The following is an 82743-nucleotide window of genomic DNA, read 5'->3' on the forward strand; positions in this document are numbered from 1 at the left end:
CCGATTACGCGACAGTGGTGCTGTTCATCCTGGCGGCAGGGCTGATCGGTATGTATGTGGGCTCGCTGAGCGCTCTGCCCCTTGCGCTACGAATCGCCGTGCTCATGTATTTCTGGCTGGCGTCGTTCTGCCTGATCGGCGGCATTCTGCGCGAGCGGGCCGACGACATTGGCCTCGGGGATGCCTGGACTCCGCAGCCGGTCGAGGATCCCGGCAATGACGAGCGGGACCGACAGCGGACCCGTCTGGTGGATCGGATCTATGCCGAATGGCGCGGCGGCGCGCACGCAAACGCCTGGCAAAGCGTCATGGGACACGTCGGGCAGGGGCCCGATGCGCTGGTCGAACTCGAATGGCTGTACGAGCGCGTCGCGCTGGCCCGATCCGCGACTGGCGAACCGGTTGGCGCACGAAATCCTGCCGCGGTGGCTCGCCGCCCGGCGCAATGGCCAGGCCGTCGACATGGTGCGGGCGCGGTTGCGCTGCGATCCGGAATTCCGCTTGCTATCGAGCAGCGATCTGCTGCAGATCGCCAGGCTGGCGCGCGATGCGGGCGATCGCCCCACGGCGCGGGCTCTGCTGCATGACCTCGACCGGTTCTATCCCGGCGATGCAGCACGAACGGCCGCCGCGTCGTTGATTCGGCAACTGGAGAGATGAGTTTTCGCAACTGATGCTCCGTGCGGTCGCGCAAGCCGGCGCGCGAATCATCGGCGTGTGCCACACTCTCACCGCGCAGATCGACGGGAGGAAGGTATCGGCTGCGCAGGAGTTTATGAATCGAGCCAGGCGCCTGATCCTGAGCCATGCCGCGGCCTTGCTGGCTGCGCTGCTGATTCCTTGTATCGATGTCCAGGCATCCGCGAGCGCCGGTCGCAGCCCGCCTCCGACCGACCCCATCAGCATTCCGTTTCCTTCACTCGAGCCCGATCACCTTTACGCAGCGCCGACTCGCCCGGATCGCATCGGCAGGGTACTGGCGCCGGTCATGATCAACGGCAGGGGACCCTTCCGGATGATGGTGGATACCGGCGCCAATCAGTCCGTGCTGACGCAACGGCTCGCCGATGCCGCCGGCCTCACGGTCGACGCGCTGAACACTATCAAGCTGAACGGCGTCACGGGCGCGTTCCAGGTCCCGACCGCGAACGTGGAGAGCTTCGAAACGGGTGACCTGCGCCAGCAAGGACTGCAACTGCCGGTCATGAATGCGGTCATGGGGGGTGCGGACGGCATTCTGGGCATGCAGGGATTCGATGGCCTGCGCCTGAGCGTGGACTTCCTGAATGATCAGATCAGTATCGACCGCTCGCGCGCGCAACGACCACCGCCGGGATTCGCACGCCTGCCGGTCAAGATCCACTTCAATCGCCTGCTGCTGGCCTCCGGGCGGGTCGGTGGCGTGCGGGTGCATGCGGTCATCGACACGGGGGCGGAACGCACGCTGGGCAACATGGCGCTGCGTCGTGCGCTGCAGGCCCGCAAGAGCATCGATAAACCGCCCAAGTCCACCGGTGTGATCGGCCTGTCCGAGGTGATGCAGCGCGGCGAGATGATTTACACGCGCAAGCTGCGCCTGGGCGATATCGCGGTCACCGACGTCGATGTGATCTACGGCGACATCGACGTCTTCCGTCTCTGGGATCTGGAAGATGAACCGGCGATGCTCATCGGTATGGACGTGCTGGGCACGGTGCATACCCTGGTCGTCGACTACCGGCTCAAGGAGGTGCACATCCGGCCGCGCAGTTGAGAGCGCGATTCGCATCGATGGCACGGCGGCTCGCTACAATCCGGTCATGCAAACACCCGCCGCTGCCTTCTACAACAGCCCTGCCCGCCTGCAGCACGAGTACGACGAGGTCTTCGCCCGCTCCTGGCAGGTCGTCGGCCATGTCGGCCAGCTGCAGCAGTCCGGCGACTACTTCACGACGCAGATCGGCAGCGAGCCGCTGGTCTTCGTCAACGACGGCGGCACGATCCGCGGCTTCTTCAATGTCTGTCGGCATCGCGCGGGTCCAGTGGCGATCGGCTGCGGTCACGCGCCGCGTCTGGTGTGCCGTTACCACGGCTGGACCTATGAACTGTCGGGTCGGCTGTTGCGCACCACCGAGATGGAGGGCAGCGACTTCGATCCGGAGCAGATCCGTCTGCAACCCGTCGCGGTACACATTCTTGGTCCGGTGATCTTTGCCGCGCTCGATCCGGCGACGCCGCCTTTCGACAGCCTGTTTCCCGGCGTCGCCCAACGCTGCGCACCGCTCGACATCGACCGGATGCAATACGTCACGACACGCACCTACGCGGTGAATTCCAACTGGAAGGTGTACGTCGACAACTATCTCGAGGGCTATCACATCCCGCTGGTGCATCCCTCGCTGAATCGCGAGATCGACTATCGCCAGTACATCACCGAACTCGGCGAACGTTACGTGCTGCAGTTCGCGCCCGTCCGCGCGGGTACGGCGAAACTGTACGGCGGCAGCGCCGGCAATCAGGAAGCGGTCTACTACTGGCTGTTCCCGAACGTCATGCTGAACATCTACGAAGGCCAGATGCAGACCAACGTCGTGATTCCGCTCGACGTGAACCACACCCTCGTCCGCTTCGACTGGTTCGCGCTGGACTCCGTGAGCAGCCCTGACGGCAAGGAACGCTGGGACAAACTCGTATCGTTCAGCGAAGAAGTACAGGCCGAGGACGCCGGCATCTGCGAAATCGTGCAGGGAAACATCAACTCCCGCGCCTACCGGTCCGGCCCTTACTCACCGAAACGTGAAAGCGGCGTGCACCTGTTCCATACGCTGATGCGGGCGTGGGACTGAAGGCAACGGAAGAAGATCTCCACGGGATCACGGGGTCAGAAGATCAGAAATCTCTATCTGATCCGCCTGTGGGCCGGCTTCAGCCGGACGAGCCTCGATTCTTGGGATGTCCGACTGAAGTCGGACCCACGTAGAGATTGAGAAGAAGCCGGACCCAGCGTCGGACGATCATCGCCCTCCATGACCTCGGGTGCGCCCGTCACGAATCGGTAACGACTACTCATCGTGCGTGATCCTCCACGCACGCAGATCGTCCCGTCGCACTCCCGGACGCGCTGAAAATTCAGGCGGTTGTGAGGCCGGTGATCCCGCAGTCAACCGCGACCTCACTTTCGTTCATGTGCACATGAGAAAAAGTATTCCTGCATTACCTTCATCAATGTCGTGCATCCATCGGGATTTGTCGCGTCTACGTCCATCCCTACAGTACCGATCCGGGAAAGCTGTCTTTTGGAGTTGGGGAATCGTCATGTTCAAGTCGCTGCGCACTGTTTCGACCGCCGCCATCGTTCTGCCTCTGGCCGTGGCCAGCGCCATCATCCTGTCCGGATGCAGCAGCGAAGCCACGCCGGCCCCCACCCAGCAGGCAACCCCCGTCGAGGTCGCTGCTGCTCTGCAGCGGGATGTGACGGAATGGGATGAATTCACCGGCCGCATCGAAGCCGTCGAATCGGTGGAGATTCGCCCGCGCGTCACGGGCTACATCGAAAGCGTGAACTTCACGGAAGGCAGCCTCGTCCGCAAGGATGACCTGCTGTTCGTGATCGATCCGCGGCCGTATCGCGCGGAGCTCGACAAGGCCAGCGCCGAACTCACCCGCGCGCAGGCCCGCGCTGAACTCTCGCATAGCGATGTCAAGCGCAGCGAGAAGCTGCAGGCGATCAAGGCCGTGTCGCAGGAAGAGTACGACCAGCGCCTGAACAGCGCCCGCGAGGCGGATGCATCGGTGGCCGCCGCGAGGGCAGCCGTCGAAGCGGCGAGACTCGACCTGAGCTTTACGCGCGTGACGGCGCCGATCTCCGGCCGCGTCAGCAAGGCAGAAATCACCGCAGGCAATCTCGTCAGTGCGGGTAGTGGCTCGGCTCCGCTGCTGACCACCATCGTGTCGGTGAATCCGATCTACGTGTCCTTCGACGGCGACGAGCAGGTGTATCTCAAGTACGCGGAGCTCGCGCGCCGCGGCGAGCGCACGAGTTCGCGCGATGCAGCGAATCCCGTGCAGATGGGCCTCACCAATGAGGACGGTTATCCGCATACGGGCACGATGGTGTTCGTCGACAACCGGATCGATCCGCGCACGGGCACGATTCGCGCCCGCGCATCCTTCTCCAACCACGACGGCTACTTCACGCCCGGCCTGTTCGCCCGCGTGAAGCTGCTGGGGCACGACTCGTACAAGGCCGTGCTGGTCGACGATCGTGCCGTCGGTACCGATCAGAGCCAGAAGTTCGTCTACGTCGTCGACGCGGAGAACAAGGTCACCTACCGCAGCGTGAAGATCGGCCGGCTGACCGACGGTCTGCGCATCGTGCTGGAGGGACTGGCTCCCGGCGAGAACGTCGTCGTGAACGGACTGCAGCGCGTGCACCCGGGCACGGTCGTCACGCCTGAACTCACAGCGATGGACGCGCGCGTGAACGCCGATCAGCGTTTCGCCACCGCCAGGTCATCGCCGACGCCACCCATTGCGGCGGCCAAGCCGGATGCCAAGACCCTGTAGTCGATCCCACTGACCGAGTAACGCTGGATTGCCCGGCCTCTCCTCCTCGCCCGGAGGGGAGTCGGACGCGGCTTCTCTGCAGATTCATCACATGAAGTGAACCCATGAACATCTCCCGCTTCTTCATCGACCGGCCGATCTTCGCGGCAGTGCTGTCGATCGTCATCTTCCTGGTCGGCGCCATTGCCATGGTGCAATTGCCGATCAGCCAGTACCCGGAAGTCGTACCGCCGTCGGTGGTGGTGCGCGCCCATTACCCCGGTGCGAATCCCAAGGTGATCGCCGAGACGGTCGCCGCGCCGCTGGAACAGGAAATCAACGGCGTCGAGAACATGCTTTACATGTCCTCGCAGGCGACCAGCGACGGCGTGATGACCCTGACCGTCACGTTCCGTCTCGGCACCGACGTCGATAACGCGCAGGTGCAGGTGCAGAACCGCGTGTCACAGGCGTTGCCGCGGCTGCCCGAAGACGTGCGCCGGCTCGGTGTCACCACGCTCAAGGCCTCGCCCGACCTGTTGATGGTCGTGCATCTGATTTCACCGGAGGGTCGCTACGACACGGCCTACCTGCGCAACTACGCGACGCTGCAGATTCGCGATGTGCTCGCGCGTCTGCCAGGCATGGGTGACGTGCGCCTGTTCGGCTCGGGCGATTACTCGATGCGCGTCTGGCTCGATCCGGACAAGATCGCGAGCCGCGGTCTGCTGCCCAGCGATGTCGTGAAGGCGATTCGCGAACAGAACGTGCAGGTTGCCGCCGGACAGATCGGTGCGCCGCCCAATGCCGGCACCAGCGATTACCAGCTCAATGTCACGACCACCGGCCGACTGATCACCGAACAGGAATTCGGCGACATCATCGTCAAGACGCTGCCGGACGGATCGGTGACGACGTTGAAGGACGTCGCCCGCATCGAACTCGGTGTCGGACAGTATTCGCTGCGCGCGCTGCTGAGCAATCAGCCGGCCGTAGCCATCCCGATCTCGCAGGCGCCGAATGCCAACGCACTGGAACTCTCCGATGCCGTGCGCAATACCATGGCGGAGTTGAGCCAGAACTTTCCGGAAGGAGTGAAATACGAAATCGTCTACGACCCGACGATCTTCGTGCGCGACTCGATCAAGGCCGTGATCGAGACGCTGGTCGAAGCGCTGGTGCTGGTCGTCATCGTGGTAATCGTGTTCCTGCAGACCTGGCGCGCCTCGATCATTCCGCTGCTGGCGGTGCCCGTGTCGATCATCGGCACGTTCGGGCTGATGCTGGCATTCGGCTTCTCCATCAATGCCCTGTCGCTGTTCGGACTGGTGCTGGCCATCGGCATCGTGGTCGACGATGCGATCGTCGTGGTCGAAAACGTCGAACGCAATATCGAAGCCGGACTCTCGCCGCGCGAAGCAACCTACAAGGCCATGCAGGAAGTCAGCGGCCCGATCATCGCGATCGCGCTGGTCCTGGTCGCGGTGTTCGCGCCGATTGCATTCATCACGGGTCTGACCGGCCAGTTCTACAAGCAGTTCGCGCTGACGATTGCGATCTCGACGGTGATCTCGGCCATCAATTCGTTGACGCTGAGCCCCGCCCTCGCTGCATTGCTGCTCAAGCCTCACGGCGCGGAGCCCGACGCCCTTACTCGCGGCATGAACCGTCTGCTCGGCGGCTTCTTCCGACGCTTCAACGCATTCTTCGACAAGTCGGCCAGGAGCTACGTCGGCGGCGTGCGCGGCGTGCTGGCCCACAAGTCGGTGGCCATGAGCGTCTTCGCCGGACTGCTCGTGCTGACCTGGGTGATGTTCCAGATCGTGCCCAAGGGCTTCATCCCGGTGCAGGACAAGCAGTACCTGGTCACGGTCGTCCAGCTGCCGAACGGCGCTTCGCTGGATCGCACGGAAGCCGTCGTGCGCCAGGTCGGCGAGATCGGACTGAAGACTCCCGGGGTGGCAAGTGCGGTGCAGTTCCCTGGCCTGTCGATCGCCGGCTTCACCAACACGCCGAACTCGGCCGTCGTGTTCTTCGGTCTTGCCGACTTCGATGAGCGTGAATCCAAGGAGCTTTATGGACTCAGCATCGCGAATACGCTGAATCGCGAACTGAGCTCGATCCGGGAAGCGCAGATCGCCGTGTTCCCGCCGCCGGCCGTGCAAGGCCTCGGCACGATCGGCGGCTTCAAACTGCAGCTCGAGGATCGTGCCGACATCGGCTATGACGAGCTCTATCGCGCAACCCAGGCCGTCATGACGCAGGCGCGACAGGCGCCCGAGCTCGCCGGTGTGTTCTCGACGTACGAGGTCAGCGTGCCGCAGATCCAGGCCGACGTGAACCGCGTCAAGGCCAAAGAACACGGCGTGGCGCTCAACGACGTCTTTGAAACGCTGCAGGCGTATCTCGGCTCGATCTACGTGAACGACTTCAATCGCTTCGGCCGCACCTACCAGGTGATCGCACAGGCCGATGCGCCGTTCCGTTCGAAGGCCGAGGACATCCTGCGACTGCAGACGCGCAACGATCGCGGCGAGATGCTGGCGCTGGGCTCGATCATCCGCGTCTCCGAGAGCTACGGACCGGATCGCGTGTTCCGCTACAACGGCTATCTGACTGCCGACATCAACGGCGGTCCGGCGCCCGGCTATTCCACCGGTCAGGCGAAAGCCGCGATGGAAAAAATCCTCACCGAGACGCTGCCCAATGGCGTGAAGTATGAGTGGACCGATCTCACGTATCAGGAAGTGATCGCAGGCAACAGCTCCGTGTTCATCTTCCCGCTGTGTGTACTGCTGGTCGTTCTGGTGCTCGCCGCGCTCTACGAGAGCTGGACCTTGCCGCTGGCGATCGTGCTGATCGTGCCAATGGCGCTGCTCTCCGCGATTGCGGGCGTCTGGCTCTCGGGCGGCGACAACAACATCTTTACCCAGATCGCGTTCTTCGTGCTGGTGGGCCTCGCCAGCAAGAACGCCATTCTGATCGTCGAGTTTGCCAAGGACCGCGAGCTGGCCGGCGTCGCGCCGGTCGCTGCGGCCCTGGAAGCGGCGCGCCTGCGATTACGTCCCATCCTCATGACGTCCATCGCGTTCATCATGGGCGTCGTGCCGCTGGTCCTGTCGTCGGGTGCAGGTGCGGAGATGCGTCATGCCATCGGCATCGCCGTGTTCTCCGGCATGCTCGGGGTGACCTTCTTCGGCCTGTTCCTGACACCAGTGTTCTATGTCCTGCTGCGCGCGGCGGCGAAAGAGAAAAAGCTCAAGTCGCATGGGCCGGTGGCAACTGTTGAAGGAGTCAATCATGCGTAAGCAAGAAGCCAACTGGCCGACTGGCAAACGGGTGCGCTGGCCCGATGCGCGCCGCGCGGCGAAGACATCCGTTGTGCTGATTACAGCGGCGATTCTCGCGGCCTGCGCCGTGGGGCCTGATTACCACGAGCCGAAGGTGACGACACCGGATCAGTTCGTCGGTGTCGAAGGCGTGCAGGCGAGTACCGTGGATCTGGAACGGGACTTCTGGAAGTCGTTCAACGATGAGAAGTTGAATGAACTGATCGAAGAGGCGCTGCGGGCGAATCACGATATTCGCATTGCCATCACGAATCTGCGCGAAGCGCGCGCGATTCACGGCGAGGCGCGGCTCGATCTCGCACCCACGGTCACTGCCGGTGGCGGTCATATCGAATCGCGCGCCAGCGAACGACAGACGTTTGCGGGGGCGGACCGCGATCAGGACTACTACCAGGCATCGTTCGATGCGTTCTGGGAGCTGGATTTTTTCGGTCGCGTCCGCCGCAACAATGAGGCGTCGGCAGCGCTCGTGCAGGCAGCCGAAGCCGGCGTCTACAACACACAAGTCAGTGTGACGGCGGAAACGGCGCGCAGCTACTTCGACCTGCGCGGCTCACAGCAGCGACTGGAAGTCGCACGTCGCAACGCCGACAACCAGGATGAGTCGCTACGCATCACGCAGGCGCGACTCGATGCCGGTCGCGGCACGCAGCTCGACGTGTCGCGTGCCCAGGCACAGTTGAGCGCGACGCTCGCGACGATTCCGGATTTCGAAGCGGCCGTCACGCGCTCGGTCCTGCGGCTGGGCGTGCTGACGGGTAACTCACCCGAGAGCCTGCTCACGACGCTGGACAAGTTCGCGCCGCTGCCTGCGCTGCCAGCGACCTACAGTATCGGCACACCGGAAAGTCTGCTGCGCCGTCGCCCCGACATTCGCATGGCGGAGCGTCAGCTCGCCTCGTCCACCGCCGCGATCGGCGTCGCCGTGGGCGATCTGTTCCCGCGCATTTCCTTCGTCGGTCGCTGGGGTTTCGACGCCGTGTCGTCCGGCGATCTGGGCAAGACCGCCAGCGAAACGTTCGCGTTCGGTCCAAGCATCCAGTGGGCCGCCTTCGATCTGGGCCGCGTCAATCAACGGATCAAACAGCGTGAGGCGTCTGCAGACGGCGCATTGGCTCGCTATCAGCAAACAGTACTGCGCGCGCTGGAAGAGACGGACGCGAGTCTCACGGACTATGCGAAGTCGCGGGTGAAGCAGCAGCATCTCGCATCGAGTGCAACAGCGTCTGCCGAAGCCGCGCATCTGGCACGCGCACGATTCGACAGCGGTGTGGCCGACTTCCTTACCGTGCTCGACGCGGAACGCACGATGCTCGACGCAGAAGACCGGCTGGCGCAGAGCGAAACGCAGACGGCAACCGCACTGCTGGCGATGTACAAGGCGCTCGGCGGCGGCTTCCGGCCACTGCCTCAAGGGGCGTCGCTCAGGTAAGGCGTACGGCCGATCAGGAGACAAGACTTCCACGGGGTACACGGGGAAACACGGGGTGGAAGAACTGCATTTTTGTAGCCTTCTCCTGCCCCGTGTACCCCGTGGAGATCTCGGCGTTCTCGTCGCCTGACGCCACCGCGACGCTTAAGTCAGTACCACTGCGCGAAAGCCGCACTAGCCCCGCAGGAACGGCAGCGTCGGCTGCGCGAAGTTCTTCAGGTTGGGCAGCACGGTCGACAGGCGCTGCGGACCGACGCCAAACCAGCCGGCGAGGGTCGCCGCGTACTGATCGACTGAAGTGGTCGGGACCCAGCGACCCAGCCTGTCCGCGTCACTGGGCCCTGCGACTCGCAGATCCGGGAAGCTGCCATAGCAGGTGCGCCCCTGCACCGCGCCGCCCAGGATGAAGTGATGTCCGCCCCACGCATGATCGGTGCCGTTGGTCGTATTCACATGCAGCGTTCGCGAGAACTCGGAATGCGTGAACGCCGTGACCTGCGAGCCGGCGCCCATGCGGTTCATTGCCTTGTTGAATGCCGCCAGCGCATCGCCGAGCTGGCGCAACAACGAGGCATGCGTGGTGAGTTGCGCCGCGTGCAGATCGAAGCCGCCGAGCGAACAGAAGAACACCTGGCGCTGCGTCCCGTGCGAATGCCGCTGTTCGATCAGCCGGGAGGTCGCTGTCAGTTGCTTGGCAATCCCCGTGGTCAGCCCCGTGAATGCCGCCTTCGTGATGGGCGCCGACGCGGACAACGCCGCGTTGATCGTGTCGCGCTTCTCGAGTGTGAAGCCACTGACATCCTGTGCGGAGGCGACGAGCTGCGATTCCTTGTCGATGTCGTGCAACTGCATCCATGCAGCGAGCCGCGCCTGCGAGGCCGGAGTATTGTCGACACCGTGCAGTTCCATCAGACCGGAACTCGGCACGACCATCGCTTCTGACCTGACGCCCACGCCGAAGCGACTGGCGCCGGCCACGGAGATGAGTCCTGGCATACCCCCTGCCACGCCGTCGATCTCATCCATCAGCCGGCCGCCCCACCCCGTCCCGGTCGCCTTGCCGGCAATCGATGCCTGCCATTGCCGCACCTGGTCGGCGTGCGAGAAGAGGCCGGGAATGCGCACGCTGCTGTCGCCGCCCGTACGGTATTCCGCGACGCTCAACGGCCGCTCCAGCGTACCGACATTGAACAACAGTGCCAGTTGCCCCTCGTCCCAGGCGGGGACGAGGCTGCTGAGCGAGGGATGCAGTCCGTACGGCGTCGAGCCATCGGGCAACGCGAGCTTCGCGAGCTTGTCTTTCGGGAGCGTCAACCCACCGCGCGCCTTGCCGTACTGCGAATAGGCAGTGCCATCCAATGGCACGACCGTGTTGTTCGAATCGTTGCCGCCGGCGAGAAAAATGCAGACCAGTGCTTTGTAGCCGCCGGTGTCGTCCGCCAGAGCACGCAATGCACCGAGTTGCGAGAACAGACACGCGCCGCCGATCGCACCTGCACCGCGCAAGAAATCCCGTCGTTTCATCAACGCTGCACCTGATATTGGGGAGAGACGGCCAGGAGGTAGGCGGCCATTCGCACATGCTCACGCGCATCGTTGCGATCCAGCGCCTCGGTCGCCCGCAGGACGATCTGTCGTGCCGGCATCGAGAGGCGACCCGCCATCAACCGAACATCGAGTTCGTCGAGCAGCTGCGGCAGGGTCGCAACCGCAGACAGTGAGGTCAGATCCACGGACGTCCCTGTGCTGCGAACCACCGTGGACTGCGGCTTGGCGCCGCCGGCATAGAACATCTGATAAACGAATTCGGCGCGCAGCAGCGCGCGGTTGCTATCGTAAATGCCGAACTCGGGCCCGAGCAGGTCGGTGCCGCGAACCACGTTCAATGGCGAGTAGTAGTTGAACACGGACGGCGCCGTAAAAATGTTCTGACCCATGCCGACCGCCTGCGCACGCAGGTAGACGCCATCGGACTGGCCGCCCAGGCCGCGCAGCAATCCCGTCATGAAGAACGCGGGCTCCTTGAGGCGGCCGAAATCATGATCGTCCTCGCGACTGCCACGCGCTTCCGGATCCAGCAGAATTGCCCGGACCACCGCACGCAGATCGCCGCGTACCCCATGGCCGTTGTCCTCGAACACGGCTGCGACGCGGCCAACGTAGGCGGGCGAAGGATTGCTCGTGACCAGATGCTGGATCAGTCGCTGACCGATGAACGGCGCGACATTGGGATGCTGGAAGATCACATCCAGCGCCGCGCGCAGATCCTGTTGTGCACTCTGGCCGGCGGGCAGCGTAACGCCCTTCAGCAAGGTCTTGCCCGTCAGATCGTGCTGCGCCTCGATGGCAACCAGCGGCTCGATGAAATTGGATGGGTTGGTCCAGCGCGACATCGCGCCGTCTGTCGGCGCGAACGTCCAGCCCGTGAACGCCCGCGCGAAGGCGTCGACCACATCCTGGTCGTAGGCCGGGAGCGGCGTGCCGCTCGCATCGATGCGCACGCTGCCGTCGGGATTCAGCAACTGCGTGCCGATGGAAAAGAGCTGCAGGCATTCGCGGGCGAAATTCTCGTTCGGTTGCCGCGACGCGCTGGACTTGGGATTGTTGACCATGTCCAGGAACGCACCCATGACGGGACTCAGAGTGACGGCCTCGAGCAGTTCGCGATAGTTGCCGAAGGCATGGTCGAGCAGCAGGTTCTGATAACCCGCCATGCCGGCTGCATGCGTCACTTCCGTGCCCGACACGACGAAGATCTGCGACAAGGCGAACGCCACCCGCTGACGCAGCTGGTCGCGGCCCGCCATGGCATTGGCGAAGAACTGCCGCTGCACTTCGAACAGTGAGTAGTGATCCCGATTGCAGAGGCTCTGTGGACTGTTCGGCACGCTGGCACTGTTCCGGCACTCCGTCGGCGCCGCGGAGCTCAGGTAGGTGAACCCGTTGTAGCCCGTGCGCTCGATCGCAAACTGCTGCTCGATAAACGCGTCGTAACCGATGGCCTGCACCTCGGCCAGATCGCCCTTGGTGGCGCCGAACGTGCTCTGATTGAGAAAGCGCAATGCATCGCGGCGCTGCGCCGTCGCATCCGTCGGCGGCTGCCAGACGTCCTCGGGCTGCGCAGGGCCGGGATCAGACTGTGGATCTGCGGGCGCCGGAGCCGACGGCGCAGCGGGCGCCCCCGGAGTCGGCGTGCCGCTGTTGCTCGGCGACGTCGAAGCCGACCCGCCACCGCCACAGGCGCTCGTGAACAGGACGACTGCGAGCACCAGCGCGCTCCGCCATGAATCCGCCAATCGATGATCGAGGATGCGAATCACGATGATGTTCTGGTCGAGCCGACGACTCGGGGAATGAGTCAGGGTGCGCACCGTACGCACTCGATCGCGTCGTCGCGCGAATGCACTTCACGTGAACCTGTCGGGCTTTCTCCTCACATCGGCTGCAAATGAACAATTGCGAATCGACTGGCGCCCTCATGCAGGGAGTGTCTTATCGCTGTTTGAGACTTCCCCACCGACCAATTCGCTGCTGTCATTCCTCGCTGATCAACCATGACATTTTCTGGCATCTAAACTTGCCGCGATCGATCCTCACGGCGGTATCCTGCGAATCTCACGCAGAACCGCCATGAGCACCGAGCATCTTTTCCATCCTGCCGTCGCCAGCTGGTTCGACCGGACTTTTTCCGGGCCGACACCGGCGCAGATCGATGCATGGCCGGCAATCCAGTCGGGAAAAAATGTACTCATTGCAGCACCGACCGGATCGGGCAAGACGCTCGCTGCATTTCTCGCCGTCATCGATGAACTGGTGCGCGAAGGCAGTCAGTGGGGACTGCCGGATGAAACACGCATCCTCTACGTGTCGCCCCTGAAGGCGCTGTCGAACGACATTCACAAGAATCTCGAGGCGCCGCTCGCCGGCATTCGCGAGCATCTGAAGGATCACACCATCCGCGATGTCCAGATCCGATCGTGGGTCCGCACCGGCGATACGCCGCAGCACGAGCGCGCGCAGGTTCGCAAGAAGCCGCCGCACATCGTCGTCACCACGCCCGAGTCTTTGTACATCCTGCTCGGTTCCGCCTCCGGCCGCGACATGCTGTCGACGGTCACTACGGTCATCGTCGACGAAATCCACGCCGTCGCGGGCAGCAAGCGCGGCAGTCATCTCTCGATTTCCCTGGAACGGCTGGAAGCGCTCACCAACCGGCGCGTGCGCCGTATCGGATTGTCGGCGACGCAGAAGCCCATCGAGGAGGTCGCGAAATTCCTGACGGGCCTGCCGTCAGCCGGCTCCGAGCCGCAATCCTGCGTCATCGTCGATAGCGGCCATGTGCGTCAGCGCGATCTCGCCATCGAGCTTCCCGATGCACCGCTCGAAGCCGTGATGTCGGGCGAGGTCTGGACGCAGATCTACGATCGCCTCGCGGCGCTCATTCGCGAACATCGCAGCACACTGGTCTTCGTGAATACCCGCCGGCTGGCGGAGCGGCTCGCGCGGCATCTCTCGGAACGACTCGGCGAAGAGAACGTCACTGCGCATCACGGCAGTCTCGCCAAGGAGCGACGACTGAATGCGGAGCAGCGCCTGAAGCGCGGCGAACTGCAGGCGCTGGTGGCGACGGCATCGCTGGAGCTCGGCATCGACATCGGCGATGTCGACCTCGTCTGTCAGTTGAGTTCGCCGCGGTCGATCAATGCTTTCCTGCAACGCGTCGGCCGTTCGGGTCACGCGGTCGGCGGTACGCCGAAGGGCCGCATTTTTCCGCTCTCACGCGATGACCTGGCCGAATGCACGGCGCTGCTCGATGCCGTGCGTCGCGGCGAGCTGGATCGTCTGAAGATTCCCGAGAACGCGATCGACGTTCTGGCGCAGCAGATCGTCGCTGAAACGGCGGCCCGCGAGTGCGGCGAGAACGAGCTGTTCGATCTCATGCGCCGCGCCTATCCCTATCGCAATCTCGAGCGCAGTGTCTTCGACCAGGTGCTGCACATGCTCGCGGAAGGTTTTACGACCCGTCGCGGACGCCACGGCGCACTGGTGTATCACGATGCCGTGAATCATCTGGTGCGCGGACGCAAAGGTGCGCGGCTCACGGCGATCACTTCGGGTGGCGCGATTCCGGACACGTCGGACTACCAGGTCATGCTGGAACCGGAAGGCTCCCTGGTAGGAACCGTGAATGAGGACTTTGCCGTCGAGAGTCTGCAAGGCGACATCTTCCAGCTCGGCAATCAGTCCTATCGCATCCTGCGGGTGGAACGCAGCGTCGTGCGCGTGGAGGATGCCCACGGCGAACCACCCTCGATTCCGTTCTGGCTGGGCGAAGCGCCCGGACGCACGGCGGAACTGTCGGTCGCCGTGTCGCGATTGCGTGAGGAAATCTCCGCGCGCCTGGACTCCAATGAGGTGACTGCAACCCAGTGGCTCGAGGACGAGCTTGGCCTGTCGGACTCCGCCGCTTCGCAACTCACTGCCTACCTGGCTTCCGCACGGGCTGCATTGGGCAACCTGCCCACGCAGGAGCTGATCATTTTCGAGCGCTTCTTCGATGAAGCGGGCGGCATGCAGCTCGTCATCCATTCGCCGTTCGGCAATCGCATCAACCGGGCCTGGGGGCTCGCGCTGCGCAAGCGTTTCTGCCGTAGCTTCAATTTCGAACTGCAGGCGGCGGCGACCGAAGACACGATCATCCTGTCGCTGACGACTGCGCATAGTTTCGAACTGAAGGATGTCGCGCGGTACCTGCACCCGAATACGGCGCGCGATCTGCTGATCCAGGCGCTGCTCGACGCACCGATGTTCACGACGCGCTGGCGCTGGGACGCGTCGATCGCGCTGGCGTTGCCGCGTTTTCGCGGCGGCAAGAAAGTGCCGCCAGCACTGGCGCGCATGAACGCAGAGGATCTGCTCGCCTCGGTGTTCCCCGATCAGGTCGCCTGCGGCGAGAACCTCGTCGGCGATATCGAAGTTCCGGATCATCCGTTGGTGCAGCAGACGGTGCGCGACTGCCTGGAAGATGCGATGGACATCGAGGGCTTCGAACGCCTGTTGCGCGGTCTGTACAGCGGCGACATCCGCGTCGACGCCAGGGATCTGACCGAGCCATCGCCGTTGGCGCTCGAAGTTCTGTCGGCGCGACCGTATGCCTATCTCGATGATGCGCCGCTGGAGGAACGTCGCACGCAGGCCGTGATGAGCCGGCGCTGGATGGATCCAGACTCAGCGGCAGACATCGGCAGGCTCGATCCGGACGCCATCGCGCGTGTTCGCGAGGAAGCGTGGCCTGACTCGGGATCCGCAGACGAACTGCACGACGCCTTGTTGTGGCTCACGTACCTGACGACCCAGGACGTCGAGAGCAACGCAGCGTGGCCGGCCCTGCTGCATGACCTGATCACGCAGCGGAGAGTCGTGAAACTGGATTCCTGCTTCGTCGCCGTCGAACGGCTGCCGTTGCTGGACGCGGCGCTCGGCCCGCTCGATGCGGATGCACGCGCAGCCATACCCGCGGCCTATGCGAAATCCTGGTCGAAGGAAGATGCCTTTGTCGAAATCGTGCGCGGACGCCTGGGCGGACTGGGCCCGACGACAGCGCAACAGATCGCCGCATCGCTGGGCAGCGAGACGAAAGACATTGACGCAGCTCTGCTGGCGCTCGAAGCGGAAGGCACTGCCATGCGCGGCCAGTTCGAAGCCGCTCCTTCTTTCGCCTCTGGCCAGTGGCTGACCGAGAGGGAATCCCACGGGACAGCAGCCAGTCCCCAGCAGCCCCATGATTCCGTCGTGCAATGGTGCGACCGCCGCCTGCTCGCGCGCATCCATCGCTATACCGTCAAGCGTCTGCGTGCCGAGATCGAGCCCGTGCAGGCGCGGGACTTCCTGCGATTCCTGTTCGATTGGCAACGCGTCACGCCCGCCGCCCGGATGCAGGGACCCGATGCGGTGCCGGCGATTCTCACGCAGCTCGAAGGGTTCGAAGCCGCAGCAAGTGCGTGGGAAACAGAAGTACTGCCGGCGCGCATCGCCGAATACGAACCCGCGTGGCTCGATGAACAGTGTCTCGCCGGCCGGATCGTCTGGGCACGGCTCGCGGCTCGCAGCGGCGATGCCGAACGCGGCGCCGCCCCGGTCCGATCGACACCCATCGCCTTGCTGGCACGACGCAACGTGCGCGTGTGGTCCGGTTTCACGACCCCGACGGAGGGCGCGCAGCTCACCTCGAAGGCCAGGCAGGTCGCTGAGTTCATACAGATGCACGGTGCTTCCTTCTTCGATGAAATCGTCGAAGGCGCCGGACTGCTGACGACGCAGGTCGAAGAAGCACTGGGTGAACTGGTGGCACTGGGCCTGGTGAATTCCGACAGCTTCGGCGGCCTGCGCGCACTGTTGATCCCTGCAGATCGCCGTCGGCCCAGTGCACGCGACGTACGACGCAAACGTCGCATCGCCATCTTCGGCATGCAGGATGCGGGACGATGGACGTTGGTGCGAAGAGCGGGCTATGGGCCGCTGGGCACTGTCCCGCGGGATTCCCTCCCGGTCAGGCGCTGGCCGGAGGAGAAAGCAAGCCACAATGCCCGTTCGGACGCCTCTTCTGGCCAGAGCCCGGAGCCCAGAGCCCAGCACCCCGTATCGGCGGAAGCCGACGCGATCGACCACGTCTGCCGCACCCTGCTACGCCGCTGGGGCGTCGTGTTCTGGAAACTGCTGCAGCGTGAGTCCGACTGGTTGCCGCCGTGGCGGCAGATCCTGCTGTGTCTGCGCCGGCTCGAAGCGCGCGGCGAGATTCGCGGTGGGCGTTTCATCGCTGGCTTTTCGGGCGAGCAGTTCGCATTGCCTGAAGCGATCAGCCTGCTGCGCGACGCACGACGCAAACCACAGAACAACGAACTGGTCTCCCTGTCGGGAGCAGACCCGCTCAATCTGATCGGCATCGTCACGCCCGGCGGCCGCCTGCCATCGCTCACCGGCAATCGACTGCTGTATCGCGACGGCCTGCCGATCGCGATCTTCGCGGGCGGCGAAGTGAAGTTCCTTGAGGAATTGGCACCGGCCGAACAATGGCAGGCACAGAACGCACTGCTGCGTCGTCAGGTACCGGCGCTGCTCGGCGACCTGGCATAGACCGGCATCAAGAGCAGGAACTCCACGGGGGACACGGGGTATCACGGGAAATCACATTCTGATCCAGGCCCGGTGATACCCCGTGTTCCCCGTGGAGTTCTTCAATCTTCATTCCCGCGCACCTGGACACTTCAGACCACTTCGCTCAGACCTTCCTTCGTGTCTTTTTCCACCGGTTCGTCCGGATCGTATTCGGGCTGCAGCGAATCGGGATCGATCGGCGCCTTGCCTCGCTCGCGGCGCAGATCACCGGCATCGCGCTTGCCGATCGTGCCGAGGCCGTTCATGCGCGTACTCACATTGCTCGGGTTGCCGGTGTAGAAAATCGCGCCCACGCCATTCATGGTGGCATCGAGCGATGCCGTCGGATGGACGAAGATGCTGCCGACGCCGGCAACGGTCACGTCCGCGTCGGTGGCAATGAGATCGCCAAGATCGGCGTGCCCGGCGCCGGCCATGGAAATCCGCAGTTCGTCGACGCGGCCGTCGGCCACCAGGTTGGTCGCGCCTTCCAGCTCGATGCGGGTGTCCCCGCCGTTGAAGCCGGTGATGCGCACGTCGTTGCCGCCCTGCACTTCGAGCTTCTCCAGCGACGGAATACCCACGCGGACAGTGAGACGCGGGCTCGTGCCCAACGTCACCCAATCCTTGCGCTGCACTTTGATGTGCAGCGTGTCGCCATGCACCTCAGTCCGCAATCGCTGCAGGAATGGATCCCGGCCTTCCACTTCCAGCGAGGCCGGCACGCCGACGGTGATCTGCAGTCGCGTCGCACCATCGATGTCGATCGAATCGAAGTCGCCGACCGGTCGCGTCTCTGTGCGTACCGGACCGGTGGCCAGCGGGCCCTCACTACAGGCGGCGAGCAATATCAATCCCGCGCCTGCCAGGGCTGCGCGGCCGAGGAGAGAAGCCATGGGAATATCCTGCTGCAGCTTACTTGCCCGGATCATGAGCGCCAGCGACGCGCCGCTGAAGCATTCACCGGCGAACGACCAGCGAATGCCGGCGGAGATCCGACCTCAGTGCCGGCGATAGGTGAGCGAGTACTTCAGCGGCGCCGGCAGCCGCGGACTCTCGATGGTCACATTGAGCGTCAGCGTTCCATCCGGCGACAGGCTGAACTGGTTGAGCCGCTGCCCGTCCTCGGCCTTGAACGTCTGTTGCAGCTGCGCGCCCTGCGCACGCGCGGCCACGTTGAATTCCTCGCCGTCGTCGCGTGTCCATTTCACTTCAGAGCCATCTGCCGGCATCACTACCGGCCTGCCTTTGTCGTAGCGCACTGTGATCTGCGATCCGTCATTCGTGATCTCGATGCGCTGATACAGCGGATTCGTCGCCAGCAGGCGACTCCTGGCGACGGCCCGCGTCAGGAAGTTCATTTTCGCGATGGCCGTATAGATGGCCTGAATGATGGCAGCCTTGCTCGTGTCGGTGCTGACGAACACGCCCTGGATCGCTTCGCCCTGGGCCAGCGCGGTGGTGGCGGACAGCGAGCAGATCACGATCAGAAAAGGCCGGATGAAACGTCGCATGCGATATACCCCCGCACGACAGCTCATTGGGACAGAGGTCGCAGATTACTGCAGCACCCCACCTTTCCCAGCAGGGAAACACGTAACATCCCACCCCCGCAGCCGCACAAGGCGACGGGCGATTCGCCTTATGTGTGATGCCGGCCTTCGACTGAATGCCGCCGTAGCCGTTATCGCTTTTGCCTGATATTTGTGACGCCGATCACATGACTGTGTGATGGTATTTTGAGAACGGCGCGTTTGCGTCGGGTACTTTAGTGTTGCCCACTGGCCGCCGTCGCCCAATGCCACAGTCACCTGCCCATCCCGTCGACGAACTTCATGCTGCCACCGGTGCGCATGCAGGACGCCCGCGCCGCAAGCAGATCGAGCGCTGGGCATCGCGGCTGTTCCCGACGCTGACGTTCGAGAAAAGCCTCGAAAGCCAGTTCCGGCGCTGGTACGCCGAGCACGTGCATGCGCGCATCCGCAATCTGACCTGGATCCCGATCGTTGCCCTGCTGCTGGCGATGTTTGCCGGCGGACCGTTCGGCGACCTGCGCACCGAGATCTTCGGCACCGATCACGAGCCGTTGCTCGATGTGGTGCGCTTCGGACTGGTCCTGCCGAGCAGTCTGCTGCTGCTGAGCGTCACCTACACCAGCCTCTACACGCACTGGTACACGCTGGCCGCACAGATCGTGCTGCCGTTGCAGGCGGTGACACTCGTCATCCTCAATGGGCTGATGGATCGGCAGGGCTATTCGCTGAGTTCGCTGATGCCCCTGCTCACGCTCACACCATTTTTCCTGCTCGGCATGTCGCAGGCACAGGCGCTGCGCACGGTGGCGGTCATCTTCGCGGTTTACGCCTTTGGCGGGTATCACACCGCGGGCCTCAGCAGCGGCCAGTGGTCCTTCGATCTGGCCGTGGAGGTGTTCACAGCAAGCATCGGTGCGGCACTGCACTTCTCCCTGCAGAAGTCGCTGCGACAGAGCTACCTGTCGACCCAGATCATGAGCGAGTCGCTCAATCGCGACGCGCTCACCGGGATTCACAACCGCCGGATGTTCGACGAACACGCCGCCCGCCTGTGGCAGCAGGCAGCGCGAACCGGCGCACCGGTGGCACTGCTCATGATCGATATCGATCACTTCAAGGCATTCAACGATTACGGCGGCCACCAGGCCGGCGATGCATGCCTCATCAAAGTGGCGTCGGCGCTGAATCGCGCGGCGCGGCGGCCGCTGGACCTGACAGCACGCTATGGCGGCGAAGAGTTCGCGGTGCTCCTGTACGACACCAATCGCGCCAGCGTCGAAGAACTGTGCCGCGAGCTGCATGCGGGCCTCGAGGCACTCGCCATTCAACATCCAGCCTTCACCGACGGTCAGCTCGTGACGTTCAGTATCGGCGCAGCCTGCGTCGAACCGCGGCCGGAACGGCGCGTCGAAGGCCTGATCCAGCTCGCTGACGAAGCGCTCTACGCCGCCAAGGAACGCGGCCGCAATCGCAGCGTGGTGATGGACCGCGAATACGAAACCCTGCGCACGGGCGTGTTCCGGGTGAAGCGTCGCCGGGAGACGGTCGCGGCGTAACTCAAGAACCGGAAGAAGATCCTCCACTGGAACACGGGGCAACACGGGGTCGAAAACAATTCTTGTTTTGCCCGGTGATTTCCCGTGATCCCCGTGGAGATCTCTTAGCTCTCGTCTCGCTGTGATCCGTGCGGTCCCTGTGTGAAACTGCTGGCGTCATTCTTCGCACGGATCAAACGCATGACTGCAGCCGCCAATCTGCCCTCGCTTTCTCCGCAATCCACCGACATCGTCACCCTGCAGGCCCACATCCTGCAGCAGCAATCCCGCCATCCCGAGGCCACCGGCCAGTTCTCGTGGATTCTCTCGGCACTCGCCATTTCCGCAAAAATGATTTCGGCGCATGTGCGTCGCGCGCGGCTCGACGATGTGCTCGGGGCGGTCGGCAGCCAGAACGTGCAGGGCGAGCAGCAGCAGAAGCTGGACGTGATCGCCAATGAAATCCTGCTGCGCACGCTGGGCGGACGCGAAGGCGTGGCGATCGTGGCCTCCGAAGAGAACGAAGAACCTGTGATCCTGCGCGAGGACGACTCTGCCGAGCGCAAATACTGCGTCATGTTCGATCCGCTCGATGGCTCCTCGAACCTCGACATCTGCGGTTCGGTCGGCACGATCTTCAGCATCCTGCGCAAGGACCGGCGCAAGACCGAGCCCAAGGATTCGTTGCTGCAGCCGGGCGCACAGCAGGTAGCCGCGGGCTACGTGCTCTACGGCTCCTCCACCGTCTTCGTGCTGACCATCGGCCTGGGCGTCGACATGTTCGTGCTCGATCCCGCCTACGGCGCCTTCATCCGCGTTGCGCAGGGCCTGAAAATACCGGCGACGAACAAGTGCTACTCAGTCAATGAAGGCAATCGCCTGAGCTTTCCTGCCGGATACCAGCAGTACCTGGCCTGGGCGCAGGAGCAGGGATATTCCAGCCGCTATGTCGGCGCGATGGTCGGGGACGTACATCGCATCCTGCTGCAGGGAGGCGTATTCATGTATCCGCCGACCAGCAAGGCGCCGAAAGGCAAGCTGCGGCTGATGTACGAAGCCAACCCGATGGCGATGCTGGTCGAGCAGGCCGGGGGCAAAGCATATTCGGGCCCGGGCCAGCGCATTCTCGATGTCCAGCCCACGGACATTCATCAGCGCGTGCCAGTCGTGCTGGGAAGCACCGAAGAAGTGGCGAGGGTGATGGAGAAGCTGGAAAGCAGCGGCTAACGGGCTAACGGGCGAACCGGCCAACTGGCTCACTGGCTCACTGGCCAGAGTAAGAGCCGCGACTATTACTGCGCGCTCTCTGACCAGTTGGCCAGTTAGCCAGTGAGCCAGTTGGCCGCTTCGCCAGTCAGCCGCTTCGCCAGTTAGCCTCCTCTCCGTTGTATCCTTCCGCCTGCACTCTCAACAACGGAACAACCGTGCTCACGGCCGACAAAGTCCTAGTCACGATCGGAACTCCCTGCTCGATGTCCGCGGTGGGCGGCACCGAGACTTACGCGGCACGGGTGCGTGGCCGGCCTGAATTCATTGCCTACGCCGCGTTCGACGCCGGATTGGTCGATATCGAGATCGCCGGCGCTGGCGAACCTGCCTTTCGCTGGGCACAAGGTGAACGCAAGGGCCAGGCCGCAACCATCCATGAGATCGAATCGCAATTTGGCGAACGCCTGCGCGCCAATCTCGGCATTCGCCACATCGAGGAGCTGACTGCGCTCGGATCGGCAGCCGTGACCGATATCGCCGCGAGCCTGCCTCACGATCTCGGCAGCGGTGGTCTGCGTCGTCAGGCGGGATTGAGTTATCGCGACATCCGCGAATCCGCGCTGAAGGACATGTACGGTCTGTTCGACGATGATCCCCGGCTCGGGCCGTCGCTGCAGTCGCAGCTCTTTCTCCATGGCGGACTCGGTGCGCTCGCGGCTCTGCCGGTGTCACTTGCCGAACTGCTGCCGGATCCATACGACTTCCGCATCGCCGCCGCCACCGCGTTCCAGGGTCTGGACTCATTGGGCGAGTTACGCGCCGCGAGCGCCGTGGACATTCAAACCGACAAACTGCGCGACCGATTCGCGATGCGTCTGGCGAACTCGCTCGCGTCGCACGGGCCGGCCCTGCTCGCGACGATGCTGGCGCCGTCGTATCCGCTCAGCAAGTCGCTGAAGAATCCTGCATTGCTAGATTCGCTGCGCGGTCCGGACGGTTTCACGCGCGTGCCACAGACGCCGCTCAATTCCGTCGGCGCCTGCGCATCGAGCGCCATTGCTTTTTGCGAAATCGCGCCACAACTGGTGCTCGACTATCCGGGCTTTCACCGCCCGAAAATCGCGCTGTGGACCGCTGCGGATGCAGCGACGCGTCCGCACTGGCAGATCCTCGATGCGTTCGGTCCGGGCGCCTTGATGACCCGCGGCAAACTGGACATATTGAACCAGGGCCGCGCCGCCGCCGCGCAACGCTCCGTCGCAGATTCCCTTGCGCCGTTCGACATCGACGCCAACGGCACGGTCGTCGGCGAAGGCGGTTCCGGTCTGTTGATCACCACGCTCGACTTCGCGCTGCGCAACTTCCTGGATATCACCTCGATCGTGGTCGGCTGGGGACAAAGCGGCGAGGCCGGCGGCAAGGCGCATTTCGCAGGCGTGGGCTTCGGCGGCGAGAACGCCACCGTGCATGCGCTCGAAATCGCATGGCGCGCACACGGTTACAGCGTGTCTGACTTCCAATACCTGGTCGCCCATGCCACCGGCACACGCACGAACTCGAAGACCGATCTCACGACCGCGGCGAACGCGCGGCGGGCGGCAGCCGATCGGCAGGGCTTCAAAGGTCCGCTACCCGGAATGATCGTCGGCACGCACAAGGCGGTGGGCGATGGTCACACGATGGGTGAAACGGGACTCAAGGGTGTGGCGCAGGCCATCCAGTACCTGCTCGGCAATGAGGCCGTCGGCGTACCGACACTGCGCAACCTCGACCCGGATCTCAGCGACATTGCGGAGGCCTTCACGCTTCACGCGGCGCCGGTCGCCGGGAATCGCGATGGCGGTGCGCTCTGCGCGACACAGGGATTCGGCGGATACAACGGCGCGCTGGCTCTGCGCGGCGCCAACGCCGATGCGTTCAGTCGCTATGCGCCAGACCGCAACCTGCTGGCCGCCTATCTGGAACGCTGGCCGGAGCTGCGGGCCGAGCGCGAGCAGCGCGAACGTTCGGCACGTCTGCGACGCGGCAGCACGCTGGAACTGGCGCTGCGGCATCGCTGGAAGGGAATGGAGTAAAAGCCGCGACGGCCTACTTTGTCGGCACGCGGCCTGCCTACCGCTGACGGCCTGCCTTCCTCTCAATCCTTCTTCCCCGTAAACGTGCCGTCGCCGAGATCACCCAGGACGACTTTGCCCTTCATCGTGTTGCCATCCATAGTCCCCGTGTAGGTCACGGTCATCGACTGGCCCTGCACATCGACGTTGTACTTCAGCGTCCCTTCATTGCCGCTGACCGTGCCTGTCACCTCGGCCTCGCCGAGCTGGCCTTTGCAGGGACCCGTGACCGCCGTGCCTTCCTGCTTCAGGCTGAAATGCGGCCTACCAGTGCCGGCCTGTGTCTCGATCGTCATCGTCCACTCGCCGGCCACGCTGGCCATCGGTCGCCATGGCCGTCGCAACCATCAGGGCGCAGGCAGCGGCAGCAACGACAAACCATCTGCGTACGGAATTCATGACGCTCCCTGGTTGAGTCCTGATCGTTGCAATCGCACGTTCGAAAGGACGGTCTCTGACTCATCATGCCGACCGTCTGTGCGGCTGCGAAGAGCGCCCACGAAACCTCACGATGCGGTTACGAACCTTTCCACTCTGCAGTTCGAGGAACTATGCAACAATCCCCGCGCTGCACCGCATTTATGCTGGAACGATGAAGCACGAACTGAGGCAATTTTCGCAACGCACTTTCTGGGTCGTCACGCTGATTGCAGCGACATTGCTCAGCGGCATCGTCGCCATTCCGCAGATGCTCTCGCAACGGGCGCGCCTGGAGGTGATGCGGTCGCATGTCGCCGAAGTGGCGCAGCTCGCGGCAAGCGTCGTTGATGGCGATCTGCATCGGCAGCTGCTGGATCCGGCGAACTACACGCCCGAGCTGTATGCGCGCACCGTCAGGCCGCTGGTGAAATTTCATTCCGCGGATCCCGACATCTTCTACGTCTATACGATGATGGAACGCGACGGCAAAACGTTCTTCGTCGTCGACACGGCCGCGTCCGACGCCCTTGTCACCCAGCGCAGCCTGCGCGCTTCAGCGTACATGGAGCCGTTCGAAACGCTCGATCAGGAACCGGATGCCGACTGGCTGCAACGTATCGCGGCCGGGCAAACCTACGTCTATCCGAAATTCCTGCGGGACCAGTACGGCAACTTTCTGTCGGGACATGCGCCCATCTTTGACAGCCAGGGTCGCTACAGCGGCTTCGTCGGCGTCGACTTCGATCTGCAGTACCACCTCGCGCGCGAAGCCCGCTTCCGGGCGATTCACATCGGCACGTTACTGACGGCCCTCGCCATCGCAGCGCTCATCGGTTATCTCGCTGCGCGCTACGACCAGCGCCTCACTCACCAGCTGGATGAACAGACCCAGATCTCGATGCGCGATGAACTCACGCAGCTGCTCAATCGTCGCGGCGCCATGATCTCCGTGCAGCGCGCGCTTGCTTCCAGCTCCTCCAGTTACGCCATCATCCTCGTCGATCTCGACGGACTGAAGAGCATCAACGACAACCACGGTCACGTGGCCGGCGACGACTTCCTCATGCGCGTCGCCAATGCGATCAAGGCCAGCGTGCGCGAGGCGGATGTGTGTGCGCGCCTCGGCGGGGACGAGTTCCTGGTATTCGCCGCGGGCTGCGATCTGGATGCCGCAACGGAAATCGCGCGGCGCGTGCTCGTGCGAGTGGGCAACGCCGAGAACGCCGCCGCTCCCGGCTTCTACGGCGTGTCGATCGGCATCTGCGTCGTCTCGCCGCCCGATGTCAGCTTCGAATCGATGTACCGCTGCGCCGACAAGGCGCTCTATCGAGCCAAGACGACGGGCCGCAATCGCTTCGTCATCTTCGATCCGCTCGACGACGTATCTGCTTGAGCGGAAGAAGAACGAAGACCTCCACGGGGATCACGGGGATAGAAGACACGAAGCCAAGGATTCCTCGGGCATTTTGAATCAGTTGAAATCTGAGGCGAGAGTTTTCTTCGTCTTACCCCGTGATCCTCCGTGGAGATCCTCTGCCTCAGACTCCCCAACGCTCGCGACACAGCGCAAGGAATCGGGCGCCGGCCTGCGACATCGGTTGGTGCTTCAGATAGTAGACGCCGACCTGGCGGTCGATGCCGGAGAACGGCAGACCTTCGATGGGCACGAGGTTGGCCGGAATGTTGGTCACGAGATCCGACACGTACGTGACGCCTTTGCCCTCCGCGACCAGTGCGAGTCGCAGGTCCATGTGACTGACTTCCCAGACCGACGCGAATGCGTTGCGCAGGCGATCGCCGCTGGGCCGACGAGCGATGTCATCGAGGAAGGACGTCACGAGCGGCAGCGTGCGCAGTGTCTCCTGCGGATCGCGTCGCAAGGCATCGCGGCTCGGATGATCGGCTGCAATCATCAGCTGGCGCGTTTCGGAGAAGCAGGCATTGATCGCGAAGTAGTCGGGCATGGAATGCTGCAATGGTCCGAAGCCGAGTTCCCAGCGTCCCTCGGAGACGCCATAGACGATCTCGCGACTCGGCGCGACCACGACCTTGAAACGTGTCAGCGGATTGCGTTCGGAAAAATCCTTAAGCAGGGCGACACCGAAGCGTGCATTCGCAGCCGGCGAGAGAGCCAGCGACAAGGTCGAACGTGCGCCCGACTTGATCTGCGCGATGTCAGCCAGCGTTTCGCGCTCCTCGTTCATCATCGTTTCGGCGAACCGCAGCAAGCGAATGCCTGCCTCGGTCAACTGGGGCGGATTGCCACGGCGCAGCAATACCGCGCCGAGCCGGTGTTCGAGGTTGGCGATCGCCTGGCTGACGGCGGATTGCGATAGGTCCAGGCGCTCCGCGGCGCGACTGAAGCCACCCGCTTCGACCACGGCATGAAAACAGCGGATTTCATTGCGCTCGATCTGCATGAGCCGATTGTCGCCCGGATCGGCATCGATGCAAGGGTCTGCGCGCCGGATTGGTTACGCAATGCCTGCGCAGGAATGAGGGGAATGCCGCCGCATGAATCGTGCACATACCTGCCGCTGATCGCCGCGCTTAATGACGGGATCAGCAGGCCTGATGGCATCTGCGCACCTGATAGCCGCATCGCGCCAGCCCTGTCGTCATGGCGCGGCGACGGCGCTACCTTGAGCCACGATCTATGGGTGGCGGAGCGTGTCATGACAGCAGCACAAGTGCACAAGGGCCTGGAAGGGGTCATCGTCGATACCACATCGACGTCGCTGGTCGACGGCGAGGCAGGGGCGCTGTACTACCGCGGCTACCCGATCGAAACCCTGGTGCAGTATCGCTTTGCCGAAGTCCTGCACCTGATCGTGTTCGGCGAACTGCCGGATGCGCGTCGACTCGGCGAGGTCGAAGAGTATCTATGGCAGGCCGGCCGTCTGCCGGCGGAAATCGCCGCGACGCTGCGCGCCCTGGCACGCAACGGCGCACATCCGATGGCGACTTTGCAGGCAATCGCGCCGCTGCTCGCCCTTGAACCGCCGCTGCAGCGCATTGGCCGTAGCGATGCAGAAGAGGAAGGACTGATCATCGCCGCTCGACTGCCAGCGGCCATCGCACAGATCCATTCTTCCCTGGAAGATCACGCGCCGCATGCGTATCCGGCTTCGCGCCGCTATGGGGAACGCTACCTGCAGCTGCTGACTGGCCACGCGCCGTCGGCCGATGCAATCGACGCATTCGAAACGCTGCAGATTCTGCAGCTCGATCACGGTTTCAATGCCAGCACCTTCACCGCACGCGTCGTCACCTCGACGCTCGCTCCGACCCCCTCCGCGCTGTCGGCAGCGATGGGCGCGCTGTACGGACCGCTGCATGGTGCCGCCGACCAGGGTGCGCTCGAGATGGCGCTCGAAGTCGGTGAGCCACAACATGCACGCGCCTTCGTTGCGAACTGTCTCGCCACCGGACGCAAGGTACTCGGCATGGGACACCGTGAGTATCGCGTCGTCGATCCGCGCGCGAAAATTCTCAAGGCCCTCGCCGAACGCAGCGCCGTCGAGTTTTCGCATCGTCGCCTGCTCAACACATTGAGCGCCGTCGAGACCGCTTTCGTCGAACAGACCAGCAGCAAGAAGCGTCCGCTGCGCGCCAACATGGAGTTCTACAAGGGCGTGCTGTGCCTGTCGCTTGGCATCGCGAAGGAATACTTCACCGCCACCTTCGCCGCGTCGCGCGCCTTCGGCTGGGTCGCGCACATCGTCGAACAGCGCCAGGACAACCGCATCATTCGCCCCTCGGCTCTCTACATCGGACCGGCGCCGCGGCAGCCGGAAGAAGACATTGGCCACGAAAAGGCGCAATCGCAAAGGTAGGAATCGAGGGGGAAGTCCGGACGCGCCAGAACGTACCAAGGGATCTGATCAAAGAAGAACTCCATTTTCGGACTTTGCGTCTTTTGCCCCGTGGGATTCCCTCCCGTCACGCGTTTTTGCGGCCATTCTCGACAACGCCGCCCTGGGACTCGTCCGTCAGCAACAGACGCTGTTCTATCGCCAGCGCCTCGTCGCTTCGCCGTTTGCGCAGCCGGGAAACTTCGTCGGCATCGCGCGGGCGTTCGGAGTGCCAGGAATCGATCTGGAGACCTGCGTCGCCCCGCACGGCACACTGGCGCGACTCCTGACTGTGCCTGGACCTCAGTTGATCCGCGTGCCGATTGCAGCGGAACATCGCGTCCTGCCCATGGTGGTTCCCGGCGCGGCGAATACGCAGGCGCTGGATCATTTCATGGCAGAGCGAGAGCGGCGTGGCGAGCCCTGACCTTCGGTCACGGCTTCTATGTGTACCGATTCCAATCAACCAGATCTTCCCTGTTGCAGGACCCCATGCAATCCATCGAATGGCCCGACTTCCTCAAAGTCGAACTGCGCATCGGCACCGTGCTCGAAGTGCTGGATTTTCCGGAAGCGCGCAAACCGGCGTGGCAACTGCGCGTGGATTTCGGTCCCGAGATCGGTATCAGGATGTCGAGCGCACAGATCACGGCGCTGTACTCGAAGGAAGCGCTGGTCGGCCGACAGGTGATCGCTGTGGTCAACTTCCCGCCCAAACAGATCGGTCCGTTCCGCTCGGAGGTTCTGGTGACAGGCTTTCACGATGAGCAGGGCCGCGTCGTACTCGCGATGCCGGAGCGGCCGGTTCCGAACGGCACGAAGCTGCTGTAGAGGGAACCTCTCGGTGATCCCTCACTCCCGTGACCAACGGGAATCCCACGGGGCGCAAACGGTCCTGGGTTACCTTGGTGAGAGTCCCTCTGGTTGCTTCAGATGGATTCCACCGAGGGCTCTCCTGAGAGTCACCGTCTACGCGGAAATGACTGATCTGGAACCAATCAAACCTTAGTACTCGATGTGCACCCGTTCGCTGGCGTCACGGTAACCCTTGGCCCGTAGCCGCCGAGATTCTCCAGCGTAACGTTGTGATGAGCCGAGATCTGGGCGGCGGACAGAACGCCGTTGTCCAAGGTGGTGTGTGCATCTGCGACCAGTGTGACGGGATAGCCCAGCGCCAGGGCTCCACGGACCGTCGAATCTATGCAGAACTCGCTTTGCAAGCCACAAATTATCAGGTTGCTGATTCCGCGGGCTTGCAACGTTGAATGAAGCTCCGTTCGATAGAAGGAGTCCGACCCGGTCTTGCGAATGCGGATGTCTTCTGGCTGCACTGCGAGACGTTCGTAGAGCTGCCAGGCTTCAGTTCCAAAGCGCAGTGGCCCTTCATCTTCCTCGTACTGAATGAGCACCACCGGGATCCCGGCGAGCCTGGCTCTGCCAGATAGGGCATTGATACGATCTACAACGTTGTCGATATCAAAGGCAGCCCATTCGCCAGTGCACAGGCCCGTCTGCACGTCGATGATGAGTAGCGCGGATTTCATGGCGGTTGGTTTGAGGCCCCATGCCGGCGCTCAGCCGCGTACGGCTTCGCACCTCGGCACCAGGCATTCATGGCTATGCTCACGTTGCCTCGATCTGGTAGACATCGATGAGATCTCCCGCGGATCAAGATAGCTCCGCCGGCTGCAAGTGACAATGGTCAGCCCTCTCCCCAGGACCAGGCGATCACTGCACGCAACGCAAGTGGAGTAACGCCCCTCCCGACGCTACTCTTGCCGCTTGTCCCAGTTGCACATGTCACGAATGATGTCCTTCTCCCAGATACTCAGTTCCATTGCGGGTGATGGCTCGACGTTCCAGGTCACCGTGACCGATGACTGGGCTCAGGGACGCGCGACGTTTGGCGGGCTCATCGCAGCAGTCGGTAATGAAGTGATGCGGCAGCTCGTGCCGCGCGATCGGCCGTTGCGTTCGTTGCAGACCACGTTCGTGGGGCCAGCGACGGCAGGAACATGGCAAGTCACCGCACGCGTGCTGCGCGTCGGCAGGGCTGTTTCGCTGGCGCAATGCGAGATCATCGATGCAGGTCAGGTCGTCGCGACGCTGGTGGGTGCCTATGGCGGCACGCGGCCATCAGCGGTGTCGGTTAAGCTGCGGCCGCAGTCCGCAACGCGCGGTGTCGAAGAGTGTCGCGAGGTTGGTTACAAGGACGGCGCGCCGAAGTTCACGCAGCATTTCGCGATGCGCTGGTCGGAGGGCGCGAAACCGTTTTCCGGTTCGCCGCAGACGCCGACCAAGGTGTTCATTCGTCATCGCGATCCGGCGCCGTTGACCGAATCGCATGTGGTCGCGCTCGTCGACTGCATTCCGTCGCCCGCGATCTCGATGTTCCAGGCGCCGGCGCCGGCGAGTTCGTTGATCTGGACGCTCGAACTGCTCGAGCATCGTTTCGATTTTCCGCCGGACGCCTGGTGGCGCATCGACACCGATATCGATGCCGCCGGTGAAGGGTATGTGAGCCAGACCGGACTATTGATCGATCCCGAAGGCCGACCCGCGGCGCTGACGCGGCAGCTGGTGGCGGTGTTTGGCTAGGAAGGTACTAGGCGCTAGGCGCTAGGGCGGCAATGCAGCGGCGGAATACCAACGCGCGTGCTATCCGGTCCTTCTTCGCCTAGCACCTAGCACCTGGAGCCTCTCCTACCAGATCTTCACCCGCTTCTCGGGCGCCAGGTACAGCTTGTCCTCCGGCTTCACGGCAAACGCCTCGTACCACGCATCCATGTTGCGTACGACACCCTGCACGCGGAACAGGCCTGGGCTGTGCGGATTGCTCATGACCTGATTACGCAGCGCGGCGTCGCGATTCAACTCGCGCCAGGCCTGCGCCCAGGACAGGAAGAAGCGCTGATCGCCGCTGAAATTGTCGAGCGCCGGCGCCGGCTGGCCACCCAGTGACATGTGGTAAGCCTCGAGTGCGACGGTGAGTCCGCCGAGATCGCCGATGTTCTCGCCGACGGTCAGGCGGCCGTTCAAGTGGAGACCGGGCAGCGCTTCGTACTGGTCGTACTGGCCGACGAGCGCGTCGACGAGCTTCTTGAACGCCGTCTCGTCCTGCGGTTTCCACCACGTGCGCAGGACACCCTTGGCATCGGACTTCGAGCCCTGATCGTCGAAGCCGTGACCCATCTCGTGGCCGATCACGCCGCCGATGGCGCCGTAGTTGATGGCGGGATCGGCATGCGGATCGAAGTACGGCGCCTGCAGGATCGCCGCAGGGAACACGATCTCGTTGAACGTCGGGTTGTAGTAGGCGTTGACGGTCTGCGGCGTCATGAACCATTCGTCCTTGTCGGTTGGACGGCCCAGGCGATCGAGCTCGAACTTCGCATTGAAGACGCGCGAGCGGATCGTGTTACCAAAGGCATCGCCGGCCTTGATCTCGAGACCCGAATAATCCTTCCACTTGTCCGGGTAGCCGATTTTCGGCCGGAAGGTGTCGAGTTTTTCCATCGCAATCTTCTTGGTGTCGGCGCTCATCCACGGCAACGATTCGATGCGCTGGCGGTAGGCGCGACGCAGGTTCTCCACCAGGTCGAGCATCTGCTGCTTGGACTGCGGCGGGAAATGCTTCTGCACGTACAGTTGTCCCAGCACTTCACCGAGCGAGCCGTCGAGTGTCTGCACGGCGCGCTTCCAGCGTTCGCGCTTTTCCTGTTGCCCGTTGAGCGTACGTCCGTAGAAATCGAAGCGCTCGTCGTCGACGGCCGGCGGCAACACGGCCGCATGCGTGACGACGAAGTTGTACTTGAGATAGCTCTGCCAGGTTTCCACCGGCACGGTCGTGAAGAACTTGCCGAGCGCATCGACCGCATCGAGTTCACTGACCACGAACTCCTTCTGTTCATTGAAGCCGGCCGCCGACAGGATCGCGGCCCAGGGATATTTGCCGCCAAGCTTGTCGAGTTGTTCGCGCGTACGCAGGTTGTAGGTCAGTTCACGTTCGCGTCGTTTGGCAACGGGCCAGTGACGCCTGGCGATCTGCGTTTCGAGATCGAGGACCGCCTGGGCCTGCTTCGCGGCGTCCTGCTCGCGGGCCATCGTCAGGACCTTCTCCACGTGCGCAACGAACTTCTCGCGAATCGCCTTCAGTTCGGCGTCGTCCTTCAGGTAGTAATCGCGGTCGGGCAGGCTGAGCCCGGCCTGGCCGATGCCGACGATGTAGCGATCCGGATTCTTTTCGTCGATCGTGACCTCGGCATTGATCGGCGTCTGCAATCCCAGATCCGGTCGGCCCATGAGGGTGGCGATATCGGCGTGCGTCTTGGCTGCGGCGATATCCTTGAGTGCGGCGCGCGCAGGCGTCATGCCTGCCAGGTCGATGGCAGCGACATCGATGTAGGACGAATAGAAGTCACGCACCTTCTGTTCGGGGCTGCCGTCCGGCGCCTTCGCCGGCAGCGACTTGATGATCTCCTGGATGTCACCCTCCGCTTCGAGGGCGAGTTCGGTGAACGCGCCCCAGCGGGTCAGGTCCGGGGGAATCGTATTGCTGGCCAGCCATTTGCCATTGGCGTATTTGTAGAAGTCATCGCCGGGTTTGACGCTCGTGTCCATCCCGGTGATATCGAAGCCCCAGCTGCCGATGGCGGCTTGCGGCGGCGCCGCTGCCTGTTGAGCGGGGTCGGGGGAACGCGAGCATCCGCCCAGGACCAGGGTCAGCAACGCCATGCAGACGGTATCGACGCGCAGCATCGGTAACTTCATCGGTGATATCTCCGGGACCCGCAAGGGTGAATCGTGAGTTTTGCTTCTGCGGGCCGCCGGCAAGCCTACCCGTTGCACAAGGCGCCCGACAACCAGCGTTGCGCCCAATTCATGTATCACCAGTTGCGTCGTCATCGTCGGACCTTCGCTGTACACAATGCGAGGCCTGGGGCAGTGTCCGTCTGCCGTTGACCAGTGTCCGGAGTTGCCATGCGTATACTCATCGCCCTGCTGATCTGTGGCTGGCTGACGCCCGCCGCCGCCACCGATGACTTCAAGGTCATCAAACTCGAACAGGACATGCGCAATCTCGAACGCGAGGTGCGCGATCTGCAGCGGCAGCTGGCCGATCTGCAGCAACGCAGCCGCTCCGGGATAGGGACACGGCCAACCGCCGCGCCGGAGGCGTCCTCTCTTTCGAGCAATTCCGGACAGTGGCTCAATGCCGCCAACTGGAAACGAGTCAACGTGGGTATGGAAGAACTCGAAGTGCTCTCGCTGCTCGGCCCGCCGACGTCGCTGCGCGGCGCGGCCGATTCACCCTCGCGCACACTGATGTACGCAATGGAGATCGGCTCGTCAGGATTCCTGAGCGGCAGCGTTCAGTTGAAGGATCGCGTCGTCGTCGAGGTGTCTCCGCCTGTACTTCGCTGAAGAGGAACAAGCCGGAGTAACCGCATAGAACGCAAAAATCGCAAAAATCGGAGAAGAAGAGCTTCAAGGCAACCAACAGCGTCCTTCCATTTGCGCTCTATGCGTTCTATGCGGTTACTTCCAGCTCCTACTTCCTGCTCCGTCCTCCCGAACGCGGACGGCACAGTCGTTCGAAGCCGCTCGCGATGAACGGCACCATGCGCGCGTGGATTGCGGTGAAATCACCGGACTTGCACAGTCCGTTCGACAGGCGATCGATGCGGCCGGTCTGTGACAGGGTCAGGGTCAGTGCACCAGACAGGAAGTGGTAGCTCCAGTAGAGATCCTTTTCGTCGGCCTCCGGCAGGGCCTTGCGCAAGGCATCCAGCAGGCGATGGATTACGCGGTCGAAGGTCTTTCCCATGGTTTCGCCGCCCCAGACCGGGGTGTTGTTCACCTGCGCGACCAGCGCGAAGTAGTTGTGCCAGCCCGGATCGCCCTGTGCGGCCCGCAGGTGCATGGGCTCGAGGAAGGAATTGATCACGCCTTCGACGGTGATGGCCGACCCCGCCGAGCGCTCGTAGGCATCGATCGAGTCGATGCGTTCCTTGTTCATGATCTCCGCGCGGCGCGCGAACACTGCGTCGAACAATCCACGCTTGGTATCGAAGTAATAATGCAGCAGCGCGGTATCGACCCTGGCCTGCTCGGCGACTTCGCGGATCGTGACGCCCCAGAAACCGTGCGCAGAAAACTGGGCCTCGGCGGCGTCGAGAATCCGCTCGCGCGAATCCGGCGTCATGTCATCGCGCGCTGGTCGGCCCGGAGGCCGGCCGCGTCGTCGCGGCTGAGCCGCAACCACGGCACGTGCCTTGGTCCGCACTGGCTTGTTCTTTTTTGCTTTCGCTTTCACGTCATCCTCTCCTCAAGGATTTCGCCCGTGACGCCGTCGATACACTGACCCTTCGGACGCTGCCACACACGGGCGTAAATCACTATCGGCACAGTATGCTTCGCCGCGCCGCAAAATATTTCATCAGACAATGAATATTTGACAACCCGCGCGGGCCCGGAGCAATCTCGCCATAAATCATCGCCTGATGAATAAAAGCGATGAGACATTCGTACTGGCTGGTATCGGGGGATTTCAGCATGTCTGCTTCTACATCGCGTTCGCTTCTGTCCTGCGCCGTAGCCGCTACCGTGGCCGCCGGGGCCTTCGTCGACTCAGCACCCGTTCGGGCCGCCGATGCGGCGGCACAGAATCAACTCGCCATCGAGAACGTCGTCGTCACTGCACGGCGACGCGAAGAAAGCCTGCAGGACGTGCCGGTGGCCATCACCGCACTAACCGCCGATCAGTTGCAGAATCAGAACGTGCGCACGCTCGAAGACATGACGGCCTTCGCGCCGAATATCAAAGTCAGTGCCGGCCGCGCCACCAGCAGCACGATCAACGCGTATATCCGCGGCGTCGGCCAGAACGATCCGCTCTGGGGATTCGAACCTGGCGTCGGTATCTATCTCGACGACGTCTACATCGCGCGGCCACAGGGTGCGCTGCTCGATGTCTACGACGTGGATCGCATCGAAGTGCTGCGCGGTCCGCAGGGTACGCTTTACGGCAAGAACACCATCGCTGGCGCCATCAAGTACGTCACGCGCGACATCGTGGGCGATCCCGCATTGAATGCGACGCTGACGGCTGGCAGCCACAACCAGCTCGACGCCAAACTCGGCGGCTCGGTGCCGGTCGTCGCCGATCACATGTACCTCGGCGCTGCAGTGGCCTACCTGCAGCGCGACGGCTACGGGGAAATCGTCGACGACGGCAGCACGCGCCTGTTCACGCGCCCCGGCCAGGACGTATCCGACAAGGACGTGCTGGCTGCACGCGCCAACGCGACCTTCCTGTGGGGCAACGACAGCAAGCTGAAAGTGCTGGCCGACTACATCAAGGACGATTCGAACGCCGCGGGCGGTCAGCGCCTGAACGATATCGTCCAGCCGCGACTCAACGATCGCTACGATCAGCGCACCGACATGCCGGTCGATCAGGATCAGTTCGAGACCAAGGGCGTCAGCGCGACCTACACGCAATCGCTGGGCGCAACGCTGGACCTGAAGATCGTCGGCGCCTACCGCGAGGGCGAAGGCAATCAGTTCATCGACTTCGAGGAACTCGCCGGCAACTACTTCCAGGTGCCCGCGCAATACTCCGATGATCAGACCAGCGGTGAAGTGCAAGTCACCTACACCGGCGACCGGCTCAAGGGCGTGGCCGGCGTGTACTACTTCACCGGGACAGCGAGCGGCGCGTTCGACGCCTCGCTCGGCGCGCTCAGTCTGACGTCACTGACCCGCGGTTCGGTCGATACCGACAGCCTTGCGGTGTATTTCGATACCACGTTCTCGCTCACCGAGCGCCTCAACCTGAACCTGGGAGCGCGCTGGAACGAAGACGACAAGACGGCAGACGTCTTCGTGCAGCAGTACATCGGCTATCTGCCATCGAACGCCACCTTGTTCGATCAGAACAACGTTCCGGCCGGCTTCGTGGCATTCGGGCCGCCCAGCTCCAACTACACCAACAGCCGCAAGTTCTCCGACGTCTCACCGCGCGTCGGCGTGGACTTCAAGTTCAACGACGACGTGCTGACCTACATCGGCTACAGCAAGGGCTTCAAGAGCGGCGGCTTCGACATGCGCGGCAACCAGGCGCTGTTCCCGCAGACCGTCGACGGCTACGACTCGGAGATCGCCAACAACTTCGAGGCCGGTATCAAGTCGACGCTGCTCGACGGCACGCTGCAGCTCAACCTGACTGTGTTCTACACCCCGTACGAGGATGTGCAGGTCACGACGCAACAGTTCCAGCTGCTGAATGGCATCCCCACCAATGCCACCGCGGTGCTCAATGCCGGCAAGCAGTTGAACAAGGGCGTCGAGCTCGAATCGCAGTGGCGCCCCGTGTCCGGACTCACGCTCGCGTTGAACGTCGGCTGGCTGGACGCCGAGTTCGAGGAATTCATCTACAGCTGCAATCCTGCCGTCGCCGTCGTTCCCGCCTGCCGTCCGGACGGGACGCGCGACATCAGCTCCATCAGCGAGCCGCTGAATTCGCCCGAGTGGACCGCGTTCCTCGGTGCGACCTATGAATGGTCGATCGGTCAGGGGCTGGCCATCGCACACGCGGGTTACCAGTACCGCACCAAGACGCACGTGGCGACGACGCTGGTGGCTCCCGTCGAGTCACCGACCGTGCAGCCGAACTACGACATCCTCGATATGGGCGTGTCGTACACGACTGCCGGCGGCGCGTGGCGCTTCTCGCTCGACGGCAAGAATGTGCTGGACGAGGAGTATCGCGTGGCAGGCTACGAGTTCGGCGTCGTGCCAGCGCAAGGCGCACCACAGATCGGCTTCTACGGCGCGCCACGCACGGTGGCGTTCAGCGCGAGCTATCGTTACTGACTCACCCCGAGACGACGCACGCAGGCCTTCACGTGCGTCGTTTCAAGCGGAGTCAAACGCCGATATCCTGCGCGCCCCTTCCACTACGACCCAACCGACTCCCACCGTTCATGATCCGCAGCATTCTCATCACAGGCGCCGCCAGCGGCATCGGACTGGCGTTGGCCCAGCGCTTCGTCGCCACGGGCCAGCGCGTCATCGCCTGCGATCTGCACGAGGCGGCGCTCGAGAAAGTCCGCGGGGAAATCGGCGGCACGATCCGCACGCTGGCATTCGATGTCGCCGACGCGCGCCAGATCGAAGCGGCCATGGCGCAGGTGCATGACGATCCGCCCGCGATCCTCATCAACAACGCCGGCCTGCAGCACGTGTCGCCGCTGGAAGAGTTTCCGCCGGAAAAATGGCAGCAGCTGATCGCGGTGATGCTGACGGGTCCGGCGCTGCTGACCCGCGCCGCGCTGCCCGCAATGCGCGCACGCAACTACGGCCGCATCGTGAACATCGGATCCATTCACGGGCTGATCGCCTCGCCGTTCAAGAGCGCGTACGTGGCCGCGAAGCACGGCCTGATCGGCTTCAGCAAATCCATCGCACTCGAAACCGGCGACAGCGACATCACGATCAACACCGTCTGTCCCAGCTACGTCAAGACGCCGCTGGTCGAATCGCAGATTGCCGCGCTGGCAGCGACTCATCACCTGACGCCCGAACGGGTGGTCGAGGAGATCATGCTCAAGCCAATGCCGAAGCGACAGTTCATCACCCTCGAAGAACTCACGGGCACCGTTGAATTCCTGCTGAGCGATGCGGCCCGCAACATCACCGGTCAGTGCATCACGCTGGATGGCGGCTGGACGGCGCAGTAGGCCTTACGAAGAACGAAGATCTCCACGGGGAACGCGGGGAGCACAGGGTTCGGAAAAGATAATCTTCTCCGTGACATCCCGTTCTTCGGTGGGTCCGGCTTTCCCGCGGGACTTCCTTCGGTCGTAGCCGGACAATCCTCGATCCCCAGATGTCCGACTGAAGTCGGACCCACAGAAAAACAACTCAGACTGTCTTGAGTCAGCACCATTGGGTTATGACTAACGGGAATCCCACGAGGACGCCGGACCCAAAGCAGGAATTCTGAGCTTCCTCTAATCTCCGTGATCTCCGTGATCTCCGTGTGAACTCCGTTCCTGACGAACTCAGCATGCACTCGCCATCGCGCCTGACCCGCACACACAAGATATCGCTGCTCATCGCACTGTATCTGGCGCAGGGCCTGCCTTATGGATTCTTTACGCAGGCGCTGCCGGTGCTGCTGCGCGAGGCGGGTTACTCGCTCAAGGCGATCAGTGCGCTGAGCCTGCTGTACCTGCCCTGGGCGCTGAAATTCCTGTGGGCGCCGTGGCTCGATCATCGGGGTACGCCGCGGCGCTGGCTGCTGACCCTGCAAGGCGCTTCCATCGTCGCCGCGTTGTCGCTGACGCAGCTCGAGCTGGATCATGGATTGATCGTCGTATTGGTCGCGGCCTTCGTCTTCAACATCATCGCCGCGTCGCAGGACGTCGTGACCGACGGGCTGGCGGTGCGGATGCTCGATGCGCACGAGCGTGGCTATGCGAACGGTATCCAGGTGGGCGCGTATCGACTCGGCATGATCTTCGGCGCGGGTGTGCTGCTGATCGTGTTTGCCCGCACCAGCTGGTCGGTGATGTTTGCCTGTATGGCCGTGCTGCTGGCGTTGACGATGCTGCCGGTGTTGTCGCTGCCGGCCACGCCGCGATCGAGCGTCGCCACCATGAGCGCGAAGGCACTGTTGGTCGCCTGGCTTCGACGCATGCTGATGCCTGGCATGCTGGGCTTCGCCGCGCTCGTGTTCTGCTATCGCTTCGGCGACGCCATGGTGTCGAACGTCCTCGGTCCCTTTCTGTCCGACTCGGGCCTGGACAAGGAAACCATCGGCTGGATGAAGGGCACGGTCGGCAACGCGACGAGCCTCCTCGGCGCCGCGCTCGGCGGCTGGTATGTCTTTCGGGTTTCACGTCGCCAGGCGCTGCTGGTCACCGGTCTCGCACAGGCGCTGACCTTCGTGCTGTACGTGGTCGCATCGTTCGGGGTCGGCGGTACGACGCTGCTATGGGTTGCCACGGTCGCCGAAAGCGTCATCGGCACGACCGCGACCGTCGCGCTGTTCACGCTGATGATGGACGCCTCGGACCCGGAACACGCGGGCACCGACTACACGCTTTTCGCCAGTTTTTTCGTGGTCGTGAACAGTGCTGGCACCCTGGCATCGGCAACGATCGTCGATGCGTTCGGGTACGCACCTGCCTTCATCGTGGGGACCGTACTCGCGGTGGCCGGCGTGCTCACGCTCGTGAGAGTACTGGATCGCCAGCCGACCTCGGCTCGCATCGCGGACGCCTGGCGGTGATCGCAGGCGCTCAGTCCTGAAGCAGCGCTGCCGTCGGGACTTCGAGAAAGAAGGTCGCGCCCGAACCGACGGTGCTCTGTGCCCACACCCTGCCGCCCATCCGCTCGACGGCTTTGCGAACCAACGCGAGGCCAATGCCCGTGCCCGGGTACTGGTCGTCGCGATGCAGCCGCTGGAACACGTTGAAAATCCGATCGTGATACGTCATGTCGAAACCGATGCCGTTGTCCTTGATGATCAGCAGCGCACCGTCCCCTGATCGCTGCGCACGCACCTCGATGGCAGGCGCTGCGGCGCCGCTCGAATACTTGAGCGCGTTGCCGAGCAGATTGCGCAGCGCCAGCGCCAGGCCATCGGTATCGAGGAACAGCGTCAGCGGCTCGACAGCCACCGTCATGGCGACGCTGCGACGTTCGATCTCGTCGGCGTATTCGTCGACGACCGACTGCACCAAAGGCTGCAGGTCCATGTGTCTCGAATTGAGTTCGCGGCGTTCGATGTTGGCGTACGACAGCAGATCGTCGATCAATGCCGCCATCTTGATGGCGCCGCCGCGGATGCGCTTCAGATGCGCGTCGGCTTGCGGACTGACCTGCCCGCCGAGTTCGTCGCGCAGCAGGTGCGCAAAGCCGTCGATGGCGCGCAACGGCGCTTTCAGGTCGTGCGCCACGGCATAGGAGAATCCTTCCAGTTCGCCGTAGGCACGTTGCAACTGCGCGGTTCTGTCGGCGACACGCTTTTCCAGCGCCACCGTCAGATCGCGATAGCGTACCTCGCTGTCGCGCAGCTCCATGTTCGCTTCGTTGAGCCGGCGGTTAGCCTCCATGATCTCGTTGTTGAGTCGCTGCGCATCCTGCTGGATGAGCGCTTCGCGCACCCCCAGGATGATGGCGAACAGAATGAACAGCGCCGCCGTCCAGATCAGGACCCTTGGCGTCAACGTCTCGGAACTCAGGATACCGACACTGATCATGATGATGATGAGCAGCGCGGGTACGACGGCTTCGAGCCAGCGCTCACGCCGCAACAGTCGACGCGACAAACTGGCCGGTCGATCTGTGCGCAGCGAGCCGCGCTCGGCCGCGGCCCACGAAATCAGCCCGAACAGCAGCAGCCAGCTCGCATTCACGATGTCGCCGGGCAGGTAGGTCGACAGCATGAGTGAACGGATATAGACGAGCGTGCAGATGGCATAGATGCCAAAGCCCACGACCAGCTTCAGCATCACGCTCCAGGTGCTGGCCCAGCGATACGTCCACAGTGAGTAGAGCGCATAGAGGAACATGAAGGCGCTGCCGAGGCAGTGAAACGCAGCGAGCCAGAGCAGGGTGTGCGGCGCTCCGGACCCGATGGCAGGTTCGATCAGACCCAGCACGACGGTCATCGCCAGACAGCACAGCACGAGCGCCACGTTGCCGAGTTGCTTTGGCATGAACGGCGCACCCTGGTGCCCGTCGGACAACTGGCTGATGGCCGCGATCGCCAGCAACGGAAACGACGAGTAGAAAATCTGCCCGATGCCGAAGAACGGCATCGGCATGCCCAGGACCAGTTCGTTGTAGTTCCAGACACACTGGCCGATGCCCCAGCTGCCGCAGCCCGCACCCAGCAGCCACCACCCCCGCGCTGCTTCGCCGCCGACCCGGCGGGCCGTCCACAGGCAGCTCCAGCACGCCACGATGGCGGCCACCATCCAGCTTACGTCGTTGATCCAGACTTTCGTGGCATCACCTGCGCTGGCGATGGCGACGAGGTACAGGACGATGCCGGCCAGCCATGCGGCGGCGATGGAAGACGTGACTGCGATGGGCATCCGGGAATGCTGGCTTCTTGCGTGTTTCCCCAGAGCCGGAGAATGCGTGAAGCCGGCGGCAAAACCAACCGGCCGACTACACCATCGCGCGGGCGAACTGCAGGATGCGGCCCCTGGCTTCGATCTCCGCGCCGCCGGCGCGACAAGCGAGTTCCGTGCGCTCGTAACCCTGCGCCGCCATGCGCTTGCTGAACTGGCCGCGATAACCGCGGCCCGCATCGGCCACCAGCACTTGCGCCTGCGGTTTGGCGTGACGTTCGATGAAGCCGGCCAGCAGCACCACGTGATCGGGTTCGTAGAGAACGTCGCTGCCGATCATGAGATCGAACTGACCCAGCGAATCATCGGTGTCGCCCCACGGTGCACTGCGGTAGGTGATGGGCGCCAGGTCATTGAGGCTGGCGTTGTGCCGCAGGAATTCTTCCGCGAGCGGATGATTGTCGCTCGCCGTGATGTCCGCACCCCGGCGCTGCAACACCAGACTCGACATGGCCATGCCGCATCCCATCTCGAGGACGCGCAGGCCCTCGACCGGAAACCGGGTCATCTCTTCGGCCAGCGCCATACCCACGGGCCAGATCATGCCGAAAATCGGCCACGTCGCCGACGAAATGCCCGCGCGTTCCGCCTCACCGTCGGGATCATGAAACTGCTGCCGATCGGCGAGGATGCGCAGCTGCAAGGGAATGCCGCCGATCTGCAGTGAAACGATCTGTGTGTTGTAGCCGATCAAGATGGTTGAAAGTTGATAGTGGATAGTTGAAAGCGCTGCAGAGGGCACACCGTGCTGCTCGTCCTCGTTATCAACTATCCACTATCAACTATCAACCAGGATCACTATCAACTATCAGAGGATTCTTTCGATCGAACGCACCTTGCCGTCCACGATCGTGATCTGGATAGGCGCAGCCCGACTGCCGCGATCGTAGGTCCAGGTTTCGATCACGCTCGTGCCGACTTCGACCAGTGCGCCGTTCAGGTTGCGGGCACGCACTTCCTCTTCGCGCGTTTCCTTCGCCGTCGGTTCGCCGCACTTCGCCAGGATCTCATCCCGCGCCATGGATGAATTCACGATCGAGCTGCCGCAGCGAATGGTTTCGTCGGCATGCACGGTGGCTGCGATGGCCAGCGTCATCAGGATCGGGATTGCGGTCCGCATGGTGTCTCCGGGCGTCTGGTACGGCGAGGCCACGACTCTATCGCCTCGCCGTCATCGGGGCATCCGTCATCGCAGGATACGGTTCTCGCGCAGCGGCGAACGCACCATGAAGCCTTCATCCGGCGATTCGCCGAACTGCGTCTTGCCCAGCGCCACCGGCCCACTCGGCGCAGTCGGGCACGTACCGTTGGCGCGGTACTGCAATGCCGCAGCAAGTCGTGCTTCGTTGATATCGCCGAGCGGACGACTGAAGTCATCGCGCACGGAGCAGCCGGGGATCTTCTCGCCAGCGGCGCCGACGACATTCAGGGGCGAGAAGCCATCACTGTAATCACCGAAGGTCTTGGCGTTCACGCCCTTGAACTGGATCGTGAAGTACGTGGTGCCGCAGTTCGGCGCGGGATAGAAGCCATACGGCTTGCCGCAGGTCGTGCCGCCAATCTGGATCACCTCCACGTCGACGCCGCGCAGGCTGTTGATGATGGATTCACTGGCCGAGCAGGTGCCCGAGCCAGTCAGCACGTAGACGCGCCCAAAATCGAGCGTGGGCAGCGCCGCGCCGGTGTCGGCGGAGAATCCCTGCGTGGTGGTGTGGAACGGGATCGGTGTCAGCGCCCTGCCGGTCACCGGATCCGTGTTGGGGTATTTGTCATTGAACGCGAGGCGTTCGAAGGTCTTGGCATTGGTGCGGCTCGGGCCCGCGATCATGAAGGCAAGCTCGCTCGCGATATCGAGATAGCCGCCGCCGTTGTAGCGAAGATCGAGCACCAGATCGGTCGCACCCGCCGTCTTGAGCGCATTGATGGCATTGATCAGCTGGGACTCGGCGGTGGCGATGTGATCGTTGAACAGCAGGTAGCCCACGCGATCGGTCGTCGGGTTGATGACATACGCATTCTGAACCGGGACGGACGTGATGCTGGCGGATGTCATCGACACGGTTCGCTGCGTGCCAGTGACGCTGCGCAAAAGGAATCGATGCATCTGGCCCGTGCCTTCCGGGAATAGTCCTGCGTTCAGCGTATTGAAATCGTTGCCCGATACTGCGTCGGCACCATCGACCTGCAGCACCTCATCGCCGCGTTGCACTCCCTGCGCCGCAGCCGGTGAATTGGGCTCGACGTAGGCGACTCGAATTTCGCGCGGCGGCGACGCAGCCACCAGGAACCACTGAGCGCCATAGCCGGCGGAAACGCCCGACTGAGAAAGCGCCTCCCAATCGGCCGTGGGATACGTGAAGTGAAATTTGTCCTTCGGCGTTCCGGTCACCGTGACCTGCGAAGTCCGCAGCAAGTCGAAGTACTGTTCCGTCGACGCATAGGAGCGTGGATCGAGATCAGGGACCTCGCGGTACCAGAGATACGTGTCGTTGGTCCACGACCGCAGCCAGCTGTTTTCCGCAGCGATCGACCCCGGCTTGTCCGGATAGGCCCGCCCGGTGACTGGGCTGCTGCCGGAGCGCGGCGATGCACACAGGTTCGCCAGACCCGTGTAGGCAGGAAACACGCCTGGTGTATACGTCACCGTACCGCCGGTGCCCCCAGTACCTCCAGTACCGCCAGTGCCACCACCGCCGGTGCCACCCCCACCGCCGCCGCCGCAGGCCGCGAGCGTCAGCAATCCTGCAGACAAGTACACCTGGAGCAGAACGTTCTTGAACGTGCGGTTGCCAGCGGTCATTCCGTCCTCCTGACGGTTCGGAGATCTGGTCGTTACACCCGGGCTGAATGTCCCCGCAATGTAATACACAAGCCCCTCGGTCACACAGGTCTGCATCGCATCGAAACGCGATGCGTGTCACAGGATCTGGCGTTCAGGATCCGGCGTTCAGGAGCGAAGAAGAACGAAAAGATTTCCACGGGGTACACGGGGAAACACGGGGAAACACGATCGAAGGAAATCTCGCGGGACGGGGTCGGAAGAGCGCATTGTTTGCCTTTCTCGTGCCTCGCGTTTCCCGTGTGCCCCGTGGAGATTCCTTATCCTGGATCTCGAATCCCTGCACACGCCAAGTGCCATCGCCCCCTAGGTCAGCTTCGTCCGCTCCACGCCGCAACGCTTGCAGCGCTCGGCACTCACCAGCTTGCCCTGCTTCACATCGAAGCGTCGCTCGCTCAGGTTCTCCCATTTATGAAAGCCGGACGTACACAGCGTCTTGCCCTCGGCGCGCTTCTGTTTGTATTTGCGGAGATTGACGACGACGGGCATGGGAGGAGGCTAACTGGCTAACTGGCTAACTGGCTAACTGGCTAGCTGGCTAGCTGACTGACTGGCTGGTCGGTGGCCAGCGTAAGAGAGACTTTCCATGACTGCCAGCTGCTTTTTCCGGCCAGCAGACCCGTTGGCCAGTAAGCCAGTTGGCCTCTTCCTAGTGCGTCATCGCATACGTCACCACATTCACTCCCATCATGTAGGAGCGGGTGGAGAACGTTTCGAAGTACCACTCGCCGTAGGCCTCGCGTTCCCAGCCGTCGCCGATGTCGGTGTTGTGGGTGGCGACGACCATGACGCGGCCGTCGTCGTCGAGCCAGGCGCGCATCTGGGGTTCGCGCAGTGAACCGGCGGGATACTTGTGTGCGCCGGCGGGTTCGGCGGTGTCGCCGCCGGGACTGGCGAAGGGCAGCGCTGGGATCTGTGGCATTTCTTTCAGATCGAACACCGTGTGAAAGATGGGGTGCTCCGGCGTGAGCACGCGCCATTCGCGTCCCGGCAGCACGTTGCGCATGACCGTGGCGAACTGCTGCCATTCGGCATCGCCCCAGAAATCATCCACCCAGAGGAAGCCGCCGTTCGCGAGATAACGGGCCAGCGCGTCGATCTCCTCTTTCGCCAGCACCATGTATCCCGGGTCCGACATGTACAGCAGCGGAAAATCGCCGAGATCGGGTGCGGTCAGCAGCCGGCTTGCCGCCGTCTGCTTCACCTTGATACGGGTCAGGGTTGCGAGTCGTCGGCTGAAGTTGTCGTCGCCTTCTGGAAAATCCGTTTCCCACCGCGCCCAGAAGCGTCCGTCATAGACGTAGTAGGCCTCGCCCATGCCGCCTTCGCTGTTGTAGATCGCGCGCACGAAGTTGAGCCTGGACAGATCGGGCTGCTCGCCGGAGCGACCGCCGTCGCCCGGCAGGTCGGTATCCGCAACAGCCAGGACTGCGATGAACACCACGACGAGCACCGCGAGCGAGCGCAGTTTCAACATGCTCGCGCACCTTCCGCATTGCTGCACGCACCACCGAGTCGTCGGTAGTACTCGGCAATCGCCTCGCGATACTCCGGGGCGTCAGGGATCGATGCCGAGGTATGAGCCGACGGCGCGGCGCGTGTCTTTGCGAGCGCCGCGAGCGAGGCAAGCTCCAGGCGATCGACGAGTGTCGCCAGGGCCGCGAGCTGTTCGGCCATGGACTGACCGCTGAGCCCGCGCGCTTCACGTGCCATACGTCGCAGGGCCTGGATCTCCGCGGCCGACAGGTCCGTTCCCTCCATGCGATTCGCCATGGCCTCGAGGCGTTGCGCGACGTCGGCAGCGTCGCGCAGGCGGAACTGGCCCGAGCCATTATCCAGGGACGCCGCGGTCGCACGCGGATTCCACGCGGTCAATCCATTCGCTCGATCGGCAGTGGCGCCTTTGCCCGCCTCCGACGCAGATGCTTGCGCCGGTGGAGCGCCACTGCGTTGAGCGCCATTGCGCGGCGATGGATTCTCGCCGCCCGCTTCGCGCAGCGCGCGGCGCAGATTGCCGAGTTCGGCCAGCAGACGCTGCGGATCTTCCTGCTGCTGCGATTCCTGACGCTCATTCGCGGCCACCTTGGCGACGATGCGCAAACTGTTCTCCAGTCCGTCGAGGGCATCGGCGATCAGTCCCTCGCGTGGCGCAGCATCGCGGGCGCGCCCGTAGCGGATCTCGGCGGCGCTGCGTTCGAGGCGGTGCGCGAGATTGGTGGTGTCCAGTTCGGCCAGGGCCTCGCCCAGTCCGCGTGCTGCTTCCGGATTGCGGCTGCCGTGATCGTTCATGGTCGCACGCATGTCCTGTTGAATACTGCTCACATCGGCGGCCATACGCTGCTTGCTGTCGACCAGCTTGCGAACCCGTTCCGGCGCGAGCTGACCGCGCTGCTGCGATGAACCCATGGCGTCGCCGAGCGCGTCGTAAAGATCGGCTTCGACTTTGCGCTGTTCGTCGACGAGACGATTGGCGCGATCGGCCAGGTGCTCGAGCGCTTCGTTCAGGCTCTTGCCGCGCGGCTGCTGCATGCCTTCCAGCGCGCGGCGCAGGTTGCGTGCGGCTTCCGCCGAACGGCTGGCCGATTGCTTCTCATCGTCATTGCCGACATTGGCCGCGCGCATGTCGTCGAGCGCGCTGCGCATCGAGTCGAGTGCCGATTGCGCCGGACTACCCGACTGACCTGATTGACCAGCCTGACCTGATTGACCCGACTGACGCGACTGACGCGGCTGGCCCGACGACTGGTCCGGTTGGCCGTCCTGCGATTGCGCGGGCTGCGACGATGATTCCTGCGACTGCTGGGACTGTTGCAGTTCGGCGAGACGACGGCGCAGGTCCTCCGCCTCGCGCCGCAGTTGCTCCTGCTGCCAGCGTTGTTCCCGAGCCGGCATGTCGTTGCGCCCGGTGGCCTGCTGCGCCAGACGCTCCTGCCGTTCCGCGAGTTCCTTGAGCTTGCGGATCGCCTCGTCCAGTTGATCGCTCTCGTTACGTTGCGACAGCGGCGACTCGGTCTCGTAGTGATTCTTGTCGACGTCCATTTCGAGTTCGAACATTTCCGTGAAATTGCGGGCTGCCTGCTGGCCACCGCCCTGCGACTGTTCACGCTGCATCGCCACCTGCACATCGCGGAAGGCGGCCTCGGCGCGCAGCAACTGCTGCAACGCCTGCTGCTCCAGTGGAATGGCCTCATCGAGCTGCAGTTCGCCGAGATGCTTCGCCGCCGGATCCATCACGGCGGCGGCGCGATCGAGACTCTCGACGAATCGCCCGATGCGCTCGTCCTGCTCCACGTCGCCGCGTGCGCGGGTGCGCTCCGCCAGCGTGCGCGCCTGTGTCGCCAGTGTGACCTGCAGTTCGGACAGCATCTTCACGCTGTCCTCCAGCTGCGACCGCGAGCGGGTCTTCGCCCGCAGCGATCTCTGCGTATTCCACGTTGCCAGCAGAATCTCGCGCTGTCGTTCCGAGATCGCGCCCTGCTCCGCACTCATGTCATCGCCGCCGCCACCCCCGCCGCCCTGGCCTTCGCTGAAACGACGTTCGAACGGCTGCACCTGCACGACGAAGAGATCCGTTTCGACGCTCTGGCCGCGATCCCTCGCGACGGCGTAGTAGGAGACGAGATCACCCGGCGAGAGCAGACCGTTCGCCGCATCGCGCTGCTGCTCCTTGCCCAGCTCCTCCATGCGCAGCAGCGATTCGACATCCGCCTGCTTCGTGCCGGCTGCAATCCGACGCGAACGCTCTTCGCCGCCGTTCACCGAGTAGCGCAACTCCACCTGTTGCAGGCGGAAGTCGTCCTGCGCCTGCACCGCCACCGGCACTTCCTCGATGCTGGTCGCGCGCCAGTCACGTCCCGGCTTGCGGATCTCGATCGTGGGTTTCTGGTCATCGATGATCTCGATACGGTAGTCGTCGGTCAGCGCGACCAGTTCATCGACGACGCGTGCGCTGATCTGATAGCTGCCGGGACGCATGACGTCGATGGTGCCGGAACCGCCTGTCGGCGTCGGTTGCATGGTCGCTGGCTTGCCGTCGATCACGAGGACGGGCGACTCGAGGGGCGCGTTCGCGAACACCTCCACGTCGACGCGGGTAGCGGCGACGGCGCGAATATCACGCGAGAGATCGTCGGTGTGATTCGCCAGTCCGGTCCACTGCGGATAGCGATACGTCAGGCGCACGCGTTCGACCTTCGGCAGATCGACGACGCCGACACTGTGTTCGCCACTGCGTTCCTCGCCGCGACGATCCCGTGCAGTCACGTAGTAGTGCAGCGGCCCGCGCAGCGCGAAGAGCCTGAATTCCCAGTGCAGATCGTCGCCGTCCTGCACCGCCTGCATCGGCGCACGTTCCCAGGTCTGCTGATCGTCGAAACGCACCAGCACCTGCGCCTGCTCGGGCGCGAATCCCTCGATCGAGGCGCGGATCGTCAGATCGCTGTTACGACGCACCGTCACGTCGCCCGGCGCGACCGCAATGTGTCGCAGCGGCACGGCCGTGCGTGGCACCGCCGTTCCCAGGAGCAGATGGCGGCTGCCGTAACCCCAGAACGAGGGTCCGAGGTAGAGCAGGCTCGCAAGCGCAATGACGGCGGCGCTCACGATCGCGCCATTTATCCAGAGTCGCGAACCGGGGATCGCATCGCGCAGCGGCGTCGCACGATCAGCGCTCAGTGCGTCGGCAGCGAGCAGCTCCGTCAGCGGCGAGATGACTCCCTGCGCTTCGCGACGACGTGCATCGAGATAGGTCCGGATGCGTCCGGCTTGCGCAGGCAGCCGTCGCTCGAACTCGCAGGCGCCGTCCTGTCGTCGCAGGCGCCGCAGTGGTAATGCAATCAACGCGACCACACAGGCGAGCAGCAACGTTGCCAGCAGAACGCGACCGCTGATCACCAGGCCGGCCGTGAATCCATCGCGCTGCAGGAGCCACACCAGCGCGAGGATCACCGCCAGCGCGCTGCCGGTCGCTACCGCAGCGGCGCGCAGATATATATGTGTGCGAACACGACGACGCAGTTCGTCGAGGTACGACTCCAGTCGTGCGCGGGCGGTCATCGCGGCACCTCGCGACGCACGGCGAGGAAGTGGTTCGCGGCAAGGATCTGCGCAACGGCGAGCAGCATCGCGAGCAACAGCAGCCAGTAGCCGATACTCACGCGCCCCGGCGTCGCGGGATTCGCATCCGGGGCGACGGACGTCGGTGACTCCGGCCGTTCCAGCTTGAGCCAGCGCTGTCGGCTTTGATCCGACATGCGTGCCAGATTCGATTCGCGGATGTCGTTGTTCACGGCGAGCCACCTGGCGCCAGCGCCAGTACGAATTTCGTAGAACCCGCTTTGTTCGGGAATCAGGCGATCGGCGTTTGCAGTCGCGTCGAGCGTGAGCACGCGCCGGCCTTGCGGATCGAATATCTGCCCACCCTGCGCGGCGGTCAATCCGGTCATGACGACTGCGCCCACGCGCGCGCTCGCCGTTGCTGCGCCTGCACCGGTGAGCCAGTTCGCCGTCTGTGCCATGAAATTCACGAACAGCGGGTGCGTCGCGAAGTCATTCCAGTCGCGCGCCAGCGGTGTCGTAAGCACCAGCAAGCGACCTGCGCCCACGCTGCGTTCGATCAGCAACGGCCCGCCGTCCTGCAGTCCTATCAGCACCTTGTCCTGCTCCCCCGGCGCGACGCGCAGGTAGCGCAGAAAGTGGACGTCCTGCCAGCCGTCCGCGTTGCGCAGCGCCGGGTGACTGACCTCGACATGCGACACCCGAGTGGGCTTCGTGACGACGGTGCGTAACGACAGGCCGGCGAGTACGCCGCTGCGTTGTTCGCTCATGCCGGGACCGAGCATGACCAGCGCGGCACCGCCCCCACTGACATAGTCGGCGATCCGTGCACCGGCCGCGCTACTGAGCGCCGCCATGTCCGTGATCACGATGGCGGCATACGACTGCAGGTTGCGCCCTTCGATTTCGCTCGCCGGGCGCTGCTCCGTGTCGAGTCGCGGTGCCGATGCCGAACCGATCGCTGCCGCGGCATAGAGAGCATCGTCCGCGTCGCGGGAACGTGACACGACCAGGACGCGCGGATTGCTGCGCTCGAGGATGGAGAAATGCCGATCGTCCTGCGGCAGCGCGTCCTGCGGCTCCAGTCGTACTTCCATCCGGTGAGTGTTGGCATTCAGCGTGGGCAACGGCAGCAACACGCGGGCGTTCGCGAGCGCTGCGTCGCCCTGCCTCGCCTGCACCAGCAAATCTGGCGGCGGATTGCCTTCACCTTCCCTCAGCCCAGGCAGCAGCCGCGCCGGCCCGATCTGCAGCGGACGCCGCGCGGTCTCGACGCCGTCGATGACCAGCACCGCTTCCAGTTTGAGTACCGTCGTTGCCGAGGTGCGCACATGGGCCGCCACTTCATTCGCGCCCTCGCGTTGCACGGTCTCGATGAATGTATTGCTGGAAGGCTCGGCGCCCATGTCATGGAAGACGGATCGCGTGCCGGCTGGTGGCTCCAGATCGGCGAAGCGCAACGGCGTCGCCGACTGCTGCATGTCGGAGATCACATGCAACTCGACCGGCAGCCGTGCCGTACCGAGCCACGCGCTGGCGGTCGACATCAGCAATCCATAGTCGAGCCGCTCGTTGCCGGGTCGCAGTTCGCCGAGCGCCGTTCGCACGGCATCGCGCTGATTCACGCCCACCGCAGTGTGTGCAACCTGAATGCGACGTCCCGCGGCTTCGACCAGCAGCAACTGGTCGCCGGGACGCGCGCCATCGATGATGTCGCGGGCAGCATCCACGGCGCGCTGCCAGCGATCGCCGTACTGCATGGACAACGACGTATCGAGGACGATGGCATGCAGACGCGCGTCACGATTCACGACCGGCACCGCGCGCGGCGGCACGAGCGGTCCTGCAAACGCCAGCACCAGCACGATCAACAACAGAACGCGTAACGCCAGCAGCAGCCAGTAACGCAGCGTGCGCTTGGCCGTGCGCTGCGTCTCGCTCGCTTCGAGCAGCATCAGCGAAGCGAACGGATGCCGGGTCGGATTGGCGCGCGCCACCCGATGGAGCCACAGCGGCAATCCGATGGCGAGCAGTCCGGCAAGGATGGCGGGCGTGAGGAACATGGCAGGCTATGGCGAAAGACTCAGTCTGTAAGCGCATCGCCGCGTTGAGTCCCGTGTCTTGGGGCCTTCGAGCCTTTCGGGGACGCCGTAAATACATCCCTGTAGGCTCTGCCGAAAACATCCATGTTTTCGACAGCCCCGAAAGGCTCGAAGGCCCCAAGACACGTCCACAGCTTCGATCGACAGCGCCTGGAAGAAGCCATCAAGACAGCGCGCTCTTGCGACTGGAAGGACAGGGGGAGAGGCTTGGCGGACCCGGCGGCGGACGGGAAACACAACGCAGATCGGCACTCTTGATTCAGATGGCACGCGGCGCCGTGCGCGAAGCGAATCGGTGCTCAACGTTAGCGCAGACCAAGTGTTGCGGAGCCCTGCCTTTGAGTCTGCGATGTTTTTCGCCGGAGGTTTTGCCAAGACACCAGTCGCCAGCCGAAGGCGCGCGTGATCAAGGAAGGTCTGATCAATTCCACATCCGTCATTCCCGCGCAGGCGGGAATCCATTTGAATCAACTGGATGGACTCCCGCCTGCGCGGGAGTGACGACTTGGCCAGAGGTTCCTTGAAAGGGGATGCAAGTAGGCTACGCATCGCTGCTCACCTCCGCCGCTGCCGGAACAGCAGGTAACGCCGCAGCGCTTCGTTCAGCGGTTGATCGCTCGGCAGCAGTGCGTGGTGCGCACCCACGCTCGCGGCGACGGCACGCAGGCTTTCGAGATGTTCGTCCAGTCGCTGCCGGTAGCGTCGCTGCAGGAACTCCGGCGAGATGTTGAGACTCGCCCGGGTTTCCACGTCTTCGAGGACCACCGACTCGTCCCAATGCGGCTGGATCTCCTGCGGGTCGAGCACCTGGAAGATCATCACGTCATGCCCCTGCGCCGTGAGCGGCTGTACCGCGCGCGTCATCACGTCCGGCTTGCAATACAGATCCGAGATCAGCGCGACGAGACTGCGCCGTGTCAGGTGTTCGCGAACGCTGGCGATGCTCGCATCGAGATTGGTGCCGCCGCCGGGAGTCACCTGATCGACGGCGTGAATCACCGCCTGCAGATTGCCGCTGCGGGCCGGTCGTACCTGGCGCAGTCGCTCGTCGAACACCACGAGCCCGATCGGATCGTGCTGTCGCGCGCCCAGGTAGGCGAGCGCGGCAGCGAGAAACTTGGCGTACTGCAGCTTGCTGACCACACCCGGACCCGAGGCGTAGCCCATCGACGCGCTGGCATCCAGCAGGATCATCAGGCGCGTATTGGTTTCGCCTTCATAGCGACGGATGTAGGTGCGGTCCGTCCGCGCGTACACATTCCAGTCGACGAAACGCGGATCGTCGCCTTCGGCATAGGCGCGATATTCGCGGAATTCCTGGCTGAAGCCGAACTGCGGCGAGCGATGCAGGCCGGTGAGGAAGCCATTCACTGCCGTGCGCGCGATGAGCTCGAGATTGGCCAGGCTCGCGAGCGTCTGCGGCGGCAACAGATGGGGCGCGGCGTTCATCGCGCAATGACTTCCTTCAACACCGCATCGACGCTCATGCCGTCGGATTCGGCCTGGTAGTTGGTGAGTACCCGATGTCGCAGCACCGGTAGCGCCAATGCGCGCAGATCATCTTCAGTGACGTGATAGCGGTTCTGCATCAGTGCGCGCGCCTTGGCGGCGAGGCACAGGAACTGTGTAGCTCGCACGCTGGCGCCATAACGGACGTAACGCCGCACCGCTTCCGGCGCCCCGGCCTCGCCGGGTCGCGTCGACCGGACCATCTGTACGGCCAGCTGCGTGATTTCCTCAGCCACGGGCACCTGCCTGACCAGCCATTGATACTTCACGATCTCCTCGGCGCTGGTGCACGCCGCGATCGGCGGCGGCTGCATGCGTGTCGTGTTGCGGTGGACCACTTCGACTTCGTCCGCCGCATCGAGATAGTCGAGCAATACATTGAATACGAAGCGGTCGAGCTGGGCTTCGGGCAGCGGATACGTACCCTCCAGCTCGATGGGATTCTGGGTGGCGAGCACGAAGAACGGCGGACGCAGCGAATGTGTCGTGCCGCGAACGGTCACCGAGTGTTCCTGCATCGCCTCCAGCAGCGCCGCTTGCGTCTTGGGCGGTGTGCGATTGATCTCGTCGGCGAGCAGCACGTGGGTGAAGATCGGACCGGGCACGAAGGTCCAGCGACGATGGCCGGTAGTGATGTCGTCTTCGATGATGTCGGTGCCGGTGATATCCGTCGGCATCAGGTCGGGCGTGAACTGCACGCGCTTGAAGGTAAGTCCGAGCGCATCGGCCAGCGTACGCACCAGCAATGTCTTCGCTGTTCCCGGCATGCCGGTGATCAGACAATGACCGCCGATCAGCAAGGTCAGCAGCAGGTGCTCGACGACATCGTCCTGACCGACGATCACCTTGCGCACTTCGGTGCGGATCGCGCCAAACTGTTCGTGAAACTTCGCCACCAATGCGGCGGCCTCGTCCGGCAGGACGGCTGACATCGTGTCCGGCAGGACGGCTGACATCGTGTCCGGCAGGACCGCCGACGCCGTGTCGAATGGAACTTCGTGCGTCGATGTCTTCATTCCGTGCGCTCCTCGATCATCTGCAGCAGCAGGGCCTGCGCGGGTTTGTAGTGCGGTGCGGTTTCAAGTGCTTCGAGCAGATGACGCCGGCTGGCAACGGCATCCCCCTGCGTTCGCAATGCGCGAGCCATGCCGAAGTGCGCCATCGCGGGATCGTGACTGTCCAGCGCGAGCAGTACCTGAAACTCACGCAACGACTCTTCCGGCCGTCCCGCGGCCAGCAACTGCTCACCCAGCGTGCGGTGCTGCGCGGCGTTGAGCGGATCGGCGTAGTTCACGGCGGCCAGCACCTCACTGGCTTCGCTCGTCCGATTCGCCTGTTCCAGCCATTGCGAGAGTTCGCGTAGCGCTGCGGGGTCCCATCCGCCCATGGCGCGGAAGCGCAGCAGCGCATCGATCGCCTCGTCGCGGCGCCCCGTCTTGTCCATGGCGCGCGCGAGCAGCGGGTAGGGACTGGCCGGACCGATATCTTCGGGATAGATGGCAATCGCGGCGCGCGCCGGTTCTATCGCTTCTTGCCACTGTTCGGCCATGATGGCCTTGCCGGCCGACTGGGAGGAGCGCCGCCATTCGTCGAAGCGAGCCAGCACATTGCCGTAGCGCTGCTGCAGAAATGCCTGGAACCCGCGATCGAACTCCTCGGCGGAAATCTTCAAGGTCGATTCCACCGCCGCGCGCGTCGTGGTCTCACGTTCGAACTGACGCACCAGCGCCGGTAGTTGCGCGAAACCCCAGCGCTGTTCGATGAACAGACAGATCAATCCTGCCTGCGCATACGACACCTGCACCTGGTTCGGGTACTGCGGACGAATGAAGCCGGAGTCGAGATCCGCCACCGGCAGCAGGCGCTGTTCGCGCATGGCGACGAGCACATCGGGCGTGATGACGACACCCGGCGTCGGCCCGGTGCGCCATTCTTCGAAGACGGAAACGCCTTCGCTCAGCCAGCGCGGCACGCGGTTGTCGGTCATCGACAGCGTGAAGACATGCGCCATCTCGTGCCACAGCGTCGTGCCCCAGTGAAAGTCGCCGGTCGCGCGTCCCGACGGGCTGTCCATGACCACGAGATCGCCGAACGTCACGCCGAGCAGGCCAATGCCGGGCAACGCGGCGACACGCACCGCGAAATCATCGTGCTCTGGATACAGCTCGACCGTCAGCGGCCGGGTCGGCCGGTAGCCGTAGCGCTGCGAGAACGTAACGATGCTGTCGCGCGCGACCTCCATGACATAGGGGTGCAGCGCAGCTGCCTCCTTCTTATGCAGCCGCAACCGCAACTCGACCTCCGACGCCGGCGTGCCGGCCGTGGCCGGCAATGTCAGTTGCGTCGATGACGTCTGGATCTCGTCGACACGATCGAGCAGTCGCAGCGTATTCACCGTGGTCGGGCTGTAGGGATCGCCTTCGTACGCGAGCTGCAGGTGCTGGCGCGCCGCGTCGATGTCGCCGAGTCGCAGCAGGTTCGCACCCAGGTCGGCGTGGGCCGACCACAGCGACGGCTGCACTTCGACAGCCTTGCGCAGCAAGGGCGTCGCTTCGCCATAGCGGCGCCGCATGACCTCGAAACGTGCCAGTGATTCGAACACCGCGCCGTACTGCGGGTTGTAGTTGAGCGCCCGGTTGACCCAACTGTTCTTCAGCATCGCCGCGCTGTCGCGCCCGCGTGCGAGATCGAGGGTGGCCCGGGCCGAGTACAGCTCCAGCGGCGGAAATTTCGAATCTGCGCGTTTTGCCGCGCGGTCGAGCGCCTTGTCGGCGTCGTCCAGTCGCCCATCTTCCAACGCCATCCGCGCCGCGAGCAGATGCGCTTCGAACAGCGCGTCGTCTTCCTGCAGCAGCTCGTTCAGCAGTGTTCGCGCCTGTCCTTCGAAGCGATCCGCATAGACCTGCGCCAATGCGAGCCGGCCATAGGTGTCATTGGGCGAGAGTTCGAGTGCTTCGCGCAGCAGCTTCTGGGCATCGGCATATTGATGCGTACTGAGGTACAGCCGCGCCCAGCGGACCCGTGCATGGATCAACCGCTGATTGCTGCGCACGGCCTCGCGGAAGAAACGATTGGCGCGTTGCAGATCGCCATTTCGCCATGCCGCTTCTGCGCGCGTGACGGCGCTGTATGGTCCGTTGATCAGGAGCGTGTAGCACTCGCGCGCCACGCTGTCGCGACCGCGGTAGTAATCCTCGTCACAGGCGCGCAGCTCGTCGGGCCGACGCGGGTCGTAGTCGATCGATTGCGCTGTTGCGCTTCCCGCCAGGCCGAGGAGAAGGACGCCGGAGTAACCGCATACAACGCAAAGAGCGCACAGAAAGGAATACCTGGTTTCGCCTTCTTTGCGTTCTATGCGCTCTATGCGGTTACTCTGATTCTTCCTCATGGCTGCACTCCCGCCGGAGGCTGCGCGGCATCGATCTGCCGTTGCAACAGCGCGAGTTTGACGAGTACGCCTTCGAGTTCGTCGTAGTAGTTGTCGGCATCCAGCGCTGCCTTGCGTTCGCGAACGCCATCGAATTCGCGTTCGATACGCACGCGTTCCGCGTACATCGCATTGACTGCCGGATCGGTGGTCACGCGCGCAGCAGTGCCCAGGCGCGCCACCTGGAAGCGCGCGGGTTCGGCGCCGGCAATGCGCGCGTGCTCCGTGGCCAGCAAGGCCTCCGCCTTGAACGACTCCGCGACCTTGCGAGTCGCATAGTCATACGCCTCCGTGACCGTGATGACGTCGTCCTTGTTGGTATCGGCCTCGAGCGTCGTCAGCGCGACCGACCAGTATTCCGCAAAGCGCGTCGCCGTCTTTTCGCCGCCGCCCTTGGTGGCCGTGATGACGATGCGGCGATCACGCTGCCATTGCTCGATTACTGCGCCGCTGGCGCTGGTGGCATTCACGATCAGCTGCTGGCGCGCGGGAATGGCATCGAACAGCGCGGCAAGTTCAGCGGCCGTCAGATCCGGCCCCGGCAGATTGAGCCGATACAGATCGCCATCGAAACTGCCATGGCCGATGAGCGTGACGATTACCTGATCATCCGTACCGGCCTTCGCCGCGATATCGCGCAGCGCGCGCCGCACGCTTTCCCGATCCGCCTTCGCTCCGGACAGCACGATCGTGCCCGTCTCGCTTCCCGTCAGTTGCCGTGCAGCAACGGCCAGCTTGTCGGCCTGCTCGACGAATCGTTTCTCATACTCGGGTTCGCCGCCCAGACCGGAGACGATCAGAGAGTAGGTGGCGGCACGGGTTGTGGCGGATAGCAGCAAGGCGGCAGCGGCGAGCAGCCAGACGACACTCCTGAAGAGGGCTGCTGGATACTGGGCACTGGGCGCTGGCCAGAAAAGGAGGACGCGTCTCTTCCTTCTTGCCAGAGCCCAGTGCCCAGTACCCAGCAGCCCTCTTCTCATAGTCTTCCCCACTTCAGCCGCAGCAGCCATTCGGCGGCGAGCAAGGCCAGCAACGTGAGGAAGACGATCGGCAGATTCCACAGCTCGAGTGTGCGGCGCTCGACGATGCCCGCGCGCGAGTACGGGATGGCGGCCGCGAGTTGCTCCAGATCGGCAAGCTGCCAGTAACGGCCGCCGGTCATCCCGGCAATGCGCGTGAGTACGGCGCGGTCCTGACGCGCACCGTAATGCTCGAGCAGTCCGTCGTTGCGTCGCACGTAAGCGGTCGCGGATTGCATGTCGCCATCGGGCGTGCGCGCCGTCATGTCCACCCGATACAGCCCGGTCGCAGGCGCATCGAAGCTGGCGACATAGCGGCCGGCACCGGCATCCGAGGGTTGCATGGGTACCCTGTAGGGTTCGTCGTGTTCGGGAGCAACCAGCAGTTCGACCTGCGCTGCGTCGATCGGTTCGAAGCGCGCATTGCGCAACTGCGCGTCCATACGCACCTGGCGCTCGTCGTCATAGACGGATTTCCCGCTGGCCAGCGCCGTGCGCGGCAGTGCGCCATCCGCCACGGCGTGCGCCAGCTGACGCCAGAAGAGTTCGTGCCGCTGATCGTCAGGTGCCAGGCGCATCTGCCAGCGCAACGTGCTGGCAGTGCCGAGCAGATAGGTGGCTCCCTGCCCGAATCGTTGCCAGACCAGGAGCGGCGCGGCCCCCTGCTCGGTCGTCGTTTCGAGCAGCACGATGGCGCCCGGCTTGAGCTTGCCCAGCGACTGGTAGTCCGCCAGCTTCGGCAGGGTTTGCCAGGCCTCGGCATTGCGCGTGGCGTCGGCATCGAGGCGCGTGATGGCGGAATCCGCGGCATAAAGCGTGGGACGCACGGCAGCCGTCCGCTGGACGAAGCTTTGCGCCTGCTTCGACGGCAGATGCGTCGGCAATGTCTGCGCCAGCGCTGCCCGCTCCCAACCGCCTGCGGAGAGTCCATTGTTGCCTGCCAGCAGCAGCACGCTGCCGCCGCGCTGATCGACGAACTGTCGCAGCAACTGGTGCTGTTGCACGGACAGCGTCGCCGCATCGAAGCTGCCGATGATCACCGCGTCGTACGCGAACAGCTCCGCGGCATCGGTGGGAAATCCGCGCTGCAGTTCCGCACCGGAACGCACGCCCTGCCGGAAGTACTTGTTCGGGGTCGTGCGCACCATGCTGGTCAGATGCAGTGAGCGTTCCGGCTCGACGGCGCGTCGCAGGAATTTGTATTCCCAACGCGGCTCGCCTTCGACATACAGGATGCGACGGCGCTCCGCCGGCACGTCGAGCACGTGCGAACGCGAGTTGTTGACCAGGTCGCGCTCGCCTTCCAGGGCATCGAGCGTGAAGCGCAGATCGTGCGTGCCGGGGTCGCCTACGGGAAATTCGATGCTGTGAGTGCTGACCGACGTCGTCGCCGGCAGCTGCAGCACTTCGGCCGCCAGCAGCTTGTCGTGATCGTAGACCCGCAGACGCGTGCTGCCGGCGGCGTCATGGCGTACCCGCACCGCTGCGGTGACGGTCGCGCCCGCCGGAGCCACGCGCGCGACTCGTACCTGTTCCAGTTCCAGATCATCCGGGATGGTCTCCGCACCCACGCCGACGGTGTGCACCGGCACACCGAAGGAAGCGATTTCCGCCAACCGTTCTTCGCTGAGCGTCTCGCCGTTGTCGACGCCATCACTCAGCAACACGATGCCGGCGAGCGGTACGCTGCTCGCGGTCTGCAACAATTGCACCAGCGAATCGCCGATGCGTGTCTGCGTCCCGGGCGGCGGCATGGCATCGAGCGACGACAGGGATTCCGCGCGCGATGAAAAACTGAACAGTCGCACTTCGAAACTCTGCTGCAGGGAGTTCAATGCCGACGATTGCAGGGCCGACACGGCGTGCTGCAGACGCGACTGCGGCCTGGCTGCATCGGGTCGGTCGTCTAGCGCCATGCTGGCGGACGTGTCGAGGGCGACGGCCAGGACGTTCTCCCGATCGCGCACACGTTCGATATGCAGCACAGGACGCCAGGCCAGGCACAGCAGCAGGGTGATAAACAGCAGCTGCAGTGTGCCGAGGGTCAGCAGCCTGCTCGCACCGAGGCTGCGCCGGCGCAACAGGGTGAGGACGATCAGCGCGGCGGCGATCACGACACACACGGCGAGAGCCCAGCGCGACCATCCGTTTGCGAAGGCAAACGTGCCGGTTCGCCAGGCCCACTGCGGATGCGTGAACAGCAGCTCGAACACGACTCACTAATAGTTTATGGCCCGGGTTCAGGCAAGCACGGAAAATGCAAAGATAAGGACCAGGAATGGCGTTGAAGGGTCCAGGCGTTACATTTGAAACGGAAGCTCCTGCTGATTCCTGTCCTGGAACCTGGGGCCGAGGGCCTGCCCCGGAACCCCCTCCGCGCTCAATGCGTAGTGAGTTGATGGACGCCGATAGGCGATCATGGCGAACGTAATCGGAGGATCCCGCGATGGGCGCCAATAGTGCCGGACTGCATGAAGACGTCGAAAAACTACATCCGCAGACCATCGACCGGCATCGGGCGGTGGCTTCGCTCATGGAGGAACTCGAGGCGATCGACTGGTACGACCAGCGCATCGACGCCGCGGACGACTTAGAACTGAAGGGCCTGCTGGCCCACAATCGGGACGAAGAAAAGGAACACGCGGCCATGGTGCTCGAATGGCTGCGACGCCACGACGGCAAGCTGGACCAGCATCTGCGCACTTATCTGTTCACGAACAAGCCGTTGCTGCAGATCGAGCATGCAGCCGAACATGGCGGCGCTGCCGACGGCGGCGGCGCGGATGACGGCTCACTTGGCATCGGCAGCCTGCGCAGGTAGTACCACGGAGAATCCACAATGAACGATCTGTTGCGCAATCAAGCGCCGATCTCTGGCGACGCCTGGAATGAGATCGATGCGGAAGCGACCCGCACACTGAAAGTGCTGTTGGCCGCGCGCCAGTTCGTGGACTTCAAAGGTCCGCTGGGCTGGCAGACGTCCGCCATCTCGCTGGGCCGCACCGAGAAATTGTCGCCGTCGCTGCAGGACGGTGTGGTCTCGCGCGTGCGCCAGGTCCTGCCGCTGGTGGAAATCCGCATTCCCTTCGAAGTACAACGCGAAGAGCTCGAGGCGATCGGGCGCGGCGCGCAGGATGCGGATCTCGACGCTGTGCGCAATGCCGCGCGCGCCGCCGCCATTGCCGAGGACCGCGCCATCTTCCAGGGCTACGAGGCCGCCGGCATCGAAGGCATCTTCGGCGCGAGCTCCGGTCAGAGCCTGACCATCCCCGAGTCCTTCGAGGCCTACCCCGACATCGTCGCCGAAGCGACCCATCGATTGCGCAGCGAGGGAGTGAACGGACCGTACGGCATCGCCCTCGGTCCACGCTGCTATACAGGGCTGACTCGCAGCACCTCACGGGGCTATCCGGTCATCGATCATGTGCGTGAGTTGCTCGAGGGTCCGATCGTCTGGGCGCCCGCGGCCGACGGCGCCGTGGTCATGAGCATGCGCGGCGGCGATTTCGAACTGACGGTCGGGCAGGATTTCTCGATCGGCTACCTGGATCACACCAACAGTTCGGTCCTCCTGTACCTGCAGGAAAGCTTCACTTTCCGCGTGCTTTCGCCCGAAGCAGCGGTCCCACTGACTTATCCGCCCCGCACGCCGGGCTGACCAGGGTATATCTGACGCCTGCGCCAGGCCCTCTGCGGTAACCGAACGATCGTCTGTCATGAATATTCGCGCTAATGCCTGCAGTGATCGCACTGTATAAGTGCGACGCTCGGGTGCGTGTGTTCGCAGCGTGAGCGGTAGCAGCGGGTTTACCTGCCCGGAAGGCTGAAAGCGGCCCGCGACGTCCACGGCACAGGAATTGCTATGTCTGAGCGGGGATCCGCTCAGCCGTGCATTGCCGATGTCCGCGTTGTTTTTACGCGCATCGCGCCGCACGCCCCAGCCGGAGTTTTCTCATTCATCGACCTTCGTCGCAGCGTTCAGGCAGTCCTGTCGTCAGGCTGCGATTACCGCTTCCGACATCCTGTATGCGCCTACCGTCACTCAAATTTCTCAAGACCTTCCAGGTCGCCGCCGCGCGCCTCAGCTTCAAGTCGGCGGCCGAAGACCTGTTCATCACGCCCTCGGCGGTCAGTCATCAGATCAAGGCACTCGAAGAACAGCTTGGCGTGCCGCTGTTCGAACGCGGCCCGCATTCGCTCACGCTGACGGAAGCCGGGCGTCAGTACCTGCAGCACCTGGACATGATGTTCACGCGCCTGGAGACGGTGACGGACCAACTGCGCATCCGTTACAGCCGCGGCGTCGTCCGTCTGCACATGCCACCGTTCTTCGCCACCGAACTGTTGTTGCCGAAGCTGCCGGCACTGCTGGAAGCGCAACCCGATACCGACATTCACATCAACACCGCGCTGGCGCCGCTACAGACGCATCCGACGGATGCCGACGTGTCGATCGTGGTGAACGCAACCCCCGAAGGCGGCCTGGATTGCCACAAGCTGTTCTCACAGGCCTTCGTGCCGGCGTGTGCCCCGATGCTGCTGATGCGCAGCCCGATCAATACCGTTGCCGATCTCAACCAGCACACGCTGATCGTCCACGAGGCCCGCCGCGATGTGTGGGAACGCTGGGCCGATTCCATCGGCGTACGCCTGCGACCGAAGAAAGTCGTTCGCTTCGACACGATGCACGCGGCCGCGCAGGCAGCGGAACATGGCGTAGGCGTCGCACTGGTGTCCTCCCGACTCGGCAATGAGCGATTCTCGCAAGGCTCGCTCGTGCGCCTGTTCGACGCCGAACTGCAAACCGGCGAAAGCTACTACCTGCTGCTGCGCCGGGAAGACGCCTCGCGCCCCGATGTACAGGCGCTCACGCAATGGCTGCTCAATGAATTTCGTGTCGCGGCGTGAGGGCGAGGCCACCTATCAGGCTGGCTGACTGATTTACGTGAGAGCGAACAGTGCGCCCTCCGCATTGACTCCGAGGAAGCTCCAAAAATCCCACAGACTGTCCTTGAGTCAGTGCCATCAGGCTATGACCGATGGGAATCCCACGGGAAAGCCGGACCCATAACACGATCGAAGGCGGCAATTCAGCAGCCGTAGCGACACTGCGGAGCCTCCAGCCATTCGCTGGCAGCCCGCCACTGACAATTCATTGACGCTTTACTGACGTGAACATGAGCCGAAGTGATGCACGCGCGCAGAATTCTGCGTCATGCGGTGACATTCGCGTCTGCATCGTCCATCCGAACCATGCCGGGTGAGTGGAATTCACTCGAGCGTGAAATCATCTCGTTTGTCGCTCTGCAAGACGGTTCGTACATTGGCGCCGTCACATTTACCGCTTCGCACATCTGCGAGAGGAAATCCGCCATGAACACCGTGTTTCGTCCCCGCGCTCTGATCGTTGCCGCACTGCTGCTCGCCTCGCCCGTGATCAGCCAGGCTTCGGAAGTCCAGGCGATGCAGGCCTGCATCAAGGCTTTCGTCAGCACCAGCCTGGAAGCGGATCGCGCCTACACCGTGAGGACCCGGGACTCCGTCGCGACGTCTCTCGACCATCAAGCGCGTTTGTACCGGATCCTGCTGACGGCGAAGGGCAAGCACAGCGGTGAACAAGTGGCCAAGGCCACCTGCGTCACCGATCGCAGCGGTGTCGTTCTGTCGTTCGACGGCAAGCCTGTCCGCAACGACGCGATCCTGAGCGCGCGCTGATTGTTCGTGGACAGCCGGCGGTGGACACCGACCGGCTGTCGCGATGTCTGTAGCAGTTTCAGCTCTCACTCCGGGAAGTGCACTCCAAGCCAATCCCCCTGAGCCGAGTGCGGTAAGGACGCCGCTCCCGGAGTGATTTTTCTTCGCAGCAGTCCGCTGTCAGCGTCCACTGCGGACCGACGGGTCCGCACTGGCCATGGCGTGTGCACCCGTGCGACGATCCGTTCGACCGATCGGATCGATAAATTACAGAATGAGATTTTTTCGCCGCTCCCTGATCGCGTTGGGGGTTGCAGCCACACTGCCCACGCTCATCTTCGCTGCCATCGGCGGGTTCTATTTTCTGCGCGCGGAGCGCCTGCAGGTGGAAACGGCGACACTTCGTCGCAGCGACACCATCGTCACGCTGAGCGACGCCACCCTGCAGGGCAATCTCAATGCTCTGCACGTGCTCTCGACGTCGGTCTACTTCGAGACGAACCACTGGTCGGAGTTCTACCCCCGCGTGCGACGAGTCTGGGAAGGCAACCCGCAGTGGGTGGCCGTGTACCTGTTCGACGCCAGCAGCGAAGAGCAACTGTTCGATACGCGCCGTGCCTTCGGACCGCCGATCCAGACACGACTGCCGGGGACGGTAACGATCGAAACGCTGCGCGCAGCAATGCAACCTGTCATCGGGGGCGTCGTGACGGTTGGCGAACCCGTCGTGCACCTGTATCAACCGGTGCTGCGCGAAGGCCAGCTTCGCTATGTGATCGTCGCTGCTCTGCGCACCCAGATCTTTCAGGACATTCTGCTGGCTCAGGTGCCGCGCGACACCATTGCAGCGCTGGTGGACCGCCACGGCAACTTCGTCGCCCGCACGCGCGACTATCAGCAGCGGGTCGGAACGCCAGCCACCCGGTTCGTTCGCGATGCCCTCAAACACGGAGACGGCAAGTTCTACCGCGGCAGGACCTACGAAGGCTTCGAGAACTACACAGCGTTCCACGCCTCGGACTGGTCCGGGCTGTCGGCACACATTGCCGTTGCGTCGTCGCTCATCGATACGCCCAGGTCGTGGTCGTTCGCGGTGGTCGGCATCGCCGGCCTGGGTTGCCTGGCACTTGGTGGTCTCCTCGCTTCGCTCGTGCTGCGCGAGATGGCCGAACATCGACGCACGGAGGAAGGCCTGCGCCAGTCGCAGAAGATGGAAGCCGTCGGGCAGCTCACCGGCGGCATCGCACACGATTTCAACAACCTGCTGACCGCGGTCATCGGCAATCTCGACATGATCCGCACGCGCAGCGCCGACAACGAGCGGCTGCGGCAACTCGCGGACAATGCGCTGGAAGCCGCACAGCGCGGCGCCAAGCTGACATCGCAGCTGCTGGCGTTCTCGCGCAGCCAGCGCATGCATCTGGAGTCCGTGGATCTCGAGCAGCTGCTGAGAGGAATGAGCGCACTGCTGCTGCAGTCCACAGGAACCAGCATCGACGTGCAGATCGATGTCGCGGCCGATGCACGTTTCGTCACCAGCGACCCCAACCAGCTCGAACTGGCGCTGCTGAATCTGGCGGTGAACGCGCGTGACGCCATGCCGGATGGCGGCGTGCTGGCTATTTCGACGCAGGCAACAAGGCAGGCCCAGCGAGACTTCGTGGAGATTCGGGTCGCCGATTCCGGCGTCGGTATGAGCGAAGAAGTCTGCGCTCGCTCCATCGAGCCGTTCTTCACCACCAAGCAGGTTGGACAAGGCACGGGACTCGGTCTGTCGCAGGTCTATGGCGTCATCCGTGAGTCCGGCGGCTCGCTGCACATCGACAGCGCACCGGGTCAGGGCACCACGATTCATATGCTGCTGCCGGCGGCGGAGTCCATGGACGTTGCCATTGCCGCCGCACCGACGCCATCGACTCCCGTCGTACTCGAAGGATCGGCAGAGGCGTCGGTCCTCGTCGCCGACGACGATCGGCAGGTGCGGCGCTTCATCGCAGCGTCGCTGCGCAATTTGCATTACCACGTCGTCGATGTGGATAGCGGAACCGCAGCGCTGTCGCAGCTGGAACAGCAGCGGTTCGATCTGCTGCTCGTCGACTTCGCCATGCCCGGCATGAATGGCGCGCAAGTCGCGCACGCCGCCCGCGCCCGGCGACCGGATCTCAGGATCCTCATCGTTTCCGGCTACTCCGACAGCGCGGCGATCGAAACGGCGCTCGGCACGACGCCGCTGCTGCGCAAACCCTTCGACACAGCCGAACTCTCCGCCGCAGTGGCGGCCATTCTCAGCAACTAGAACCTGTCTCTAGACTCGATCTGTCGTTTGTTCGGTTCGCCTTGAATCTTGCTATGTGATTTTTTGGGAAAAGATCCTTCGACATACGAACGGGGAGCCGGAGGCGCTTTGTATGGGGCCGACTTCAGTCGGACGTCCGCGAAACACCGCCTGTGACCGAGGCAATCCCGCAGGTACGCCGGTCACGTCCGGCTGAAGCCGGACCCACAAGGGAAAAGGCAGCGCGCTGCCCCCTGACGCTGTCCCTGGGAATCGTTTCGATGGGTAAACCATTGGGGATTTCCTCCGGTCACAAGTTCAACGCGAACGGATTTGAATTTTGAGATAGGTTCTGTCGAATCGACGCTATGCAAGCGGTCGCGGCCGCGGCCTTGGTATCCTCGTCGCTCACTTTCCGTCACTGGTATCTGCCCATGTCTTACACCCAGCGCGAATCCGCAGAATGTGTCGTGCTCGAACCGGCCGCGCCGGCCATCGCCGCCGTCATCTGGTTGCACGGTCTCGGCGCCGACGGTTTCGACTTCGTACCCGTGGTGGATGAATTGAAGCTGCCCGCCACGTTGCCCGTGCGTTTCATCTTCCCGCATGCGCGGCCGCGGCCCGTCACCATCAACAACGGCTACGTCATGCGCGCCTGGTACGACATCAAGCAGCTTGGCGGACGCAGCCCGGTCGAGGACGACGCCGGGATCCGCGAGTCGGCGCAGGTCGTGAACGATTACATCCAGCAGCAGAACGCGGCGGGTCTTCCCACGGCGCGTATCGTTGTCGCCGGCTTCTCGCAAGGCGGCGCCATTGCGCTCCACACCGGAGTACGTTGTCCGCAACGTCTCGCCGGCATCCTGGCACTGTCGACCTACCTGCCGTTGCAAAGCTCGGTCGCCGCGGAAGCTGCGCCAGCGAATCGCGACGTACCCATCCTGATGTGTCACGGCACCTACGACCCCGTGGTGCCCGCCGCCATGGGCGTAGCGTCACGTGACGCGCTGCAACGTCTGGGCTACACCGTGGACTGGCGCACCTATCCGATGGAGCACTCGGTGAATGCGGAGGAGATTGCGGATGTGGCGTCGTGGATGGAGAAGTGGCTGACCGTTACCGGTTAGACATTGATGAGTTGGTGGCCTCGACCGCAGACGTCGAGTCGCGATCCCGCCCCTCGCGCGCTTCTTGCGTCACCGGACATCACCATCGTGGCGCCATGGAGAAGCCAAAAATACCCTTGAGCCAGACCACACATCAGTGCCAGAAAGGAACCGCGGTGCGCTCTCCTTGATTATCCTTCGTCCGTTGTCGACAACTACTGGAGCCTCCATGAATATCAGCCTGAGCATCGGTCCATTGGCCGCCCTGATCGCGGGCATTCTCATCCTGATCCTGCCGCGCCTGTTGAACTACATCGTCGCGATCTACCTGATCCTGATCGGTCTCGTCGGCCTGTTTGGCATGAGGTTGTGAGCTGCTGATACAGGACAGGAAAGAAAGCAGGTACACAAAGGAGCGCAAGGAAGAACACAGAAGAGCACGGGAGATTCCTCCTTTATCTTGCTTTGGGGCTCCTTTGTATATCTCCTTCCCGGTTCGGCGCCCTGCTACAGTCCTGACTGAAGCAGCGGTGTGATCGCCTACTGCGCCGGCCATTCTTCGTGACCAAAGTTTCTGTTGCTTACCAGCGCCTGCCGGGGAATGCGCGCGGATCTCTATGGATGCTCGCATCCGCCGTCGCTTTTACGGCGATGACGATGCTGATCAAGTTCCTGGGCGAGGACTATCCGGCGTCGCTGCAGGCCTTCTATCGCCAGCTATTCGGGCTGGTGGTGATGGTGCCGATCATCGCGCGCAATCCCGCGGCGGCATTTCGCACGACGCGACCGGGCCTCCTGTTGTTCCGTGCGCTGGCCGGTACGATCGGCATGATTCTCGGGTTCTATGCCTATCAGAAGCTGCCGCTGGCCGATGCCAATGCGCTGTCGTTCACTCGTACGTTGTGGGTGGTACCGCTGGCGGCTTTCGTGCTGAAGGAACCGGTCGGTTCGCGCCGGATCGCTGCGACCGTGGTTGGTTTTCTCGGCGCGCTGCTGATGCTGCAACCGGCGACGCAAGGAGAGATGGGATTGCCGGCCATTGCTGCGCTCGTCGCTGCGTTACTGATCGCGCTCACGGTCACCGGCATGAAGATCATGACGCGCGACCACACGACGACGACGCTGATGGCGTGGTCGGCGGTGCTTGGATTCGTGCTGACGATTCCACCGGCGCTGTTCGTCTGGCGTTGGCCGACTTTCATCGACCTGATGCTGCTCGCCGCGATGGGCGTGCTTGGCACTGTCACCCAGGCGACCTACATCAAGGGAATGTCAGAAGGCGATGCCGCCGTGATGGCGCCGGTCGACTACACCCGACTGGTGTTCGCGATCATCTTCGGCTTCGTACTCTTCGGTGATGTGCCGAACGCACTGACCATGGCCGGCGCGGTCATCATCATCGCATCAACGCTCTACATCACGATTCGTGAAAGCCGGCTGGGTGTGTCGAGACCACCGGCGACGGAGTAGAAGCTGATAGTGGAAAGTTGAAGCACGGGGAGAAGTGATGCCGCTGTTCCTCTTCAACTATCCACTGTCAACTTTCAACCCTCTCCCACTATCGAGAGAGCCATAGTGACAGTTGATAGTTGAACGCGGCAAAACCCGCCTCCGCTGCTCTGCCGCTATCCACTATCCACTTTCAACTGTTCACTGTCAGAGAGCCGCCCGGCGAGAGAGCACCGATTCGCAGCTCGGTGTCCTCGCCGGGGGCAACCCGGCCACGGTGCGGGCCGGGAATTCGTGACGCATCAGCTGCGCGGACGGTCGCCGCGCGATGCGATGCGCAGTTCGCTGTCCGACTGATGCAATGCCGTCAGTTTCGCGTCATTCACGTCAGTGACCGCATTCGCGAGCGCGGTTGCGTAGCATTCCTCGTTCAACTGACGGATTTTCAGTTCCCGCGCTTCACGCGAACCACACACGGTGCGGGCAGCGCGCTGCAACCGCGAATACAACTGATCGGCATGGGCCTGCTTCGACAGATCGTATCGATCGAGCGGAACCCTGATCTGCGGCGCAGCGGGTCGCGCCTGCACGCTTGCAGCAAGCAATGACCCTGTGACGACACCGGCGGCTGCAATCGCAGCAATGAATGACCTGGCTGACATGACGTTTCTCCGTTCGTGCTTTCCTGAATTTGATCCATCTACTGCGCAGTTGATTCTGAGATGCGGCTGCTGCTGGAAAGGTTGCAGCGGCCACGTGAAGCTTTGATGTCTGCAGCAGGAAGAGTTGCCTCGACTCATCGCACGACTGCGTCGATTCGGCGAACCAGACGATCTTCGGCTCTCCTGCTTCGGCTCCAACCTGCTTACTTGAATGCAGGACACACGGACCGCGCACGGAGTTACAGCGATGTGAGCGGAATCGCGAAATAGCAGCGATTGCGACAAAGCGTGCGCCGGGAGCGACGAAACACTGGGCTTGAGTGCACTCAGTGCTTAAGCTGCCGCATCGAAGCAGGAACTGCCGGATGAGCACTGCGAGCATCTTCAAGAAGAACCGCGACCTGGCGTTCTGGTCGCTGCATGCGATCGGCTGGAGCAGCTACGCGATATCGCAGTACCTCGGCTTCGTCCTCTACGGCAAGGCCGCGGAGTACCTGAGCGTGATCATCGTTGCGACGATCTCCGGGTTTCTTCTCAGCGCGCCGCTGCGCTACCTGTGCCGTTACCTGTGGACCAAGCCGCCTGCGATCATGATCAGCGCGGCGCTCGGCACGGCGTACTTCACGGCGCTGGTATGGCGCGTGATCATCAACGTGGCTTATGAGAAGTATGTCGAGACCGACTGGCCGATGGTCCACTGGTACGAGTACCTGAGCGGCGCCATGACCGCGACCTATCTGTTCGCGTGCTGGATGGGGTTGTACTTCGGCTTCAAGTACTACGAATCGATGCAGCTGCAGCGCGAGCGCGCACTGCGGGCTTCGGCGCTGGCGCAGGAAGCGCAGCTGAAAATGCTGCGCTACCAGCTGAACCCGCACTTCTTGTTCAACACACTGAACGCCATCTCGACGCTCATCATCGACAACCGCAACTCGGTCGCAAACTCCGCCGTCTCGGGGTTGTCGGAGTTCCTGCGCTACACGCTGGACCAGGACCCGATGAAGAAGGTCACCGTGGCGCAGGAACTCGAGGCTCTCGACCTGTACCTGAACATCGAGAAAATGCGTTTCGGCACGCGACTGACCATTCAGTACGACATCGATGACGAGGCGACGACGATCCTGATGCCGAGTCTGCTGTTGCAGCCGCTGATCGAAAACGCCATAAAATATGCGATCTCGCCGCGCGAGGAAGGCGGTCGCATCCGCATCGCCGCGCAGGTCGAGAACGGGTTGCTGCACCTCGCCGTCGAAGACGACGGCCCGGGGCTGGTCGATCCGGCACGACTCACCAATGGTCGGGGTGTGGGTATCCGCAACACGCGCGAACGCCTGCAGGTGCTATACGGCAGCAGCGGTCACGTGACCGTCACGGGCATTCATCCTGGACTGCGGGTGGCACTGGCGTTTCCCGCAGAACGCACTCCGGTCCAGTCACCCTTCGAGAGTAGAGCGTCCGCATGAGCGCCCGACCCATCCGCGCCCTGATCGTCGATGACGAAGAACTGGCCCGCCGCGGCCTGGAGATCCGCCTGCGCGGCTACCCGGACATCGAAATCGTCGGCCAGTGCGTCAACGGTCGCGAGGCACTCGCAGCGATCAGCGAGTCGCAGCCTGACCTGATGTTCCTGGATATCCAGATGCCGGGTCTTTCGGGCTTCGATGTCTTGTCACGCATTCCGCAGGAATCGATGCCGATGGTCGTGTTCGTCACCGCCTACGATCGCTATGCGCTGGACGCGTTCGATGCCCATGCACTCGACTACCTGCTGAAACCCATCAATGACGCACGCTTCGGACAGGCGCTCACTCACGTGCGCGAACACTGGGAGCAGCGCAACGCCGTGGCGCAGCGCGAGAAGCTGATGAGCCTGCTGGCGCAGACGCGTGGCACCTCGTCGATCGACGAACAGACGCTGCGCGAACAGCTCGCAGCCACCCAGGAACCTCGTTACGCAGAGATCCTGCCGATCCGCGACGACAGCGATACCGTGCGCGTGCATGTGTCGACGATCGACTGGATCGATGCTGCCGGCGACTACATGTGCGTCCATGCCGAGGGCCGCACGTACGTGTTGCGCGAGACCATGAAATCGCTGGCGTCGATCCTCGACCCGAAGATCTTCCAGCGCGTGCACCGCTCGACCATCGTCAACGTGAAGCGCGTGCGACGTCTGCGTCCGCACACCAACGGCGAGTATTTCCTGACGCTGGAAGACGGTCAGGAAATCAAGCTCAGCCGCTCGTACCGCGACCGGGTTGACCAGCTCCTGCAACGCCGTCCGTAAGCGGCGCATCGATGGCGGCCGGCGAACGCCGCCGCATCAGCAGCGGATGGCTGAAGACGACGATCATGATGATGGCGACACCGATGTAGAACGCAGGATCTAGCTCGCGCTGTTCGCCCAGCAACACGACTGCCAGCACGATCGCGTATACCGGTTCCATGTTCACCGCGAGCGCCGTCGTGAACGCGCTCAAGTGACGCAACGCCACCAGCGACAAGGCGAATGGCAGCAGCGTGCAGCCCAGGGCCAGCACCACGAGATAGATCGCATCGAGATCCTGCGGCAACCGCATCCATTCCGAGGCCGGCACCATCAGCGGTACGACCAGGGTCATGACGATCACCCCGGCGCCCATCTCGATGCCCGTGACGCTCAACGCATCCGACTCGCCGATGAAACGCTTGTTTAGCGAACCGAACATCGCCACCAGCAGCGCGGACAGCGCACCGATCGCAATGCCGAGCCGCATTTCACCCGGCGTGCCGCCAACGACGAGCAGAACGCCCGGAATTACGGCGATCCCGAACAGCAGCTCGCGTGCGTCGAACGAACGACGCGCAATCCAGGGTTCGACGAACGCGACGAACACCGGCGTCAACGCCATGCACGTTGCTGCAACCGAGGCATTCGACAATTTGACCGAGCCATAGAACGTCAGCCAGTGCATCGCCACCAGCACACCGATGCCCGCATACGTCCACAGCAGGCGCGGCGCCATGCCGCGCAAACCCGTCCAGAACTGCCGCACCAGCAGCAGCGCACCCACGACCAGTGCCATGCGCCACCACACGAGCGTCGCCGCCGGCAGCGTGATCAGCTTGCCAAGAATCGCCGTGAAACCCCACAGCACCACACAGAAGTGGATCTGGAGCAGGGAACGGGAGTGGGGGGACATTGCGAAGGCCCTGGGCCCTAGGCTCTAGGTACTAGCCAGAGAAAAAGCAGGACCGAGCGGTCTCGACGCAAACATGGTGCTCCTGGGTCTTTCGACCTGGCCCCTAGGGCCTAGCGCCTAGGGCCTCATCGGCCCTCCTTTCAATACGCTTTCGCCCACACCACTCGCTGCGGGCTCGGCTTGCCGGTGAAGGGACAGGTGCCTGCTTCGCTCTTTTCCAGCGGAATGCAGCGTACGGTGACCGACAGGTCGTCCTTGATCTGGCGTTCCAGGTCGACGTCGCCGCTGAAGTGCGTGAGCGCGAAGCCGCCGTGGATCGGGGTCGGTGCGTTCTCCGGCACGGTCGGTGCGGTGAAGAACTTGTAGAACTCTTCCCTGGTGTCGATGCGATACGTTTGCTGTTCGCGATAGACGCGGGCGCGCTCCAGCAGGCCGTCCTGAATCGACTGCAGGGTCGTGGCGATGCTGGCGACGAAGTCGGCGCGCGGGATGCTCTGCTTTTCCTTGGGGGTCTTGTCGCGGCGGCCGACGAACAGCGCGTCCTTCTCCATGTCGCGCGGGCCGACTTCCAGGCGCACAGGGACGCCCTTCTTGATCCAGCCCCAGACTTTTTCGCCGCCGCGTTCGTCGCGTTCATCGACGATCACGCTGACAGGACGGTCCGCGTAACGCTGCGCCCGCAACTCCTGCGCGACCTTGCGGCAGTAGTCGATGACGCGCGGCCTCTCCTCGTCCGATCGGTAGATCGGAATGATGACGACCTGGGTCGGCGCAACCTTCGGCGGCAGTACCAGGCCATCGTCGTCTGAGTGGGTCATGATCAGGCTGCCGATCAGGCGCGTCGATACGCCCCAGCTGGTGGTCCACGCGAACTGTCGCGTACCGCTCTGATCGAGGAACTGGATCTCGCTGGCCTGGGCGAAATTCTGACCGAGGAAGTGACTGGTGCCGGCCTGCAGTGCTTTGCGGTCCTGCATCATGGCTTCGATACAGAACGTGCTCACCGCGCCAGGAAAGCGTTCGCCCGCGGTTTTCTCGCCCTTGATCACAGGCACCGCGAGCCATTCCTCGGCGAAGGTTGCATACACATCGAGCATGCGCATGGTTTCTTCCACCGCTTCTTCACTGGTGGCATGGGCCGTGTGGCCTTCCTGCCAGAGAAACTCGGTCGTGCGCAGGAACATGCGCGTGCGCATTTCCCAACGAACGATGTTGCACCATTGATTGATGAGCAGCGGCAGGTCGCGATAGCTCTGCACCCAGCGGGAAAATGCATCGCCGATGATGGTCTCGGACGTCGGACGCACGACCAGCGGCTCATCGAGTTCGCCAGCCGGGACCAGCTTGCCGTCAGCGTCGGCTTCAAGCCGGTGATGGGTGACGACGGCGCATTCCTTGGCGAACCCTTCGACGTGGGCGGCCTCCTTCTGCATGAAGGACAGCGGGATGAACAGCGGAAAGTAGGCGTTCTGGTGACCCGTCGCCTTGAACATGTCGTCGAGCACCCGCTGCATGTTCTCCCACAGCGAATAGCCCCACGGCTTGATGACCATGCAGCCGCGGACCGCGGAATTTTCCGCGAGATCGGCCGCTTTGATGACCTGCTGATACCACTCGGCGTAGTTTTCCTCACGGGTCGGCGTAATGGCGGTGCGGGGCTTGTTGCTCATCGGAGTACGAAACTGGCTGACGGTCGAGGGACGCGATTACACCAGATTTCCCCTGTTGGCGAACGCCCGGAATCGGATAGGAGAAAGACCTCCACGGGGGACACGGGGATCACCGGGATAAGATCGATTGCTAGCGGCCGTCCACATGGCCGGACTCGAGCGAGCTCGGCGTCGTTGCGCAGGGAAACAACGTCGACAGATTCCTTCCCTCCGACCCCGGGCTCCCCGTCTCCCCGTGGAGATTCCTGGTTCCGTTCTTCTTCGAGAAGACAGCAGCGAATCACGCGACGAAACGTTAAACTCCGCGCGCGCCTCGAGTGACGCTGCTTTTGCGCGTGAACCTTCATCCGACGCAGCCCGAGAAAGTCGATTCTTGAACAACAAAGCCGTATCCAGCGCACTTGATACTGCGTGTGAAGTCCGCTTCGGTCAGGTCGGCCTGGTGCAACTGCGCGTGCGCAGCACCGACGTCAAGGTCATCCACGATGAGCTGGCGGCACGCATCGCGGCCGCGCCGCAATTGTTCGAACGCGCAGCGGCCTGCCTCGACATGAGCGCGCTGGAAACCCAGCCCGATGAGGCGCAGGCGCGCGCGTTCATCGACACGATCCGCCAGGTCGGACTGTTGCCGATCGGCGTCGCTTTCGACGGCACCGAGACCATCAACGTACTGGCTCGCGCGCTCGATCTGCCGGTCCTCACCCAGTTCCGCGCCCAGGGCAAGGCACCGCGACCGGCCGCGGTCGCGTCGATCACCCCTGCGCCTGTGGCCACCGTCGAACCTGCGATGCCGGCCCTGATGCAGCATCAGCCGGTCCGTTCGGGACAGCGGGTCTATGCGCGCAATCGCGACCTGGTCGTGATGACGGTCGTCGGCGCTGGCGCCGAGGTGATGGCCGACGGCTGCGTGCACATTTACGGTCCACTGCGCGGCCGCGCGATGGCCGGCGCGCGGGGTGAAATCACCGCCCGCGTGTTCTGCCAGGAATTCAACGCCGAGCTCGTATCCATCGCCGGCGTGTTCCGCGTGTTCGAAACCATCCCGCCCGAGCTCGCCGGCAAGCCCGTGCAGGCGTGGCTGGATGGCGACGACCTGCGTTTTGCGCGGATTGGCGGTTGAATGTCGCACGCAAGATACAGAGGCTTCTTTTCTTCTCCAGGAGATCCAAGCATTGACTGAGATCATCGTAGTCACCTCGGGCAAGGGAGGTGTGGGCAAGACGACGACGTCCGCCAGCCTTGCCTGTGGACTCGCCAAACGCGGCAAGAAAGTCGCCGTCATCGATTTCGACATCGGCCTGCGCAACCTCGACCTGATCATGGGCTGCGAGCGGCGCGTGGTGTACGACTTCGTGAACGTGATCCAGGGCGACTGCACCCTCAAGCAGGCGCTGATCAAGGACAAGCGTCTGGAAAGCCTGTTCGTGCTGGCGGCTTCGCAGACCCGCGACAAGGACGCGCTGGGCGCCGAAGGCGTTCGCAAGGTGCTCGACGAGATGATCGCCGACGGCTTCGACTTCATCATCTGCGATTCGCCCGCCGGCATCGAGAAGGGTGCGCACCTGGCGATGTACTACGCCGATCGCGCCGTGGTCGTGGTCAACCCGGAAGTGTCTTCGGTGCGCGACTCCGATCGCATCCTCGGCCTGCTCGCGAGCAAGACCGCGCACGCCGAAAAGGGCGAGTCCAGGATCAAGGAACACCTGCTGCTGACGCGCTACAGCCCACAGCGTGTCGCCACCGGCGAGATGATGAGCGTGGACGACGTCAAGGAGATCCTCGGCATCGAAGTCATCGGCGTGATTCCCGAATCGCCCGATGTGCTCTCCGCCTCCAACGCCGGCAACCCGGTGATCCTCAACGTCGAAAGCGATGTATCGCTGGCGTACGAAGATTCAGTCAGCCGTCTGCTCGGCGAAACTCTGCCGCTACGCTTCATCGAAGAACCGAAGAAAGGGTTCTTCGCGCGCATGTTCGGAGGTTGAGATGGGACTGCTAGCCTTTTTCCGTCGCTCGCAGCCCACGGCCAACGTCGCCAAGGAACGCCTGCGCATCATCGTCGCGCAGGAACGCAGCTCACGCGGCGCTCCCGACTACCTGCCGCTATTGCGCCGCGAGGTCCTGGAAGTGATCCGCAAGTACGTCAACGTCGATCCGGAAGCCATCCAGATCAGCGTCGAAAAGGAAGACGGCCAGGAAGTGCTCGAATTCTCAGTCGCTCTGCCAGAGAAGGCAGCAGGCTGAACAGCCCGGCAGGAGTGCCTTGCGGAATGCAGGGTCCCTGCGCTCGTCTCTATCAGGCAGCGCGGCCATGCCGCGTGCCGACCTAACCTTGCTGCCCGGACCAGAATCGCAGTCCGCGTTCCAGCCGTTCCTGTTCAATCTCTGCGTCCGGCCACGCTGCCCGATATCGCAGGTACTCGACGATGGCATCGCGCTCACCCGGTGAGAAAACACCGTAACGCGCCGCCCAGTAATCACTCGCCGGCTGCTCCGCGGTCAGGTGATACAGAACTGACTCGCACGCCGTCGAATGGCGGTGAGTGAGGCTGAACTCGAAGTATCTCGGCAAGTAGTAACGCAGCGCCTTCGGCCCCAGCAGCGGCAAGCTGTCGCCCAGCCACTCCATGTCCGCAATCGGCACCTCGCGCGACTGGTGTCGCGCCAGGCGAGCACGTACCGCGTCACACGCCCAGCAACGATGCGGCGTGATCTCGTGCAACGCCGGCCGCGCCGCAGCGGCAAACGCAGCATAGAGCCGCTCGCTGAACTGCGCGTCCTCCGTGCTCGTCATACCGCCGATGGCATTGCCTTCATGAATCGATCGTAGCGCCGGTCAGCGACTTGCACATGCGAAAGCGCCTGAAGGAAATACCGCGACGATGAACCGTTTGTTCTTCGCGGACGCGAAAACCGTGCCGCTCGAAAAACGGCCGAGCGACCAGACTCGCCTCGGTAAAGAGTTGCTGCACGCCCGACGAATGCAACTGCGCTTCGACGTGACGATAGAGCGCCGAGGCCACGCCACTGCGTGCGCACTGCGGAGCTGTATATAAAAGATCGATGTGCCCATCGGATTCATACGAGAGAAAGCCCGCGAGGCGGTCGCCCTCTTCGACAATGACGGTCTGCACCAGGGCGAGGCGGTGGCGCCATTCGTCGAGATCCGGTGACTGCGGGGCCCACGCGCTGCGCTGGATTTCGTCGTAGTGATCGGACGCCAGCGTGTGAATTGCAGCAGTGAACACCGCCACCACGCGCTCGAGATCAGTAGCTTGATACCGTCGGACGATCACGCAAAGGACTCCTGCAACGTCGCCGGCATGCTGCGTGGCCACTGCGAAGACAGAAGAGGAATTCCCAGGGAGACGAGCGCAAAACCCGCTTTCAGACCTCCCGCGTTCCCCGTCCCGCGGGACCTGCTTCTGGCTTGTTTTTCTACGCCTGCGTCGTCTGTGGCAGCAAGGTCCGCAGTTTAGCCACCAGATCCTTCTCGCGATATGGCTTGGCCAGCACGTCGGCATGCTGCTCCGACGCGCTGAACGACGCCGCGTAACCGGTGGCATACAGCACCGGCAGATTGGCGCGGCGCTCGCGCGCCAGTCTGCCGAGCTGGAATCCATCCATGCCGCCCGGCATCACGACATCGGTGAACAACAGGTCGATGGCGGGTTCGCGATCGATGATCTCCAGTGCGCGGACGCCGCTGTCGGCTTCGATGACCGAGAACTGCCGTTCACGCAGCAGCGAGGCCGTGACGGCACGGACACCGGCGTCGTCCTCGACCAGCAGTACGGTGCGCTCCAGGCCGGAATAGTCATCGGATTCCTCATCCAGCGAGGCGGCTGCTTCCACGTGCATGTCGGCAATGACGCGCGGCAGGTACAACCGCACGCTGGTACCGCGGCCCGGCGAACTGTCGATACGCATGTGGCCGCCGGACTGACGCATGAATCCGTACACCATGCTCAGGCCGAGGCCAGTGCCATGACCCATTTTCTTGGTGGTGAAGAATGGCTCGATGGCGCGGCTCAACACCGCGCCCGTCATCCCCGAGCCCGTGTCGGTCACACTCAGCACGACGAAGTCTCCCCTCGGGATCTCTTCATCCGGGCGATCGAAGTGCACGTTGCGGGCTTCGATCTTCAGCGCACCCCCCTCGGTCATGGCGTCGCGTGCATTGACGGCGAGATTGATCAGCGATGACTCGATCTGCGCGGGATCGGCCATTACCAGCCACAGACCGTCGGCGACCGCGACATCCATGCGAATGCGCTCGCCGAGCGTGCGGCCCAGCAGCTTGGTGATATTGCGACTGACCTGACCGAGGTTGAGCGGCCGCGGCTGCAGCGGCTGGCGGCGCGCGAACGCGAGCATGCGCTGCGTGAGTTCGGCACAGCTCAGGGATCCAATGAGCGCCATCTGCACGCGATCGAAGTTGCGACCCGTACCCTTGAGCGAGCGCGTCAGCGCGTCGAGGTTGCCGATGACGACGGTCAGCATATTGTTGAAGTCGTGCGCGATACCGCCGGTGAGCTGGCCCACCGCTTCCATTTTCTGCGACTGGAACAGTTGCTGTTCCACCTGCCGCCGGTCGGTCACGTCGAGACAGACGCCGAAGATGGTGCGATTGCTGCCGGGCTCGCCCGCCACGACCACGGCCTGATCGAGAAATACACGCTCCGTATCATCCGCGCAGCGCCAGCGATATTCGGTGCTCATTGCGCCCTTCGCCTGCAACGAGCCTGCTTCAGCCATGACGCGCGCAATATCGTCCGGATGGATGCGCGACGCCCACAGATCGGGCTGATCGATGAACTGCACCCGTGGGAATCCCGTCAACCCGGCAATGCCGTCGCCGACGAAACGCGGACCGGCGAGGTTGGAGTCCAGTTCGCTGCTGTACACCGCGATGGGCAGCGAGCGCAGGATCAGCGCCTGCTGTTCCTCGCTCTGGCGCAATTGCCGCTCGGCTTCGAGCTTTTCCTGGCGGATACGAAAATTCTCTTCCAGCAGCAAGTGTTCGAGACGCGCGGCGCGGTGCGCTTCCGCGTTTTTCTTGAACAGCTCGACCAGCACCGACACTTTGGAACGCAGGATAAGCGGGTCGACGGGTTTGAACACATAGTCGACGGCGCCGAGTGCATAGGCATGGCGGACGTGCTTGTCATCCCGGTCGATGGCGCTGACGAAGATGATGGGAATGTGCCGCGAGCGATCGCGCCGGCGGATCAGTTCGGCGGTGGTGTAGCCGTCGAGACCCGGCATGTTGGCGTCGAGCAGAATGACGGCGCATTCTTCGCGCAGCAGGAATCGCAGCGCGTCCTCGCCGGACGCCACCTCGACCACGTTCTCCTCGAGATCGGCCAGCACCTGCACCAGGGCGTAGCGATTCTTGGCCTCGTCATCGACGACCAGAATGGTCGCCGCGTCCGGACGGCCACTCGTCACCGCGAGGCTGATGGGCGCTGTGTTCGCGTTCATGCGGGCCGTGGCGTTACACGCGTCGCAGCCAGACCCGCATCATGGACACGAGCTGGTCGACGTCGACGGGTTTGGACAGATACTCGGAGGCGCCGGCTTCGATGCACTTCTCGCGATCGCCCATCATGGCCTTGGCCGTGATCGCGATCATCGGCAACTTGCGGAAATGTTCGCGCGAACGGATCTGGCGCATGGTTTCGTAACCGTCCATGTCCGGCATCATCACGTCCATCAGCACCATGTCGATGCCCGCAGTGGCGTCGAGCATCGCGATGCCATCGCGGCCATTCTCCGCATGTAGTACCTCGATGTCGTGCTGCTCGAGCACGCCGGTGAGCGAGAAGATGTTGCGGATGTCGTCGTCGACGATCAGCACCCTGCGCCCTGCAAGACCTGGTTCGCGACGGCGCGCGCTCTCGATGATGCGGCGCTGGTCGGCGGGCATGTTCTCCACGGCGCGGTGCAGGAACAGTGCAGTCTCATCGAACAACTGCTGTGGCGATTCCGGACCCTTGGTAATGAAGGATTCGGCGAGCTTGCGCAGCCGCGCCTCCTCCTCCGGACTCAGATCCTTCGCCGTATGAATGATGACCGGCAGACGTCGCGCGGGATCGCGCCGGATGGCTTCGATCAGATTCACACCGTCCATGTCCGGCAGCACCAGGTCGACGACGGCACAGTCGAAACTGCCGTTCTGTAGCGCCTCGAGCGCCTCCTTGCCGGTGCACACCCGCGTCACGTGCACGTCGTTACTGGCGATGAGCCGCGAGATCTCGCCGAACTGCAGGTCGTCGTCTTCGATCAGCAGCAGCTCCTTGGTGGGACGGGCGATGAAATCCTCGGTCCGGGCCAGCGCCTGCTGCAGGGTCTCGCGATCGACAGGCTTCTCCAGCACGGAGAAAGCGCCCATTTGGGTTCCACGCTCGCGCGGATCCTGCACCGAGATGATGTGGATCGGGATGTGACGCGTCTCGGCGGTGCGCTTGAGGATGTCGAGCAGGCGCCAGCCATCCATGTCGGGCAGGCGGATGTCCAGGGTGATCACGGCCGGGTTGAAGCGTCGCACCAGCGCCAGTGCGCCGCTGCCCGTCGGCGAGACCACGGCCTTGAAGCCGCGGTCGTGCGCGAGATCGAGCAGGATCTGCCCGAACTTCGCGTCGTCTTCGATGATCAGCAACACCGGATCGCCCGGTTGGATGATCTGGCGATCGTCCGTCAGCTCCGCGGCCCGCAGCAGCGGGGTGCTGTCGACCGACACGACCTGGGCAGGCGCAGGCTCGCTGTCGCGTGTCGAGTGGTGCACCAGGCTCGTGACCGGTCGCCAGGTCATGTCGAACATCAGCGGCAGGTACAGCGTGAAGCGGCTGCCGCGAGCGGGTGTGCTCTCCACCGTGATCTCGCCGCCGAGCAGGCGGCAGATTTCGCGACTGATCGACAGGCCGAGGCCAGTACCGCCGTACTTGCGGCTGGTCGTACCGTCGGCCTGCTGAAAGGCTTCGAAGATCACGCGGAGCTTGTCGGCCGGAATGCCAATGCCGCTGTCGCTGACTGAGTAGGACACGACGGCCGCGGCACCGTTGAGCAGGTCGTTCATCGGGTTCCAGCCCGAACGCGCACGCTGGATCGACAGGACGACGCCGCCTTCATGAGTGAACTTGAAGGCGTTGGACAGCAGGTTCTTGAGGATCTGCTGCAGGCGCTTCTCGTCGGTCGTCATCGCCGGCGGCAACGACGCATCGAGTTCGATCCGGAAGTTCAGTTTGCGGTTGGTAGCCAGCTGTTCGAAGCCGCGCTGCAGGTTGTCGACCACTTCGGCGAACTCGACGGTACCGACATCGAGCGTCACGGTGCCGGACTCGATCTTGGAGAGATCGAGAATGTCGTTGATCAGCGCCAGCAGTTCCGTGCCGGCGCGATTGATGGTCTGGGCGAACTCGATCTGCTTCGGCATCAGATTGCTGTCGGCATTGTCCGCCAGCAGCTTCGACAGGATCAGCAGGCTGTTCAGCGGCGTGCGCAGTTCGTGCGACATGTTCGCCAGGAACTCTGACTTGTACTTCGATGTCAGGGCCAGCTGTTCCGCTTTTTCCTCCAGCTGTTCCTTGGCGCGTTCGACTTCCTGGTTCTTCGCTTCCACCTGCTTGTTCTGCCACGACAACAGGTTGGCTTTCTCGACCAGTTCCTCGTTCTTGCCGCGCAGCTCTTCCTGTTGCGAGCGCAGCAGGTCTTCGGAGCGTTGCAGCGTGGTCGCCTGCTGCTCGAGACGGTCGTTGGTGTTCTTGAGCTCGTCCTGCTGGCTCTGCAGTTCGCGTGTGAGCAGCTGCGACTGGGCCAGCAGCGCTTCGGTCTGCATGTTCGCGGCCAGCGTGTTCAGCACGATGCCGATACTTTCCATGAGCTGATCGAGGAACAGCGTGTGGACCGTGCTGAAGCGTTCGAAGGAGCCCAGCTCGAGCACGGCCTTCACTTCACCTTCGAACAGCGCCGGCAGCACGATGATGCTGATCGGCTTGGAATGACCGAGTCCGGAACTGATGTGCATGTAGCCGTGCGGCGCGTCGTTCAGCAGCATGCTGCGCTTTTCGACGGCGCACTGGCCGATGAGGCCGTCGCCCAGGTTCAGTTTCTGCGGCGGTCGCGGTCGATGCGGCGCGGCGTAGCTTGCGACCAGTTCCAGAACCATACCCTGGTCGGTCGGCCTGGTCAGGTAGAACAAGGCCTGCTGCGCATTCACCAGCGGGACGAGTTGCGACAGGATCAGGTTCGACACGTGGCGGATGTCGCGCTGGCCCTGCAGCAGGCGGGTGAAGCGCGCGATATTGGTCTTGAGCCAGTCCTGCTCCGTGTTCTTCTGCGTCGTGTCCTTGAGATTGCGGATCATCTCGTTGATGTTGTCCTTGAGCGAGGCCACTTCGCCCGAGGCTTCCACCGTGATGAATCGCGTCAGATCGCCCTTGGTCACGGCGGTCGCCACTTCGGCGATGGCGCGCACCTGCGTCGTGAGGTTCGCGGCGAGCTGATTGACGTTGTCCGTCAGATCGCGCCACAGGCCGGCGGCGCCCGGCACACTCGCCTGGCCACCCAGCTTGCCTTCGGTGCCGACCTCACGCGCGACGTTCGTCACCTGGTCGGCGAACGTGGCGAGCGTATCGATCATGCCGTTGATGGTGTTCGCCAGCGCGGCGATTTCACCCTTGGCCTCCACGACCAGCTTGCGGGTCAGGTCGCCGTGGGCCACGCCGGTCACGACCTCGGCGATACCCCGCACCTGGCCGGTGAGGTTCGCGGCCATCAGGTTCACGTTGTCGGTCAGATCCTTCCACGTACCACCGACGCCTTCCACACGCGCCTGGCCGCCGAGCTTGCCTTCGGTACCCACTTCGCGCGCCACGCGCGTCACTTCGGAGGCAAAGGAGTTGAGCTGGTCCACCATCACGTTGACGGTGTTCTTGAGTTCGAGGATTTCGCCTTTGACGTCGACGGTGACTTTCTTGGACAGATTGCCGCTGGCCACGGCCGTCGTCACGTCGGCAATATTGCGCACCTGGCCGGTGAGGTTCGCGGCCATCAGGTTCACGTTGTCGGTCAGATCCTTCCAGGTACCGGCCACGCCCTTCACGTTGGCCTGACCGCCGAGCTTGCCTTCGGTACCGACTTCGCGCGCCACGCGCGTGACTTCGGAGGCAAAGGAGTTGAGCTGGTCCACCATCGTGTTGATGGTGTTCTTGAGTTCGAGGATTTCACCTTTGACGTCGACGGTGATCTTCTTGGACAGATTGCCGCTGGCCACGGCGGTCGTCACATCGGCAATATTGCGCACCTGGCCGGTGAGGTTCGCGGCCATCAGGTTCACGTTGTCGGTGAGATCCTTCCCGGTACCGGCAACGCCATCGACGCGCGCCTGGCCGCCGAGCTTGCCTTCGGTACCGACTTCGCGCGCCACGCGCGTGACTTCGGAGGCAAAGGAGTTGAGCTGGTCCACCATCGTGTTG

General features: G+C 63.4%; 61 protein-coding genes (1 of these 61 cut by a window edge). 32 read left to right on the forward strand and 29 right to left on the reverse strand.

The genetic code is table 11. The annotated features are described in order from the left end of the window. The 6 genes from VIZ63_RS13475 to VIZ63_RS13500 all read left to right on the forward strand — a co-directional run. Positions 1–587 carry the 3' portion of a hypothetical protein gene (locus VIZ63_RS13475; RefSeq protein WP_331610172.1) on the forward strand. Its footprint begins 454 nt before the window's first position, so the window shows 587 of its 1041 coding nt (coding positions 455–1041); its start codon lies beyond the left edge, outside the window; the stop codon is at positions 585–587. A gap of 188 nt (positions 588–775) precedes the next feature. Further along, complete coding sequence (locus VIZ63_RS13480) at positions 776–1753, forward strand: retroviral-like aspartic protease family protein (protein WP_331610173.1); 978 nt, start codon at positions 776–778, stop codon at positions 1751–1753. A gap of 46 nt (positions 1754–1799) precedes the next feature. Further along, complete coding sequence (locus VIZ63_RS13485) at positions 1800–2825, forward strand: aromatic ring-hydroxylating dioxygenase subunit alpha (protein ID WP_331610174.1); 1026 nt, start codon at positions 1800–1802, stop codon at positions 2823–2825. A 469-nt stretch (positions 2826–3294) separates the two neighbouring features. Then, positions 3295–4545: an efflux RND transporter periplasmic adaptor subunit gene (locus VIZ63_RS13490; RefSeq protein WP_331610175.1), complete on the forward strand. Its 1251-nt coding sequence runs from the start codon at positions 3295–3297 to the stop codon at positions 4543–4545. 104 nt (positions 4546–4649) lie between these two features. Beyond that, the gene (locus VIZ63_RS13495) at positions 4650–7832 is read left to right on the forward strand and encodes a multidrug efflux RND transporter permease subunit (RefSeq protein ID WP_331610176.1); all 3183 of its coding nucleotides are present in this window, start codon (positions 4650–4652) and stop codon (positions 7830–7832) included. Continuing rightward, a complete protein-coding gene (locus tag VIZ63_RS13500; protein ID WP_331610177.1) occupies positions 7825–9306 on the forward strand; it encodes a TolC family protein in 1482 nt (493 codons plus the stop codon). Before VIZ63_RS13495 ends, VIZ63_RS13500 begins: the two co-directional genes overlap by 8 nt. A 174-nt stretch (positions 9307–9480) precedes the next feature. On the opposite strand, the gene VIZ63_RS13505 is transcribed toward VIZ63_RS13500, so the two are convergent. Together VIZ63_RS13505 and VIZ63_RS13510 are read right to left on the reverse strand one after the other, a co-directional pair. Further along, positions 9481–10830 (reverse strand): DUF1501 domain-containing protein, encoded by a 1350-nt coding sequence (locus tag VIZ63_RS13505; protein WP_331610178.1) that lies wholly within the window; start codon positions 10828–10830, stop codon positions 9481–9483. Beyond that, complete coding sequence (locus VIZ63_RS13510) at positions 10830–12677, reverse strand: DUF1800 domain-containing protein (RefSeq protein ID WP_331610179.1); 1848 nt, start codon at positions 12675–12677, stop codon at positions 10830–10832. The genes VIZ63_RS13505 and VIZ63_RS13510 overlap by 1 nt, the downstream gene beginning before the upstream one ends. 259 nt (positions 12678–12936) lie before the next feature. Here VIZ63_RS13510 and VIZ63_RS13515 point away from each other — a divergent pair, with 259 nt between their 5' ends. Continuing rightward, entirely contained in the window at positions 12937–17439 is a 4503-nt protein-coding gene (locus VIZ63_RS13515) for a DEAD/DEAH box helicase (RefSeq protein ID WP_331610180.1), read from the forward strand. Positions 17440–17570: 131 nt separating this feature from the next. On the opposite strand, the gene VIZ63_RS13520 is transcribed toward VIZ63_RS13515, so the two are convergent. Beyond that, positions 17571–18356: a GIN domain-containing protein gene (locus tag VIZ63_RS13520; RefSeq protein WP_331610181.1), complete on the reverse strand. Its 786-nt coding sequence runs from the start codon at positions 18354–18356 to the stop codon at positions 17571–17573. 105 nt (positions 18357–18461) lie between these two features. Then, a complete protein-coding gene (locus VIZ63_RS13525) occupies positions 18462–18974 on the reverse strand; it encodes a hypothetical protein (RefSeq protein WP_331610182.1) in 513 nt (170 codons plus the stop codon). 284 nt (positions 18975–19258) lie between these two features. Between VIZ63_RS13525 and VIZ63_RS13530 the strand changes: the two genes are divergently transcribed. From VIZ63_RS13530 to VIZ63_RS13540, 3 genes are all read left to right on the forward strand, one after another. Beyond that, entirely contained in the window at positions 19259–20551 is a 1293-nt protein-coding gene (locus VIZ63_RS13530) for a diguanylate cyclase (RefSeq protein ID WP_331610183.1), read from the forward strand. Positions 20552–20731: 180 nt separating this feature from the next. Beyond that, positions 20732–21757 carry a class 1 fructose-bisphosphatase gene (gene fbp, locus VIZ63_RS13535; protein ID WP_331610184.1) on the forward strand — a complete coding sequence of 342 codons (1026 nt, stop codon included), beginning with the start codon at positions 20732–20734 and terminating at the stop codon, positions 21755–21757. Between the two features lie 245 nt (positions 21758–22002). Next, positions 22003–23814: a hypothetical protein gene (locus VIZ63_RS13540; RefSeq protein WP_331610185.1), complete on the forward strand. Its 1812-nt coding sequence runs from the start codon at positions 22003–22005 to the stop codon at positions 23812–23814. Positions 23815–23876: 62 nt separating this feature from the next. Here the strand turns inward: VIZ63_RS13540 and VIZ63_RS13545 are convergent, their stop codons facing one another. Beyond that, positions 23877–24149: a hypothetical protein gene (locus VIZ63_RS13545; RefSeq protein WP_331610186.1), complete on the reverse strand. Its 273-nt coding sequence runs from the start codon at positions 24147–24149 to the stop codon at positions 23877–23879. A gap of 296 nt (positions 24150–24445) precedes the next feature. On the opposite strand from VIZ63_RS13545, the gene VIZ63_RS13550 reads away from it, so the two are divergent. After that, positions 24446–25666, forward strand: a complete 1221-nt coding sequence (locus tag VIZ63_RS13550) for a GGDEF domain-containing protein (protein WP_331610187.1) — start codon at positions 24446–24448, stop codon at positions 25664–25666. Positions 25667–25811: 145 nt separating this feature from the next. Here the strand turns inward: VIZ63_RS13550 and VIZ63_RS13555 are convergent, their stop codons facing one another. Next, entirely contained in the window at positions 25812–26693 is an 882-nt protein-coding gene (locus tag VIZ63_RS13555) for a LysR family transcriptional regulator (RefSeq protein ID WP_331610188.1), read from the reverse strand. A 255-nt stretch (positions 26694–26948) separates the two neighbouring features. On the opposite strand from VIZ63_RS13555, the gene VIZ63_RS13560 reads away from it, so the two are divergent. The 3 genes from VIZ63_RS13560 to VIZ63_RS13570 all read left to right on the forward strand — a co-directional run bounded on the left by VIZ63_RS13560 (position 26949) and on the right by VIZ63_RS13570 (position 28958). Further along, positions 26949–28109 carry a citrate/2-methylcitrate synthase gene (locus tag VIZ63_RS13560; protein WP_331610189.1) on the forward strand — a complete coding sequence of 387 codons (1161 nt, stop codon included), beginning with the start codon at positions 26949–26951 and terminating at the stop codon, positions 28107–28109. Further along, the gene (locus VIZ63_RS25650) at positions 28078–28554 is read left to right on the forward strand and encodes a thiamine pyrophosphate-dependent enzyme (protein ID WP_414703798.1); all 477 of its coding nucleotides are present in this window, start codon (positions 28078–28080) and stop codon (positions 28552–28554) included. Before VIZ63_RS13560 ends, VIZ63_RS25650 begins: the two co-directional genes overlap by 32 nt. Positions 28555–28619: 65 nt before the next feature. Beyond that, positions 28620–28958 carry a tRNA-binding protein gene (locus tag VIZ63_RS13570; RefSeq protein WP_331610191.1) on the forward strand — a complete coding sequence of 113 codons (339 nt, stop codon included), beginning with the start codon at positions 28620–28622 and terminating at the stop codon, positions 28956–28958. A 167-nt stretch (positions 28959–29125) separates the two neighbouring features. On the opposite strand, the gene VIZ63_RS13575 is transcribed toward VIZ63_RS13570, so the two are convergent. After that, entirely contained in the window at positions 29126–29671 is a 546-nt protein-coding gene (locus tag VIZ63_RS13575; protein WP_331610192.1) for a cysteine hydrolase family protein, read from the reverse strand. 262 nt (positions 29672–29933) lie between these two features. Here VIZ63_RS13575 and VIZ63_RS13580 point away from each other — a divergent pair, with 262 nt between their 5' ends. After that, positions 29934–30725, forward strand: a complete 792-nt coding sequence (locus VIZ63_RS13580) for a thioesterase family protein (protein WP_331610193.1) — start codon at positions 29934–29936, stop codon at positions 30723–30725. A gap of 105 nt (positions 30726–30830) precedes the next feature. Here the strand turns inward: VIZ63_RS13580 and VIZ63_RS13585 are convergent, their stop codons facing one another. Further along, positions 30831–32897 (reverse strand): M13 family metallopeptidase, encoded by a 2067-nt coding sequence (locus VIZ63_RS13585; protein WP_331610194.1) that lies wholly within the window; start codon positions 32895–32897, stop codon positions 30831–30833. Between the two features lie 210 nt (positions 32898–33107). Here VIZ63_RS13585 and VIZ63_RS13590 point away from each other — a divergent pair, with 210 nt between their 5' ends. Further along, entirely contained in the window at positions 33108–33551 is a 444-nt protein-coding gene (locus tag VIZ63_RS13590) for a hypothetical protein (RefSeq protein WP_331610195.1), read from the forward strand. 127 nt (positions 33552–33678) lie between these two features. On the opposite strand, the gene VIZ63_RS13595 is transcribed toward VIZ63_RS13590, so the two are convergent. Beyond that, positions 33679–34443 (reverse strand): TetR/AcrR family transcriptional regulator, encoded by a 765-nt coding sequence (locus VIZ63_RS13595; RefSeq protein ID WP_331610196.1) that lies wholly within the window; start codon positions 34441–34443, stop codon positions 33679–33681. 239 nt (positions 34444–34682) lie between these two features. Here VIZ63_RS13595 and VIZ63_RS13600 point away from each other — a divergent pair, with 239 nt between their 5' ends. The 3 genes from VIZ63_RS13600 (at position 34683) to VIZ63_RS13610 (ending at position 39426) form a co-directional block, all read left to right on the forward strand. Beyond that, positions 34683–37004, forward strand: coding sequence for a TonB-dependent receptor (locus tag VIZ63_RS13600; RefSeq protein WP_331610197.1), 2322 nt, complete (start codon positions 34683–34685; stop codon positions 37002–37004). A gap of 110 nt (positions 37005–37114) precedes the next feature. After that, positions 37115–37870 carry a 3-hydroxybutyrate dehydrogenase gene (locus VIZ63_RS13605; RefSeq protein WP_331610198.1) on the forward strand — a complete coding sequence of 252 codons (756 nt, stop codon included), beginning with the start codon at positions 37115–37117 and terminating at the stop codon, positions 37868–37870. A gap of 329 nt (positions 37871–38199) precedes the next feature. Next, a complete protein-coding gene (locus VIZ63_RS13610) occupies positions 38200–39426 on the forward strand; it encodes an MFS transporter (RefSeq protein WP_331610199.1) in 1227 nt (408 codons plus the stop codon). Positions 39427–39436: 10 nt separating this feature from the next. On the opposite strand, the gene VIZ63_RS13615 is transcribed toward VIZ63_RS13610, so the two are convergent. The 13 genes from VIZ63_RS13615 to VIZ63_RS13675 all read right to left on the reverse strand — a co-directional run bounded on the left by VIZ63_RS13615 (position 39437) and on the right by VIZ63_RS13675 (position 59442). Next, positions 39437–41239, reverse strand: coding sequence for a sensor histidine kinase (locus tag VIZ63_RS13615; protein WP_331610200.1), 1803 nt, complete (start codon positions 41237–41239; stop codon positions 39437–39439). A gap of 76 nt (positions 41240–41315) precedes the next feature. Beyond that, positions 41316–41972, reverse strand: coding sequence for a hypothetical protein (locus tag VIZ63_RS13620; RefSeq protein ID WP_331610201.1), 657 nt, complete (start codon positions 41970–41972; stop codon positions 41316–41318). Positions 41973–42086: 114 nt separating this feature from the next. Then, positions 42087–42398 (reverse strand): DUF2845 domain-containing protein, encoded by a 312-nt coding sequence (locus tag VIZ63_RS13625; protein ID WP_331610202.1) that lies wholly within the window; start codon positions 42396–42398, stop codon positions 42087–42089. Between the two features lie 66 nt (positions 42399–42464). Next, positions 42465–44078 (reverse strand): S41 family peptidase, encoded by a 1614-nt coding sequence (locus tag VIZ63_RS13630; RefSeq protein WP_331610203.1) that lies wholly within the window; start codon positions 44076–44078, stop codon positions 42465–42467. A gap of 345 nt (positions 44079–44423) precedes the next feature. Continuing rightward, on the reverse strand, positions 44424–44606 hold the full coding sequence (locus VIZ63_RS13635) for a hypothetical protein (protein WP_331610204.1): 183 nt from the start codon (positions 44604–44606) through the stop codon (positions 44424–44426). A 160-nt stretch (positions 44607–44766) separates the two neighbouring features. Next, a complete protein-coding gene (locus VIZ63_RS13640; protein ID WP_331610205.1) occupies positions 44767–45594 on the reverse strand; it encodes a DUF4159 domain-containing protein in 828 nt (275 codons plus the stop codon). Further along, positions 45588–49172 carry a hypothetical protein gene (locus tag VIZ63_RS13645; RefSeq protein WP_331610206.1) on the reverse strand — a complete coding sequence of 1195 codons (3585 nt, stop codon included), beginning with the start codon at positions 49170–49172 and terminating at the stop codon, positions 45588–45590. The genes VIZ63_RS13640 and VIZ63_RS13645 overlap by 7 nt, the downstream gene beginning before the upstream one ends. Beyond that, complete coding sequence (locus VIZ63_RS13650) at positions 49169–51235, reverse strand: BatA and WFA domain-containing protein (protein ID WP_331610207.1); 2067 nt, start codon at positions 51233–51235, stop codon at positions 49169–49171. Before VIZ63_RS13650 ends, VIZ63_RS13645 begins: the two co-directional genes overlap by 4 nt. 594 nt (positions 51236–51829) lie before the next feature. Beyond that, positions 51830–52723: a DUF58 domain-containing protein gene (locus VIZ63_RS13655; RefSeq protein ID WP_331610208.1), complete on the reverse strand. Its 894-nt coding sequence runs from the start codon at positions 52721–52723 to the stop codon at positions 51830–51832. Further along, the gene (locus tag VIZ63_RS13660) at positions 52720–53799 is read right to left on the reverse strand and encodes a MoxR family ATPase (RefSeq protein WP_331610209.1); all 1080 of its coding nucleotides are present in this window, start codon (positions 53797–53799) and stop codon (positions 52720–52722) included. The genes VIZ63_RS13655 and VIZ63_RS13660 overlap by 4 nt, the downstream gene beginning before the upstream one ends. After that, a complete protein-coding gene (locus tag VIZ63_RS13665; protein WP_331610210.1) occupies positions 53796–56171 on the reverse strand; it encodes a tetratricopeptide repeat protein in 2376 nt (791 codons plus the stop codon). Before VIZ63_RS13665 ends, VIZ63_RS13660 begins: the two co-directional genes overlap by 4 nt. After that, positions 56168–57049: a C13 family peptidase gene (locus tag VIZ63_RS13670; protein WP_331610211.1), complete on the reverse strand. Its 882-nt coding sequence runs from the start codon at positions 57047–57049 to the stop codon at positions 56168–56170. The genes VIZ63_RS13665 and VIZ63_RS13670 overlap by 4 nt, the downstream gene beginning before the upstream one ends. Positions 57050–57186: 137 nt before the next feature. Continuing rightward, complete coding sequence (locus tag VIZ63_RS13675) at positions 57187–59442, reverse strand: hypothetical protein (RefSeq protein WP_331610212.1); 2256 nt, start codon at positions 59440–59442, stop codon at positions 57187–57189. A gap of 233 nt (positions 59443–59675) precedes the next feature. Between VIZ63_RS13675 and VIZ63_RS13680 the strand changes: the two genes are divergently transcribed. The 8 genes from VIZ63_RS13680 to VIZ63_RS13715 all read left to right on the forward strand — a co-directional run bounded on the left by VIZ63_RS13680 (position 59676) and on the right by VIZ63_RS13715 (position 67774). Beyond that, on the forward strand, positions 59676–60050 hold the full coding sequence (locus VIZ63_RS13680; protein WP_331610213.1) for a ferritin-like domain-containing protein: 375 nt from the start codon (positions 59676–59678) through the stop codon (positions 60048–60050). 18 nt (positions 60051–60068) lie between these two features. Next, positions 60069–60887, forward strand: a complete 819-nt coding sequence (locus VIZ63_RS13685; protein WP_331610214.1) for a family 1 encapsulin nanocompartment shell protein — start codon at positions 60069–60071, stop codon at positions 60885–60887. 368 nt (positions 60888–61255) lie between these two features. Beyond that, the gene (locus VIZ63_RS13690; RefSeq protein ID WP_331610215.1) at positions 61256–62137 is read left to right on the forward strand and encodes a LysR substrate-binding domain-containing protein; all 882 of its coding nucleotides are present in this window, start codon (positions 61256–61258) and stop codon (positions 62135–62137) included. Between the two features lie 465 nt (positions 62138–62602). Further along, positions 62603–62944, forward strand: coding sequence for a hypothetical protein (locus VIZ63_RS13695; RefSeq protein ID WP_331610216.1), 342 nt, complete (start codon positions 62603–62605; stop codon positions 62942–62944). A 253-nt stretch (positions 62945–63197) separates the two neighbouring features. After that, on the forward strand, positions 63198–65219 hold the full coding sequence (locus tag VIZ63_RS13700; protein ID WP_331610217.1) for an ATP-binding protein: 2022 nt from the start codon (positions 63198–63200) through the stop codon (positions 65217–65219). Positions 65220–65632: 413 nt separating this feature from the next. After that, complete coding sequence (locus tag VIZ63_RS13705; protein WP_331610218.1) at positions 65633–66325, forward strand: alpha/beta hydrolase; 693 nt, start codon at positions 65633–65635, stop codon at positions 66323–66325. A gap of 208 nt (positions 66326–66533) precedes the next feature. Then, positions 66534–66677 carry a DUF3096 domain-containing protein gene (locus VIZ63_RS13710; protein WP_331610219.1) on the forward strand — a complete coding sequence of 48 codons (144 nt, stop codon included), beginning with the start codon at positions 66534–66536 and terminating at the stop codon, positions 66675–66677. Positions 66678–66865: 188 nt separating this feature from the next. After that, complete coding sequence (locus VIZ63_RS13715) at positions 66866–67774, forward strand: DMT family transporter (RefSeq protein ID WP_331610220.1); 909 nt, start codon at positions 66866–66868, stop codon at positions 67772–67774. A 281-nt stretch (positions 67775–68055) separates the two neighbouring features. Here the strand turns inward: VIZ63_RS13715 and VIZ63_RS13720 are convergent, their stop codons facing one another. After that, complete coding sequence (locus tag VIZ63_RS13720; RefSeq protein WP_331610221.1) at positions 68056–68415, reverse strand: UrcA family protein; 360 nt, start codon at positions 68413–68415, stop codon at positions 68056–68058. Between the two features lie 365 nt (positions 68416–68780). Here VIZ63_RS13720 and VIZ63_RS13725 point away from each other — a divergent pair, with 365 nt between their 5' ends. Together VIZ63_RS13725 and VIZ63_RS13730 are read left to right on the forward strand one after the other, a co-directional pair. After that, complete coding sequence (locus VIZ63_RS13725) at positions 68781–69878, forward strand: sensor histidine kinase (protein ID WP_331610222.1); 1098 nt, start codon at positions 68781–68783, stop codon at positions 69876–69878. Beyond that, positions 69875–70702: a LytTR family DNA-binding domain-containing protein gene (locus VIZ63_RS13730; RefSeq protein WP_331610223.1), complete on the forward strand. Its 828-nt coding sequence runs from the start codon at positions 69875–69877 to the stop codon at positions 70700–70702. Before VIZ63_RS13725 ends, VIZ63_RS13730 begins: the two co-directional genes overlap by 4 nt. Here the strand turns inward: VIZ63_RS13730 and VIZ63_RS13735 are convergent. Both VIZ63_RS13735 and proS read right to left on the reverse strand, forming a co-directional pair. Next, entirely contained in the window at positions 70650–71597 is a 948-nt protein-coding gene (locus VIZ63_RS13735; RefSeq protein WP_331610224.1) for a DMT family transporter, read from the reverse strand. The two genes, VIZ63_RS13730 and VIZ63_RS13735, sit on opposite strands and share 53 nt — an antisense overlap. A 140-nt stretch (positions 71598–71737) precedes the next feature. Next, complete coding sequence (proS, locus tag VIZ63_RS13740; RefSeq protein WP_331610225.1) at positions 71738–73267, reverse strand: proline--tRNA ligase; 1530 nt, start codon at positions 73265–73267, stop codon at positions 71738–71740. 373 nt (positions 73268–73640) lie between these two features. Here proS and minC point away from each other — a divergent pair, with 373 nt between their 5' ends. From minC to minE, 3 genes are read left to right on the forward strand one after another with little or no spacing between them, the layout of a single operon-like run. Then, the gene (minC, locus tag VIZ63_RS13745; protein WP_331610226.1) at positions 73641–74387 is read left to right on the forward strand and encodes a septum site-determining protein MinC; all 747 of its coding nucleotides are present in this window, start codon (positions 73641–73643) and stop codon (positions 74385–74387) included. A 52-nt stretch (positions 74388–74439) separates the two neighbouring features. Beyond that, the gene (gene minD / locus VIZ63_RS13750; RefSeq protein WP_331610227.1) at positions 74440–75252 is read left to right on the forward strand and encodes a septum site-determining protein MinD; all 813 of its coding nucleotides are present in this window, start codon (positions 74440–74442) and stop codon (positions 75250–75252) included. Position 75253: 1 nt separating this feature from the next. Next, complete coding sequence (minE, locus tag VIZ63_RS13755) at positions 75254–75511, forward strand: cell division topological specificity factor MinE (RefSeq protein WP_331610228.1); 258 nt, start codon at positions 75254–75256, stop codon at positions 75509–75511. An 82-nt stretch (positions 75512–75593) separates the two neighbouring features. On the opposite strand, the gene VIZ63_RS13760 is transcribed toward minE, so the two are convergent. The 4 genes from VIZ63_RS13760 to VIZ63_RS13775 form a co-directional block, all read right to left on the reverse strand. Continuing rightward, positions 75594–76061: a DUF6714 family protein gene (locus VIZ63_RS13760; protein WP_331610229.1), complete on the reverse strand. Its 468-nt coding sequence runs from the start codon at positions 76059–76061 to the stop codon at positions 75594–75596. 19 nt (positions 76062–76080) lie between these two features. Continuing rightward, positions 76081–76563: a GNAT family N-acetyltransferase gene (locus tag VIZ63_RS13765; protein ID WP_331610230.1), complete on the reverse strand. Its 483-nt coding sequence runs from the start codon at positions 76561–76563 to the stop codon at positions 76081–76083. 142 nt (positions 76564–76705) lie between these two features. Further along, the gene (locus tag VIZ63_RS13770) at positions 76706–78751 is read right to left on the reverse strand and encodes a response regulator (RefSeq protein WP_331610231.1); all 2046 of its coding nucleotides are present in this window, start codon (positions 78749–78751) and stop codon (positions 76706–76708) included. Positions 78752–78764: 13 nt separating this feature from the next. Then, on the reverse strand, positions 78765–82743 hold a 3979-nt coding region (locus tag VIZ63_RS13775; RefSeq protein WP_331610232.1), incomplete at its 5' end, for a response regulator.

This window comes from Povalibacter sp. (assembly GCF_036520495.1).
GTDB lineage: Bacteria > Pseudomonadota > Gammaproteobacteria > Steroidobacterales > Steroidobacteraceae > Steroidobacter.

Bases quoted from the DNA above. Each gene is read 5' to 3' on its own strand.
- VIZ63_RS13495 (WP_331610176.1), top strand. From the start codon at position 4,650: ATGAACATCTCCCGCTTCTTCATCGACCGGCCGATCTTCGCGGCAGTG.
- VIZ63_RS13645 (WP_331610206.1), bottom strand. From the start codon at position 49,172: ATGACCGCCCGCGCACGACTGGAGTCGTACCTCGACGAACTGCGTCGT.
- VIZ63_RS13635 (WP_331610204.1), bottom strand. From the start codon at position 44,606: ATGCCCGTCGTCGTCAATCTCCGCAAATACAAACAGAAGCGCGCCGAG.
- VIZ63_RS13605 (WP_331610198.1), top strand. From the start codon at position 37,115: ATGATCCGCAGCATTCTCATCACAGGCGCCGCCAGCGGCATCGGACTG.
- VIZ63_RS13760 (WP_331610229.1), bottom strand. From the start codon at position 76,061: ATGACGAGCACGGAGGACGCGCAGTTCAGCGAGCGGCTCTATGCTGCG.
- VIZ63_RS13600 (WP_331610197.1), top strand. From the start codon at position 34,683: ATGTCTGCTTCTACATCGCGTTCGCTTCTGTCCTGCGCCGTAGCCGCT.
- VIZ63_RS13735 (WP_331610224.1), bottom strand. From the start codon at position 71,597: ATGTCCCCCCACTCCCGTTCCCTGCTCCAGATCCACTTCTGTGTGGTG.
- VIZ63_RS13680 (WP_331610213.1), top strand. From the start codon at position 59,676: ATGGGCGCCAATAGTGCCGGACTGCATGAAGACGTCGAAAAACTACAT.
- VIZ63_RS13650 (WP_331610207.1), bottom strand. From the start codon at position 51,235: ATGTTCCTCACGCCCGCCATCCTTGCCGGACTGCTCGCCATCGGATTG.
- VIZ63_RS13610 (WP_331610199.1), top strand. From the start codon at position 38,200: ATGCACTCGCCATCGCGCCTGACCCGCACACACAAGATATCGCTGCTC.
- VIZ63_RS13640 (WP_331610205.1), bottom strand. From the start codon at position 45,594: ATGTTGAAACTGCGCTCGCTCGCGGTGCTCGTCGTGGTGTTCATCGCA.
- VIZ63_RS13520 (WP_331610181.1), bottom strand. From the start codon at position 18,356: ATGGCTTCTCTCCTCGGCCGCGCAGCCCTGGCAGGCGCGGGATTGATA.
- VIZ63_RS13505 (WP_331610178.1), bottom strand. From the start codon at position 10,830: ATGAAACGACGGGATTTCTTGCGCGGTGCAGGTGCGATCGGCGGCGCG.
- VIZ63_RS13500 (WP_331610177.1), top strand. From the start codon at position 7,825: ATGCGTAAGCAAGAAGCCAACTGGCCGACTGGCAAACGGGTGCGCTGG.
- VIZ63_RS13695 (WP_331610216.1), top strand. From the start codon at position 62,603: ATGAACACCGTGTTTCGTCCCCGCGCTCTGATCGTTGCCGCACTGCTG.
- VIZ63_RS13770 (WP_331610231.1), bottom strand. From the start codon at position 78,751: ATGAACGCGAACACAGCGCCCATCAGCCTCGCGGTGACGAGTGGCCGT.
- VIZ63_RS13660 (WP_331610209.1), bottom strand. From the start codon at position 53,799: ATGAAGACATCGACGCACGAAGTTCCATTCGACACGGCGTCGGCGGTC.
- VIZ63_RS13580 (WP_331610193.1), top strand. From the start codon at position 29,934: ATGATGTCCTTCTCCCAGATACTCAGTTCCATTGCGGGTGATGGCTCG.
- VIZ63_RS13710 (WP_331610219.1), top strand. From the start codon at position 66,534: ATGAATATCAGCCTGAGCATCGGTCCATTGGCCGCCCTGATCGCGGGC.
- VIZ63_RS13490 (WP_331610175.1), top strand. From the start codon at position 3,295: ATGTTCAAGTCGCTGCGCACTGTTTCGACCGCCGCCATCGTTCTGCCT.
- VIZ63_RS13615 (WP_331610200.1), bottom strand. From the start codon at position 41,239: ATGCCCATCGCAGTCACGTCTTCCATCGCCGCCGCATGGCTGGCCGGC.
- VIZ63_RS13540 (WP_331610185.1), top strand. From the start codon at position 22,003: ATGTCCGCGGTGGGCGGCACCGAGACTTACGCGGCACGGGTGCGTGGC.
- VIZ63_RS13655 (WP_331610208.1), bottom strand. From the start codon at position 52,723: ATGAACGCCGCGCCCCATCTGTTGCCGCCGCAGACGCTCGCGAGCCTG.
- VIZ63_RS13555 (WP_331610188.1), bottom strand. From the start codon at position 26,693: ATGCAGATCGAGCGCAATGAAATCCGCTGTTTTCATGCCGTGGTCGAA.
- proS (WP_331610225.1), bottom strand. From the start codon at position 73,267: ATGAGCAACAAGCCCCGCACCGCCATTACGCCGACCCGTGAGGAAAAC.
- VIZ63_RS13685 (WP_331610214.1), top strand. From the start codon at position 60,069: ATGAACGATCTGTTGCGCAATCAAGCGCCGATCTCTGGCGACGCCTGG.
- minE (WP_331610228.1), top strand. From the start codon at position 75,254: ATGGGACTGCTAGCCTTTTTCCGTCGCTCGCAGCCCACGGCCAACGTC.
- VIZ63_RS13525 (WP_331610182.1), bottom strand. From the start codon at position 18,974: ATGCGACGTTTCATCCGGCCTTTTCTGATCGTGATCTGCTCGCTGTCC.
- VIZ63_RS13575 (WP_331610192.1), bottom strand. From the start codon at position 29,671: ATGAAATCCGCGCTACTCATCATCGACGTGCAGACGGGCCTGTGCACT.
- VIZ63_RS13550 (WP_331610187.1), top strand. From the start codon at position 24,446: ATGAAGCACGAACTGAGGCAATTTTCGCAACGCACTTTCTGGGTCGTC.
- VIZ63_RS13665 (WP_331610210.1), bottom strand. From the start codon at position 56,171: ATGAGGAAGAATCAGAGTAACCGCATAGAGCGCATAGAACGCAAAGAA.
- fbp (WP_331610184.1), top strand. From the start codon at position 20,732: ATGACTGCAGCCGCCAATCTGCCCTCGCTTTCTCCGCAATCCACCGAC.
- VIZ63_RS13730 (WP_331610223.1), top strand. From the start codon at position 69,875: ATGAGCGCCCGACCCATCCGCGCCCTGATCGTCGATGACGAAGAACTG.
- VIZ63_RS13530 (WP_331610183.1), top strand. From the start codon at position 19,259: ATGCCACAGTCACCTGCCCATCCCGTCGACGAACTTCATGCTGCCACC.
- VIZ63_RS13625 (WP_331610202.1), bottom strand. From the start codon at position 42,398: ATGCGGACCGCAATCCCGATCCTGATGACGCTGGCCATCGCAGCCACC.
- VIZ63_RS13720 (WP_331610221.1), bottom strand. From the start codon at position 68,415: ATGTCAGCCAGGTCATTCATTGCTGCGATTGCAGCCGCCGGTGTCGTC.
- VIZ63_RS13515 (WP_331610180.1), top strand. From the start codon at position 12,937: ATGAGCACCGAGCATCTTTTCCATCCTGCCGTCGCCAGCTGGTTCGAC.
- VIZ63_RS13480 (WP_331610173.1), top strand. From the start codon at position 776: ATGAATCGAGCCAGGCGCCTGATCCTGAGCCATGCCGCGGCCTTGCTG.
- VIZ63_RS13545 (WP_331610186.1), bottom strand. From the start codon at position 24,149: ATGACGATCGAGACACAGGCCGGCACTGGTAGGCCGCATTTCAGCCTG.
- VIZ63_RS13690 (WP_331610215.1), top strand. From the start codon at position 61,256: ATGCGCCTACCGTCACTCAAATTTCTCAAGACCTTCCAGGTCGCCGCC.
- VIZ63_RS13630 (WP_331610203.1), bottom strand. From the start codon at position 44,078: ATGACCGCTGGCAACCGCACGTTCAAGAACGTTCTGCTCCAGGTGTAC.
- VIZ63_RS13585 (WP_331610194.1), bottom strand. From the start codon at position 32,897: ATGAAGTTACCGATGCTGCGCGTCGATACCGTCTGCATGGCGTTGCTG.
- VIZ63_RS13485 (WP_331610174.1), top strand. From the start codon at position 1,800: ATGCAAACACCCGCCGCTGCCTTCTACAACAGCCCTGCCCGCCTGCAG.
- VIZ63_RS13700 (WP_331610217.1), top strand. From the start codon at position 63,198: ATGAGATTTTTTCGCCGCTCCCTGATCGCGTTGGGGGTTGCAGCCACA.
- VIZ63_RS13560 (WP_331610189.1), top strand. From the start codon at position 26,949: ATGACAGCAGCACAAGTGCACAAGGGCCTGGAAGGGGTCATCGTCGAT.
- VIZ63_RS13725 (WP_331610222.1), top strand. From the start codon at position 68,781: ATGAGCACTGCGAGCATCTTCAAGAAGAACCGCGACCTGGCGTTCTGG.
- VIZ63_RS13570 (WP_331610191.1), top strand. From the start codon at position 28,620: ATGCAATCCATCGAATGGCCCGACTTCCTCAAAGTCGAACTGCGCATC.
- VIZ63_RS13705 (WP_331610218.1), top strand. From the start codon at position 65,633: ATGTCTTACACCCAGCGCGAATCCGCAGAATGTGTCGTGCTCGAACCG.
- VIZ63_RS13590 (WP_331610195.1), top strand. From the start codon at position 33,108: ATGCGTATACTCATCGCCCTGCTGATCTGTGGCTGGCTGACGCCCGCC.